The following is a 111835-nucleotide window of genomic DNA, read 5'->3' on the forward strand; positions in this document are numbered from 1 at the left end:
CCAGATCACCCCTCATCGCGCCCACCCCCTCGCAGATCACGGACCGAACCGCCGGGCGGTTCAGCGTTCCCGGGCCCGGGTCGCCCGGTCCAGCGCCCGGTCGAGGACGACCAGCAGGGCGTCCCGTACGGAGAGCCGGTCCCGGGCGTCGAACTGCACCAGCGGCACGTGCTCGGCGATCGCCAGTGCCCAGCGGATCGACGGCAGGTCCAGGGCCAGCCGCCCGTCGAAGGCGTTGACGCCCACGGCGAACGGCAGCCCGGCTCGCTCGAAGAAGTCGATCGCCGGATAGCAGTCGTCGAGCCGCGCGCTGTCCACCACCACCAGCGCGCCGAGCGCGCCCCGAACCAGGTCGTCCCACATGAAGCCGAACCGGGCCTGACCGGGCGTGCCGAAGAGATAGAGCTTCAGGCTGCGGTCGATGGTGACGCAGCCGAAGTCCATGGCCACCGTGGTGGTGGTTTTCCCGGCCACCCCGCCCGGGTCGTCGACGCCGATCCCGGCGGTGGTCATCTCCGCCTCGGTGGTCAACGGCGCGATCTCGGAGATCGCGCCCACCGTGGTGGTCTTGCCGACGCCGAAGCCACCGGCGATCAGGATCTTCACCGGGATCGGCGGCCGGGGCGCGGGTACCCGGCTGACGATCGGGGTGGGCTCACCGGGGCCGCTCGGCGGCCGGTAGGGCAGCGGTGGCCCGGCCGGCGGGGGCGGCGTGGCCCGGCCGATCAGCGGGGCCGGGTTGCCGTAGCGGGCGGGGGCGCTGTTCGCGGCCGGCCCGCCCTGGCCGGCCGCCCGCCATTCAGGAGATCGCACGAAGTCCATCAATCACTCGCAGGATGAGGTCGGGATCGAGGGCGTCGTCGACGTCCGCGACGTGCACGTCGAGGTGGCCGGCGGCGCGCAGGTCGCCGACCAGCACCCGGGTCACCCCGAACTGCAACCGGGTCCGGGCGGAGATCTCGGCGACCGACACCGGTTCGGCGCAGATCGCGACGATCGTGGCCAGCTCCGGGGTCAACCGGGCGGTCACCGCCCACGAACTGCTGCCCGGGCGGGCGGTCACCTGGGTCTCCAGGCCGATCGACGGGTCGCCGTCCACCCGTCCGGCGGTCAGCACGAACGGGCGTGGGCCGGGCGGCTCCCCGTCGCCGTCGCCGTCGTCGGTGACCGGCGTCGGGGTGGACGCGCGCAGGAAGGGGCGGATCCGGACGCCGGGTTCCGGCTCCGGGTCCCCACCGGCGGCCCCCGGGATCATTGCTGGACGGCGTTCTTCAGCTCGGCGATCAGTCGGGGGCTCAGGGCGCCGCCGGCGCGGCCGGCGAAGAGCGTCATCTCGTACGCCACGGTGCCCAGGTTGGCGGTGCGGTCGGCGACCACGCCGAGGACCGAGCCGCTGCTGATCGAGCTGATCAGCAGGTAGCCCTCGGCCATGTCGACGATCACCCGGTTGAGCCCGCCCAGCGCGTACCAACTGGCGGCGCCGCCGGCGAGGCTGGTCATGCCGGAGACCACGGCGGCGAGCCGTTCCGCGTTGGGCCGGTCCTTGATCGCGGACATGGCCATCAGCAGCCCGTCCGAGGAGACCGCGATCGCCTCCATCACCCCGGCCGTGCTGGAGGTGAACGAGTCGAGCAGCCAGTTGAAGGTGCGCGCCTCGGGGCTGAGGTCGCCGGTGGTGCTCTGGTCGACGTTGTCGTGCAGGAACGGGCTGGTCACCGTGTTGGATCCTCTTCGTAGCGGCGGTCGGGACTGACTTCGCGCAGCGCGCGGGCGACGCCCGCCTCGAACTCGGTGATGAGGTTGCGGACCTCGACGGGATCACCGGGGTCGGAGCTGGTGGGGGGTGCGGGTGGCACCGGGGAGACGGAGAGGTTCGCCCCGGGTACCCGCCGGCTGAGCCGGGGTCGCTCCAGCGCCGGCTCGGCGGGCGTGACGTCGTCCTCGGCCCGGCGTACCCCGTCCTGGAACGCCTCCACCAGGGCGCGGACCGTGGCCGGGTCGTCGGGGACGCCGATCAGCGGTCCGATCACCGGCCCGGCCGGCGCGGCCGCTGGGCCGGCCGGCAGGTTCGCCCCCGGCACCCGCTTGCGGATCGGGCGGGTTCCGGCCGGACCGGCCGGCGCCCCGACAGGGCCGGGAGAGGACGGCCCGATGGCCGGCCGGTCGGCCGGCGTGGACGGTGACCCGGCCGGCGGGTGGCCGGCGGGCGGGTTCGGGCGGAGCGGCGCGGCGCGTGGCGTGGCGTGGGCCGGGCCGGCGGGTGGCGCCGGGCGGGCCGGGCCGGCGGGTGGCGCCGGGCGGGTGGGCAGGGGGGTGGGGCCGGTCGTCGGCCCGGCGGCCGGGGGAGCGGCCGGTGCCGGGCCGACGACCGGTGTCGGCGGAGTGGTAGTCGCGGGACGCGAGGACGGGCCGGCGGGCAGCGTGGCGGGCGACCCGGCCGCGGGCGGCCAGGCGGGCGGCGGGCCACCGGTGGGGAAGCGGAAGTCCTCGACCGGCGGCGCGGCGGTGGTGGACGCCGCCGGGACGGACGGCGCGTCGTCCCGCGGATCGCCGGGCTCCGGTTCGTCGCCCTGGCTGCCGAAGGCGTTCCACGAGGCACCGGTGGAGATGCTGCGGGTCGCCCGGCTGAGCAGGTCGGCGTCGAAGCCGACGGGCTCGCCGGGGGCCGTGGCGATCGGGTGCTCCGCGGGCTCCGGCTCAGGCCGCAGCTCGACCGTCGGGGCGGTGGCCCGGGCCATGGTCACGCCCGCCGATTCCGGCCGGCGGATCACCAGCGAGCCAGCCGGGATCTCCACGCCGGCGGTGACGCCGCTGCCGAGCGTCGTCGTCAGCCGCACCTGCCAGTCGTGCCGGCGGGCCAGCCGACCCACCACGAAGAGCCCCAGCACCTCGGTCGGGGCGAGGTCGAGCCGTTCCCGCCGGGTGAGCCGGGCGTTCTCCTCGGCGAGCCGTTCCGCGGTGAGGCCGATGCCGTGGTCCACCACGCTCAGCCGGGCGCCGCCCTCGGTCAGCTCGCCGGCCACCACCACACGGGTGTGCGGCGGCGAGAACGTGGTCGCGTTCTCCATCAGCTCGGCCAGCGCCAGCACCAGGTCACCGGCGATCGCGGGTGCCGCCGAGACGCCGGGCGGCACCTGTACGTCGACCCGGGTGTAGTCCTCGATCTCGCCGAGCGCGAGCCGGACCACGTCGGCCAGCGGCACCGGCGCCACGTGGCCGTCCGAGCCGGTGGCGCCGGAGAGCACCACCAGGCTGCCGGCGTTGCGGCGCAGCCGGCTGGAGATGTGGTCCAGTCGATAGAGGTGCTCCAGTCGGCCCGGGTCGGCCTCCTGCCGCTCCAGCCGGTCGATGAGCGCGATCTGGCGGCCGACCAGGTTCTGGGTACGCCGGCCGACGTGGCCGAACATCTGCGCCACGTTGCGCCGGCCGGCCACCTGTCGCTCGACCAGCCGGGCGGCGGTGTGCTGCACCCGGTCGAACGCGCGGGCCAGGTCGCCGATCTCGTCCCGGGCGCCGACGTCCACCGGGTCGAGACGCACCGGCGGCACCGACTCGGTCTCGTCGTCGGCCACCCGGGTCAGCTCCGCCTCGGTCACCCGGGCGACCCGCTCGGCGGAGCGGGTGAGCCGGCTCAGCGGGCGGGACACCGTGCGGGCCACCGTCATGCTGAGCAGCACGACCAGGAGCAGGATCACGGCCGCCGCGCCGGCGACCAGCCAGGCCGCGACGAGCGCGTCCCGCTCCTCGGTCCGGGTCTCCGCGATGACGTCGGCGACGACCTTCTTCTCCACGAACTGGCCCAGCGTGATCATCGAGCGCACCGAGGGGAAGAGCCTAGCCAGCGGCATCGGCGTGATCGAGCCGACCGGGTCCCGGACGCTGTCGGCCAGGAAGGTCGGGCTGGTCCGGGCCGCCACCGCCGCGTCGTCCAGCCGGGCCACCTCGAGCTGCTCCGGCGTGATCAGTCGGCGGAACCGTCGGTTGTCCACGCCGAGCGCGGCCATGCAGGCGATGTACGAGCCGGACACCCGCGGGTCGCCGGTCGCCCGGACCAGCACGATCTGGGTGGCGCAGGAGCTCAATGCCTCGTCGGTGCGCAGCAGCGCGTCCAGGGCGAGCACCTGCCGCCCGGCCGAGGTGTCGGTGTCCACCCCGAACGGCAGTCGAAGCGCGTCGATCAGCGCCACGTCGACCCTGGCGAAGGTGGTCAGGATCTGCTCCGGCGTGGCCCGGCCGGCGAGCGTCGCGGCGCGGACGTCGGCCAATTGGCGTACCCCGTCCAGGGCCTCCCGGACCGGCGTCGGCAGCGATTCGGCGCGCAGGTCGGCGACCCGGTCGTCGACGGTGGCGGACTTCTGGATCAGCTCGGTGCGGGTCACTTGGCCGAGCCACAGGCCGATGGAGAGCAGGCGTTCCTGCTGGAGGTCCTGGATCAGGCTGCCGAGCCGGCTGGCCACGCGGACGGTCTCGGCGGTGTCGGCGGCCCGCTGCGCGGCGGCCACCCGGTCGAGGACCACCGGCACGGCGAGCCCGACCATGCTGAGCAGCGGGATGATGACCAGCAGGGCGAGTTTGCCCCGGATCCGCAACCTAGCGAGCAGCATCGAACGGCCTCCACCGCTCGGCCTCGGCACCGGCACCGACCCCGACGGGCAGGCGGTCGGAGTCCTGGGTGGCGGCCGCCGGGTCCGGGCGGGCCGCCGGCGGCAGCGCGATCTCGGCCGGCGCCGGGCGGTTCGCGTCGGCCGGGCGCCGGAACAGCGTCACGGCCAGTCCGAGGAGCAGCGCGACCGCCACCCCGGCCGCGATCCGGGTGAGCAGCCGGTCCCGGTCGAGGGCGTCCAGCCGCTCCTCCAGCAGCGTGTCGAGCTGGTCGAGGATGACGGCGCGGAGCTGCTTGGCGGCGGCCTGCGCGGTGAGGCCGGCGGCGGTGAGCTGGTCGGGTTTCGGCGCGGCCCGGCCGCCGCCGGCGGCGGTGAACGCCTCCAGGGAGCGCTGGTAGGCATCCAGCGGGGTGAGCACGTTCGCGCCCAGGTCGGTGCTCTCCGAGCTGTCCACCGCCGCGCGCAGGTCGGCGACCAGGTCGTTGGCCGGCCCGAAGGCGGCGGCCCGCAGCTCGGCCAGTTCGAGGCCGGTCCTCGTGCGCTGGGCGGCGGGCTGGGCGGGGGCGAGCCGGACCAGGTCGGCGAGGCGGGCGGCCAGCACGGTGGCGGTGGGCAGGTCCCCGCTGATGCCGTCCTGGAGGAAGAACGAGTCGGGCTTCGGGTCGCGGACCAGGCCGGAACTTTCCCGTACCTTCCGGTAGAGCGCGAGCAGCAGGTCGTTGGCCTCGCCGTACGCCGCGTAGGCGGCCTCCGGGTCGGCGAGCCCCCGGTCCGGCAGCCCTTCCAGCTTGGCCCGCAGCCCGGCCCAGCGGTCGTGGCTGCGCAGCTCGTCGCCGACCGCGTCGTCCACCTGTGCCACCTGTTCGATGGCGGCGTCGAGCGCGGTGCGGGAGACCGGTGCCCCGGCCACGGCGGTGGACTGGGCCATCACCAGCGCGTCGGTGAGCGGCCCGAGGGCGCGCAGATAGCGGACGCCCAGTCGTTCCCGGGTGGCCAGGTCGTGGTCGTCCGAGGTGTTCCCCTCGGCCAGCGCGAAGAGCAGGCCGAGCGGGGCGACCAGCGCCAGCGCCAGCAGCAGGGGCAGGACGCGGCCCGGTACGGAGGGCCGCCGACGGACCCGCGGCGCGGGAACGGTCATGGTCTGTCTCCTCCGGCGACGGCGGGGCGGTCGGTGCGCGGGGGGTCGCCGTCCGTAGTCCCGTGCACCGGACCGGAAAATTAGTCGAACCGGGCGTGGGTGGAGCCGTGGTCGTGGAGTCGGCTTCACGTCAGTTCGTCCTGGGTAACCGATCGTCGAGGTGGAGAGCACTCAGCGTCCGATCGGGCCGGTGAGATGCGGCGTCGAAGATGATTTGCACCTGTAGATGTGAATTCACGTGATCCGAATACATCCCGCTGGGACGCTCTGGACCTTCTGCGGACGACGGGCGGCACGCGCCGAACGGCGCAACCGGACGAACGTACGGCGGATCTCAGGGAACGCTCAGCCGGCGGGTCGTACCGTGTGCCGCATGAGATCACCCGTCGCGCGGGTCGGGCGCGCCCTCGCCGGCCGCCCGCGCCGGATCGTCGCCGCCGCGGTGGTGGTCGTCCTGGTCGCCGCCGCCCTGGTCTGGGCGGTCCGGCCGCAGGGCGCGGACTTCCGGACCGAGTCGGCGTTGGTGAGCGTCCGCTCCGGGCCGGGCGGCGACGAGCCGGTCGACCTGGACACCACGCTCTACCTGCCCGGCGACGCCTCCGACCGGAACCGGGTGCCGGCGGTGCTGCTGGCGCACGGCTTCGGCGGCACCAAGGAGTCGGTGCGCGCCGACGCGGAGGACCTGGTCGCCCGCGGCTACGCGGTGCTCACCTGGACCGCCTGCGGCTTCGGTCGCAGCGGCGGCCAGATCCACCTCGACAACCCTGACTACGAGGTGCGCGACGCGCAGCGCCTGCTGGACCGGCTCGCCGCCCGCCCGGAGGTGCGTCTCGACGCGGCCGGCGACCCTCGGGTGGGCGTGGTCGGCGGCTCGTACGGCGGCGGCCTGGCCCTGCTGCTGGCCGCGCAGGACCCCCGGGTCGACGCCATCGTCCCGATGATCACCTGGAACGACCTGTCCCGCGCGTTCCTGCCGGAGAGCACCGGCAAGGCGCCGACCGAGGGCGTGTTCAAGAAGGGCTGGGCCGGGATCTTCTTCGGCGGTGGCGGCAGCGCCGGCTCCGGCCCGGCCGGGCTGTCCGGCGCCACCGCCGCCGCACCCGAGGGCGCGCCCGCCTCGGCCGGTCCGGCGAGCCCGCAGCCGGGTGCCGGCCCGGGCAGCGGCTCCGGCCGGGCGCCCGGTGGCGCCGCCGACCCGTCCTGCGGCCGGTTCGCCGCCGACGTCTGCGCCGCGTACCTGCGCATCGCCACCACCGGTCGGGCCGACGCCGCCGCGGTCGAGCTGCTGCGCCGCTCGTCGCCGGCCGGCGTGCTGGACCGGATCAAGGCGCCCACGCTGCTGGTGCAGGGTGAGGCGGACACCCTCTTCCCGCTCACCGAGGCGGACGCCAACGCGCGCGGCATCGCCGCCGCCGGCACCCCGGTGCGGGTCGCCTGGTTCACCGGCGGTCACGACGGCGGCGCCGGGCCGACCTCCGACTCGGACCGGGTGAAGTTCCTGACCGCGCAGTGGCTCGACCACTACGTCAAGGGCGAGGGGGCGGCACCGGGCGACTCCTTCACGTTCTCCCGGATCGCCGGCTTCGACGCGCTCGACCGGGGCCTGGTGGCCACCGGCTACCGCACCGACGACTACCCGGGCGTGGCCGGGCAGGAGCGCCGCGACGTCGCGCTCACCGGGCCGGCCCAGCCAGTCGCGGTGCCACCGAACGGTAACCCGGCGGCGATCTCGGCGATCCCGTTCGCCGGGGCGCTCGGCTCGCTGCTGGACGGCGTGGCCGGCGACATCCCCGGCCAGCACGCCCGCTTCGAGTCGGCGCCGCTGGACGACCCGGTCGACGTGGTGGGCGCGCCGACCGTGCGGATCCGGGCCGCCTCGGCGACCGGCGAGGCGGTGCTCTTCGTCAAGCTCTACGACGTCGACCCGCAGGGCGCGGCCACGCTGCCGGACGGCCTGGTCGCGCCGGTGCGGCTGACCGGCCTGCCGGCCGACCTCGACGCGGCGACGCCGGTGACGGTCACGCTGCCGGCGATCGTCCGGCGGGTCGAGGCCGGGCACCGGCTGCGGCTGGTGGTGGCGACGTCGGACCAGGCGTACGCCTCGCCGGCGCAACCGGCGGTGCACACCGTGGCGCTCGGCGGCGGCCCGCTGGTGCTGCCCACCGTGGACGCCGCGCCGATCCCGACCTCGGCCGCGGTCTGGCGCTGGGTGCTGGCCGGCCTGCTCGCCGCGATCGTGGTGGGGCTCGTCGTGGTCGTGCTGCTCACCCGCCGCCGGCACCGTCGCCAGGACCGCTCGGTGCACCCGGAGTACGCGGGCGTCCCGCTCGCCGTGCGTAACCTGCGCAAGGAGTACGCGGACGGTTTCGTCGCCGTCTCCGACGTCGACTTCGAGGTGCACCCCGGGCAGGTGGTGGGCCTGCTCGGGCCGAACGGCGCCGGCAAGACCACCACGCTGCGGGTGCTGATGGGGCTGACCCAGCCCACGGCCGGCGAGATCTACGTGTTCGGGCATCGGCTGGTGCCCGGCTCGCCGGTGCTCTCCCGGATCGGCGCGCTGGTCGAGGGGCCCGGTTTCCTGCCGCACCTGTCCGGGCTGGACAACCTCAGGGCGTACTGGCGGGCCACCGGGCGGCCGTGGGAGGACGCGCACTTCGACGAGGCGCTGGAGATCGCCGGCCTGGGCGACTCGGTGCACCGGCGGACGAAGAAGTACAGCCACGGCATGCGGCAGCGGCTCGCCATCGCCCAGGCCATGCTCGGCCTGCCCGAGCTGCTGGTGCTCGACGAGCCGACGGACGGGCTCGACCCGCCGCAGATCGCCGAGATGCGGCGGGTGCTCCAGCGTTACGCCACGGACGGCCGGGCGGTGCTGGTCTCCAGCCACCTGCTGGCCGAGGTGGAGCAGACCTGCACGCACGCGGTGGTGGTGAACAAGGGGCGGATCGTGGCGTCCGGACCGGTCGAGGAGATCGTCGGCGAGTCGCCGAGCGTGTTGTTCGAGGTGAGCGACCCGGACGCCGCGCGGTCGGTGCTCGACCGGCTCGGCGGCGTGCGGGTGCTGCCCGACGACGACGGCGCGCTGGTGGTCGACACCAACGGCACCGCCCGCAGCGAGGTGGTGGCCGAACTGGTCCGGGCCGGCATCGGGGTGGACCGGGTGGTGCCCCGGCGCCGCCTGGAGGACGCGTTCCTCGCCCTGGTCGGCGAGAACTCTCGGGGAAGCGGGGACCGGTGATGGTGGGCTCTCAGGTGGCGCCGCAAGGCGGTGGCGGGGCGGCGGCCGGCTACCGGCCCTCGGCCACGATGCCGTTCGGCGCGGAGTTCCGGCGGCAGGCGACGCGCCGGCGTACCCAGCTGGCGCTGGGCTTCATGGTGCTGCTGCCGCTGATCGTCCTGGTGGCGTTCCAGTTTGACTCCTCGGACGACGACGGCGGCGGGCGGGGCGAGTTCGCCAGCCTGGCCGATCTGGCCACCTCCGGCGGGCTCAACTTCACCCTGTTCTCGATCCTGGTGTCGGCGTCGTTCCTGCTGGTCGTGGTGGTGGCGCTGTTCTGCGGTGACACCGTGGCCAGCGAGGCGAGCTGGGGCAGCCTGCGCTACCTGCTGGCGGTGCCGGTGCCCCGGGCCCGGCTGCTGGCGGTGAAGCTGGTGGTCGCGCTCGCGTACTCCGGCCTGGCGTTGCTGCTGCTGGCCGGCACCGCGCTGGTCGCCGGCACGTTGCGCTACGGCTGGAAACCGCTGAGCAGCCAGGTCTCCGCGGAGCTGGCCCCGGGCGAGGGTCTGCTCCGGCTGCTCGGGGTGCTCGGCTACCTGGCGGTGGTGCTGCTGGTGGTGGCCGGGCTGGCCTTCCTGCTGTCGGTGACCACCGATGCCGCGCTCGGCGCCGTCGGCGGGGCGGTGCTGCTCTGGATCCTGTCCAGCATCCTCGACCAGATCACCGCCCTGGGCGGCCTGCGCAACCTGCTGCCGACCCACTACAGCAGCGCCTGGCTGGGCCTGCTGTCGTCGCCGACGCAGACCGACGACGTGGTCAAGGGCGCGATCTCGGCGGTCGTCTACGCGACGCTGTTCTGGTCGCTCGCCTTCTGGCGCTTCACCCGCAAGGACATCACGAGCTGAGGCGGGCCTTGGCTGACGCCTCCGGTGGTGTAGGGGTCCCCCGTAACACCCCCCTGCCCCAATTATGGGAGCGTTCCCACGCGGCCGTCCCGCCAGCAAGGAATCGATTAACTTCTATCTCTGCCTCTTCGGCATCTTCGGTGGGAACCCGACCACCGGCACCGCCGTCCCGGTCGGTGCCTGGCCCGGGTGGTGGGCCGCGCTGATCCAGCTGGTCTGCGGCGCGCTGGTGCTCCTCGGCCTGCTCACCCGGCCCGCCGCGCTGCTCGCCTCCGGCTCGATGGCGTACGCGTACTTCGTGGTGCACCAGCCGCACGGCCTGCTGCCGATCGACAACGGCGGCGAGCTGGCCGCGATCTTCTGCTGGTCGTTCCTGCTGGTCGCGGTGCTCGGCCCCGGCGCCTGGGCGCTCGACGCGCTGCTGTCCCGGCGCCGTCCCGCCGCCCCCGCCGAGACCCCTTCGACCCCCCCGCGCGTCCGTCCCCGCCTGAACCCCGTGATCCTGGTGCGGCATCGCCCCCTCCCGAGGGGCGGTTCCGTACCAGGATCCGCGGCGCCACGGCCAGGGCGGCGGCCTCGGCGGCCGGGCGCCGACCTCGTGCCTCCCCGGTCGCGGATCGACGAGAGAGTCCGGGCGGTCAGAGCGGGTCGACCGGGGTGACGGCCGAGGACGGCGGGGCGTCCGGCGCGGTCGGGCGGGGGTCGCGGCGCTTCCAGGCGCTCACCCCGAGCCGGCCGGTGGTGCCGAGGTCGATCGGCCCGTCCAGCGCGACGGGTTGCGTCGGCCGACCGGTCACCGGCGCGACGTCGAGCTGTCGACCCTCGGTCGCCCCCACTGCCGCGTCGGTGACGGTGTTGCGCCAGAGCAGCGCGGCGCCGGCCCGCTCGCCCGGGCGCAGCACGAGTGTGGTGGGTGGGGCGTCGAAGCCGGAGGTGATCCCGGCGGCGCCGGGGATGATCCGAACCGTGACCGGCTCCCCGTCGGCGTCGGCGAGGCGGACCGCCGGATAGCCGCGCAACCCGTACGGCTGGTCTCCGCAGTTGACCAGTTCCAGGCCCATGGCCCGCAGCCCCATCGCGGCGCTCACCCCGGTCTTGGTGATCCGGGTGCCGTCCGGGGGGCAGGCCGGCGGACTGGGTGCCGTGCCCGGCCGATCCCCGCGGTCGGGCGGCGGGTCGATCGGCGCCGGCGCCCGGGTGCACGCCGCCAGCAGCGTCAACGCCGTGCGGAAACCGGTCCCGACCGCCGCGCCCCGCATCCGGTGATCATGCCACCCGATCGGGCGCGGCGAGGACCGCGTCGAGCAGCCCTGGGTAGAGGCGGTCCAGTTCGTCGCGGCGCAACCGCACGTAGCGGCTGGTGCCGGCGACCCGGGTGCGGGTGAGGCCGGCTTCGCCGACCATCGCCGCCCTGGTGGCCGCGAACCTGGTCACCCGGGTCCGGTCGGTGGCGGTGGCCGCACCGGTGGCCGTCGCCGTCGTCGACCGGCCGGCGGTGGTGGAACCGGTCGCGGTGGTCGGCCGTTGAGCCGGCCCACTGCGTGGGAACCCCGGGTGGCGACGGCGTGAGCGGCGCATAGACTCGACGGCACAACTGCATACCTCATCCAGAGGGGCTGAGGGATACGGCCCGACGACGCCCCGGCAACCACCCGCACGCTCGACGCCGAGCGCCCTGCGGGCAGGTGCCAATTCCGTCCCCGCCGCACCCGGCGATGCGGGGAAAGATGAGAGGAATTCCTCGACATGACGTCGACGCTTCCCGCCGTCTCCGGCATCGACACCACCCGCAGCCCGGCCCGCGCCCTGGTCTGTCGCGCCTGTTCCGCGCGCTACCCGCTGGCCGCCCAGCACGCCTGCTACGAGTGTTTCGGCCCGCTGGAGGTCGACTACGACACCGCCGCGCTGGCCACCGTCACCCGGGAGCAGATCGAGGCCGGCCCGAACAGCATCTGGCGTTACGCCGCCCTGCTGCCGGCCGGCCAGGACCCGGCCACCCGGGTCACCCTCGACCCGGGGTTGACCCCGCTGGTCGCCGCCGGGAACCTCGCCGCCGAGCTGGGCCTCACCGGCCCGCTCTGGGTCAAGGACGACAGCGCCAACCCCACCCACTCGTTCAAGGACCGGGTGGTGTCGGTGGCGCTCACCGCCGCCCGGGCGCTCGGTTTCACCCGCTACGCCTGCGCGTCCACCGGCAACCTGGCCAACTCGGTCGCCGCGCACGCGGCGCGGGCGGGCGTGCCGTCGGTGGTCTTCATCCCCAGCGACCTGGAACAGGGCAAGGTCGTCACCACCGCGGTCTACGGCGGCGACCTGGTCGCCATCGACGGCTCGTACGACGACGTGAACCGGCTCTGCGGCGAGCTGGTGGAGACCGACGAGTTCGAGGACACCGCGTTCGTCAACGTCAACGTCCGGCCGTTCTACGCCGAGGGCTCCAAGACGCTCGGCTACGAGGTGGCCGAGCAGTTGGGCTGGCGGATCCCGGCCCAGGTGGTCATCCCGATGGCCTCCGGCGAGCTGCTCACGAAGATCGACAAGGCGTTCACCGAGCTGGTCGAGATCGGGCTGGTGGAGGCGCCGGCCGGCGGCTGGACGGTGTTCGGCGCACAGTCCGCCGGCTGCAACCCGATCGCCGCCGCGCTGCACGACGACCGCGACACCATCGTCCCGGTCAAGCCGACCGGCATCGCCAAGTCGCTGAACATCGGCGACCCCGCCGCCGGCGTCTACGCGCTGGAGGCGGTCCGCCGCACCGGCGGCTGGATGGCGTACGCCGACGACGACGAGATCCGCGCGGCCATCCGGCTGCTCGCCCGCACCACCGGCGTGTTCGCCGAGACCGCGGGCGGCGTGACGGTGGCGGTGCTGCGCAAGCTGGTGGAGTCCGGCCGGCTCGATCCCACGGCGGAGACGGTGGTCTTCAACACCGGCGAGGGCCTCAAGACCCTCGACGCCGTGGCCGCCGAGTCCGGCCCCACCCACCGGATCAAGCCCAACCTCCGCGCCGCCCGAGACGCCGGCCTCCTCTCCTGACCCACCCCCACCCGAAGGCGTTGATCAAGGAGTTCGCGTCGGCCGTCGGGCCGAACCCGACGCAAACTCCTTGATCAACTCACCAGGGGTCGGGGTGGGGCGCGCCCGGGTGGGGGGTTGGGGGCGACCAGGGGGTGACGGGGAAACTGCGGGGAGTGGCAGAAAACCACCGGCAAGGACTTGACGGCAGGAACCGGACGGCGCAAGATGCTCGGTGCGGGAGGGCATCCGCCGGAGACTTTTCTAAGTTTTGCGACCCAACGCCGGAGGCGTTGTGCGGACGTCCCTCCCGACCAACCTCGCGCAGGGCCAGCGGAAAACCGCTGGCCCTGTCGCCGTTTCCGGCCCAGGATCACCGTCATGGGCCTGACCGTCGCGCCGCTCGATCCCGCCGACCTGCCGACCCTCGACGCGGCGTACCGGATCGACTGCGCGGCCCGCGCCGTCGACGAACCGGACCTGCCCCCGACCTGCCGACGGCGGTTCGAGGCGCTGCTGCGGCACCCGATGCCGGGCATCGACGGGCGCTGGGTCGTCGCCCGCCTCGACGGGGAGCCGGTCGGTTGGCTCCGGTTGCACCTGCACACGCTGGAGAACACCGAGAACGCCAGCGTCGAGCTGGTGGTGGACCCGGCCCACCGGCGGCGCGGGATCGGCCGCGCGCTGCACGAGCACGGCCGGCGGCTGCTCCGGGAGCACGGCGGCGAGCGGCTGGTCGGCTCCACCGCCGCCGCGCTTCCCGGCGAGGAGGACCGCGAGTTCCCCGGCACCGCGTTCGCCGCCGCGATGGGCGCGAAGGCGGCGAACGCCGACGTGCGCGGCCGGCTCGACGTGGCCGCGCTCGACCGGCGCCGGCTGGCCGCGCTGCTGGCCGACGCCCGCTCGGCGGCCACCGGCTACCGGCAGGTGCACTGGCGTGACCGCGCGCCCGACGACCACGTCTCGGACGTCGCCCACCTGGAGGGCCGGCTGCTGCTCGACGCGCCCATGGGGGAGCTGACGTGGGAGCAGGAGAAGATGGACACCGAGCGCAAACGGAGCGTGGAACGGGCGCTCGACGCCCGCGGCGTGCGCCGCTACAACACCGGCGCGGTGCACGAGGCGTCCGGGCGGCTGGTCGGCTGGAGCCAGCTCAGCTTCGCCGCGAGCAGCACCGAGCACGCCTGGCAGCAGATCACCATCGTCGACCCCGACCACCGCGGCCACCGGCTCGGCCTGCTCTGCAAGGCCGCCAACCTGGGGTACGCGCTGGCGCACGAACCGGCGCTGCGGACCGTCGACACCTGGAACGCCGCCGCCAACGCCCCGATGATCGCGATCAACGAACAGCTCGGTTTCCGCCCGGCAGCGGGCTCGGTCGACTGGCAGTTGACGATCTGAGTTGTGACACGCCCCTACTGATCTGGTGCCTTCCTGTTGCATGATGGCGGGCATGACGGAGACCCCGCACCCCCTGTACGACAGGCACGCCGAGACCCTCGACCGGGCGCTGACCGCGATCACGGAGCGCGGGTACTGGTCCGCCTATCCCGAGTCGCCCAGCCCCCGGGTGTACGGCGAGACCGCCGCCGCCGACGGCAAGGCCGCCTTCGAGGCGTACCTGGGCGGCGACTTCCCGCTCGACCAGGCCGGTGACGGCACCACCGTGGCGACCGAGGTCAGCCCGTTCGGCGTGCCGCTCGGCGTGCGCTACCCGCACGCCGGCGCCGACCAGCTCGTGGATGCCGCCTCGGCGGCGTTGCCGGCCTGGCGTGACGCCGGCCCGAAGGCCCGGGCCGGGGTGTGCCTGGAGATCCTCGACCGTCTCCACAAGAACATCTTCGAGCTGGCCAACGCGGTGCAGTTCACCAGCGGCCAGGCGTTCGTGATGGCGTTCCAGGCCGGTGGCGCGCACGCGCTGGACCGGGCGCTGGAGGCGGTCGCCTACGCGTACACGGAGATGAGCCGCCACCCGGGGACGGCCGGCTGGGAGAAGGCCGCCGGCAAGGGCGACCCGCTGCGGATGACCAAGACGTTCCACGTGGTGCCGCGCGGGGTCGCGCTGGTCATCGGCTGCAACACGTTCCCGACCTGGAACTCGTACCCCGGGTTGTTCGCCTCGCTGGTCACCGGCAACCCGGTGGTGGTGAAGCCGCACCCGCGCGCCGTGCTGCCGCTGGCGATCACCGTGCGGTACGCCCGCCAGGTGCTCGCCGAGGCCGGCTTCGACCCGAACCTGGTCCAGCTCGCCCCGGAGGCGGCCGGCGAGAAGCTCGCCTCGACGCTGGCCCTGCACCCGGCCGTGAAGATCGTCGACTTCACCGGTTCCACCGAGTACGGCGACTGGCTGGAGTCCAACGCCCGGCAGGCCGCCGTCTACACCGAGAAGGCCGGCCTGAACACGGTGGTGATCGACTCCACAGACGACTTCGCCGGCCTCTGCCGCAACCTGGGCTTCACGCTCACGCTCTACAGCGGCCAGATGTGCACCACCTCGCAGAACCTGCTGATCCCCCGCGACGGCATCGAGACCGACCAGGGGCACAAGAGCTTCGCCGAGGTGGCCGCCGGGATCGCCGGCGCGGTCGCCAAGCTGACCGCCGACCCGGCCCGGGGCGTGGAGCTGACCGGCGCCATCGTCAACGACGGGGTGTTGGAGCGCCTCGACGAGGTGACCAAGGTCGGTGAGCCGGTGCTGGAGTCCCGCACCGTCGAGCACCCGTCCTTCCCGGGCGCCGTGGTGCGGACCCCGACGGTGGTGAAGCTGGACGCCGGCGACACCGCGACGTACGCGCGGGAGTGGTTCGGGCCGATCTCGTTCGCCATCGCGACCGACTCGACCGAGCACAGCCTGCGGGTGCTGCGCGAGACGGTGGGGGAGAAGGGCGCGCTGACCGCCGCCGTCTACTCCACCGACGAGGCGGTGCTGGACGCGGCCGAGGCGGCCGCCCTCGACGCGGGCGTCCACCTGTCCTGCAACCTGACCGGCGGCGTGTTCGTCAACCAGTCGGCGGCGTTCTCGGACTTCCACGGCTCGGGCGCGAACCCGGCGGCGAACTCCGCGCTGACCGACGGCGCCTACGTCGCGAACCGCTTCCGCATCGTCCAGTCACGCCGCCACGCATGAAAGGCGGGGCCCCTTCTTAACGCATCCGGTAGAGGAGGGGCCCCCTTTTAACACCCCGCTGGGTCAGGCCGGGCGGCGCATCTGGAGTTCGCGCAGGGCGGGGATCCGGGGGTGCCGGACGCGTACGCCGGTGTCGGTGAAGCCCAGCTTCTGGTAGGCCCGGTAGGCGCGGTCGTTGCCGACCACCACCTCCATCATCAGTTCCGGCCGCCCGCAGGCACGGGACCAGACCGCCACCTCGTCCACGAGCGCGGCCAGCAGCCCGGTGCCCCGCCGTCGCGGCGTCACGTAGACCGCGTACACGAGCGTCAGCCCGGGCTCGTCCGGTGCGGCCGTGCCCCCGGCGTGGCCGACCAGGCGACCGCCCTGGTCGGCGACGAACTGGGCGGTGTGGTCGCCCCGGGAGACGGTCGCCACCCGGGCCGCGAAGTCCGCGTGTGGTCGGGCGGCGGCCTCGGCGACGGTCTCCAGGAAGGCCAGCGGGGCGTCGGCCAGCATCTCCAGCCGCAGCGCCCGCATCCGGGCGGCGTCCTCGGGGCGGATCCGGCGGACCGTGGTCGGGGTGGGCGCGCTGGTCATGCCGCATGCATACCGGATCGGTCCGGAATCACGCTCCAGCGGGGCCGCGGACCGCCGAATTATGCCCGATTTGTGGTCGTGCGCCGTCGTCACGCCTCGTGTAGCGTGCGATTTCGGTCACCGAATTCAGCGGCCGTCGCCGATGGCCCGAACCGGTGCGCCGCCGGTGCCGGTCCGCCGGTTCCCGGGTCTTGGCACGCCGCGCAGAGTGAGGAAGTGCACCGTGGCACAGGGCACCGTGAAGTGGTTCAACGCCGAGAAGGGCTACGGCTTCATCGCCGTCGACGGCGGGCAGGACGTCTTCGTCCACTTCTCCGCGATCGAGATGGACGGCTACAAGGCGCTCGACGACGGCCAGCGGGTCGAGTTCGAGATCGCCCAGGGCCAGAAGGGCCCGCAGGCCGAGCGGGTCCGCGTCATCGCCTGATCCCTCGACGGCCGCCGCGCGCGGCCGAACCACCCCGACCGGTGCTGCGCCCCGGCCCCGCACCGTGGAAGATCATGAGCCGTTCCAGCCGTCGTCGCTGAGGAGGGCCCATGTCCGAGCCGCCCCCGTCGGGTCCCCACCCACCGCTGCCCCCGACCGATCCGATCCGGCCCGCGGCGCCGGCCGCCGGCCCGGTGCCGGAGCCGCCGGGCCCGTCCGAGCCGGCGACGTCCACCTCCGGTCGGCCGGCCGTCGACCCGTGGGACTCCGCCGGCCCGCCCGCGTCCGACCAGGTCGGCCTGCCCCAGCCGGGGTACGCCCCTCCGCCCGGCTCCCCCCGGGACGCTTCCACCCCCGACGGGTCCGCGCCGCCCGGCTGGCCGTCGCAGTCGGGTCCGGTTCCGCCCGGTCCGACCTCAGGCTGGCCGGCGACGCCGCACGGCACGCCGCCGGGTTGGCCGATGCCCGGTGCGGCCTTCCCGGCGCAGCCGGCGCCCGGCTGGTATCCCGGTCTCGACCCGAACGACCCGCTGGTCAACCCGCCCTACGCGGGCGTCGGCGGCTGGTTCGCGCGGTGCCTGGGCGCGGTGCGGCGAGGGTGGCGGCAGCTCCTGCCGATCGTGCTGCTCGCGCAGGGTGTTCCGGCGGCGGTGATCGCCGTCCTCTCGCTCTTCCTCGCCCCCACCGGCCAGATGGTGACCGGCCCGGACGGCGTGCCGGTGCTGCCGGACGGCTATCTCCAGCAGTTCGCCGCGTTCTACGGCGTGCTGCTGTTCGCGGCGCTGGTCTTCGGTCCGCTCCAGGCCGTGGGCTGGGGCGCGGGCACCTGGGTGGTGGCCCGGCAGGCGGCCGGTGAGCCGGCGGGTGTCGGAGCCGCGCTCCGCTACGGGCTGCGCCGCGCCCTCGGCCTCTGGGGCTGGACGATCGTCGTGTCGCTCCTGGTCACCGTCGGCGCCTGCTTCTGCCTGCTGCCGGGCGTCTACGCCGGGTTCGCGCTCATGCTGTTCGGGCCGGTCTACGTGTTCGAGCGGCAGGATCCGATCGGCCGGTCCTGGCGGATGTTCCACACGCGGTTCGGTCTGGTGCTGGGCCGGTCGGCGCTGGTGGCGTGCGTGCTGGTAGCGGCGAGCGTGCTGGACTTCGTGGTGAGCGTGGTGAACGGCGCGGTCTTCGGCACCGATCCGACGACGTCGCCGGGCGCCACCGCCGGCGCGGTGACGCTTGCGGTGGCCGGCGCGCTGCTGGCCGCGCCGGCCTACGTGGCGCAGCTCGTCGGTCTGGTCGCCGCGTATGCCGAACAGCGGGCCCACGAAGCTCCGGTGAACGCGACCCGACTGGCCGCGGAACTCGGCTGAGCGGCGCTGTCGTGCTTGCACTCGGCTAGGGAGAGTGCTAAACAAGTCATTGGCACTCGCGTACGGTGAGTGCCAATGGTCGGGGCGGTAGGGCCACGGCCGCGCCGGCGTCGCAGGAGGCGTCGGAGCGGAACGGGGCCGGTCGTCGCGGGCTGTCCGGCCCGACCGAGGAGGACGTCGTCGTCGCCAGGTGGCGACGTCCCCAAGGTGCGTACACCAGACGGCCCATCCGGGCATCCCGGGTGGCCCGTGAGTGTCCAGGAGGACAACGCCGTATGGCCAAGATGATCGCGTTCGACGAAGAGGCGCGCCGCGGCCTCGAGCGGGGCATGAACCAGCTCGCCGACGCCGTGAAGGTGACGCTCGGCCCGAAGGGCCGCAACGTCGTGCTCGAGAAGAAGTGGGGTGCCCCCACCATCACCAACGATGGTGTGAGCATCGCCAAGGAGATCGAGCTCGAGGACCCGTACGAGAAGATCGGCGCCGAGCTGGTCAAGGAGGTCGCGAAGAAGACCGACGACGTCGCCGGTGACGGCACGACGACGGCGACCGTCCTGGCCCAGGCCCTGGTTCGCGAGGGTCTGCGCAACGTGGCCGCCGGCGCCAACCCGATGGCCCTGAAGCGGGGCATCGAGGCCGCCGTGGCCAACGTCTCGGAGGAGCTGCTCAAGCTCGCCAAGGACGTGGAGACCAAGGAGCAGATCGCCTCCACCGCCTCCATCTCCGCCGCTGACCCCAGCGTCGGTGAGATCATCGCCGAGGCGATGGACAAGGTGGGCAAGGAAGGCGTCATCACCGTCGAGGAGAGCAACACCTTCGGCCTGGAGCTCGAGCTCACCGAGGGCATGCGCTTCGACAAGGGCTACATCTCCGCCTACTTCATGACCGACCCGGAGCGTATGGAGGCCGTCTTCGACGACCCGTACATCCTGATCGTCAACAGCAAGATCTCGTCGGTGAAGGATCTCCTCCCGATCCTGGAGAAGGTCATGCAGTCGGGCAAGCCGCTGCTGATCATCGCCGAGGACCTGGAGGGCGAGGCCCTGGCCACCCTGGTGGTCAACAAGGTCCGTGGCACCTTCAAGTCGGTCGCCGTCAAGGCGCCGGGCTTCGGTGACCGCCGCAAGGCCATGCTGACCGACATCGCCATCCTCGCCGGTGGCCAGGTCATCAGCGAGGAGGTCGGCCTCAAGCTGGACGCCGTCAACCTCGACATGCTGGGCCGTGCCCGCAAGGTCGTGGTGACCAAGGACGAGACCACCGTGGTCGACGGCGCCGGTGACGCCGAGCAGATCCAGGGCCGGGTGAACCAGATCCGTGCCGAGATCGACAAGAGCGACTCCGACTACGACCGGGAGAAGCTGCAGGAGCGTCTGGCCAAGCTGGCCGGCGGTGTTGCGGTGATCAAGGTCGGCGCGGCTACCGAGGTCGAGCTGAAGGAGCGCAAGCACCGCATCGAGGACGCCGTCCGTAACGCGAAGGCCGCCGTCGAGGAGGGCATCGTCCCGGGTGGTGGCGTCGCGCTGGTGCAGGCCGGCAAGACCGCCTTCGACAAGCTGGACCTGGCCGGCGACGAGGCCACCGGCGCGCAGATCGTCAAGATCGCGCTGGACGCCCCGCTGCGGCAGATCGCCGTCAACGCCGGCCTCGAGGGTGGCGTCGTCGTCGAGCGGGTTCGCAACCTCGACCCGGGTCACGGCCTCAACGCCGCGTCCGGCGAGTACGTGGACCTGCTGGCCGCCGGCATCATCGACCCGGCCAAGGTGACGCGTTCCGCGCTGCAGAACGCCGCCTCGATCGCCGCGCTGTTCCTCACCACCGAGGCCGTCGTGGCGGACAAGCCGGAGAAGACCCCGGCCGCCCCGGCCGGTCCGGGTGGCGGGGAGATGGACTTCTGAGTCCAGCTCCACCCAGTACGCCGCGAAGGGGGCGGGCCGCGTCAGCGGTCCGCCCCCTTCCGCGTGTCACGTCAGGTGGGCAGCGGGCGTTGGTTGCGCCGCTTGTGCGTCCGGTCGTACGGCGGCACGACACGTCTCGGCTCGTCGACCGGCTGCCGGGTCTCCTCCGCGCGCGGCTGGTCGGCGGCGACCTGTTCGGCGTCGCCGAGGTCGAGCCGATCGACGGCCGGTTCCCCGGCCGGGGCCGGGTCGTGAATCCGTTCCTCATCCGTGGCCATGCGCCGCCTCCTCCTGTGCTCGACCGTAGGTGCCTGTCGATCACCGTGGAGGGCGAACGGCGTTATGCGCCTTTGATGGCTTTCCGGTAGAGGAAGAAGACCCGCTCGATCCGCGCGCCGGCCGCGCCGGAGTAGAACGGCACCGGCCCCACCCAGCCGATCTGCGCCGCGCTGATCCCGGCCGCCGCCTGGTCCTGGAGGCAGCGGCGCAGCAGCACCCCGCCGATCCCGGAACCCTCGGCCGCCGGTGCGGTGCCCATCGGTCCGAACCAGCTCGGCCGCGCCGACCCGTACGCGGCGAAGCCGAGGATTTCGCCGGCCCGCTCGGCCAGGTGCGTGCCCGCGTCCGGGCGGCCCAGCGAGCCGGCCAGCTCGCCGTCCCAGGTGCCACCGAACACCGACCGGGCGAACGCGGCCAGCGCCGGCAGGTCCGCCGGCTCCGCCCGGCGTACCGTCACGCCCCGGGCGGCCAGGCGCTGCTCGGCGGGCCCGGTCGGGCGCAGCGCCGGCGAACCCTCGGTCAGCGCGGCGGTCATGTTCCACGCCGTCCGGTCCTGCCGGTAGCCGAGCCGCAGCGCGGCGCAGATCGCCGGGGTGTACCGGACGTCGATGCCCGGCCAGGCGTAGTGCGGCGGGTTGCCGGCGAGCAGCAGCTCGGCCGCGCCGAGCGCGGCCAGCCGCGCCTCCGCCCCGGTCAGCAGCGCCGCGCCGATCCCCTGCCGGCGCTCCGCCGGGGCCACCGCGACCAGGTCGACGTGGCCACGTCGCGGATCGGTGGCCGACAGCGACCCGAGCAGGACCCCGAGCAGCACGCCGTCGCGGATCGCGCCGAGCCGCAGCACCGTCCGGTCGGTCGCCGCCCGCTCGGTCAACGTGGCCACCACGGCCGGCGCCTCGGTCGCGTCCTCCGGCAGGTCCAGCGCCCGCCGGCAGAGGTCGACGACCTCGGGCAGCCGGTCCGGGCCCAGCTCGATGATCTCCATGGCCGCCGACGTTAGGCCATCCGGCAAGGTTTGTTAACCGGCCCGGGCGGCCCGCACCGCCGCGTACGCGTCGACCAGGCCGGCGCCGACCAGGTCCCGGGTGCCGCCACAGCTCGAGCCGGCCGGGACGGTGGCCGGGGTGGCGGTCTCGGTGAGGATCCGCCGGGTCCGGTCCAGGTCCCCGACCAGCGTCGGGTTCGCCGACCACATCAACGCCACCACGCCCGCCACCTGCGGAGTCGCCATCGAGGTGCCGTCCAGGGCGGCGTACCCGCCGCCGGGGAACGCGGACGGCACGGCCGCGCCGGGGGCCACCAGGTCGGGCTTCGCTGCCGTGCCGGCCGGGCCCCGGCTGGAGAAGTCGGTGAGCCGGCGGGACCTGTCGACCGCGCCGACGGTCAGCACGTGCGGGTAGGGCGCCGGCGGGTCGGAGATGGAACCGCAGGTGGGGCCCTCGTTGCCGGCGGCGGCCACCACCAGGATGCCGGCGGCGGCCAGCGCGGCGGTCGCCGGGCGCAACGCCCCCGCGTCGCACCCCTCCAGGGGTGGGCAGCCCCACGAGTTGGTCAGCACGTCCGGAGCGCGCTGCGGCCGCCCGTCGGTGAGCGGGTCACCGCCGGGCGGGAACGGCGCCAGCATGAACTGGAGGCAGTCGAGATAGCGGGCCGGGCTGCCGAGGTTGCGGTCCAGGTTGACGCAGCCGACCCAGCTCGCGCCCGGCGCCACCCCGATCCCACCCCGGCCCACCGCGCTGCCGAGCGTGTGCGTGCCGTGGCCGCCCCGGTCGGCCGGCGCGCGGCGGTGCTCCCACGGGTCGTACCAGGAGTCGTCGCCGCCCCGGAAGCCGCCCGCCAGCGCCGGGTGCCGTCCGTCCACGCCGGAGTCCGAGCTGCCCACCACCACGCCGGCGCCGGTGACGCCCAGCTCCGACCAGACCCGGTCCGCGCCGATCAGCGTCACGTTCCAGGTCGGGCCGGTCGGCGCCGGCGCGTCACCCCGGGCCGGCGGCGCCGCGGCGGGCAGCGGGCGCGGTCGTTGCTCGACGAGCACCCGGGCCACCTCGGGGCGGCTGGACAGCCAGGCCCGGACCGCCGGGCCGCCGTCCGTGGAGATCGCGTTGACCAGGTAGTAGGGCGTCGGGTCGAGGCGCATCCGGGCCAACGTGCGGCGCAGGTCGCTCTGGCTGCGCTCGGCGGTGTCGACCAGCCGCCGGTAGACCTCGGCCGCCCGGGCGTCCCGCCCGGCCCGGCCCGCGCCGGCCGGCAGGCCGCTCAGGTCGGCCTGCTCACGCAGCACTACCAGCAGCCGCTCGCCGTACAGGCCCGGCTGGCCGGGCAGCACGTAGACCACCGCCCCGGCGGCCAGCACCGCCCCGGCGGCCAGCCCGGCCACGCCCCGGCGGGGCGCGTTCGCCCCCGGGCGGGCGAGCAGCACGCCGTACCCGACGGCGAGCAGGACCGCGACGGCGAACGCGACGCCGGCACCGACCGCGACCCAGAACGGCACGTCGCGGGCGGCGGCCAGCAGCAGCGTGATCTCCTCCGGGTCGGTCAGCGCCAGCGGCCCGGCCAGCGCCAGGCCGATCAGCCAGCGCGCCGGCGCCGGCCCGGCCGGCCGACCGGCGTGCCGGGCCGCGACTTCCAGCGCGCCCAGCACGAAGCCGAGCGGCGGCAGCAGGAGCAGGCCCGGCAACTGGGCGCCCGACTGCCCCGCGCCGGCCGCGAGCAGCGTCAGCGTGACGCCGGCGACCAGGCCGCCGACCAGCACCAGCCGGGCCGGCCGGACCGCCGTGCCGGGGGCGAGGCCGGCCCAGAACTCGGGTCCGAGCAGCACCCCGGCCAGCGCGCCGAACGCGGCGGCGGCCAGTCCGGCGAGCACCGTCTCCAGCAGCCCGCCCAGCGCGCCCACCCAGAGCCAGGGCAGCAGGACCGCCAGCCCGGCGGCGACCGCCAACAGCGTCACCGCGCCGGGCCGCCGCCCGCCGCCGGCCGTTCCCGGCGTCGCCGCCGGAACCGCGGGCACCACGTCGCCTCCGCCCGGTCCCGGCACCACGTCGCCTCCGCCCGGTCCCGGCACCACGTCCGGCGGCCGGGGAACGGCACGGCCGGACGACGCCGTCGCGGCCGGGCGGCGGGGCAACCGGGCCACCACGAGCGCGAGCAGCGCGGCGGTCGACGCCAGCGCGGCCAGGTATGCCTCGTGGTGCACCGGCGGCAGTGCCCGCAGCAGCGTCGCCGCGCCGAGCGCGACCGCGCCGCCGGTCCACGCCCGCCCGGCCGCCCGCACCGCCGGGGAACGGGGCAGCAGCGCCAGCGCCAGCGCCGGCCCACCGGCCAGCAGCATGGTGACCACCGCGATCACCGGCCAGACCGCCACCGCCCGGTCCAGCCCGGTGACCAGCACCACCTGGTCGATCAACCAGCCGGTGACCTGGCCGGGCACGGTGACCAGCACCGCCCAGACGCCGGTCGCCACCGCCGCGACGACCGGCCACGGCCCGGTCTCGCGCGGCGGCAGGGGTACGGAAGCAGCGGGCGGACCGGTCAGCATGGTCATCACGGTACGGCCGGGGCGTGTCACCGCGGTGCCGGGACGGCTACCGTGGACTGGTGCGCGACCCCAACGTGTCCCGATCCGAGGCCGGCCGGCTCTCCGCCCAGCGCCGCGCCGACGACCTGCGCCGGCTCCGCGCCGAGCGGTTCGATGTGCTGATCATCGGAGGCGGGGTGACCGGGGCGGGCGCCGCCCTCGACGCCGCCTCCCGAGGGCTGAAGGTCGCCCTGGTGGAGGCGCGCGACTACGCCGCCGGCACGTCCAGCCGGTCCAGCAAGCTGATCCACGGTGGCCTGCGCTACCTGGAGCAGTTGGAGTTCCACCTGGTCCACGAGGCCCTCACCGAACGCGGGCTGCTCGCCACCCGACTCGCCCCGCACCTGGTCCGCCCGGTGCCGATCCTGGTGCCGCTGCCGACCGAGGGCGGCGTGCGCGACCTGCCCCGCCGGTTCCTCCGCCGCTCCTACTACGGCCTCGGTGTGGCCGCGTACGACGTCTTCGCCGGGGTGTTCGGCGGCGGGCGCGGCATGCCGCTGCACCGGCACCTGACCCGCGAGGGCGCCCGCCGGATCTTCCCGAGCCTGCGACCCGACACGCTGGCCGGCGCCATCCGCTACTACGACGGCCAGGTCGACGACGCCCGGCTGGTGGTGACGCTGGCCCGCACCGCGGCCAGCCTCGGCGCGACGGTGGTCAACAGCGCCCGGGCGGTCGGGCTGGTCCGGCAGGCCCGCGAGGTGACCGGCGTCCGGGTGCGTGACCTGGAGGCGCCGGCCGGCTCGCCGGACGCCGAGTTCGAGGTCCGCGCCCGCACCGTGATCGCCGCCACCGGGGTGTGGAGCGACGACATGTCGCGCATGCTCAACGACGTCGGGCTGCGCCCCGGCCTGCGGGTCCGGGCCTCGAAGGGGGTGCACCTGGTGGTGCCCCGGTCGGCGATCGTCGGCGAGACCGGCCTGATCCTGCGCACCGCGACGAGTGTCCTCTTCGTCATCCCGTGGGGCGGGCACTGGATCATCGGCACCACCGACACCGACTGGCAGCTCGACCGGTCCCACCCGGCCGCCACCGCGCGCGACATCGACTACCTGCTGGAGCAGGTCAACACCGTGCTGGACCGGCCGTTGACCACCGCCGACATCGAGGGCGTCTACGCCGGGCTGCGCCCGCTGCTGTCCGGCGAGGCGGACTCCACCTCCAAGCTCTCCCGCGAGCACGCAGTGGTCGAGCCGATGCTCGGCCTGCTGCTGGTGGCCGGCGGGAAATACACCACCTACCGGGTGATGGCCGCCGACGTGGTCGACCACGCGGCGCACCGGCTCGGCCGGGCCCGCCCGTCGCGCACCGCCGACCTGCCGCTGCTCGGTGCCGACGGATACGCCGCGCTGTGGCGCGACCGGGCCGACCTGGCCCGCCGGCACGGGGTGCCGGTCGGCGTGGTGGAGCACCTGCTGGAGCGCTACGGCAACCTCACCCTCGACGTGCTCGCGCTCGTCGACGCCGATCCGCTGCTCGGCTCGCCGCTGGCCGGCGCGCCGGAATACCTGGCCGCCGAGGTGACGTACGCGGCCCGGGCCGAGGGCGCGTTGCACGTGGAGGACGTGCTGACCCGGCGTACCCGGATCTCCATCGAGACCAGCCACCGCGGCCTGGAGTCGGCGGAGCACGCCGCGGAGCTGATGGGCGCGGTGCTCGGCTGGGACGCGGCGACCCGGGCCCGCGAGGTGGCCCACTACCGGGCGCGGGTGGAGGCCGAGCGGGAGTCGCAGCTCATGCCGGACGACATCGCGGCCGACGCGGCGCGGCTCGGCGCGCCCGACGTGCGTGGCTTCGCCGCCGACCGGGGCACCGAGCTGCCGAGTTCGCCCCGCTGAGGAAGCGGAAGCCCCTACCGACCGCTCGGTGGGTAGTGCGCGCAACCTACGGAAGTGTAGGTTTCCCGCGTGGTTCGTCCATCCTCGACGCGGGTCGCCGCACTGTCCACCGCCGTCCTGCTGGCAACCGCGCTGACCGGCTGCTCGCTCGTCGGCCGGGCCGAGAGCGCCACGACTCCCGGTGCGCAGGGCTCGGCCACCCCGACGCCGGCCGGGAAGCGGGTGACCCTGCTGCAACGGCTCGGCGCGGACGGCAAGGTCCGCACGCTCGACGTCGACCCGGCCGGGCGGTGGCAGTGCCGTGACTGCGCCGGCGACGGCGTCGACGCGACAGGCGCGCTCAACCCCGAGCAGACCGCGCGGTTGCAGCGGATGCTCGCCGACCCGGCGCTGGTGCGGGAGACCGACGAGGCCCGGCGCTACCGGCAGCTCTGCATCGGCGCGCTGACCTCGTCGTTGCTCGTCCCGCCGGAGCTGACCATCACCATCCAGGACTGCCCGGGCGAGCCGGCGCCTCCGGTGGCCTACGACGTGCTGCTGCTGCTCACCCAGGCCACCCCGGCCGAGGACAAGGGCTGACTCAGATCACCTTGCCGGGGTTGAGCAGCCCCGCCGGGTCCAGCGCGGCCTTGATCGCCTGGTGCACACGCACGCCCACCGGGCCGATCTCCCGCGCCAGCCAGTCCCGCTTGAGCAGCCCGACGCCGTGCTCGCCGGTGCAGGTGCCGCCGAGTTCCAGGCCGAGCCGCATGATCTCGTCGAAGGCCCGCCGGCCTCGCTCCAGGCTCGCCGGGTCGGCCCGGTCGACCACGATGTTCGGGTGCATGTTGCCGTCGCCGGCGTGCCCGACCACGCCGATCGGCACGTCGCACGCCTCGGCGATCCGGGCCACCCCGTCCAGCAGCTCCGCGAGCCGGCCGCGCGGCACCGCCACGTCGTCGATGACCAGGCCGCCGTTGCCGCCCGGGAAGGTCTCGGCGGCGAACCGCTCCATCGCCGGGTGGGCCAGCCGCCGGGCCTGGAGCAGCGCCGCGGCCTCGGTCGCGTCGGTGGCGGTCCAGACCTCGTCCGCGCCGGCCGCGGTGCACACCTCGGCGAGCCGGGCCAGGTCGGCGCCCGCCCGCTCGCCGGTGTCCGCCGCCGCCAGCAGCAGCGCCTCCGCGTCGGTGCGCAACCCCATCGGCCGGTGGTCCTCGATGGCCCGCAGGTGCGTCCGGTCCAGCAGCTCCAGCAGGCTCGGGGTGAGGCCCCGCTCGGCGATCCCGGCGACCGCGCCGCCGGCCGCCGCCGTGGTGGGGAAGACCGCGACCAGGGTCAGCGACGCCTCGGGCGCCGGACGCAGCGCCACGGTCACCTCGGTGATCACCCCGAGCGTGCCCTCCGAGCCGACGAAGAGCCGGGTCAGGTCGTACCCGGCGACGCCCTTGGCGGTGCGCCGGCCGGTGCGCAGCACCTCGCCGGAGGCGAGCACCACCTCCAAGCCGAGCACGTACTCGCTGGTCACGCCGTATTTCACGCAGCACATGCCGCCGGCGTTGGTGGCCACGTTGCCGCCGATCGTGGACGACTCCCAGGAACCGGGGTCCGGCGGATACCAGAGCCCCCGCGCCCGCACCGCCTGAGCCAGCGCCGCGTTGACCACGCCGGGCTGCACCACGGCGATCCGGCCGACCGGGTCGACCTCCACGATCCGGTCCATCGCCACGGTGCTCAGCACCAGCGCGCCGGCCACCGCGTTCGCCGCGCCGGCCAGCCCGGTCCGCGCACCCTGCGGCACCACCGGTACGCCGTGCCGGCCGGCCGCGCGCACGGCGGCCACCACCTGGGCGGTGTCGCGGGGGCGCACCACCACCAGCGGGGTGCCCGAGGCGCACAGGTCCGCCTCGTCGCGCTCGTGACCGGCCAGCAGGTCCGGGTCGGTCAGCACGGCGGACCCGCCGAGCGCGGACCGCAGGTCGTCGAGGAGGGGATGGGCGGCCATGCCGGGAAGGCTACGCGTACCGTCGGTTGCCATGCTCTACCTGGACCCGCCGACGGTGCCCTGGCGCGGCCGGCTCTGGTCGCACCTGATCAGCGACGTCTCGTACGCGGAGCTGCACGTCTTCGCCGAGCTGCTCGGGGTGCCCCGGCGCGGTTTCGACCGGGACCACTACGACCTGCCCGCCGAGCGGTTCCCGGTGGCGGTCTGGCTGGGCGCCGCGGTGGTCCCGTCCCGGGAGATCGTCCGCCGGCTGCACGTCGCCGGCCTGCGCCGCCCGAAGCACCGCGCCTCAGCCGAGGGCGCGCAGCTCCCGGCCCAGGTTGGCGCGGGCGCGGTCCTCCCAGCGGGCGTGCGGCTCGGCTAGCCGGTAGAGCGCCGGCAGGTCGAGCAGGTGCCGCAGCACCGCGGCCCGGCCGGCGCGGAAGTCCGCCTCGGCGACGTGCGCGTACTCGCGGCGGATCGCCGTGGCGTACCGGTCGTAGCCGGCCGGTTCGGTCCCCAGCACGGCCAGGTCGGCGTCGCAGAGCAGCGCGCCGTCCGGGTCGCCGGGCGCGACCGCGTGGCCGGCGGTGAGCAGCACCAGCCGGCGTACCTCGTCGACCGCGGCGGCCGGCAGCCCGGCGGCGGTGAGCAGCGCCCCGGCCAGGTCGGCGCTGGCCCGTTCGTTGGCGTCGCCGCCCGCGCGCGGGTCGTAGACCGCGTCGTGGCACCACGCCGCGAGCCGGACCAGGTCGGGGCGGTGGGCCCGGTCGGCGTACGCGTCGACGACGTCGAGCACCGTGCGCAGGTGGTCCACCGTGTGGTGGTGCCGGTGCGGCTCCCGCCAGCCGGCCAGCAGCCGGTCCCCGGCCCGCCGCACGCCGGCCGGGTCGGCGGCATCGGCCGCCCGCACCGTCCGCAGCCACCGTGCCGTCAGCTCGTCCATCCGGTGCAGTCTGCCCGATCCGGGGGGCGGGGCGAGGATTCACCCGGGGCGGGACGGGTAGTACCCGCCATGGCCCAGGACCGACGACCGCCGCTCCTGCGCCGGATGACGTCCCGCGAGGGGCTGGCCGACCTGGACGGGCCACGGATCGCCGCCGCCGTGGACGAGCTGCGGGACAAGGGCAGGGCCACCCTGCACGACCGGCTGCACCGGGTCCGCACCGCGTTCGGCCTGGCGTTGCAGGCGGGGCTCGCGGCCGGCCTGGCGTACCTGGTCTCGCACCGGCTGCTGAACAACCCGCAGCCGGTCTTCGCGCCGATCTCCGCGGTGGGCACGCTCGCCGCCTCGGTCGGTCAACGGTTCCGGCGCACCGTCGAGCTGATCATCGGGGTGGCGGTCGGTGTGCTCGTCGGCGACGTGCTGATCTACTTCCTCGGCACCGGAGCCTGGCAGCTCGCGCTGGTGGTGACCTCGGCGATCCTGCTGACCATCTTCGCCGGGGCGAGCGTGGCCATCGTGATCCAGGCGGCGGCGACCGCGGTGCTGATCGTGACGCTCAGCCCGTCCACCCAGAACCTGGAGTTCCCGCGCTTCGTGGACGCCTTCGTCGGCGGCAGCATCGCGCTCGTGGTCACCGCCGTCCTGCTACCGCTCAACCCGCTCCGGGTGATCAACCGGGCCGCCCGGCCGGCGCTGGACCTGCTCGCCGAGCAGCTCGACATCTGCGCCGAGGCGCTACGCAACCGGGACCGGGGCGCGGCCCAGCGGGCGCTGTTCCGGCTCCGGGAGAACAAGGAGGAGTTGGCCGCGCTCAGCGAGGCGATCGAGGGCGCCAAGGAGACCATCACCATCTCGCCGGCCCGCTGGCACCGGCGCAGCGAGCTGACCCACTACGCCGAGGCGGCCGAGCCGATCGACCGGGCGATGCGCAACAGCGGCACGCTGATCCGCCGCTCGGTCACGATGATCGAGGACGAGGAGGCGATCCCCGAGCCGATGCCGGACGCGATCGCCCACCTCGCCGAGTCGGTACGCCTGCTCCGGCACGAGTTCGCCGTCGGGGAGGAGCCGCAGCAGGCCCGGGAGCGGACGCTGCGCGCGGTCAGCGAGGCCGGCCGGGCGTACGCCGAGGGGGTGGGCTTCTCCGGCAGCGTGGTGATCGCCCAGGTGCGGACCGCCGCGAGCGACCTGATGGTGGCCTCCGGCATCGAGCAGGAGGAGGCGAACCGCCTGGTCCGCCAGGCGTTCCACGGCAACGACCAGCCGACCGACGAGGCGCCCCGACCGCCCAGCGCCCCGCCGGTCGGCTGACCGTCGGCGGTCAACCGGGGAGGGCGGCCAGGGCGGTCAGGAGAGTGTCGACCTCGTGCGCGGTGGTGCCCAGGCCGATGCTCGCGCGCAGGGCGGTGGGGGGCAGGTCGGTGCGGTCGGAGCGGGCGGCGGCCTCGGCCAGCAGGCGGCGGGTCAGCGGATGAGCGCAGAACAGGCCGTCCCGGACGCCGATCCGGTGCCGGGCCAGGTGCGCGGCCACCTCGGCGGAGTCCCGGCCGGCGACCACGAAGCTGACGATGCCCACCCGGGGCGCCTCCGGGCCGAACGTGCGCAGCTCCACCACGTCCGGCAGCGCGGCCAGGCCGGCGCGCAGCCGGGTCAGCAACCCCTGCTCCCGGGCGTGCAGCGCGACCCGGTCTGCCGAGGTGAACGCCGCGCAGACCGCCGCGAGCGCCACCGCGCCGAGCAGGTTCGGCGTGCCGCCCTCGTGCCGGCCCGGGCCGGTGGCCCACCGGACGTCGTGGGTGGCCGCGCCGACGTGGGCGGCGGCACCGCCGCCGGGCAGGTACGGCGGGGCGGCGTCCAGCCAGTCCGCGCGCCCGACCAGCACGCCCGCGCCGAACGGCGCGTACAGCTTGTGGCCGGAGAGCGCCACGTAGTCCAGATCCGACGCGGCCACGTCGACCGGCGCGTGCGGGGCGAGCTGCGCGGCGTCCACCAGAATCCGCGCGCCGTACCGGTGGGCCACCCGGGCCAGCTCGGTCACCGGCCAGCACTCGCCGGTCACGTTGCTCGCCCCGGTGACCGCGGCCAGCACCGGCAGGCCGGGCCGGGCGTCGCGGGCCAGCTCGCCCAGCGCCAGGGTCAGGGACCGGACCGCGCCGGCCGGGCTGTCCGGCACCGGCAGCCGCACCGAGCCGCGCGGCCAGGGCAGCAGATTGGCATGGTGCTCGCCGCCGAAGGTGACCACTGTGGTGCCGGCGGGCAGCGCCCGCGCCAGCAGGTGCACCGCGTCGGTGGTGTTCCGGGTGAAGATCACGTGATCGGTGGGGCGGGCGCCGAGGAAGTCCGCCACGGTCTGCCGGGCCCGCTCGTAGGCGAGCGTGCAGCGCCGCGACAACGCCCCCGCGCCGCGGTGCACGCTCGCGTACCAGGGCAGCAGCTCGGCCACCGCGTCGGCCGCGGCCCGCGCGCACGGCGCGCTGGCGGCGTGGTCCAGGTTGATCTCTCCGGGTACGCCGAGCACGCCGAGCGGGTCCGGCCGGGCCGGCACGGGCAGCGTGGGCAGGGCGGGTACGAGGGTGACGGTCATGGCGGAGCCTCCCGGGCCACCGGGGACCCCCGGATCTCGCCGAAGGGGTCCGCGCTTGCCCAGCACGCGTGGCGGCGCTGGGCCCGGTCATCACCCGGGGCACCCCACCGCGAACTGACGAGGGTTGCCGGCCAGCAAGCCGGGGCTTGACGCTGGCGCTCGTGACCTGTTCCGGAGCATAGCCGTCGTGATGCGGCCGGAACAGTGGGGCGCGGGTGACTACGCTGACCGCATGGCCGTCACCCCGCCCGGCGGAGCACTGCCGCCGCCGTCCGCGCCCGCCGTCCCGCCGCCGGGGGCGCCGTCACCGCGGATGCCGCTGCGCCGGCTCGGCTGGCGTCGTTTCCTGGCGCTGGCCGGGGTGGTGCTGCTGATCGCGGCCGGCGCCTTGTTCATGGTGTTCACGCTGGGCGAGAGCCTGGGCGCCGAGGCGCTGCTGGTCGGCGTGATCGCGGCGATCCTGCCGGTGCCGGTGCTGGTCTCCTGCTTTCTCTGGCTCGACCGCTACGAGCCCGAGCCGCTGAAATACCTGATCTTCTGCTTCGCGTGGGGCGCGTTCGTCTCCACCGCCATCTCGCTGCTGGTCAACGAGACGGGCGCGCGGCTGTTCAAGGACTGGGGGCTGCCCGCCGCGCTGACCGCGGTGCTCGTCGCGCCGTTCATCGAGGAGCTGACCAAGGCGGCCGGCCCGATCCTGCTGCTGATCTTCCGGCGTCGGGAGTTCTCCGGGGTCACCGACGGCCTGGTCTACTGCGGGCTCTCCGCGGTCGGCTTCGCCATGGTCGAGAACATCCTCTACCTGGGCGGCTACGGCTACCGCACCGGCGTGGAGGAGTACGGGCCGGCGACCGGCGCGCAGCAGGTCATCGCGATCTTCATCGTGCGGATCCTGCTGTTCGGCTTCGCCCACCCGCTGTTCACCTCGATGACCGGCGTCGGGCTGGGCGTCGCCGCACGCACCGCCGACCGTCGAGTGCGGATCCTCGCCCCGCTCGCCGGCCTGCTGCTGGCCATGATGCTGCACGGCACCTGGAACCTGATCCCGTCCCTGGCGCAGGTCACCGGGCAGCCGGTGATCGTGCTCTACGGCTACATCGGCGTGATGGTGCCGATCTTCTTCGGCATGGTGGGGCTGGCCGTCGGCCTGCGCGCCTGGGAGGGGCGGCTCACCGAGCGCACGCTCCCCGACTATGTCCGGGCCGGCTGGCTCACCCCGCCCGAGGTGGCGGCGCTGGGCAGCCTGGGCCGGCGGCACGCGGCCCGCGCCTGGGCCCGCCGGGTGGCCGGCGACGGCGGGGTGAAGGCGATGCGCGGCTATCAGTTCGCCGCGACCCGGTTGGCGCTGCTGCGCGACGGCATGCGTCGGGGACTGGACCGTAAGCCCGCCGAGCGGGACCGGACGGCGCGCGAGGAACGGGAGCTGTTGGACTCGATCGCCGCGTACCGGTCGTTCTTCGTCGGGCGTGACCCGCAGGCGCCGGTCGGGGTCTGGGACGGGCAGCGCTACCACCTGCGTTTCCCGGACGGCTCGCAGCGCGCGGTCGAGGCGCCGGACGAACCGGTGGTGCCGATCCCGGTGGTGCTGACCCCGCCGCCCCCGCCGATCGGTCACGGCCCGCACCCGTGGCACCCGCACCGCTGAGCGGTCAGGCCATCAGGCCGGTGAGGAAGTCGCCGAGCCCCTGGGCGATGGCCATCAGCGCGGCCCCGATGCCCCGGAACAACTGCGCCGCGCCGTCCGGCCGGAACGCCATGAAGTAGATCAGGAACGCGAGGAATCCCCAGGCGAGAATCTTCTTGATCACTACCGGCATGGTCCCTCCCCAGGGCGCGCAGAGGTGCCTGGGCTTCCCGTCCCGAAGGGCCGCAAACGGAGGGTTACAGGTAGAGCCCGGTCGAGCCGGTCGCGGTGCTGTCCACCCGTTCCGCCGCCACCGCGTGGACGTCGCGTTCGCGCAGCAGCACGTACGCCCGGCCGTGCAGCTCCACCTCGGAACGGTCGTCCGGGTCGAAGAGCACCCGGTCCCCGGCGACGATCGAGCGCACGTGCGGCCCGACGCCGACCGCGGCGGCCCAGGCCAGCCGCTTGCCGACCGCCGCGGTCGCCGGGATCACGATGCCGGCGGTGGAGCGGCGTTCCCCCTCACCGCCCTCGGTACGCACCAGCACGCGATCGTGCAGCAGGCGGATGGGCAGCCCGGCGTCGAGACTCTGGTCGGCGGTCACGCGAAGACGCTACCGCGTGCCCCGCTGCCGGTTCCGTGGTGGTTGCCGCGCGCGGCGACGGGGCAATGTGTGGCGGGACCGCCCTACGGTGGGGCGGTCGAACGTATCCTGTTCCACCTGTGACGTGGGTGGACCAGCTTTGCGGGAGGTGCGCTTGAGCCGCTTCGAGCGGATGCGCGGACGGCTCCGCCGCGCGTACGAGTCGGGTCGTGAGGCGGCCGCGGCCGGCCGGTCCGAACCCGACCCGACTCCCGGCGAGGCGGGCGGCGTCGCGTCGCCCGGCGCGCCCGGTCCGGCGGCACCGGCGGCGGCGATGGTGGTGGGCGCCGAGCCGCCGGCCGCGATGCACAACTCGACGGTGAGCCGCGACGACACCGAGGTACCGCACGCGCTGCGGATCGCCGCCGCGTGGTGCTGGCGGCTGATCGTGATCGGGATCGTCACCTGGGCGCTGCTCAAGATCGTCGGCACGATCAGCATCGTGATCATTCCGTTGACCGTCGCCCTGTTGCTCTCGGCGCTGCTCGCCCCGGCGGTCGGCTGGCTGCTCAAGGCCCGCTTCCCCCGCTCGCTGGCCACCGGCGTGGTGCTCGTCGGCGGCCTCGCCGCGGTGATCGGCACGCTCACGCTCGTGGTCAACGAGTTCATCCAGGGCGTGCCGGAGCTGAGCGACAAGTCCTCCCAGGGCGTGCGGCAGATCCAGGACTGGCTCAAGACCGGCCCGCTGCACCTCTCCGACAGCCAGCTCAACCGCTACATCGACGAGGCGCAGAACTGGATCAACGGCAACACCGAGCGGTTCACCAGCGGCGCGCTCAGCACCGCCGCCACGCTCGCCGAGGTGCTCACCGGCACCGTCCTGGTGCTCTTCGCGACGTTCTTCTTCCTCCGCGACGGCAACAACATCTGGCGGTTCCTGGTCCGGCTGCTGCCGGTCGCCGCGCGCTGGAAGGTCGACGACGCCGGCCGCGCCTCCTGGTCGACGCTCGGCGCGTACGTCCGGGCCACCGTGCTGGTCGCCTTCATCGACGCCGTCGGCATCGGCATCTTCCTGGTCGCCTTCCACATCCCGTTCGCGTTCCCGCTGGCCGCGCTGGTCTTCCTGGGCGCGTTCATCCCGATCGTCGGCGCGTTCCTGTCCGGCGTGGTGGCGGTGCTGGTGGCGCTGGTCGACAGCGGGCCGGTGACCGCCCTGATCATCCTGGGCGCGGTGATCGGCGTGCAGCAGGTCGAGGGGCACGTGCTCCAGCCGCTGATCATGGGCCGGGCGGTGGCCATCCACCCGCTCGCCGTGATCATCGGGATCGCCGCCGGCGTGGTGCTGGCCGGTATCGCCGGCGCGCTGGTCGCGGTGCCGCTGATCGCGGTGCTCAACACCGCGGTCCGGCGGCTCGCCGCGCGTACCGTGCCGGACACCCCGCCGGACGCGGTGGTGGTCGCCTCCCAGGCGCCCTGACCCGCGCCCGATCCACCGACGCCCGCGTCACCCCGCCCGGGGCGACGCGGGCGTCAGCTCTTGGCCAGCCGTTCCAGCGCGCCCCGGGCCACCTCGGGGCGGGTGGTGTACCAGAACGGGGGCAGCGAGCGACGGAGGAACGGGCCGTAGCCGCGCGCCGTCTCCAGCCGCGAGTCGAGCACCGCCACCACGCCCCGGTCGCCGGTGGCCCGGATCAGCCGGCCGACGCCCTGCGCCAGCCGGACCGCCGCGATCGGCACGCTCACCGCCGCGAAACCGGACCCGCCGCCGGCGTCCACCGCCGCCGCCCGGGCCGCGGCGAGCGGCTCGTCGGGCCGGGGGAACGGCAGCCGGTCGATCACCACGAGCTGGCAGGCGTCGCCCGGCACGTCCACCCCCTGCCAGAGCGACATCACCCCGAACAGGCAGCTCTCCCGCTCCTGCCGGAACCGGCGCACCAGCAGCGGCAGCGCCTCCTCGCCCTGGAGCAGCACGGGCAGGTCGGTCCGCGCCCGGAGCAGCTCCGCCGCCTGCTGCGCGGCCCGCCGCGACGAGAAGAGCCCGAGGGTACGCCCGCCGAGCGCGCCGACCAGCGCCAGCAACTCCTCGCCGGCCGCCGTGGGCAGCCCGGAGACGCTGGGGCGGGGCAGGTGCGCGGCGACGTAGAGGATGCCCTGCCGGGCGTAGTCGAACGGCGAGCCGACGTCGAGCGACCGCCACCCCGGGCCCTCGGTTGCCGGGACCGTGCCGATCGCCGCCCGGCTGCCCTCGGTGCTCGCCACCGCAGCCGGGCCGACGCCCCGACCGGAGGCCGCGGCGGTGGCCATCGCGGCGGCGGCCGGCGACGGCGGGGCGGGCGGCGGCGCCTCCAGCCCGAGTGCCCGGGCCACCGTGTCGAAGCGCCCACCCAGCGCCAGCGTGGCCGAGGTGGCGACCACGGTGCGCTCGTCGTAGAGGTGGGTGGCGAGCGTGCCGGCCACCGACAGCGGTGCCACCACGAGCGCCCGGCGGCTGCCGTTCTCCGGCTTCTCCACCCAGGCCACGTCGTGGTCGCCCTCTTCCAGCAGCCGCTGGGCGGTGGTGGACAGCTCGTCCAGCACGGCCTTGGCCTGCTGCTTGCGGACCGGGTCGGGGTCGTCGGCCTTCACGTCGCCGATCGTCTCCAGCGCGGCACGGGTCGCCGAGTCGAGCAGCGTGCACGCCTCGCGCAGCGCCGGCGGCAGGCCGGCGGTGAGCCGGCCGGCCGGCGTCTCGGCCAACCCCACGGCCAGCGCGTCACCGGCCTCGGTGAGCCGGTCGGCCAGGTCGGGGCGGAGCAGCGGCCGGGCCCGCCGGGTCGACCTGTCGACCAGCTCGGGCACCAGCTCGGCCTGGGCCGCCGAGGAGACCCGGTCGGCCAGCTCGTGCGCCTCGTCGACCACCAGCAGCCGGTGCGGCGGCACGATGTGTCGCCCGGCGAGCATGTCCACGGCGAGCAGGCTGTGGTTGGTCACCACCAGGTCGGCCTCGCGGGCGCGGGCCCGGGACGCCTCCGCGAAGCACTCCTGCCCGAACGGGCAGCGGGACGCGCCGACGCACTCCCGGGCCGGCATGGAGACGCTCCGCCAGACCTGGTCGTCGACGCCCGGATCCAGCTCGTCGCGGTCGCCGGTGGCGGTCTCCTCCGCCCAGTCGCGCAGCCGTTGCACCTGCTTGCCCAGCCGGCCCGCCTCGCCGAGCCACTTCGTGCCCCCGCCGGAGCCGGGCGCGTCGAAGAGCGTGTCGTCCGGCTCGTCCTCGACGGAGCTGTCCAGCCGGGCCAGGCACAGGTAGTGGTGGCGGCCCTTGAGCACGGCGAAGGTGGGGCGGCGGCCCAGCACCGGCTCGACCGCGTCGGCCAGCCGGGGCAGGTCGTGGTCGACGAGTTGGGACTGCAAGGCCAGGGTGGCGGTGGAGACCACCACCGGGCCGTCCACGGTCAGCGCCGGGGCCAGATAGGCAAGTGACTTGCCGGTGCCGGTGCCGGCCTGCACCAGTAGGTGCTCGCCGGAGGCGATGCTCCGCTCGATCGCCTCGGCCATCTGCTGCTGGCCGGGGCGGGTCGCGCCGCCCGGCACCGCGCCCACGGCGGCCGCCAGCAGCTCCCCACCGCTCGGGCGACCGCTCCGGCGCTTCTTCGGAACGGCGATGCCGGAGGCGGTGCGGGACGGGCTCACCGTGCGACCGTACCCGCCGGCACCGACGCCGGTCCGGCCGCTCCGGCGGCGTGGCGCCCGGCGGGTCGCGTCCGGTTACCTGCCGATCGCGTGGCGTGGCCGGAATCGGTTAGGGTGCCAGGCATGCCGAGCGACGTGGTCCGTGTGATCTACCGCAAGTTCGACGGCAGCGCCCACCGCGACTACCCGGCCCGCCGGCTCGCCGAGGACGACCTCGGCGTCTGGCTCGGAGTGCCGGCCGGCACCGAGTCGGTCTACCACGGACGGCCCTCGGTCGAGCAGATCCCGTTCGTCCTGCTGGTGCCCCGGCACGGCTGGTGGACCGGCATGTTCAACCCACCGCCGCGCACCAGCGAGGTCTACTGCGACATCGCCACCCCGGCCCGCTGGGAGGGCGGCGAGACGGTCCACCTGGTCGACCTCGACCTGGACGTGGTGCGCCGCCGCGAGACCGGTCTCGTCGAGCTGCGCGACGAGGACGAGTTCGCCGAGCACCGGGCCCGGTGGAACTATCCGGACGACCTGGTCGCCGAGGCCGAGGCGGCGGCCCGCTGGCTGCTCGGGGCGCTCGGCGACGGCAGTGAGCCGTTCGCCACCTCGTACCGGAAGTGGTTGGCCCTGGTGGTCTGAGCCGTGCTCACCAGCGCGGCGGCCAGGCGGCGTCCGGGCCCAGTGGCGGCAGGCCGCCCACCTTCTCCGGGTTGAGCTGGTTGAACACGCCGGTGACCCGCCCCTCGTGCACGGCGAAGGAGGTGACCATGCGCATCGTCCGTCCGTCGCGCCAGGGCAGCTCGGCGTGCCAGCCCAGCGCGCCGTCGACGAGCACCGGCCGCGCGCGCAGGCCGCCCCGCCGGCGGGCCTGGTCGAACAGGCCCAGGAGCAGGCGCGCGGCGGCCTCGGCGCCGACCACCGGGCGGCGGGCCGCCGGGAAGTGGCCGCCGGAGTCGCCGATCGACACCGCGCCGGGGGCCAGCACCCGGACCAGTTGGTCCAGCTCGCCGGACTCCACCGCCGCGACGAAGGCGCTGAGCACGCGTCGCTGCTCGGCCAGGTCGGCGCTGTGCCGGGGTGCGTCCGGCCCGCGCGCCGCCCGCCGGGCCCGGGACGCGAGCTGCCGGGCCGCCTCGGGCGTCCCGCCGAGCACCCCGGCGACGTCGGCGAACGGCACGGCGAACACGTCGTGCAGCACGAACGCCACCCGCTGCTCGGGCGTCAGCCGCTTCAGCACCACCAGCAGGGCGGTGCCGACCTGGTCGGCGCGGACCGCCCGTTCGGCCGGGTCGGGGGCGAACCCGTCGGCCGCCGGCACGCCGGTCACCACCGGCTCCGGAAGCCACTGACCGGGATACGCCTCGCGGCGCACCCGCGCCGAGCGGAGCACGTCCAGGCAGACCCGCGAGCAGGTGGTGGTCAGCCAGCCGCGCAGGTCCCGGACGCGGGCGCGCTCGACCGGGTCGGCGAGCGCGCCGGCACACCGCAGCCAGGTCTCCTGCACGGCGTCCTCGGCCTCGCTCCGGCTGCCGAGCATCCGGCGCGCCACCGCCAGGAGGTGCCCCCGCTCCGCCTCGAACTCCTCCACCAGCGCATCCACCCCGTTATTCTCCCGCCCCGCCTCCTCGTCCGGTGGTTCGTAAAGCGGACGTACCGGGCACGCCGTACGCATGATCGCGTCTGAAGGGTGAGGATCGGGGAATGAGTGGCGTGGTGGGGCCCGAGGACGGGTCGATGCGGGAGTTGTTGCGGGTGAGGTCGGGGCCGGTGGACCTCGCGGCGATCGACCCGCGCTCGATGCCGGGGCTGCCGAAGACGGCCGGCCGCGGGTCGGCGCGCAAGGAGTGGGCCCGCGGCCAGGTCGAGCTGATCGGCGCGGAACTCGCCCGGCAGCAGGAGATGCTGTACGCCGCCGCGCAGGTCGCCGCCGGCCCGGGCGGCGCCACCAGCGCGCCCACCCAGGCCGGCGCGAACCTGGCGGGAGACCGGCCGCGCCGGGTGCTGCTGGTGCTCCAGGCCATGGACTGCGGCGGCAAGGACGGCACAGTCAAGCGGGTGGCCGGCGCGATGAACCCGCTCGGGCTGCACATCCGCTCCTTCGGCCCGCCGACGAAGCAGGAGCTGCGGCACGACTTCCTGTGGCGGATCCGGCGGGCGCTGCCACCGCCCGGCTACGTGGGCGTGTTCAACCGCTCGCACTACGAGGACGTGCTGATCGCCCGGGTGGAGGGGCTGGTCGACGAGGCCACCTGGCGCTCCCGGTACGAGATCATCAACGACTTCGAGCGGGAGTTGGCCGAGCACGCGGTCACCGTGGTGAAGGTCATGCTGCACATCTCCCACGCCGAGCAGGGCGAGCGGCTGATGGAGCGGCTCACCGACCCGACGAAGTACTGGAAGTACAACCCCAGCGATCTGGACACCCGGGCCCGGTGGGACGAATACCAGGCCGCGTACGCCGAGGCGATGGAGCGGTGCGGCCCGGACGCCGCGCCCTGGTTCGTGGTGCCGGCGGACCGCAAGTGGTTCCGCGACTGGGCGGTGGCCCACCTGCTGCGGGAGACGTTCGACGGTTTGGATCTGGGGTATCCGGCTGCCGATTTCGACGTAGAACGGGAGCGTGACCGGTTACGTGACCAGGGCGCACGGTAGTCAGGTGAACGGAAGGTGAACGAGCGGTGAATCGGGCCTGACCAGGGGTGGGCCGGTCGATGCCCGGTTCCACCGGGTCCCTAGCATGCCCAGAGCAGGTGCCCCCCGGGGCGACGGCCACCCTTCCACCGACACGACGAGGTCCGTGCTGTGAAGTTTTCCTTCCGTCCCACCGAGGGCGCCTTCTACGAGCTCTTCACCAGGGCCGCGCAGAACCTGGTGAAGGGGACCGACCTGCTCAACGAGCTGGGTCTGCCCGGCGCGGACGTGCAGTCGATCAGCGAGCGGCTGACCGAGGTCGAGCACGACAGCGACCAGATAACCCACGACCTCTACAAAAAGATCAACTCCACCTTCATCACCCCGTTCGACCGGGAGGACATCTACCGGCTGGGCTCGCTGCTCGACGACGTGATGGACCACCTGGAGGCGGTCGGCAACCTGCTCTACCTGTACGGCCTGACCAAGCTCCCGTCGCTGCCGCGCGAGCTGCACGAGCTGGTCAACGTGCTCGACCAGCAGGCCAAGCTCACCGCCGAGGCGATGCCCCGGCTCAAGTCGATGAAGGACCTCGAGGACTACTGGATCGAGTGCAACCGGCTGGAGAACGACGGCGACCAGGCGTACCGGATGCTGCTCGTCCGCCTCTTCTCCGGTGAGTACGACGCGCTCACCGTGCTGAAGATGAAGGAGGTGGCCGACGAACTGGAGGCCGCCTGCGACGCCTTCGAGCACGTGGCCAACACCGTCGAGACCATCGCGGTCAAGGAGTCCTGATCCCGTGAGTCCCGAACTCATCGCCGTGCTGGCGGTGATCGCGGTCGCCATGGCGTTCGACTACACGAACGGCTTCCATGACGCGGCCAACGCGATCGCCACCAGCATCTCGACCCGGGCGCTGACGCCCCGGATCGCGCTCGCCCTGGCCGCCGTCGGCAACTTCGTCGGCGCGCACTTCGGCGCCGGGGTCGCCAAGACCGTCGGTGACGGGCTGGTCACGCTTCCGACCGGGGTGGAGAGCCTCGGCGTGGTCTTCGCCGGGGTGCTCGGCGCGATCGCCTGGAACCTGATCACCTGGTACTTCGGCCTGCCCTCCTCCTCCTCGCACGCCCTGTTCGGCGGCCTGGTCGGCGCGACCCTGTTCGCCGCCGACGGCATCGTCCAGTGGGGCAACATCCTGGAGAAGGTCATCATCCCGATGGTGCTCTCCCCGGTGGTCGGCCTGATCCTCGGTTTCCTGGTGATGCTCGCGATCATGTGGCTGTTCCGGAAGGGGCAGCCGGGCAAGCTGAACCGGGGCTTCCGGATGGCGCAGACCGTGTCCGCCGCCGCCATGTCGGTCGGCCACGGCATGCAGGACGCCGCCAAGACCATGGGCATCATCGTGCTGGCGCTCTACACCGGCGGTTTCCAGGGGAGCAAGACGCACATCCCCGGCTGGGTGTTCTGGACCTCCGCGACGATGCTGGCGCTCGGCACGTACGCGGGTGGCTGGCGGATCATCCGGACCCTGGGCCGGAAGATCATCGACCTCGGCCCGGCGGAGGGCTTCGCGGCCGAGACCGTGGCCAGCGCGGTGCTCTACTTCAACGCGCTGGTGCTCAAGGCGCCGATCTCCACCACTCACACGATCACCTCGGCGATCATGGGGGTGGGCGCGACCAAGCGGCTCTCCGCGGTCCGCTGGAACGTGGCCGGCAACATCGTGATCGCCTGGATCATCACGTTCCCGGCCGCGGCGGCCATCGCCTGCCTCGCGTACCTGCTGGTCCGGCCCCTGTTCTAGGAGAAGGAGGGGCCCCTTCTTAACGCCTCCGGTAGAGAAGGGGCCCCATCTCACACCGCGTAGGAGACGCCGATCCGGGCTTTGATGTCGTCGATCAGGGCCATGATCTCCAGCGTGGCGGCGTGCGGCACCAGCGGGCTCTCGGTGAGCCCGGCCGCCAGGCAGCGCTGCACCTCGATCGCCTCGTACTGGTAGCCGCCGCCGGTCAGGTCCGCCGGGATCGTCTCCGGCTCGGCGCCGAGCCGGTGCAGCACCGCGGACCCGGGCCGGAAGAACGGCTCGGGCAGCTCGATCCGGCCGGTGGTGCCGGTGATCGACGCGGTGATCGCGGTGGCGCCGACCATGCCACAGCTCAGCGTCGCCACCGCGCCAGAGTCCCAGCCGAGCACGATGCCGGTGTTCTCGTCCACCCCCTCCGGGCTCAGCGTCGCCCACGCCTGCACGTGCTGCGGAGCGCCGAGCACCAGGTGGGCCACGCTCAGCGGATAGACGCCGAGGTCGAGCAGCGCGCCGCCGCCCAACGCGGGATTGCGCATCCGGTGCTCGGGCGGGAACGGCCCGGCCACCCCGAAGTCGGCCCGGACGTGGGTGACCTCACCGATCGCGCCGTCGGAGATCAGCTCCAGCACCCGCAGGATCAGCGGGTTCGTCCGCATCCACATGGCTTCCATGAGGAAGAGCCCGCGGGCGCGCGCCGTCTCCACCAGTTCGACGGTGGTCGGCAGGTCGAGCGTGCAGGGCTTCTCCACCAGCACCGCCTTGCCACCGGCCAGGCAGGTTAGCGCCGCCTCGTGGTGCGCGGCGTGCGGCGTCGCCACGTAGATCGCGTCCAGGTCCGGGTCCGCGGCCAGTTCGGCCCAGGAGGCATACGCCCGGGGCACGTCGTGCCGCCGCGCGAACTCCTCGGCGCTCTCCCGGGTACGCGACCCGACCGCCACCAGTTCCGCGCCCGGCGCCAGCCGCAGGTCGGTGGCGAAGGCGGCGGCGATGTGTCCGGTGGCCAGGATTCCCCAACGCGTCATGCCGGCACGCTATCCCGCCCGGCGTCCACCCCCGCAGGATGATCCAACGATCGGGACGCGCGTCGGGCCCGCCCGGGGCCCGGCGTTACGCCACCGCGTCCTGGCCGGCGGCCCGGCGTTGCGCCACCGCGTCCTGGCCGGCGGCCCGGCGTTGCGCCACCGCGTCCTGGCCGGCGGCCCGGCGTTGCGCCACCGCGTCCTGGCCGGCGGCCCGGCGTTGCGCCACCGCGTCCTGGCCGGCGGCCCGGCGTTGCGCCACCGCGTCCTGGCCGGCGGCCCGGCGTTGCGCCACCGCGTCCTGGCCGGCGGCCCGGCGTTGCGCCACCGCGTCCCGGCCGGCGGTCCGGCGTGCGCCGCCACGCCTCGGGCGGAGGGGCCGCCGAGACGTTCGCGCGTCTCCGGTTCTCCGTGGCTCCCTGCCGCCCCATTCGGCGACAACGGAGCGTAAAGGTTGCGCAGAGTCATCGCCTCGGGCGATCTCCAGCGCAGATTCCGACCTCATCGCTCGCTCACCGGACATAAAGGTCGGCCATCGGCCGACAGCCCGCGACCGCGCGGCTGCCTTTGCTCTGCAGCCCTCTACGCAGCGGTCACCGTTGGTTGCTGCTGCGCCAATGGCTGCAGAGCAAAGGTGACGGGGGAGAGACCTGGCGGCGCGGATCACCGCCACGCAGGGTGACAGGAGGGGTTTGTCGCCGGGCGTTCCGTGCCCAGCGGGGCGGTGCGGGGCCGGGCGGGGCCGGGCCGGGCGGGGCGGTGCGGGGCCGGGCGGGGCCGGGCCGGGCGGGGCGGTGCGGGGCCGGGCGAGCTGGCAGGACATGGCGGAGTCGACGCGGGCGCCGCTGGCGGTCCCCAAAGACGGTCGAACCGGGTCCGGTCGGGCGGCGGGATCCGGTCCGGCCGGATCGCCGTACCGGAACTAGGCTCGCGCCATGACGATCGACGGCTTCGCCGCACACCCTGCCCTGGTGGAGCACGCCCGCCGGTTCCAGGCCGAGGGCGGTTTGCCCGCCGTGCCCCGGGTCGCCGCCACCGTGCTGCTGCTCCGCCCGACCGGCGACGACTTCGAGGTCTATCTGATCCGGCGGGTGGCGGCGATGACCTTCGGCGGCATGTACGCCTTCCCCGGCGGCGGGGTGGACCGGTCCGACTCGCAGACGCACCTCGGCTGGGCCGGGCCGGAGCCGGCGGCCTGGGGGGAGCGGTTCCGGCTCGACCCGGCGGACGCGCAGGCGGTGGTCTGCGCCGCCGCCCGCGAGGTGTTCGAGGAGGCGGGCGTGCTGCTGGCCGGCCCGGACGCCGACACCGTGGTCGGCGACGTGAGCGGCGACGACTGGGAGGCCGCCCGGCAGGATCTGGTGGGCCGGCGTACCGGCTTCGCCGACCTGCTGGCCGGGCGTGGGCTCACGCTCCGGTCGGACCTGCTGTTGCCGTGGACCCGGTGGATCACGCCGGAGTTCGAGCCGCGACGCTTCGATACGTACTTCTTCGTCGCCCTGCTGCCCGAGGGGCAGCGGACCCGCGACGTCTCCGGGGAGGCCGACCACACGCTGTGGCTGCGACCGGCGGACGCGCTGGCCCGGGCGGAGGCGGGCGAGCTGACCATGCTGCCGCCGACCATGGTCACGCTCGGCGAGATCGCCGCCGCCGGCGACCTCGCGGGCGTGGCCCGCGCGGCGGCGGAACGAGACCCGGGTACGCCGATCCTCCCGCACATCGAGGACCTGGACGGCCCCGAGCCGCGCTTCCTGCTGCGCTGAGGTTAGGAGGGGCCCCCTGTTATACAGAATGCGTTAACAGGGGGCCCCTCCTTACACCTCAGCCGAAGCGGCCGGTGATGTAGTCCTCGGTCTTCTTCTGGGTGGGGTTGCTGAAGATCTTCTGGGTGTTGTCGTACTCGATCAGGCGGCCCGGGTCGCCGGTCTTCTCGATCGAGAAGAACGCGGTGCGGTCGGACACCCGCGCGGCCTGCTGCATGTTGTGCGTGACGATGATGATGGTGAACTTGTCCTTGAGCTGGAACATCAGATCCTCGATGGCCAGCGTGGAGATCGGGTCCAGCGCCGAGCACGGCTCGTCCATCAGCACCACCTGCGGCTCGACGGCGATGGTGCGGGCGATGCAGAGGCGCTGCTGCTGACCGCCGGAGAGGCCGGCGCCGGGCTTGCCGAGCCGGTCCTTCACCTCGTCCCACAGGTTCGCCGAGCGGAGCGCCTTCTCGGCGGCCTCCTCCAGGATCGACTTGCGCCGCACGCCGTTGAGCCGCAGGCCGGCCACCACGTTGTCGAAGATGCTCATGGTGGGGAACGGGTTCGGCCGCTGGAAGACCATGCCGATCATCCGGCGGACCGCGGTGACGTCCACGTCCCGGTCGTAGATGTCCTGGCCGTCGATGGCCAGGTTGCCCTCGACCCGGGCGCCGGGCAGCACCTCGTGCATCCGGTTGATGGACCGCAGGAACGTCGACTTGCCGCAGCCGGACGGGCCGATGAGGGCGGTCACGGTCTTCGGCTCGACGGTCAGGTTGATGTTCTCGATCGCCTTGAAACCGCCGTAGTAGGCGGTCACGTTGGCGGCTTCGACGCGCTTGGCCATGGTGGCGGTACCTCCGGGGTTCATCGGCCGAGCCGGTTTCGACGGGCCAGCAGCTTCGCGGCGACGGTCAGGACGAGGACGAGCGCGACCAGAGTCAGCGCCGCGGTCCAGGCCCGCGCCGGCGAGTACTTCGACGCCTCGCCGGCCTGCTGATAGACGAAGAGCGCCAGCGACGACTGGTTGTTCTCGAACGGGTTGAAGTTGATCGCCGCGCCGCCGCCGGCGACGAGCAGCACCGGCGCGGTCTCACCGGCGGCCCGCGCGATCGCGAGCATGATGCCGGTGACGATGCCGGGCAGCGCGGTCGGCAGCACGACCCGCAGGATGGTCTTCCACTTCGGTACGCCGAGCGCGTACGCGCCCTCGCGCAGCGGCGCCGGCACGAGCCGGAGCATCTCCTCGGTGGACCGCACCACGGTGGGCAGCATGAGCACGCTCAACGCCAGCGCGGCGGCGAAGCCGGAGAAGCTCGGCCGGCCGTCGTTGAACCAGGGCGAGACGATGAGCACCCAGAAGGCCAGCACGAACAGGCCGGTGACGATGGACGGGATGCCGGTCATCACGTCCACGAAGAAGCGGATGGCGAACGCGAACCGGCCCCGGCCGTACTCGACCACGTAGATCGCGCACAGCACGCCGAGCGGCACGGTGATCAGCGCGGCGATGCCGACCTGCTCCAGCGTGCCGACGATCGCGTGGTAGGCGCCGCCGTTGGCGTCCCGCGCCCCGATGTTGTTCATCGAGGTGCCGAAGAAGTCGGCGTCCAGCCGTCCGGAGCCCTTGCTCACCAGCGTCCAGACCACCGACGCCAGCGGCAGCACGGCCAGCACGAAGGCGGAGTGGATCAGCGCGCTCCAGATCCGGTTACGGGCCGACCGTCGGCCCTCCACCGCGTTCGCGGCGGCGAAGAGACCGATCAGGTAGAGCAGCACGCCGAGCACCACGACCAGGACCGCGCCGCCGATACCGGCGCCGTAGACCAGACCGGCCGCGAGCAGCAGCGCCGCGACGGCGAGGGCGGGCGCGGCGTACGCGGGAAGCCGCCGGGCCCGCAGCGTGGCCGGCTGGGCCGGCGGGCGCGGGCGGCGGGGGGTGAGAGTGGAGGTCATGCCGCGGACTCCGTGAACTCGCGCCGCCGGTAGATGATCGCCCGGGCGGTGATGTTGACGATCAGCGTGATCGCGAAGAGCACCAGACCGGAGGCGATCAGCGCGCCCCGGCCGGTGTCGTTCGCCTCGGCGAACCGGTTGGCGATGTTGGCGGCGATCGAGTTGCCGCCGCTCTGCAGGATGTTGAACGAGATGGCGTACGTCGAGCCGAGGGTCAGCGCGAGCGCGATGGTCTCGCCGAGCGCCCGGCCCAGGCCCAGCATCACCGCGGCGATGACACCCGGCCGGCCGTACGGCAGGACCGCGGTGCGGATCATCTCCCAGCGGGTGGCGCCGAGCGCGAGCGCGGCCTCCTCGTTGGCGGTCGGGGTCTGCCGGAACACCTCGCGGGAGAGCGAGGTGACGATCGGCAGCACCATGATCGCCAACACCACGGAGCCGAGCAGGATCGAGCTGCCGTACGGGCCGTCGCCGAAGATCGGGATCCAGCCGAAGTAGGTGTGCAGCCAGGCGGAGAGGTCGGCGACCGGGCCGGCGAAGTAGTCGCGGCCCCAGAGGCCGAAGACCACGCTCGGCACGGCGGCCAGCAGGTCGATCAGGAAGCCCAGGCCGTTGCCGAGCCGGCGCGGGGCGTAGTGCGACAGGTAGAGGGCGATGCCCAGCGCGACCGGCACCGCCATGAACAGCGCCAGCAGCGAACTCAGCACCGTGCCGAAGGCGAGCGCGCCGATGCCGAACTTCGGCGGGTTGTCGTTCGGGAACCAGCCCTCGAAGGTCCAGAAGGACTCGGTGTTGGCCCGCAGCGCCGGTACGGCCTTGGCGATCAGGAAGATCGCGATGGCCGCGATGATGACCAGCACGGTGCTGCCGGCGGCCAGGGTCAGGCCGTGGAACGCCCGTTCCGCGCCGAAGGCGCGGGCGCGCGGGAGGCCGCCGCCCCCGCCGAGGTCGCCGCCGGGGCGGCCAGGGTTTCCGGAGCGCTCGGCCACACGCGCCGAGGCACCGGCGGGCCGCTCGTGGCTCGTGGCCACGGGGGTCCCGCCGGTGCCGGCGTGCGCCGAGCGGTGAGGGGTGTCACCCATCTGCTCGCTCGCTTCGCGTTGAGGAGGTGTCGTTCAGGGCGTCAGGAGAGGCTCTTGACGGCGGCCTCGACCTTGGCGCGGACGGCGTCCGGCAGCGGGGCGTAGCCCAGCTCGGCCAGCTCCTGCTGGCCCTCCGCGCTGGCGGCGTGGCCGAGCAGGCCCTTGACCAGCGGCAGCTTGTCGGCGGCGAGGCCCTTGCTGCAGACGATCTCGTAGGTCGCCAGGACGATCGGGTAGGCCCCGGCCTCCTTGGTGTTGTAGTCGATCGACATCTTGAGGTCGTTGCCCTGGCCCTCGAACTTGGCCCCGGCGATGGTCTTGCCGGCCGAGTCACCGGTCAGCTCGACGAATTCGCCGGCCCCATTCTTGATCTTGGCCATCTTCAGGGCGGAGTTCTCGGCGTACGACAGCTCGACGTAGCTGATGGTGCCGTCGGTGCTCTTGACCTTGCTGGCCACGCCGTCGGACTTGGCCGCGCCGACGCCGCCCGGAGCCTTCCACGCCTTGGCGTTGCCGAAGGTCCAGTCCGCCTCGGCGGTCTTGGAGAGGTACTTGGTGAAGTTGTCGGTGGTGCCCGACTCGTCGGAGCGGTGCACCGCCTGGATCGCGGCCGACGGCAGCTTGGCGTCCGGGTTGTCGGCCTTGATCGCCGCGTCGTCCCACTTGGTCACCTTGCCGGCGAAGATCTTCGCCAGGGTGGCCGGGCTGAACTGGAGGTTGTCCGCGCCGCTGACGTTGTAGACGACCGCGACCGGGCCGATCACCATCGGCAGGTTGAGGGCCTGGCCGCCGGCGCACTTCGCGTCGGCCTGCGGCTGCTCCTCCGGCTTGAGCGCGGAGTCGGAGCCGGCGAAGTCGGCGGTGCCGGCGATGAACGCCTGGATGCCGGCGCCGGAGCCGCTCGGCTCGTAGTTGATCGTGGTGCCCGCGCACTTCTGCTGGTACGCCTTGATCCACTCGGCCATGGCGTTCTTCTGCGCGGAGGAGCCCTGCGCGTTCAGCGTGCCCTTGCCGCAGTCGACGGCGGCGGCGGAGCCGGAGGCGGAACCGCCGGTCGGCTCGTTGTTGTCCGAGCCGCAGGCGCTGAGACCGAGAACCGCGGTAAGAGCGAGACAGGCGATGGCGCCGTGCCGCTGGAGCTTCACTTGAGGGGTTTCCCTTCACGTCTTTGGTCAGGTCGCCCGGGGTTGCCGGGGGCCGGCGCTGACCGGCTTGACGTGAAAGTTAGGAGGGCCAGGTGGACGGTTCGCCGGTCGGAAGTGAACGGGCGATGAACACGTTCGGCCGACGGGATGGCCGTAGGCTGAGGTGGGCCTGTCCATTTCGTGAACTCGCGGCCCGCTATCGCCTTTAAGGCGATTTATCCGGGCAGTCGTTACCGCGCCGAGCCGTCCGCGTGACGCTCCCGTGACCGCCCGCCGAGGTCTTCGTCGCCGATCAGTCGCGCTGGTAGTTGACGTGCGCGGACCAGCGGGCGAAGCCGAGCCGCTCGTAGAGCGCGACCGCCCCGGTGTTGCTCTCGTCGACGTAGAGCATCACCCGGTCCAGCCCCCGCGCGTCGCGCAGGTGGGCCAGGCCGGCGGCGGTGAGCGCCCGACCGAGCCCGCCGCGGTGGACCGACGGGTCGACGCCGAGCACGTAGACCTCGCCGATCCGGGCCGACCCGGGCCGCTCGTGCACCTTGGTCCAGTGGAAACCGAGCAGCCGGCCGGTGGCGGAGTCCACCGCGAGCAGGAAGCCGGCCGGGTCGAACCACGGCTCGGCGATGCGCACGCGCAGGTCGTCGAGGGTCCACCGGCCCTGCTCGGGGTGCTGGGCGAACGCCGCGTTGTTGACCGCCAGCCAGGCCTCGTCGTCCTCACCCGGGCGGAACGCCCGCAGCTCGACGCCCTCGGGCAGGGCCGGCGCGGGCGGCGCGGCGGTCAACGGGCGGCGCAGCTGCCAGAGCACGCGGGCGCGGGTGAAGCCCAGGTCGACCGCGAGCGCGGCGGCTGACGGGTGGTCCCCGTGCGCCCAGGCGCCCAACGGACCGGGTTCGGCGGCGGCCAGCACGCCCCGGGCCAACGCCCGGCCGGTGCCCCGCCGCCGGTGCGCCGGATGCACCACCAGCTCCACGCCGACCCCCTTGGCCGGGTCCGTGGTGTCGAGGTGCGCGTACCCGGTCAGGGTCCCGTCGGCCGCGCGGGCGGTGAGGTGCACGGCCGGCGCCCCGGGGTCGCGCATCCGCAGGAGCACGTGCTCGTCGAGCGGGTCGGCGCCGTCGGCGTCGCCGGCGGCCCGGGCCAGCGTCAGCACCTCGGCCACCTCGGGCGCGGTCAGCCGGTCGGCGGGCGACACCCGGTGGCCCGGCGTCGCCGTGTCGGGACCGCCACCACTCGTCGGCTCGGTGCTCATCCCCGTCACGGTAGCGGCCTCCGGGCCGCCGTTCGCGGTGGAGCGACGCGGTCGGGAGTGGTGCTCGTCACGCGGCGCCGGTGGGCAGCGGCTCCAGCTCGAACCGAGCCAGCAGTTCGGGCAGCAGCCGTTGCAACGCGGCCACCGTGCCGGAGCGGTCGCCGCCCGCGTCGTGCATCAGCACGATCGCCCCCGGGCCGGTCTGGGTGCGGACGGTGGTCTCGATGGCGGTGGGGCCCGGCGTCTTCCAGTCCGAGGGGTCGACGCTCCAGTGCAGGGGGGTGAGGCCCAGCTCCGTGCAGGCCGACACCACCTGCGGCGTCCAGACCCCGCCCGGCTGCCGGTAGTAGGCGACGTGGGCGTTCGGCGCGGCGGCCAGAATGGCGTCGTTGGTGCGTCTCAGGTCCGCCCGGATCGTCTCCGGGGTGCGTCTGCCGAGGTTGACATCGTGCTTCCAGGAGTGGTTGCACAGGGTGTGCCCCTCGGCCGCGATCGACCGGACCAGGTCCGGGTAGTTCTCGGCGTTCTCGCCGACGACGCAGAACGTGGCCCGCACGCCGTACTGGCTCAGCAGGGCCAGCACCTGCGGCGTCCATCGCGGGTCGGGGCCGTCGTCGAAGGTCAGCGCGACCCGGGCGGAGCCGGTGCTGACGTGCGCGCCGTACGGGCCCGTTCCGTCGGCCGGGTCCGGGGTCGGGTCCGGGCTCGGCGTGCCGGGGTCGCCGCTCGGCGGTTGGTCGGCGTAGCGGGGGCCGTAGGCCGAGGTGGTCGCGCCCGCCGTCGACGGGTGCTGCTCGGGAACCAGGCTGCGGCCCAGCGCGTACGCGGAGGCCAGCAGCCCGGCGAGCACGGCGGTGACGACCGCCACCGCCTTCAGCGTCGAGCCGGACATCAGTGGTACCGGCCGTTCGCCGCCCCCGTGGTCACCACACGCACCGTTGACTCCCCTCATCCTGACGAATCCGGCAGTCAGGATATGAGGGACTCAGTGGGCAAATAGTGCGTATGGGAAAAGTTGCCCCGGTTGGGCGCGGTCAGACCGGCAGCGGGGCCGGCTCCGACTCCGGCAGCGAGCGCGACGGCGGCACGACGAACTTGTAGCCGACCTGGCGGACCGTGCCGATCATCGACTCGTACTCCGAGCCGAGCTTGGCGCGCAGCCGCCGGACGTGCACGTCGACCGTGCGGGTGCCGCCGAAGTAGTCGTAGCCCCAGACCTCGCGCAGCAACTGGTCGCGGGTGAAGACGCGCCCCGGGTGCTGGGCGAGGAACTTCAGCAGCTCGAACTCCTTGTAGGTCAGGTCGAGCGGCCGGCCCTTCAGCTTCGCGGCGTAGGTGTCCGGGTCGATGTTCAGCTCGCCGGCCCGGATCGAACCGCCGGCGCCGGCGACGGCGTTGCTCAGCCGGCCGACCGCGAGCCGCAACCGCGCCTCCACCTCGGCCGGGCCGGCCCCGGCGAGGATCACGTCGTCCACGCCCCAGTCGGCGTTCAACGCGATCAGGCCGGCCTCGGTCACCACCGCGACCAGCGGCACGCCGATCCCGGTGGCGTGCAGCATCCGGCAGGTGGCCCGCGCCTCGCTCAACTCGGAGCGAGCGTCCACCAGGACCGCGTCCGGGGTCGGGCCGGACACCAGGGTGCGCACGTCACGGGGTGCGGTGCGCACCGAGTGCGGCAGCAGGTCGAGTGCCGGCAACACCGCCGACGGCTCACCCGCCCGTGCGGTCACGAGCAGCAGGAGCTCCACGATCACCTCCGTCCCGGCGGCCCTTCGGCCGCGCGCGACCAGCGGCCCACCCGGTGCGGGCGGCGCTGTGAACTTGCGTGGGTCCCGGCGTCGCTGACGGGCGGGGTAACGGGTTGAGCGTAACCGATGGTCCGGTCGTCACCTTCGCGCCTTTTCCCGTTTGCCCTTTCTGCCCTCGATCGCGGCGCAGGTTTTAACGTTGCCGAAACCGTGACCTCCGCCGAGCCGCCCGGGTCTGGCACGATCGGGGCGTGTTTCCCTCCACCTCGCGCGACGCCGGTCGTGACCCGTGGGCCGACGACCCGTCCTCCGGGTCGTCCGCCCCCGCCCGTGGCTACCCGCCTGCCCCGCGCACCGGGCCGGCCGAGGAGGAGGGGGCGCGGCGGGAGCGCAAGGGCCCGCGCCGGCTCCGCAAGGGCGGCCCCGGCCGCCGCCCCGAAGACGCCTCGGACGGCGCGTCCGAGGAGGACGTGCCGCCGGTGGAGTTCCGCCGGCCGCTGGCCCTGACCGTGGCCGGCTTCGCCGCGCTGCTCGGCGTCGGCCTGGTGCTCGGGGCGCAGACCGCCGGCCCGGGGCACCGGCTGCCGTTCGCGGTCATCATCTTCGGCGTCCAGCTGCTCTACGTGCTCGCCTGGACGATGGCCATGCGACCGCCCGCGCTGCTGGTGGTCGCGCTGGTCAGCGCCGGCACCGCGGCGATCGCCGACGTCGCCGCCGTGCGGTCGGACATCGCCGGCCTGGCCCCGCTCGGCTACGCCGCGGTCGCCGGCCTCGTGCTCGGTGTGCTCGGGCAGCTCGTCCGCCGGGTGGACCGGGTCCGGGTCACCGACTCGCTGGGCGGCACCCTGCTCATCGTCGTCGGGGTGGTCGCGTTCGCCTCGCTGATCGTGCTCAGCCGGATCCCCAAGGGCACCCAGGCGATCACCGTCTGTCTCACCGCCGCCGGGGTGGCCCTGCTGGTGGCGCGGCTGACCGACGCCGTGGCGCCGTGGCCCCGGCTCGCCCCACAGGTGCCCCGCGGCGCGGCGGGCGTCGTCGCGGGCGCCATGATCGGCACCCTGACCAGCGCCGTGCTCGGCAGCTACCTGGTCGGCTTCACCCCGACCAGCGCCGCGCTGGTCGGCGTGGTCACCGCGGCCACCGCCGTGCTGGCCGACCTCGCCGTGGGATACGCCGAGGCGGGCCGCCTGATGGCCGGTGAGCCGCCGACCATGTGGGTGGCCCGGCACATGCAGGGGCCGCTGGGCGGCTTCGCGCTCGCCGCGCCCGCCGCGTACGCCATGTGCGTGCTCTTCCTCTGAGCGCCCGGTTGGAGAAGTCCCGCCCCGGGTAAGTACGGTTGCGCCGCGAGACGCGGTGACGGCGGCGAGGCTTGGAGGCGGCGTGGCAGAGGCGTACCCGGCGGAGGGCCGGCCCCGTCGCCGGGGCCGGAAGGTGCTGATCGGTTTCGTCGTCCTGCTGCTGGTGCTGGCCGGGCTGCTCGTCGTCGCCGACCGGGTGGCTGCCGGCGTCGCCGAGCGGGCCATCGCCGACCAGGTGCGTCAGGAACTCGCCAAGCAGGACGCGCAGTCCGCCGCGCCCAAGGTCGAGGTGGGTGGCTTCCCGTTCCTCAACCAGGTGCTGGCCGGCAGGTACGAGCGCATCTCGATCCAGCTCACCGACGTGAAGGGCAACGTGCAGGGCGGCGCGGTGGACGTGCCTCGATTGGACGTGGACGCCCGCAACGTGACCGCCTCGCTGGACACGCTCCGCTCCGGCCAGGGCGACGTGGTGGCCGAGACCGTCGACGGGCGGGGCACCGTCACCTACGACAGCCTGGCCAAGCTGATCAAGCGGCCCGGCCTGACGCTCGGCGAGCGCGACGGCAAGCTGGCGGTGACCGCCCCGGTGGACATCCTCGGCGTCAAGCTGACCGTCAACGGCACCGCCGACGTGACAGTGGCCGGCGGCAAGGTGGCGCTGCGGTTCAACGACCTCACCGCCGAGGGCCTGCCGAACGTGGCGCTGGCGCGGACGCTGCTGGCCAACTACGCCAAGAGCATCTCGATCGACGTGCCGCTGCCGGAGCTGCCGTTCCAGCTCAACCTCCGCAAGGTCCAGCCGACGCCTGCGGGCCTGGTGGTCGACGCGGACGCCAAGAACGTCCCGATCAACTCCGCCGGCTGAAAGCTGGCCGGGCGCTCCCGGCTGGCGGTGCCGACGTCTCGCATGCTGGTCGGATCGATGGCGCATGCCGGGACGGCTGGTAGTGTCCCTGCCCATGGGGACCCACCTCACCAAACGGCGCGCGGTCGACCTGTGCCGCGTGGCCACCTGCCTGTGTCGCCCCGTCATCTGACGGCGGGGCTGTCTCCGGCCGCCTGAGCGGCCATCGGCACCAAGGGTCCACCACACCCCCCGAACGCCCGGCAGCGGCGCCGTCGCACGTACCCGTGATCCGTTCCTAGCTCTGGGTCCCGCGCGTGGTGCGACAACCACCGACTTCGATCTCCGCGCGCAGGCTCACCACCCATCCTCACCAGGGAGTGATCTGATGAGTCGCGACACCGCACTCGTCTCGGCCGAGTGGGCCGAGAAGAACCTCGACACCCCGGGCGTCGTCTTCGTCGAGGTCGACGAGGACACCTCGGCCTACGACACCGGCCACCTGGCCGGCGCGATCAAGCTCGACTGGAAGACCGACCTCCAGGACCAGGTCCGGCGGGACTTCGTCAACCAGGAGCAGTTCGCCGCGCTGCTCTCCAAGCGGGGCATCGCCAACGACGACACCGTCATCCTCTACGGCGGCAACAACAACTGGTTCGCCGCGTACGCGTACTGGTACTTCAAGCTCTACGGTCACCGCGACGTCAAGCTGCTCGACGGCGGTCGCAAGAAGTGGGAGCTGGACGCCCGCCCGCTGGTCTCCGACGCGGTGACCCGCCCGGCGACGCAGTACGTCGCGCAGGCGCCGGACACGTCGATCCGCGCGTTCCGCGACGAGGTGGTCGACGCGATCGGCACCAGGAACCTGGTCGACGTGCGCAGCCCCGACGAGTACGCCGGCCGGCTGCTCGCCCCGGCCCACCTCCCGCAGGAGCAGGCGCAGCGGGCCGGGCACGTGCCGACCGCGATCAGTGTGCCGTGGTCCAAGGCGGCCAACGAGGACGGCACGTTCAAGTCCGACGACGAGCTGCGCAAGATCTATGCCGACGCCGGGCTGGACGACGGCAAGGAGACGATCGCCTACTGCCGGATCGGCGAGCGCTCGTCGCACACCTGGTTCGTGCTCCAGGAGCTGCTCGGGCACCGGAACGTGAAGAACTACGACGGATCCTGGACCGAGTACGGCTCGCTCGTCGGTGTGCCGGTGGCGCTCGGCGACGAGCCCGGGGAGGCGTGACCATGACCGCTCCGACCGCTCCGACCGCTGCCGGCTGTGCCGCGCCGGACCAGGCCGCCCCGCTCCCGGCCAGCCTGGACCTGGAGAAGGAAACCGTCATCACCGGCCAGGTGCTGGCCGAGTCCGGCGAGGCCGTGCCGGGCGCGTACGTCCGGCTGCTCGACTCGACGGGCGAGTTCACCGCCGAGGTGGTGACGTCCCCGGCCGGCCAGTTCCGCTTCTTCGCCGCGCCGGGCTCGTGGACGCTCCGGGCGCTGTCCCGGCACGGCAACGGCGACACCGCCGTGACCGCCGCGCGCGGCATCAACGAGGTCACCGTCACCGTGAAGGTGTAAGGAGCGGCCCCCTGTTAACGCTTCCGGTAGAGGAAGGGCCCCTTCTTAACACCTGCGCCGCCTGACAGTGCTGAGATCGTGGCCCGCCGCCCCCGTCCGGGGTGGCGGGCCACGGGCGTCCACGGCGGTCCTTGCCCGGGCGTGGCACGCTGGGCGGCGGCGTTCCGCCGCACCGAAAGGGGACCGAGGTGCCTGACGACGTCGCCGGCTACGCCCGTCGCTACCTGGTCGACTTCATCGACGGCAACCGGGGCGAGGAGATCGCCCGCGAGCTCGCGCCGCCGGCGGGGCGGTCCGGCCGGTCCCGTCCGTTCGACGTCTCGGTCGCCAGTCTCGACCAGGATCTCTCGTTCCTCACCAAACGGGCCACGCTGGTCACCGCCAAGCTGGTTCTCTCCCAGCCCGGCGGCGCCTTGTGCTACCTGGCGAACCGTGAACGGTGCAAGCGGTGCGGGGAGGATCCGTCCCGCTGCGGACGGGAGTGCCGGTTCGAGGACATTCAGATCGACGACCTCTACGCCGAGTGCGAGGACCTGGAGAGGCTCGGCGCGTACCTGCGGGACTGCGCGCCGCTGCTGGAGAGCGGCCAGTTGGTCTACTTCCCGCAGACCTCCCGCCGCAGCCACCTGGAGTCCCGCGCGCCGGACGCCCAGTCGACCTCGTCGCCCTTCGACAGCGTCGGTCGGATCGAGCTGGGGGACCACCCGGACCGCACGCTGGACCTGATCGTGAAGGGGCACCGGGTCGTCGACGTGCCGAGTGGAGACCCGGTCAAGGCGCGCCTGGTCACCCCGCTGCTCCGACTGGACCTGCCGATGCTGGAGGGCACCTCGCTGCGCGACTACTGCGCCATCCTCACCCAGGAGGGCGACGCGCTCGCCGCGACCCAGGCCTACCTGCGGGGGCGGATGCTGGACGTCGACACCGATCCGGAGAAGGCGCTGGTGCAGTTGGCGAAGCTCGACGCGGAGATCCAGGAAGGTGTGCGCGCGGCGCGTTCCGAGGTCGCCCGGGTGGCCCGACGGTCGGCCGTGCAGGCCGCCGGCGCCGCGGTGGCGACCGTCGCGGCCACCCTGGTCGCGGTGGAGGGCGCGCAGTTGGCGCCGGTGCTCGGCATGCTCGGGGCGGGCGGTTTCTTCTCCGCCGTGCTCGCCGCCGACCAGTACGCCGACCGGCGCGGTGAGCTGCGTCAGCGGCCCTTCTACCTGCTGTGGCTGCTGTCCCGCCGGTCCGTCCCGGCCTGACCGGGGTGCCGAGGCGCGGGCGGGCGGTTCGCCGACGCGTGGCACCATGACCCGGTGAGTGCCGTCCCGCCGGGCTACGCCCCGCCCACCCGTCCCGACCAGCCCGGTTCCGGCCGCCGCCGGCAGCGCTGGTTGGTGGCCGCCACGGTGGTGTGGGCCGTGCTGCTCGCCGGGCTGACCTGGTGGTCCGTCCGCGACGATCCACCCACCGTCAAGGAGCAGCGCTCGCTGGACCAGGCCGGTCCGGTGGTGGACCGGGCGATCGGCGAGCTGAGCGCCGCGATCGGCACGGTCGGGGTGCCGGCGCTCCTGCCGGACCGGCTGGAGCGCGACTGCCGGGTGACGCCGTTGGAGCGCGGCGCGGCGCTGGAGCGCGGCATCGAGGTGGCGACCGCCGGCGGTGACGCCCGGGACGTGCTGCGTCGGGTGGCCGACCGACTGCCGTCCGTTTGGCGGGCCGGCGTCTCGTCGTTCGACGGCGAGCCGCTGCTGCGCGCCGACGCCGGCGACTTCGTGGCGGTCGAGGGCCGGCCCGGCGGGCCCGGGCGGGTGCTGCTGACCGTCGCCACCGGCTGCCGTCCGGTCGGCGCGGGTTACCGCGCCCCGGCCGCCGACGCGGCCGGAGAGTCCGCCGCGCTGGCCGGCGCGCTGGCCCGGTGGGGCGGCGCGAGCGGGCCGGTCCAGGTGCTGACCGCGCCCTGCCCCGGCGGTGGCACCGTCCGGACCGCCCGTGCCGAGGCGGCCGCGCCTGCCGACCAACGGCTGGCCGCCGCGTTCGGCGCCGGCGCCGCGCCGGTGGTGGACTCCGTCGACAGGTACGCCCGGGCGGGTGAGCAGGCCGTGCTGGCGGAGCGGGTCGACGAGCGGGTCCGGGTGGCGGTGACCACCCCCTGTCCGTCCTGAGTCGGCCGGCTCAGTGGCTGTGGTTCCCGTCGTGCGGGGCGCGGCTACGGCCCAGGGCATCCACCCGCCCCCACCGACCGGGGATGTCGAGCAGCTCCACCCGGCCCATTCCCGGCGGCACCGCCGGGTCGATGATCAGATGATCGCCCTGCGGCTCCAGCCCCAGCATCACCCGGAGCAGCAGCAGAGGAGTGCCGGCGGACCAGGCCTGCGGGCTGCACGCGGTCGGATACTGCACCGGGTAGTCGGTGAGGCCGCGCTCGTAGCCGGCGAACGCTTCGGGGAGCCGCCCGCCGAAGTAGTGGGACGCGCTGAGTATCGAGTCGCAGATCTGGCCCGCCTCGTGCCGGAAGCCGTACCTCCACAGGCCCCAGGCGATGATCGAGTTGTCGAACGGCCACACCGTGCCGACGTGGTAGCCGATCGGGTTGTAGCGGCCCTGGTCGTCGGCGAGCGTCCGGACCCCCCAGCCGGAGAAGAGCCGCGGACCGAGCAGATGCGCGGCGACCGCCGGGGCCCGGGCCTCGTCGACGATGCCGCTCCACAGCAGGTGCCCGATGTTGGAGGTGAGCGCGTCCACATGCCGCCCCTGCGGGTCCAGGGCCAGCGCGTAGTACTCCCGCTCCGGGATCCAGAAGTCGCGGTTGAACCGCTCCTTGAGCGCCGCCGCCTCGCGTTCCAGCCGGTCCGCGTACGCCTGGTCGCCCCAGATCTCCCGGGCCATCCGGGCGCCGCGCCGCTTCGCGTCGTAGGCGTACCCCTGCAGTTCGCAGGTGGCCCGGGGAAACGGCGGCAGCCGGCCGTCGGAGTAGGAGATGGCGTCCGGGGAGTCCTTCCAGCACTGGTTCGGCAGCCCGGTCTCCGGGTTGCGGGTCATGTACCAGACGTAACCCGTCCCGAGCAGGTCCCCGTACGTGTCGAGCCAGGTCAGCGCCGCCCGGGTCTCCTGTTCGAGTCGGCGCACCAGCTCCGTGTCCCCGGTCCACCGCTCGTACTCGTCGAGCAGGATCACGAAGAGCGCGGTGGTGTCGGCCGCGCCGTAGTACGGCGAGTGGGGCTGCTCCTCGAAGCCGGCGGTCTCGCCGTACCGCAGCTCGTGCAGGATCTTGCCGGGTTCCTCGTCCCGGAAGTCGTCGATCCGCCCGCCCTGCAACCCGGCCAGCATGAGGATCGTCGGCTGGATCATCTCGGGCAGGAACGGCAGGATCTGGAGCGAGGTGAAGATGCTGTCCCGCCCGAACAGCGTCATGAACCAGGGCAGGCCGGCGGCGACCAGCCGCACGCCGAGCGTGATCGACTCGTAGCGGAGGGCGGCCAGGTCGTTGAGGCTGCGCCGGTACGCCCCGGCGAGCGGCTCGCAGTCGCAGCCGAGCTTGGGCGCGTTCTCGACCAGCGCGTTCTGCTCGGCCTCGATGGCCGCCACCGAGCGGTGGCCGCCCAGCGGCAGGGTGGCCCGGATGTCCTCGCCCCGTGCCCCATAGATGACGGTGGCGACGTGCAGTCGGGTGGTCCACTCTCCGTGCGCCGCGATGCGGATCCGAAACGTCATCCCGCCCTGGTCGACCTCGGCGGGCGCGGTGCTGCTGATCCTGGCCTCCCGGTGGAAGCCCTGCCGGCGGTAGGTGAGCCGCAGCCCGTTCTCCTCCACCGTCGGCGTGACGCTGCCCTTCTTCCTCCGCTGGTGCTTGATCTCGAAGAGGTCGGCGAAGTCGGAGCCGATGTCGAGCCGGAGACGGAACTCCTTGTCCTCCTCGGAGTGGTTGAGCAGGGTCACCTTTTCGTCGAAGCTGCCGCCGACGGAGCGGCTGCGAATCACCGAGACGTCCGCGTCGAGGTAGTGCGTCGGTTCGCCGGGGACCATGAAGAACCGGGTCTTGTAGGAGTGCGCGTCGTCGATGGAGAGGGCGTGCAGCAGTTGCCCGTCGAGGGAGAGGATCCAGGTGGAGAGGAACCGGGTGTCGAAGGAGAACAGCCCGGTGGGGAAGTCGTACGACGGTTCGATGTTGCCGCGCCGGTCGCTGACCAGGAAGGTGTTGCCGTCGAGGATGCTCACCCGGTCCTTCACGCCGACCGCCGGACGTGCTCGCGGGCGCGCTCCCTCGGGTCCCGCACCCCGGGCCGGTCGGGCAGGAAGCGGCGGAGCGCCAGGAGCAGCACCACGTGCCCGCCGAACGTGGCCTCGTTGCGCAGCACCGCCGACAGCGCGGCTTCACGGCCGCTGACCAGCTCTTCGAAGAGCTGGGTGCCGATGGTCAGCACGGCGTCCGCCGGGCGTTCCTCCTGCCGGCTCACCCGGGCCGACCCGGGCGCCAGCGCCACGTACCAGTGTTCGGTGTGGTTGCCGTCGGTCAGGTCGATCTGGAGGGTGCCGCCGATCGGGCTGCGCAACAGGGCGGGGGCGCGTGCCGGCAGGGACGCGAAGAACAGTTCGATCGCCTCAGTCACATCCGAATGGTAGGCAGTTGCCCGGCAAATCGGGTTGAGAACGGCTCACCGGGCAGAATGGACATCCCGGATGGGGTGGTTCAGTAGACCAGGGCCTGCGCGCCCTCGGCCATCGCCTCCTCGACGAAGACCGCCGCCCCGGCGATCCGGACACCCGGCAGCACGTCGTCCGGGCCGATGTCCCGCCGGGCGGCGCACTGGGTGCAGGCGGTCACCCGGCCGGTGGTGAGGATCACGTGCAGCAGCTCGGCCAGCGGCGCCGAGTGTGGCAGCTCGAACGACTCCGCGCGCCCGGGCACAGCGAACCAGGTCGACTCACCGGTGAGCCAGAGCGACACGTCCACCCCGGCAGCGGCCGCGGTGGCGGCGACGGTGAACGCCTGGGCGCAGCGTTCCGCGGCGTCCGCCCCGGCGGTGGCCTTCACGACGAGAGTGCGCGCCATGCCGCCCAGCATAGGATGGCCCGGATGGTTACCGAGATCGGGTTCGTCAGCCTGCTCGTCGCCGGCCTCGGCGCGCTCGCCGGTGGCCTGGTCTACGTCGCGGTCCGAATAGCAAGAGGTAGATGGTGAGCGTGAGGAGTGAGTCGGGTTTGCGAGCCCCGCAGTCACGAACGAAGGCGGCCCAGTGAGTGAGAATCCGCTCCAGCCGCCGTGGCTGAACGCGCCCCCGGTCGAGGAGTACCCGTACGAGGAGAGCCACGACCTGCGCGTCGGCCCGAAGCTGCACCCGAGCCTGGACGGGCTCCTGCCGTACATCGGGGTGTGGCGCGGCCGGGGTCGGGGCGGCTTCCCGACGATCGAGGACTTCGACTTCGCCCAGGAGATCCGGATCAGCCACGACGGCCGCCCCTTCCTGCTCTACGAGTCGCGGGCCTGGATCCTGGACGAGGAGAGCCGCCCGGTCCGCCCGGCCGGCCGCGAGGTGGGCTGGTGGCGGCCGGTGCTGGACGGCGAGCGGGTCACCGACGAGATCGAGGCGCTGATGAGCGTGCCGACGGGCGTGATGGAGCTGCACATCGGCAAGCGCAAGGGCACCCAGATCGAGTTCTCCACCGACGCGGTCGTGCGTACCGCGACGGCGAAGGAGGTCACCGCCGGCGCCCGCCTGTTCGGCATCGTCGAGGGCGCCCTGCTCTACGCGCAGGAGATGGCCGCCATGGGTCACCCGCTCAGCCCGCACCTCTCCGCCCGCCTGGTCCGGGTGGCCGGCTGACCGGAGCGTCGCGGCGGCCGAACTATGATCGGAGGGTGTCCGAATCCTCCCTCGCGGAACTGCTCCGCTCGCGCGGGCTGCGGCTGACGGCGCAGCGGCAGCTGGTCCTGCGGGCCGTCCTGGAACTGGGGCACGCCACCCCGGAGCAGGTGCACACCGCGGTCCGTGAGGTCGCGGCCGGGGTCAACATCACCACCATCTACCGCACCCTGGAGCTGCTGGAACGGCTCGGCCTGGTCACCCACACCCACCTGTCGCACGGCTCGCCGACCTATCACGCGGCCGGCGAGCACCAGCACGTGCACCTGGTGTGCCGGGAGTGCGGGGCGATCGACGAGATCTCCCCGGAGATGCTCCGGCCGCTCGCCGACCAGCTGGCCACGCAGCGCGGCTTCCAGGTCGACATCGGGCACGTGGCGCTCTTCGGAGTCTGCGGCCGGTGCGCACAGAACGGGGAACTCACATGATCGACATCGCGGGCACGGTGACCACCGACGCCATCGACGAGCAGACCCGGGACCAGCCCGAGCCGGCCCACCGGGCGGCCGGGGTGGCCCCGGTGGCCGCGCACTACGGCGACCCGATGCGCGAACAGCGCGTGCTGGCCACCGGCGTCGGCCTGGTCGACCGCTCGCACCGGGGCGTCGTCGCGGTGCCGGGCGAGGAGCGGATCGGCTGGTTGCACACGCTGACCAGCCAGCACCTGGCCGGCCTCGCCCCCTGGCAGGGCACCGAACTGCTGGTGCTCTCCCCGAACGGGCACGTCGAGCAGCACGCGCTGGTGGCCGAGGACGGCGAGACCACCTGGCTGGACACCGAGCCGGGGATGACCGCCGGGCTGCTGTCATACCTGGAAAAGATGCGGTTCTTCAGCAAGGTCGACCCGCGCGACGCCACCGCCGGGCACGCGCTGCTGTCGCTGGTCGGGCCGGAGTCCGTCGGCGCGGTCGAGACACTCGGCGTCGCCGAGCTGGCCGCACCCGACCTGGTCGGGGTGCCGGGCCCGAAGTTCCGTTCCGGCGAGCTGCCCCCGCGGCCCTCCGTGGTATACGACGTCAAGCCGCTGCCGGCCGGCGGCTGGGCCCGTCGGGTGGCGCTCGGCGTCGACCTGCTGGTGCCCCGCCCGGCGATGGCCGAGGTGGTGGAACGGCTGCGTGGCGTGGGCGTGCCGGTGGCCGGGCTGTGGGCGTACGAGGCGGTCCGGGTGGCCGCCCGACGGGCCCGGGCCGGCGTGGACACCGACCACCGGACGATCCCCGCCGAGGTGGACCTGATCGCCCCGGCCGTGCACCTGGACAAGGGCTGCTACCGGGGGCAGGAGACGGTGGCCCGGGTGCACAACCTGGGCCGGCCGCCGCGCAAGCTGGCGCTGCTGCACCTGGACGGCATCGCCAGCGACCAGCCGCCGGCCGCCGGCACGCCGGTGACGCTCGACGGCCGGACGATCGGATTCGTCGGCACCGCCGTGCACCACTACGAGCTGGGCCAGATCGCGCTCGCCGTGCTGAAGCGCAACACCCCCGACGACGCCCGCCTGATGGTGGGCGACAGCGCCGCCGCCATCGAGAGTTAAGGAGGGGCCCCTGCTTAACGCCTCCGGTAGAGGAAGGGCCCCCGCTTAACACCCGTCGAGGTGGCGCTGGCTGGCGGTCTAGGATCCGGGCATGACGACAGGGACGTTGATCACGGTTGCCCCCACCGGCGCGGAGTCGGCCAAGGTGGAGGTGCCGGCGCTGCCGGTGACACTCGACGAGCTGCTGCTGACCGCCAAGGAGTGCGAGGCGCTCGGCGCGGCCGTGATCCACGTCCACATCCGTGACGACGAGGCCCGGCCCACGCTCGACCAGGGGCGGCTGCGGGAGACCGTGACGGCGCTGCGGGAGAGCACCGACCTGATCGTGCAGCTCTCCTCCGGCGGCGCGGTGACCGACCCGGAGGCGCACCGGCTCGCCGTGCTCGACGCCGCGCCGGACATGGCCTCCTGCACCATGGGCACGGTCAACTTCGGCGACGACGTGTTCCTGAACCGGTGGGAGTTCATCGTCGACCTGCACACCCGGATGCAGGAGCGGGGCGTCGTCCCCGAGTACGAGATCTTCGAGCTGGGCCATCTCACCGCGTTGCAGCGCCTGCTCGGCAAGCACGGCCTGCCGCACGGCGGGCACGTCCACGTCGATTTCGTGATGGGCGTGCCGGGCGGCATGCCGGGCACGGCCGCCACCCTGGTCGCGGCCCAGCAGATGCTGCGCGACCTGCCGGAGGGCACCACGTTCTCGGCCACCGGCATCGGCCGCAGCACGATCCCGGTGATGCTCGCGTCGCTCGCCACCGGCGGTCATCTGCGGGTCGGCATGGAGGACACGGTCACCTACGCCAAGGGCCGTCCGGTGGAGTCCAACATGCAGCTCGTCGCGCGGGCGGTCGGCTTCGCCCAGCTCGCCCAGCGCCCGCCGCTGACCACCGCCCAGGCCCGCACGCTGCTCGGCGTGTAAGCGGCGCGCGAGCACCCACCCCTGTACGGATCACGCGAACGTCGCAGGTCACCCCGCTGTGTCCCCGTCGCGTCCCGTCGGTACCGTCCATCACGTGGGAAAGACGTACGAGGGCGGCGTGCCGCTCGCCGAGGTGGTCCGGTCCGGTTTCGTGGAGGGCGTCCACCGGGGTTCCGTGGTGGTGCTCGACGCCGCCGGCTCGCCCGTCGCCGGGGCGGGTGACGTCGGCTCGCCGATCTTCCCCCGCTCGTCGAACAAGCCGATGCAGGCGATCGGCATGCTCCGGGCCGGGTTGCCGCTGCGAGACCCGGCCGACGTGGCGCTGGTCGCCGCGAGCCACGCGGGCGAGGAGTTCCACGTCGAGCGGGTCGTCGCGTTGCTGCGCGGCGCCGGGCTGGGCGAGGAGGCGCTGCACTGCCCGGCGGACCTGCCGTTCGGCGAGGCCGCCCGGGAGGCGGTGCTGCGGGCCGGTGGCGGACCGTCGCGGGTGCTGATGAACTGCTCGGGCAAGCACACCGGCATGCTGCTCACCTGCCTGGCCGCCGGCTGGCCGCTGGACGGCTACTGGCGGCCGGAACACCCGCTCCAGCAGCGGCTGACCGCCGCCGTGGAGGAGCTCACCGGGGAGCGGGCGGCGGCGATCGGCGTGGACGGCTGCGGCGCGCCGGTGCACGCCGTCTCGCTGACCGGCCTGGCCCGCGCCTTCCTGCGGCTGGTCGCCGCCGAGCCGGGAACCGCCGAGCGGACCGTGGCGGACGCGATGCGGGCGTACCCGGAGACGGTCGGTGGCACCCAGGCCGACGACACCCGGCTGATGCGCGGCGTACCCGGGCTCTTGGGCAAGATCGGCGCGGAGGGTGTGATGGCGGCGGCGGTCCCGGACGTCGGCGCGGTCGCCCTGAAGATCGACGACGGCGCGACCCGGGCGCGGATGCCGGTCCTGACCTCGGCCCTGTCCCGCCTCGACGTCCGTGCCCCCATCCTCACCGAGTACGCCGAACTGCCCCTCCTGGGCGGCGGCCTCCCCGTAGGAGCCCTCCGCCCCCTCTGGTGACCGACCCGCCCCCGCCCGGCCGCCGATCTTGCGCTTTCGGCCCCCGATTTCGCCTGCCGTGTCCGGTTCGCCGGGGCACCACCTGCAAGATCGGCGGGGCGGGGCGGGGGTTAGGGGAGGAAGTCGAGGAGGGCGGCGTTGGTCGGGTTCGGGCGCTCCAGGGGGAGCAGGTGGGCGGCGTGGGCGATGTCGGGGAGGCGTCGGCCCTGCGGGGCCTCTGCGGCGATGCGGTCGGCCAGGCGGCGGATGTCGGGGAGGTCGTCGGCGCCGGCGGCGGCGAGCACCGGCATCCGTAGCTCGTGCAGCCGGTCGATCGCCGGCGGGTCCAGCTCGCCCACCTCGATCGCGCTGAGCGCCTGCTCGGCGGCGAGCGCCCGGCGGTCCATCTCCTCGGCGAACCGGATCAGCTCCGGGTCGACGTCGGCCGGCTGCCGGTTCGGGCCGACCACCCAGAACCGCACCTCGCCGGCGGCGGTGGCCGCGAAGTCCTCCGGGTCCACGTCACCGACCAGGTTCTCCCAGGTCTGTTCGGTCTCCTCGGACCACTCGTGGCCGGAGACCGGGGCGCCGAACAGCGCCAGCGCGCTCACCCGATCCGGGTGGGCCAGCGCGGTGTCCACCGCGACCCGGCCGCCGAACGAGCAGCCGGCCAGCGCGGCCCGGTCTACGCCGAGCGCGTCGAGCAGCCCGAGCACGTCGTCGTGGTGGGCGAACGGGGTGGGCGGCAGCTCCGAGTCGCCGTAGCCGCGCAGGTCCGGGACGATCACCCGGTGCCGTTCGGCGAGCGCGGGCGCCTGCGCGTGCCACATCCGCCGGTCCGCGATGCCGGCGTGCAGCAGCACCACGACGCTGCCGGCGCCGGCCTCGTCGTACGCGAGCCGGGCTCCGTTGATCTCGATCGTTGTCACGGGGGGACGGTACGGAGCGGACACCCGGGGATGCAACCGGCTTCGCGTGACCTCGCTAACTCTGGCAAGCATTTTGCTTGCAGCAGCTAGCAGCGCGCGCTAGCGTTGAACCATGGCCACCAGCAAGGACCTTCCCGATGTCGGCGGGTTCATTCGCGACCTGCGGCGCAACGCGAAGATCTCGCTGCGTCAGCTCGCCGAGCAGGCGGGCGTCAGCAATCCCTACCTGAGCCAGATCGAACGTGGGCTGCGCAAGCCGAGCGCCGAGGTGCTCCAGCAGCTCGCCAGCGCGCTGCGCGTCTCCACCCCGGCCATGTACCTGCGGGCCGGTCTGCTGGACGACAAGGAGGGCCAGGGCGTGCTCGCGGCCATCGCGGTCGACCCTGAGCTGACCATGGCCCAGAAGCAGTCGCTCACCCAAATCTACGAGACGTTCCGCCGCGAGAACGCGCGCCTCGCCGAGGCGACCGGCGCCACCGCGCCGGAGCCCGCCGAGCCGGCGGACGTCCCGGCAGAGCCCGCCGAGCCGGCCGTCGCGCCCGAGGCCCCGGCCACCGTCGCGCCGGCCGCGACCGGCCCCGTGACACCGGACGGCACCCCGACCGAGGCGGTCCTCGAGTCGGTCGCCGTCACCGAGGCGGGCACCGCGCCCGCACCGACCACCGCCGCCCGTGAACGCACGACCGCCCGCCGGGCGGCCCGGAAGGCCGCCGGAGCGGCCGAAGAGGAGCAGTCATGACCCAGCCGAAGACCAACCGCATCCCCGCCCCCCTCTACGCCGCCGCCGGCGCCGGCGAGCTGGCCCTGGAGCAGCTCCGCAAGCTGCCCACGGTGGTCAGCGGCCTCGGCACCCGGGTCGTCACCGACCTCGGCGGCAAGGCCGTCGGCACCGGCTACGAGCTGCGGCAGAAGGCCACCGAGACCGCCACCGGTCTGCGGTCGACCGACCTCGACCAGCTCCGCCAGGCGGCCAACCTGGACAAGCTCCGCGAGGCCGCCACCCGCAACGCCGCCGCCGTGGTGTCCGGCGCCTACGCCGCGCAGGAGCGCGCCCTGGCCGCGTACGCCGAACTGGTCGCCCGCGGTGAGCGGGTCGTCGGCGCCGGCGTCCTGGAGGCCGCTGACACGGTGAACGCCGACATCGAGGCGACCGAGGAGGCGACTCCGAAGGCCGTGGCCCCGAAGACCGAGGCGCCCAGCCCGGCCGAGGTGGCCGAGGCGGTGGCCGACAAGCCGGCCGCCGTGAAGCGGACCCGGGCCACCAAGGCGACCACCAAGGCCGCCGCCGCGCCGTCGGCGAAGCTGCCGAAGGCCACGAAGCGGACCCGCCCGGCCGCCGAGTGACCCGACCTCCCACCGAGACCCCGGACAGCGTCCTGTCGGACGTTTCCGGGGTCTCGGCATAAGCTTGCCGACATGGCCTACGCCGCGCCGATCTTCGCGTTCGAAGTACGCTCCGTGATTCAGCTGATCCTGCTCGTCTTCGCCCTGGTCATCCAGGGCGTGGCCCTGGTGCACGCGATCACCCAGCGCGGCGACGGGTTCGCCGCCATCGGCACCCTGCCCAAGGGTGGCTGGGTCGCCATCCTGGCCGTCTGCATGCTGCTGACCCTGCTCGGCTTCGGCCCGATCAGCCTGTTCGGACTGGTCGGCATCGCCGCCGGCCTCATCTACCTGCTCGACGTGCGGCCCGGCCTGCGGGACCTGCACGACGGTCGAGGGTCCTGGTGAGAGGTTTCCGCTGGCCACCGCCGCCGGACGGCGGCCCCCGCACCTGGGGGCCCGGCCCCGGCGGGCCGCGGACCGGCCGCCCGGCGCTGCCCGAGCCGGAGACGGAACTGGTCGACACCCCGCACGGGGTGGGCCTGGAACGCCTGGTCACCGGCGTCGGTGACCCGGTAACCGTGTTCGCGCACGGGCTGGGCAACGGCATCGCCACCACCCGGCCGTTCGGCAGCGGCGTCACCGGCCGCCGGATCTTCTTCCAGTTCCGCGGGCACGGCCGGTCCGACTCGCCGGCCGGGCCGTGGACCTACCTCGACCTCGCCCGTGACCTGCGCGCGGTCGCCGACCTCGGCGGCGCCACCCGGGCGTTCGGCGCCAGCCTCGGCGCGGGCGCGCTCTGCCGGCTGCTCGCCGAGAGCCCGGAACGCTTCGAGAAGCTGGTCTTCTTCCTGCCCGCCGTGCTGGACACGCCGCGCGGCGAGGTGGCCCGCTCCCGGCTCACCAGCCTGCTCGACGCGGTGGCCGACGGCGACGCGCACGCGCTCGCCGAGGTGGTGTCGCTGGAGTTGCCGCCGTCGGTGCGCAACACCCCGGCCGGCTGGGCCTACCTGCGGCAGCGGCTCGACCAGTTGCTGCGCGACGGGCTCGCGCCCGGCCTGGTCGGCCTGCCCGAGCAGGCCGCGCTGGACGACGTCGCCGCGCTCGCCGCGGTCACCGCGCCGGCCCTGGTGATCGGCTGCGCCGACGACGACCTGCATCCGGTCGCCGTCGCCGAGCGGCTCGCCGCCGCGCTGCCGGCGGCCACCCTGCACGTGTACGACCGGCCTGGCGTCCTCTGGACCGAACGCGCCGACCTGCGGGAGCGCGTCTCGTCGTTCCTGAACGGGTAACGTCGCCCGACATGGGCGTCACACACCACGGCCGTACGCACCGCCTCGACCTCGCCGACCCCACGCTGCGTGAGTGGACGTGCCGGGTGCTGGCGGCCGATCCCGAGCAGGGCGTCGTGCTGGACCGGTCCGCGTTCTACCCGGGCGGTGGCGGGCAGCCGCCGGACCACGGCGTGCTGCTCTGACAGGGCGTGCAGACCCGGATCGCGGGCACCCGCAAGGCCGACGACCTCTGGCTGATCCCGGTCGACGGTGACCCGCTGCCGCCGGTCGGCACCGAGGTCACCGGCGCGGTGGAGGACGCCCGGCGGACCATGCTGATGCGGACCCACTCCGGGCTGCACGTGCTCTGCGGCGTGGTGTTCCGCGACTTCGGGGCGCTGGTGACCGGCGGAAACATGGAACCGGGCGAGGCCCGGATGGACTTCAACCTCCCCGAGGTGCCGCCGGACTTCAAGGCGCGCATCGAGGAGCTGGTCAACGCCGAGGTGGCCGCCGACCGCTCGGTCGCCGTCCGGGTGCTGCCGCGCGCCGAGGCGCTGGCCCTGCCGGACATCATCCGCACCCAGTCCAACCTGATCCCGCCGACCGAGCAGGAGGTGCGGATCGTCGACATCGTCGGGCTGGACGTGCAGGCCGACGGTGGCACCCACGTCGCGTCGACCGCCCAGATCGGCAAGGTCCAGGTGGTTAAGGTGGAGAGCAAGGGGCGGGCCAACCGCCGGGTACGGGTCCGACTCGCGGACTGACTCAGCGGGGCAGGTACGCCGCCCGGACGTCGAGCAGCCAGCGTTCCACGGTCGCCTCGTCCGGGCGCTCGGGCAGCGGCGAGCGGGTCCGGGCGAACTCGCTCTCGGCGTCCGCCACCAGCGCCTGCGCCTCGGCCAGCGCGCCGTCGGCCACCCGCTCGCCGAACGCGCGGAACCATTCCGGGTCGGCCAGTCGGATCTCCAGCACCCCGGTCGCGTAGAGCGTCCGCCCCTGGTGCAGCAGCCGGGCCAGGTGCCGGGCGTGCTTGGCCGAGCGCCGCCGCCCGCCGGTGTCCGGCGGCGCGCCGGTGAGCTTGCGGAACTGCTGGGTGGCGTACCCGAGGTAGGCGTCGCGGACCCGGGGGGCGCTGAGGAACGCCGACCGGATGCCGATCAGCCGCTCGCCGAACGCGGTGCGCGTCTCGTAGCGGTCCGCCGGCAGCCACATCAGCTCGGTGGCGGTCGGGTTGCCGCTCAGCGCCAGCAGCGCGTACTTCCGCGCCTCGTGCAGCGTGACGTCCGGGTCGGTGGTGACCACCGATTCCCGGGGCGGGCGCAGGCCGTGGAACGCGACGGTGGGCGCGGCGAAGACGCCGAGCCGATCGGTGTCCGAGCCCGGCCCGGCCAGCCCGTACGCGACCGAGCCGACGATGCCGGAGAGCAGCAGGTGCATGCCTTCATGATCGCGGATCCAGCTCCGTCGGAAAACCGGACTTCGGCTGTCAGGTATCGGTGACACGGTGGACCCATGAACTCACCACTGACCGGAACCGTCGCGCTCGTCGCGGGTGCCACCCGCGGCGCCGGGCGGCAGATCGCCGTGCAGCTCGGCGCCGCCGGCGCCACCGTCTACGCCACCGGCCGGACCACCCGGGACCGCCGTTCGGAGATGAACCGGCCGGAGACCATCGAGGAGACCGCCGAACTGGTCACCGCCGCCGGCGGCACCGGCATCGCGGTCGCCGTCGACCACCTCGACCCCGAGCAGGTACGCGAGCTGGTCGAGCGGATCGACACCGAGCAGGGTCGACTCGACGTGCTGGTCAACGACATCTGGGGCGCCGACCCGCTGATCACCTGGGAGAAGCCGGTCTGGGAGCAGCCGCTCGACGCCGGCTTCCACACGCTGCGGCTGGCCGTCGACACCCACATCATCACCAGCCACTTCGCGCTGCCGCTGCTGATCCGCCGGCCGGGCGGGCTGGTCGTCGAGATCGGCGACGGCACGAAGGCGTACAACGACGCCACCTACCGCCTCTCCGTCTTCTACGACCTGGCGAAGGTGTCGGTGAACCGGCTCGGCTTCACCCAGGCGCACGAACTGGCCCCGCACGGCTGCACCGCGGTCGCGCTCACCCCCGGCTGGCTGCGCTCCGAGTCGATGCTGGAGCACTTCGGCGTCACCGAGGCGAACTGGCGCGACGGCGCGAAGACCGACCCGCACTTCGTCATGTCCGAGACGCCGGCGTTCGTCGGGCGCGCGGTGGTCGCGCTGGCCGCCGACCCGGACCGGCACCGCTGGAACGGGCAGTCGCTCGACGCCGGCAGCCTCGCCCAGGAGTACGGCTTCACCGACCTCGACGGCACCCGCCCGCACTTTCTCCGCTACCACGAGGAAGTGATCAAGCGGGGCAGGCCGGCCGACGACAGCGGCTACCGCTGACCGGTGTCCTCCGGCGGGTCGGCGTGCTCGCGCGGGTCGGCGTGCTCGCGTGGGTCGGCGTGCTCGCCCGGGTCGGCGTGCTCGCCCGGGTCGGCGTAGAGCGCCGCCGCGCGGCGGGCCGCCTCGGCGAAGCGCGCCCGCAGCTCCGGCGGCGCCAGCACCTCCACCTCGGGGCCGAGCGCCAGCAGTTGGCCGTACGCGACGTCGACCGACTCGACGGGCAGCCGGAGCACCAGCCGGCCCTGCCCGTCGGGCCGGCCGGCGGCGGCGACCGCCTCGGTGTAGACGAACGGCGCGTCCACCAGGTGCCGCAGCAGCCGCAGCCCGGCCGGGCCGAGCCGCACGGTCACCCGCTCCCGGAGCAGCTCCCGCAGGAACGCGCCGGCCTGCTCCCGCCAGTACGCCCCGAGGTCGAAGCGCTCGTCCCGGTCGAAGCCGTCCGCGCCCACCTCGACGCCGACCACCCGGTCCACCCGGTACGTCCGCCACGCCTCACCGACCCGGCCGACGAGATACCAGACCCCGTTCTTCAGCACCAGCCCGTACGGCGCGACGGTGCGGATCACCTCCCGGTCGCCGCGCCGGTAGCGCAGCTCCACCATCCGGTCCCGCCAGACCGCCCCGGCCAGCTCGGCCAGCCGGGGCGGGGGCGCGGACTCCCGGAACCAGCCCGGCACGTCCAGGTGGAACCGCTGCCCCGTACGCGCCGGCGCGTCCCGCAGGCTCGGCGGCAGCGCCGCCAGCACCTTCAACTCGGCGGCGGCAACCGCGTCGGCCAGCCCCATGTCGCCGGCCGGCCCCGGCAGCCCGGCCAGGAACAGCGCCTCGGCCTCGTCGCGGCTCAGCCCGGTCAGCCGGGTCCGGTAGCCGCCGAGCAACCGGTAGCCGCCGGCCCGGCCCCGGTCGGCGTAGACCGGGACGCCGGCGGCGGAGAGCGCCAGCACGTCCCGGTAGACGGTGCGCTCGGACACCTCCAACTCGGCTGCCAGCTCGGCCGCCGTCATCGTCTCCCGGGACTGGAGCAGCAGCACCAACGAGATCAGCCGCGACGCACGCACCTCTCCATTGTGGGTGTAAGGAGGGGCCCCTTCTTAACGCATACGGATTGGAGGGGGCCCCTTACACCTGGGCCGGCGTGCGCAAGCACACTAGGCTGTGCCGTCGTGAACGCCTCCCGTACCGTCGCGCCCGTCACCGGCGCGGTCAGCCGCTTCCTCGGCGGCGCCGGCCTGCTGCTGCGCGGCTTCGGCATGTACGTCCGCAGCCCGAAGCTGATGCTGCTCGGCGTCGTGCCGGCGCTCATCTCCGGCGTGCTCTACCTGGCTCTCTTCGCCACCCTGCTCTACTTCGTGGACGACCTGGCCGGCTGGTTGACGCCGTTCGCCGACGACTGGTCGTCGACCGCGCGCGGGCTGCTGCGGGTCGCCGCCGGGCTGGCCGTCGTCGGGGTGGCCGCACTGGTCGGCGTGCTCACCTTCACCGCGGTCACGCTGGCCGTCGGCGATCCGTTCTACGAGGCCATCTCCGAGCGGGTCGAGGACCGCCTCGGCGGGACCCCGGGCAAGGTGGACGTGCCGTTCTGGGCGTCGCTGCGGCGCAGCGTCGCCGACTCGTCGCGCCTGGTGGCGATCTCCGCGCTGGTCGGCGTACCTCTCTTCGCGGCCGGTTTCATCCCGGTGGTGGGCCAGACGGTGGTGCCGGTGGTCGGCGCCCTGGTGGGTGGCTGGTTCCTGGCCCTGGAGCTGGTCGGCGCGCCGTTCTACCGGCGCGGGATGCGGCTGCCGGACCGACGGTCCCGGCTGCGGGCCGACCGGCCCACCGCGCTCGGTTTCGGGGTGGCGGTCTTCCTGTGCTTCCTGATCCCGCTCGGCGCGGTGCTGGTCATGCCGGCCGCCGTCGCCGGGGCCGCCCTGCTGGCCCGCCGGTCGCTCGGCCAGCACGTCGAGGAGCGATGAGATGGACACCGTGCTGATCGAGGGCGACATCACCGCCCAGCAGGTCGACGCGATCGTCAACGCGGCGAACTCGTCGCTGCTCGGCGGCGGGGGAGTGGACGGCGCGATCCACCGGCGCGGCGGGCCGGCGATCCTGGCCGAGTGCCGGGCGCTGCGCGCCTCCCGCTACGGGCGGGGGCTGCCGACCGGGCAGGCGGTCGCCACCACGGCCGGCGACCTGCCGGCGCGCTGGGTGGTGCACACCGTCGGGCCGGTCTTCGCGCCGGTCGCGGACCGCTCGGCGTTGCTGCGCGACTGCTACGCCAACAGCCTGCGGGTCGCCGACGAGCTGGGCGCGACCCGGATCGCGTTCCCGCTGATCTCGGCCGGGATCTACGGCTGGCCGGTCGAGGACGCGGTGGCGCAGGCGTTGACCGTGCTGCACGCGGCCACCCCGGCGCACGTCGTCGAGGCCCGGCTGGTGCTGTTCGGCGCGGACACGTACGCGACCGCGGTGCGGGTCGCCGCCGGGTTCAACTGAGCGTGCGCCGGCACGACCACTGGCTGTCCACCGGCCGGTAGCCGAGGGCCGCGTTGATCGCCAGCATCGGCGCGTTCGCCTCGTCGTTGGAGGTGTACGCGGTGCGTACCCCGCGTGCCGCGGCGGCGTGCAGGGCGGCCTGCTTGGTCAGCCGGCCCAGCCCCCGCCCCCGGAATGCGGCCAGCGTGCCGGTGAAGTCCGACCACATCCGGTCGCCGTCCCGCTTCACCAGGCTCAGCGCGACCAGTTCGCCGTCCACCTCGGCGACCGTGCTGGCGTCCCGGTCCAGCCCCAGGTTCTCCCAGCACTCGTGGAGCCAGAGGTCGTAGCCGATGGCGTCGGTCGGCACGTCGCCCGGTTCGTCGCGGGCCGACTCGGAGTCGACCCGGTAGACCCGGTGCGGGTCGAGCCCGGCGACCGGCAGCAGCGTCACGCCCGGCGGCGGCTCCGGCATCGGCGGGTTCGGGTCCAGGTCGAGCGCGGAGTAGCGCAGCTCGCGGCTGGGGGTGAAGCCGTGCCGCTGTGCGAACGGCAGCGAGTCGCCGCGGGCGTGGGTGAGCACCCGGGTCGAGCCGAGCGTCCGCAGGTGGTCGAGCGCGACGTCGAGCAACGCGGTGCCGGTGCCACGGCCGCGATGGTCGGGGTGGACGTGCAGGGTGGCGATCTCACCCACGCCGGGCGTCGAGGTCTGCGTGTTCCGGTACGCCGACGCCCAACCGACCACCTCGCCGTCGGCCTCGGCGATCCAGGCGGTCCAGTCCTCGCCGGGCGGCGGCTCGGCGATCATCCGGCGGGTCGACTCGACGCCCCGGACCAGATACGGATAGACCACCGCGCGCAGCGCCACCACGGCCGGCGCGTCGTCCGGGCGGGCGCGACGGATCTCAGCTTCACTCACCCGCGGCACGCTAGCCATCCCGCGTCCCGGTTGCGAGCGGTTAAGCGGGGCCCCCGCCTATGCAGAATGCGTTAAGCGGGGGCCCCTCCTTACGCCGAGTCGCGGAGGATGAGTTCGGTGGGCAGCATCAGCGCCTGCTCGACCTGCTCGCCGGCGGTGATCCGCAGCAACTGGCGGGTCATCGCCCGGCCCAACTCCACTATCGGCTGGCGCACCGTGGTCAGCGGTGGCTCCGTGTAGGCGGCCGTCTCGATGTCGTCGAACCCGATCACCGCGACGTCCTCGGGCACCCGCCGCCCGGCCTCGCGCAGCGCCCGCAGCGCCGCGTGCGCCATCAGGTCGGAGGCGGCGAAGACCGCGTCCAGCTTCGGGTCGGCGGCGAGCAGCTCGCGCATCGCGGCGGTGCCGGACTCCCGGGTGAAGTCGCCGTACGCGACCAGTTCCGGCAGCCCGGCGGTGGTGAGCGCGGCCTGGTAGCCGATCAGCCGCTCGATGCCGGCCACCATGTCCTGCGGCCCGGCGATGGTGGCGACGCGCCGCCGGCCGGCCGCGATCAGGTGCTCCACCGCCCGGGTGACGCCGCCGGTGTGGTCGACGTCGACGTACGGCACCTCGGCGCCGTCGAGCGGCCGGCCGCTGCACACGACCGGGATGCCGAGCCGGGCCAGCCGGCCGGGCAGCGGGTCCTCCCCGTGCAGCGACGCGAAGAGCACGCCGTCGACGTGCCGCCCGGTGGTGTACCGCTCGACCCGTTCGTGCCCGGCCGGCGAGCCGGCCAGCATCAGCACGAGCTGCTTGTCGGCCGCCTCCAGTTCCTGGGCGGCGCCGCGGATGATGCCGGGGAAGACCTGGTCGTCGGAGAAGACCCGGGTGGCCGCCTCGGGCAGGACCAGCGCGACCGAGTCGGTGCGCTGGGTGACCAGGCTGCGAGCGGCGAGGTTCGGGACGTACCCGAGTTCCTCGACCGCCCGGCGGACCGCCTGCTGGATCGACTCGGCGACGGTGGTCGAGCCGTTCACCACCCGGGAGACCGTGGCCCGGGAGACGCCGGCCCGCCGGGCCACCGCCTCCAGGGTCGGCCGCTGTGCCGTCGTCATCCCCGTAACCACCACCTCGTCACAGCCCGTTCCGGGCGATCACCTCCTGGTACCAGCGGGCACTCTGCTTGGGTGTGCGCCGCTGGGTCAGGTAGTCGACGTGGACGATCCCGAACCGCTTCCGGTAACCCTCGGCCCATTCGAAGTTGTCCAGCAACGACCATACGAGATAACCGCGCAGGTCGACCCCGCGGGCGATGGCCTCGTGCGCGGCCCGCAGGTGACCGTCGAGGTAGGCGGTCCGGTCGTCGTCGGCCACCCGGCCCGAGGAGTCCCGGGTGGCGTCCGGGAAGGCGCCGCCGTTCTCGGTGATCAGCAGCGGCAGGCCGGGGTGGTCGGCGGCCACCCGCTCCAGCAGCCGGGTCAGCCCGGCCGGCTCGATCGACCAGCCCATGTCGCTGACCGGGTCGGTCGCCGGCCGGAACTCGACCGCGCCGGCGGTGCCCGGGTAGGCGCTGCTGCCCTCGCCGTCCGCCCGGCCGGCGACGTAGGTGGGTGAGTAGTAGTTCAGGCCGAGCAGGTCCAGCGGCGCGGCGATGATCTTCTCGTCGCCGTCCCGCACGAAGTCGGTCGCCACCATCCGGTTGACGTGTGCCAACACCTCCGCCGGGTAGCCGGCGCCGGTCAGCGGGTCCAGGAAGATCCGGTTGTGCAGCCCGTCGACCAACCGCACCGCCTCGGCGTCCGCGGCGCTGCCCGGGTCCGCAGGCTGCACGTCGGCCAGGTTGAGCGTGATCCCCAGCGTCTCCGCGCCGGCCGCGCGCAGCGCCCGGGCGGCCAGGCCGTGACCGAGCAGCAGATGGTGTACGGCGCGGAACGCGTCCCCGGCGTCCTGTCGGCCGGGCGCGTGCACGCCGTTGCCGTAACCGAGGTAGGCGGAGCACCACGGCTCGTTCAGCGTGGTCCAGGTGCGCACCCGGTCGCCGAGGCAGCGGTGCACCGCGACCGCGTAGTCGGCGAAGTGCTCGGCGGTCTCCCGGACGGTCCAGCCGCCCCGGTCCTCCAGCGCCTGCGGCAGGTCCCAGTGGTAGAGCGTGACGATCGGGTCGATGCCGTGCTCCAGCAACGCGTCGGTCAGCCGGTCGTAGAAGGCCAGCCCGCGCGGCTCGACCGGCCCGGTGCCGTCCGGCCGGATCCGTGGCCAGGCCACCGAGAACCGGTACGCCCGCAGCCCCAGCTCGGCCATCAGCGCGACGTCCTCGGCGTACCGGTGGTAGTGGTCGCAGGCGACGTCGCCGGTCTGGCCCTGGAACACCGCCCCCGGCGTACGGCTGAAAGTGTCCCAGACCGACGGGCCGCGACCGTCCTCGCGGGCGGCGCCCTCGATCTGGTACGCGGCGGTGGCCGCCCCCCAGATGAACCCCTCGGGGAATCGCAGCTCACTCATGCCTTGACCGCACCTTCCATGATGCCGCCGATGATCTGGCGGCCGAACAGGACGAACACCAGCAGCAGCGGCAGCGTGGCGATGGCCGTTCCGGTGAACACCTGCGACATGTCCTGGTAGTACCCGTCGGAGAGGGCCCGCAGCGAGAGCTGCACGGTCGGGTTCTCCGGATCGTTGAGCACCGCGTACGGCCAGAGGAAGTCGTTCCAGGTGGTCATGAACGTGAGCAGGCCGAGCACGGCGGCGGCCGGGCGCAGCGCGGGCAGCACCACGTTCCAGTAGATCCGCGCGGTGTTGCAGCCGTCCATCCGGGCCGCCTCGATCAGCTCGGTGCTCACCGCCTGGCCGGCGTACTGGCGCATCATGAACACGCCGAAGCCGGTGACCAGCGCCGGCACGATCACGGCGGGCAGCCGGTCGTTCCAGTTCAGCTTCGTCATCAGCAGGTAGAGCGGGATGACGCCGAGCTGGGTGGGCACCATCATGGTGGCGACGATCGCCAGCAGCAGCCCGTTGCGGCCGCGGAAGCGCAGTTTGGCGAACGCGAACCCGGCCAGGGTGGAGAAGAGGACCACCGAGAACGTCACGGTGACGGCCACGATGGTCGAGTTGATCAGGCCGGTGAGGAAGTAGGCGTCGGTGTTGTCGAACAGTCGGGCGATGTTGGCGCCGAGGTTGCCGCCGGGGGTGAGCGGCGGCGGGACCTGACCCATGGCGTCGCTGGTGCGGCTGGCCACCACGAACATCCAGTAGATCGGGAAGACCGACAGCAGCGCGGAGAGGGCCAGGGCCAGGTAGGTGAGTCGGCTCGCCGACCAGACGCGGGTCATCGGGAGACCTCCTTGCGGGAGCCGCCGCCGAGCCGGCGCAGGAACAGGACGTTGATCGCCGCGACGATCGCGATCAGCGCGAAGAGCAGCCAGGCGATGGCCGAGCCGTAGCCGAAGTTGTAGTGCGGCGCGAAGGCGTTCTCGAACATGTACATGGTCACCGTCTGCGACTCGCGCAGCGGCCCGCCCCGGATCGCGTTGGTGCCGGAGTTGAACATCCGCGGCTCGGTGAAGAGCTGGAGACCGCCGATGGTGGAGATGATGACCGCGAAGATGATCGTCGGCTTGAGCAGCGGCACGGTGATGGACCAGAACTGCCGGGCCCGGCCGGCGCCGTCGATCGACGCCGACTCGTAGAGGTCACGGGGGATGGCCTGCATGGCGGCCAGGAAGATCAGCGCGTTGTAGCCGGTCCACCGCCAGTCGACCATGGTGGAGATGGCGACCCAGGCGGCGAACCTGTTCGCCTTCCAGTCGATCGCGCTCACCCCGACGTGGTCGAGCAACCAGTTGATCATGCCGAACTCGCGACCGAACAGCGCCGCGAAGACGATCGCCACCGCGGCGGTGGAGGTGACGTTCGGGACCAGCACGGCCATCCGCCAGGTGGTGCGGGCCCGCAGTTGGCGGTTGAGCAGGTTGGCCAGCCAGAGCGCGGCCAGCAGCTGCGGGACGGTCGAGATCACGAAGATGCCGAGCGTGTTGACCACGGAGTGCCAGAAGTCCGGGTCGGCGAGCAACTGGCTGTAGTTGTCGAGGCCGATGAACGGGTGCTCGGCGCCGAGCAGGTCCCAGTCGTGCAGCGAGACCCAGAACGTGTACGCCAGCGGGTAGGCCCCGAAGACGCCGAACAGCAGAAAGAACGGCGCGATGTAGAGGTACGGCGAATATTTCGTGTCGAACCGGCTGAGTCGGGCGCCCCGGACGGGACGGGTGTGCCGGGGCGCCGGTGCGACCGGCGGGCGGGCGTCGAGCTGGACGGCCATGACCTGAGAACTCCTCTCCGCCGTGCGGGCGGCACCCGTCGCCGGGCCCGCCCGCACGCGCTGCTCGGGTTACTTGGCGGCGGCCTTCTCGGCGTTGGACACCGCGTCGGTCCAGCCCTGCTGCGGGGAGCGCTTGCCCAGCTCCACGGTGCGCACGGCGTTCTCCACCTCGGTGCGGACGGCCTGGTTCTTCGGGCCCATGTAGACGGGCTTCAGGTTCTTGGCGCCCTCGGCGAAGATCTTGCCGACCGGGGCCTCGGAGAAGTAGGCGTTCTTCGAGTCGACGATCGCCGGGTCGGCCAGCGCCTGCGGCGACGAGGGCAGTGGGCCCTTGAGCTTGAACGCGCCGATCTGACCCTTGGCGCTGGTCAGGAACTTGGCCAGCTCGATCGCCTCGGCCTGGTGCTTGCTCTGCTTGGGCACGGCGAGGAAGGAGCCGCCCCAGTTGCCGCCGTTGCCGGGGATCTGGGCGATGTCCCACTTGCCCTTGGCGCCGGGGCCGGCGTTGCCCTCGATCACCCCGGTCATCCAGGCCGGGCAGGCGATGGTGGCGAACTTCGACTGCTTGAACGCGGAGACCCACTCCTCCGACCAGGAGCCGTACCTGCCGGAGAGGCCGGAGTCGATGATGTCCATCGTGGTGTCGTACGCCTGCCGTACCGCCGGGTTGCTGCCCACGACCAGGTTGTTGTCGGTGTCGTAGTAGCTGTAGCCGGTGGTGTTGCCGGCGGTCTGGAGCAGGATGGTGTTGAACGTGTTGGTGGCGGCGTCCAGGAACGAGGCGCCGGTCTTCTTCGCGGTGAACTGCTCACCGACCTTGACGTAGTCGGTCCAGGTGGGCCAGAGCTTGGACACGGCCTCCCGGTCGGTGGGCAGGCCGGCCTTGGCGAACAGGTCCTTGCGGTAGCACATGGCCATGCCGCCGACGTCGGTGCCGAGGCCGATGAGCTGCTTGCCGTCGGCGGTGAGCCCCTGGTTCCACTTCCAGTCGAGGAAGTTGCCCTTCAGGTCGGCCGCGCCGTGGTCGAGCAGGTTGACGAAGTTCTGCGGGTTGGCCTTGTACTCGACCAGCAACCCCTCCTCGATGGCGACGACATCGCCGGCGCCCTTCCCGGCGGCGAGCCACTGGGTGAGCTTCGGCGAGTACTCGTCGAGGTTGCTGCCGGTGCCCCGCTCGACGATCTTCACGCCGGGGTGGCTGGCCATGTACTCCTGGTAGAGATCCGCGTAGCCGAACTGGCCGAAGACGTCGACGGTGAGCGTGACCGGCCCGTCGGCGGCGGCCTCGTCGTCGCCGCCGCCGCAGCCGGTGGTGCCGAGCAGTGCGGTGGCGGCGACCAGGGCCACCGCCGCGAGTCGACGGCGCGTGAAGGTGAGCATGCTGTCCTGACCTCTCGGGGTCGTAACGGGTGGTGGAAGGCGGTTCCGGTACTTAGAGAGCGCTCTCTCGACAGCCTGCTGGGTGGCCCGGGAGCCTGTCAAGAGAGCGCTCTCAGAGCGTCCGAAAAAAGCGGAGAGGGGTGGTCACCACCCCTCTCCGCCCGGTTTCGGGTGCTGTGTCAGCCCACCCGCAGCCCGTTCAGCAGGCTCCGGTCGCCGGCCACCCCCAGCGCGTCGAAGCTGATCCGGCCCATCAACGCCAGCAACAGGTCGCTGGCCGTGCCGGTCACCTGCGCCCGGGCCCGGTGGTCGTCGTGGTCCAGGATCGTCGCGGTGTCCAGCAACGCCACCCCCTCGCCGCGCAGCCGCAGATACCACTCCTGGGCGGCATCGGTGGCGCTCAGCTGCACCACCCCGTGCCACGGGCCGGAGTTGACCCGCCGGCCCGCCGGCAGCCAGGTGTCCAGCACCTCGCTCACCCCGTCGGCCGCGAGCTTGGCCTCGATCGGGTCGCCCGCACCGATGGCGAGCTGGGCGTCCCAGCGGTGCACCGCGGTCTCGTGCGCCACCCGGCGCGGCCAGAAACCGGCCTTCTTCGGCTGCGGGGCGAAGTTCCAGGCCGGGGCCTCCGGGTCCAGGCCCTCCAGGAGCGCGGTGAGGCGCTCGTGTTCCTGCGCGTACCACTGGGTCGGGGTGAGGCCGGCCGGCGGCTCCGGGTCGTGCCGCTCCGGTCGGGCGGTGGCGCCGGCGGTCAGCACGGTGCCCACCCAGACGTAGGTCCGGGTCAGGTGGTGGGCCAGGTCGGTGACCGTCCAGCCGGGACAGGACAGCACCGGTGTCTCGGGAGGCGCCTCCGTGACGGCCGCGGCGAACGCCGGACCCTCCGTCCGCAACGCGCCGATCCAGAAGTCCTTCGTGTGGTGCAGTCTGCTCATCGCCATCCTCCCGGGGGTGACCGGGCCACCAGTGGGTGCCGCGGCTACCCCTCAGCCTAGGGTGAAAGGCGTGTCAGACGTCTACGCCGAACCGACGACCGCCACCGGACCGACCGATCCGGGCACCCTGGCGCGCTACACCACCCTACGCCTCGGCGGCCCGGCCGGCCGGCTGGAGATCGCCGACGACGCCGCCGGGACCGTCCGCCTGGTGCGGGAGGCGGAGGCGCGCGAGGAGGCCGTGCTGGTGCTGGCCGGCGGCAGCAACGTGGTGATCGGCGACCAGGGCTTCCCCGGCACCGTCGTGCTCGTCCGCTCCCGGGGCTTCGAGGTCGTCGCCACCGACGGCGACACCGTGACGGTACGGGTGGCCGCCGGCGAGCCGTGGGACGACCTGGTCGCCGCCACCGTCGAACGCGGCTGGGCGGGGTTGGAGTGCCTCTCCGGCATCCCCGGCTCGGCCGGGGCGACCCCGATCCAGAACGTCGGCGCGTACGGCCAGGAGGTCGCCGAGACCATCGTCGCGGTCGAGGCGTACGACCGCACCCACCGCGAGGTGGTCCGGATCCCGGCGGCGGACTGCGGGTTCGCCTACCGGGGCAGCATCTTCAAGTACAGCGACCGCTGGGTGGTGCTCTCGGTCGACTTCCGGCTCACCCGCTCGCCGCTCTCCGGCCCGGTCCGCTACGCCGAACTGGCCCGCGCGCTCGGCGTCGAGGTCGGTGACCGGGTGCCGCTCGCCGACGCCCGCGCCACGGTGCGCCGGCTGCGCGCCGGCAAGGGCATGGTGCTCGACGCCGCCGACCCGGACACCTGGTCGGTGGGCTCGTTCTTCACCAACCCGGTGCTCGACCGCGAGGCGTACGAGCTGCTCCGGGAGCGCGCCGCCGACCTGGGCGAGCCGCCGCACTGGGCGGGCGCCGGCGACGTGGTGAAGGTCAGCGCGGCCTGGCTGATCGACAAGGCCGGCTTCGGCAAGGGCTATGCCGGCCCGGAGGGCGTGGCCATCTCGACCAAGCACACGCTCGCGCTCACCAACCGGTCCGGCACCGCCAGCACCGCCGCCCTGGTGGCCCTGGCCCGGGAGATCCGCGACGGCGTGCACGCCCGCTTCGGTGTCCCCCTCCACCCCGAACCCGTCCTGGTCAACTGCACCATCTGACCTCCACCTCCGGCTGGTGTCCGGGCGTGTCGGGGCCGGCGGCATGAGCGCCTTCTTGGCGGTATGCCTCCCGGTCATAATTGTGACCGGGAGGCATACCGCAGGGGGACTGTCAGGTGGGGGCCACGGCGGGCCAGGGAAGGGTCAGGTAGCCCTGCCGCCAGGCTCGGGGACGGCCCTGGACCGGCCAGCCCGACTCCTTGACCGCCGACACCGTGCGCAGCCAGCGCTCGCGCGGGCCGAACGGGGCGTAGCCGGCGGCGGCGCGCCAGCCGTGCTCCAGCGCCGCGAACAGCTCGTGCATGCGCTCACCCGGCACGTTCCGGTGGATCAGCGCCTTGGGCAGCCGTTCGGCCAGCGTGGCCGGGCTCTCCAGCGTGGTCAGCTTCGCGGCCAGCGTGAGCGTGCGCGGGCCGGCGGCGTCCAGCAGCACCCAGGCGCCCAGCCGACCCAACTCGTCGCAGGTGCCCTCGACCAGCAGCCCGCCGGGCGCGAGCCGGGCGGTCATGGTGTGCCAGGCGTCGGCGACCTCGCCCTCGTCGTACTGGCGGAGCACGTTGCACGCCCGGACCAGGACGGGTCGGAGCCCGGCCAGCTCGAAGCCGCCCCGGGCGAACGTCAACCCGGGCGGGTCCGCGGCCGGCCGGGCGGCGGCCACGCGTACCGGATCGATCTCCAGCCCGACCACCCGCACGTCGGCGCGGACCCGGGCCGCGAGCCGGGTCCGCAGCTCGACGGGGGTGACCGGGCTGGCGCCGTAGCCCAGGTCCACCACGAGCGGGTCGGCGGCGGCGCGCAGCGCGTCGCCGCAGGCCGTGACGATCCAGTGGTCCACCCGCCGGAGCCGGTTGGGGTTTGTCGTGCCCCGGGTGACCACCCCGAGCGGCCGCTCCACTACGACGTCCGGTGCACCTTGTGCTGGGCGGCCTGGGCCAGCGGCCGGACCACGAGCTGGTCGACGTTGACGTGGTGGGGGCGGGTGGCGCACCAGGCCACGCAGTCGGCCACGTCGTCGGCGACGAGCGGTTCGGCGACCCCGGCGTAGACCGCGGCGGCCCGGTCCGCGTCGCCGCCGAAGCGGACCAGCCCGAACTCCTCGGTCTTCACCATGCCCGGGTCGATCTCGATCACCCGGACCGGACGGCCGGACAGCTCCAGGCGGAGCGTGCCGGCGATGGCGGTCTGCGCGTGCTTCGCTGCCGTGTAGCCGCCGCCACCCTCGTAGACGACGTGCCCGGCGGTCGAGCTGACGATCACCACGGTGCCGGCCCCGGAGCGCTCCAGCGCGGGCAGCAGCGCCTTGGTGACGCGCAGCGTGCCGAGCACGTTGACGTCGTACATCCACTGCCAGTCGCCCAGGTCGGCGGTCTCGACCGGGTCCAGGCCGCGGGCGCCGCCGGCGTTGTTGACCAGCAGGGTGATCGGGCCGGGTGCGGCGTCCGCCGCGACGGCCAGGCCGGCGACCGACTCGTCCGAGGTGACGTCGCAGGCCACCGCGGTGGCCGTGCCGCCGGCCGCCTCGATCTCGGTGACCAGCGCGGCCAGCCGGTCGGTACGCCGCGCCGCGGCGAGCACGTGGAAACCCTCGGCGGCCAGCCGGCGGGCGGTGGCCGCGCCGATCCCGCTGGACGCTCCGGTGACGATGGCGACTGAGGTCATCCAGACATTCTCCCCTGCGACCCCGAGCCCCGCCGCGATGAGGTCCGTCACGCCGGACAACCCGGCGCAGGCATTTCCGAACCCCGATGGGGAAGATGACACCCGGCGTACGGGTTGACCCGGAGGCGCCGGTCGTGCGGGACGGCATCAACCGTGACAGAGGGAGCGGACGTGGCGGATGTGCACACCGGTGTCGGTCGTCAGCGAGGTGCTCTGCCGGGGCCGAGGCCGCGCCGCATCGCCACCCTGTCGGTGCACACCTCACCGCTGCACCAACCCGGCACGGGTGACGCGGGCGGCATGAACGTCTACATCCTGGAGGTCGCCCGGCGGCTCGCCGAGGCCGATGTCGAGGTGGAGATCTTCACCCGCGCCACCTCGGGTGACCTTCCCCCGGTGGTCGAGATGACGCCCGGGGTGACCGTCCGGCACGTCACCGCCGGCCCGCTGGAGGGGTTGACGAAGGAGGAGTTGCCTGCGCAGCTCTGCGCCTTCACCGCGGGTGTGCTGCGCGCCGAGGCGGCCCGCCCGCCCGGCCACTACGACCTGATCCACTCGCACTACTGGCTCTCCGGCCAGGTCGGCTGGCTGGCCAAGGAGCGCTGGGGCGTGCCGCTCGTGCACACCGCGCACACGCTGGCCAAGGTCAAGAACGCCCGGCTCGCCGCCGGCGACCGGCCCGAGCCGAAGGCCCGGGTGATCGGCGAGGAGCAGGTGGTCGCCGAGGCGGACCGGCTGGTCGCCAACACCCGGGTGGAGGCCCGTGACCTGCTCGACAGGTACGCGGCCGATCCCGGCCGGGTCGCCGTGGTGGAGCCCGGCGTGGACCTGGACCGGTTCCGCCCCGCGCCCGGTGACCGGGAGTCCACCACCCGTGCCGCCCGCCGCCGCCTCGGTCTGCCTACGCACGGCTACGTGGTCGCGTTCGTGGGCCGCATCCAGCCGCTGAAGGCACCGGACGTGCTGGTCCGCGCGGTGGCCGCGCTGCGCGAACGGGATCCGGCGCTGGCCGAGGAGCTGACCGTGGTGATCTGCGGCGGCCCGAGCGGTAGCGGGCTGGACCGGCCGACCGCGCTGATGGAACTGGCGCACTCGCTCGGCGTGGCCGACCGGGTCCGCTTCCTCCCGCCGCAGACCGGCGACGACCTGCCCGCCCTCTACCGTGCCGCCGACCTGGTCGCCGTGCCCTCGCACAACGAGTCGTTCGGGCTGGTCGCGCTGGAGGCACAGGCCTGTGGCACGCCGGTGCTGGCCGCCGCCGTGGGTGGCCTGGTCACCGCTGTCCGCGACGGGGTCAGCGGGATGCTCATCGACGGGCACGACCCGGTCGACTGGGCCCGGGCGCTGGCCGGACTGCTGCCCGAGCGGAGGCGCCGGGCGGCGCTGGCCGCCGGCGCCGAACGGCACGCCCGCGACTTCTCCTGGCACCGGACCGTTTCCGGACTGCTCGCGGTCTACGGGAACGCGATCACCGAGCACCGGGCCCGGCTGGCCGGCCGGCTCGGCGACCCGGCGCTCGCCTGCTCCTGGTGACCGCCGCCGCCCGGCGGTCGACCGCAGGCGACCGTAGAGTGGGTGCGATGAGCCGCACGAGTGAGGTCGCCGCCCTGATCGAGGCCGTCTGCGCGGAGCGCGAGCTCCAGTGGGAGTCCACCGGCGAGACGTCGTACGCGGTGACCCTGCCGGGCACGCACAAGCTCAAGACGATCTGCAACCTGATCGTCGGCGAGCACGCGTTGCGGATCGAGGCGTTCGTGATGCGCCAGCCCGACGAGCGCCGCGAGGAGCTGTGGGCCTGGCTGCTCCAGCGCAACGCGCGGATGTACGGCGTCTCGTTCTCCATCGACGCGGCCGGCGACGTCTACCTGACCGGCCGGGTCAACCTGGCCGGGCTCGACGCCGACGAGTTGGACCGCCTGTTCGGCTCCGTGCTGACCTACGCCGACGAGTCGTTCGACAGCATGCTGGAGATCGGCTTCGGCACCGCCATCCGCCGGGAGTGGGAGTGGCGGGTGAAGCGGGGCGAGTCGACGGCCAACCTGGCCGCGTTCGCGCACCTCTTCGAGCCCTCGTCGCCGGCCGGCTCGACCGCCGGAGGTTCGGAGCCCGCCTGACGGGTATGCCGCACCGCGCGGTGCGGAGCACTGGGACCCACCGCGGGCCGAGGACGGACTGTCGAGGAGCGTGTCCCATGGCTCAGCGCAACAGCTCAGGTCGCGGCACGACTGCGACCCGGACGAAGCGGCAAACCGGTAACCAGACCCCGAACACCCCGACGGTGTCGGAGTCCCAGATCTCCCGGATGAAGGTCGACGACATCCGGGGCCAGCTCCGCCGGCGCGGGGTCTCCGGGATCTCCGCGTTGCGGAAACCGGAGCTGGTGAAGACACTCGCCCGCACGATGCGCGCGGAGGGGCGCGGCGGGGCGGCGCGGCGGAGCACCGGCCCGGCCGGTCGGCCTTCCGCCACCCGCAGGTCGACCGCCGCGAAGAAGACCACGGCGGCGCGGAAGAGCCCGGCCAGGTCCGCGCCGGCCGCGCGCGCCACCGGCGCCAGGGCCAAGGCGACGGGTACGCGCGAGGCGACGCCCGCGCGGGCGAAGGCGACATCGGCGAGGGCCGCGTCCAGCCGGGCCAAGGCGACGTCGAGTCGGGCGAAGGCCGCTCCGGCTCGGGCGAAGGCCGCTCCGGCTCGGGCGAAGGCCGCGCAGGCCGCGCCGACCCGTGGGCCCGCGTCCAGCCGGTCGATCGGGTCCTCGCAGCTCATCATGTCGCTCGCGGACCGCCCGGAGCGTCCCGGCCGGAGCCTGGTCACCCGCAACCACGAGGTCATCCAGCGCTGGGCCCGGGCGCGGGGCGCGAAGCCGGCCACCATCGCCGGCACCGAGCGGGGCGACCGGCCCGGGGTACTGACCTTCAACATGCCGGGCTACCGGGAGAGCAGCCGGATGCGGGAGATCACCTGGGACGACTGGTTCCGCACCTTCGACTCGCGGCGGCTCAACCTGATCTACCAGGAGCAGCTGCGTGACGGCCGGCAGAGCAACTTCTTCCGGACCGAGAACCCGAATCGCGAGGACGGCTGAGGTTTACGGGAATGGTCGCCGGGAACCCGACGTTGGCCATCGCGGAGACCACAGCAGCGGGAGCCGGATTCCCGACACGGGTGCTGTGACGGGCAAGACAGCGATCTGGGTTGAATCCGGAATCCGGGCGAACTAACTTTATTGCACCGCGTCACGCTTGTTTTCGTTCGGGGGAGCGGCGGATCGATCAGATCCGCGCAAGCGAGACGCGAGGATCGGGTGGAGCACACCGTTGGGGGACGGTGCCGCCCGTGGTAACCGGCGGCGCGAGCGGGCGACGCTTACGGGGGTGAGTGTCGCCCGCCGCCGCCGGGCGTACGGTACGAGCGCCCATCTCGACGGGGGTCGAGGTGGGCGCTCTGCCGTTCTCACCGGCGCATTCGCTCCGGCTGCCGGGCCGCGGCCCGCAACGCGGCGACCCGGCGCTCCCGCGGCCCGCCGGCGAGCAGGTGCCCGGCCGCGGCGCAGAGGCCCAGCCCGCCCACCACCAGCCAGTGCCGCTCACCGAGATGCTCCAGGCTGAGCCCGCCGAGCGCGGGCGCCACGAAGGACGCCGTCGGGAACGTCAGGTAGAACACCGACTGGTAGCGGGCCCGCAGCTCCGGCGGGGCCAGGTCTGCGTTGATCTGCGCGTTCGGTGGCGCGGCGAGCATCTGCCCGACCGTCCAGACCACCGCCGCGCCGAGGTAGAGCGGCAACCCGTCCGCGACGGTGAGCGTGCCGAAGCCCAGCGCCATCAACCCGGTGGAGACGGCCAGGACCGTCGACTTCCGGTACGGCTCGATCAGCCGGGGCACGAAGAGTTGCCCGACCACGATCAGCGCCCCGCCGAGCGCCACCACCAGCCCGTACGCGGTCGGGCGCAGGCCGTCCGCGCGCATCGCCAGCGGCATGATCGTCGAGGTCTGCATGGTCAGCACGGCGAGCAGGAAGGTCAGCCCGACGAAGGCGAGGAAGGTGCGGTCGGTGAGCGCGGTGTGCAGCCCGGGGCGCCGGCCCAGCACCGCGCGCTTGGTCACCGCCCGGCGGTCGAGCGTCTCCGGCACCTTGAGCGCGATGACCACGGCCGCGGCCAGGGCGGCTCCGGCGTCGACCAGGAACAGCGCCAGGAAGCTCGCCTCGGCGAGCACCCCGGCCAGCAGCGAGGCGACCGCCATGCCCAGGTTGAACGCCCAGAATTGGAGGTTGAACGCGCGTGACCGGCGGCCCTCCGGCACCACGTCCACGATGGCCGCCACGAACGCCGGGCCGGGCATCGAGTGCGCCACCCCGACCAGCGCGGCCAGCGCGGCGATCACCGCGAGGTGCCGGCTGAACGCCAGCGCCGTCATCAGTCCGGCCGCGGCGAGGTGGGCGGCGAGCAGGGTGGACCGCCGGCCCCACCGGTCGGCCAGCACGCCGCCGAGCAGCGTGCCACCGGCGCCGCCGATCCCGTAGGCGCCGACGACGAGCCCGGCCAGCGACGGTGAGGCACCCCGGGCGGAGGTCAGGTAGAGGGACAGGAACAGCAGCGCGAACGCGCCGGCCCGGTTGACGAGCAGGCCGGACCAGAGATACCAGAAGGTGGCCGGCAGCCCGCCTGCCGTGTCGCCCCACCAGCCCCGCAGGCCGCGCACCCGTCCTCCAGGAAGGTTTCCTTACCGATCCGCCCCCGGTACCGTATCCAGCCGGTCGGCGTACTCAGGAACCGGTCCGGGCCGGCTCGGCGGGTGCGGTGGCCGCGGCCTCGGCCGCCTCGGGCGCCGGGGTGCGGGCCAGCGTGACCGGCGCGGCCGGGACGCCTGCGGCGCGGAGCTGGGTGGCGCGCCGCTCCCGGGCCGGGCCGGAGACCAGGTGCGCGACCGCCGTCACCGCGCCGATCCCGGCGCACGCCAACCACAACTCGGTGTTGCCGCCGTGCTCCCGGAGCAGGCCGCCGAGGATCGGCGCGGAGGCGCCGGCGAGCTGCCAGGACAGCGAGAACACGCCCTGGTAGCGGCCACGCAGCGCGGCCGGCGACAGCTCCGCGATCAGGGTGGCGTTGGAGGGCGAGTTGAGCATCTCGCCGAGCGTCCAGATCAGCACGGTGAGGCCGTAGAGCCAGATCGTGTCGGCGAACGCGGTGAGCCCGAAGCCGACGCCCATGATCAGCGCGGCGAGCGCCAGCACGTGCGACCGGCTCCGGCCGCGGATGAGCCGCGGCACGAAGAGCTGGCCGACCACGATGAGCACGCCGTTGAGCGCGATCACCGAGCCGTAGGTGGCCGGGCTGAGCCCGGAGTCGACCATGGCGATCGGCAGCATCGAGATGTGCTGGAGGAAGACCAGCGCGGCGAACAGGTTGAGCGCCACGAAGCCGAGGAAGACCCGGTCGCGCAGGATGGTGCGCAGCGCGCCGGCCGGCGCCGCCGCGCCCTTGGCGATCGGCGCGGCCGGCCGGGTCAGGGTCTCCCGGACCCGGGTGAAGATGATCAGCGCGGTGACCACCGTGGTGGCCGCGTCCACCAGGAAGAGCAGCAGGTAACCGGCCTCGGCGGCGAGCCCGGCCAGCACGGCGGCGCAGGCGAAACCGAGGTTGATCGCCCAGTAGTTCAGCGAGAACGCGCGGAGCCGGTCCTTCTCCGGCACCACGTCGATCATCATCGCGCCGAAGGCCGGGCGGGCCGCCTCGGCGAACGTGCCGAGCAGCAGCGCGCCCACCGCCACCGCCCAGAGCGGCCGGGCGAGGCCGAGCGCGACCATCATGGTGGCCGCGCCGAGGTGCGCGGTGAGCAGCGTGGGTCGCCGGCCCCAGCGGTCGGTGAGGATGCCGCCGACGGTGGTGCCGACCGCGCCGCCCACCCCCCAGAGCCCGATGACCAGGCCGGCCTGCGCGGCCGAGAAGCCGCGTTCCCGGGTCAGGTAGATGGCGAGGAAGATCAGGACGAACGAGCCGAGCCGGTTGATCAGCGTGCCGGTCCACAGGTACCAGAAGGAGCGCGGCAGCCCGCCCGCCGTGTCCCGGAACCAACCTCGCACCGTCCGCATCCCGACGCCCCCCGCTCGGTAATGACCGATCAATCTCAGATGCCTTACAACCTAGTGCCGGGCCGGACGCATGGTCATCCGCATTTCCACGTGGTGGTCGTCACCACAGGTCGCCGCGTGTCCACCCGGCCGGTACGGCAGGATGATCGGCATGACTGCGAGCGAAGGACCCACCGTCGGGACGCTGGTCCTGCTGCGGCACGGCGAGAGCGACTGGAACGCCAAGAACCTCTTCACCGGCTGGGTCGACGTCGACCTGACCGCCAAGGGGGAGACCGAGGCGCGGCGCGGCGGCGAGCTGCTCCGCGAGCACGGTCTGCTGCCGGACGTGGTGCACACCAGCGTGATGCGCCGGGCGATCCGCACCGCCGAGCTGGCGTTGAACGCCGCCGACCGGCACTGGATCGCGGTGCGCCGCTCCTGGCGGCTCAACGAGCGCCACTACGGCGCCCTCCAGGGCAAGAACAAGAAGCAGACCCTCGACGAGTACGGCGAGGAGCAGTTCATGCTCTGGCGCCGGTCGTACGACACGCCGCCGCCGCCGATCGACGACAACGACGAGTGGTCGCAGGTCGGTGACCCCCGCTACGCGCTGCTGCCGACCGAGCTGATGCCGCGCACCGAGTGCCTCAAGGACGTCGTCGAGCGGATGCTGCCCTACTGGTACGACTCGATCGTGCCGGACATCCTGGCCGGGCGGACCGTGCTGGTGGCGGCGCACGGCAACTCGCTGCGCGCGCTGGTCAAGCACCTCGACCAGATCTCCGACGAGGCGATCGCCAAGCTGAACATCCCGACCGGCATCCCGCTGCGCTACGACCTGGACGCCGACCTGCGCCCCCAGGTCCTGGGCGGCACCTACCTGGACCCCGAGGCCGCCAAGGCGGCCGCCGCCGCCGTCGCCAACCAGGGCCGCTGATGTAAGGCGGGGCCCCCTTTTAACGCCTCCGGTAGAGGAGGGGCCCCTTCTTAACACTCCCCTGTTAAGAAGGGGCCCCTCCTTACCCTTCCCCGTGGGGTCAGGCGGATGAGGAGCCGGTGATCAGGTAGACCACGTGCTCGCCGGCGTTCACCGCGTGGTCGGCGAAGCGCTCGTAGAAGCGCCCCAGCAGGGTGGCGTCGATGGCGGTCTCCACCCCGTACGGCCAGTCGTCGCCGAGCAGCACGCCGAAGAGGCTCTTGTGCAGGTCGTCCATCGCGTCGTCGTCCCGGTCCAACTCGGCGGCGACGTCGGCGTCGGGCTTGGCCAGCACCGCGCCGATCTTCTCCGCCATCCGGTCGGCGATGCCGGCCATGTCGGTGAAGACCGGCCGCAGCTCGGCCGGCACCGCCGGCGAGGGGTGCCGGCGCAGCGCCGTCTTGGCCACGTGGTCGGCCAGGTCGCCCATCCGCTCCAGGTCGGCGGCGACATGCAGGGCGGTGATCATGGCGCGCAGGTCGGAGGCGACCGGCGCCTGCCGGGCCAGCAGGTCGCATACCCGCTCCTCCACGTGCCGGTAGAGGTCGTCGATCTCGGCGTCCCGCGCGATCACCGTCTCGGCCGCCGCGCGGTCGGCGGTGAGCAGGCCGCGGGTGGCCTGCCGCATGGCCGCGCGCACCGCCTCGGCCATGTCCACCAGCAGCTGGCTGACAATCTGCAGGTCGGCCCGGAACTCGTCGCGCATCGTCACTTCCTGGGGTCGGTGGCCGCTGCCCGAGAGGGGTACGGCGTGAGCAGGTGCGCGCCCAACGGTAGGCCGGACGGCCGGCACCAGGGTGAACGCGGATGAACGACGCGGGACCCGCGGGTGAACATTCCCGGAAGCGAGAGTGGTTCGTCCCTTTGTGACCGATCCCTGGGTTAACAATGACCCTACGATCGCCGGGTGGAGTGGGCGGTGGCCATCGCGGTGGCCGTGGCGCTGGTGACCGGACTGGTCGCCGGGTCGATGCTGTCCGGTCCGGTGGGGGAATGGCGGCGCCGCCGGGCGTCGCGGGGCGGCGGGACTTCCCGTCGTGACGCAGGGAGGCCGACGATTCCGGACGAAGCGCAGGGGGGCCTATCCGGGCTCGGCCGCAAGACGATCGACTCGTTGCGCGCCGGCGTGGTGGTGCTCGACTCCGACGACGTACCGGTGCTGGTGAATCCGGCCGCCCGGGCGATGGGCCTGCTCCGTGCCGGGGCGGCGCCCGGCTCGATCGCGGCGCACCCGCTGATTCGTACCCTCGCCGGCCAGGTCCGCCGCACGGGCGTGCGTCGCGAGATCGAGCTCGACCTGCCCCGAGGTCGCGACAGCGCCGGCGACAACCCGCTCGGCGTGCACCTGCGGGCCATGGGACTGGGCGCCGGCTACATCTCGATCGAGGCGGTCGACGTCACCGAGTCGCACCGCCTCGCCCGGGTACGCCGGGACTTCGTGGCCAACGTCAGCCACGAGCTGAAGACCCCGATCGGCGCGCTGCAACTGCTCGCCGAGGCGCTTGTCGACGCGACCGAACCGGCCGGCGACGGCGCACCCGACCTGTCCGAGGACCTGGTCGCCGCGCGACGGTTCGCCGAGCGGATCCAGCACGAGTCGACCCGGCTCGGCCGGCTGGTGCAGGAGTTGCTGGAGCTCACCCGGCTCCAGGGGGCCGAGCCGCAGCCCGCACCCGAGCCGGTCTCGGTGGACTGGGTGCTCGCCGAGGTGGTCGACCGGACCCGCACCGCGGCCACCGCCCGCCGGGTTGAGATCGTCGTGGGCGGGCAGCGGGGCCTGACCGTGTACGGCAGTGACAGCCAACTCGCCACCGCGGTCGCGAACCTGGTGGAGAACGCGGTCAACTACTCGGCCGAGGACACCACGGTCCGGGTGACCGTGCGGGGTGCCGAGGAGCACGTCGAGATCGCGGTGGCCGACCAGGGAATCGGCATCGCCCCCAACGAGGTCGACCGGATCTTCGAGCGCTTCTACCGCGCCGACCAGGCCCGCTCGCGCTCGACCGGCGGCACCGGCCTGGGTCTGGCCATCGTCAAACACATCGCCAGCAACCATGGCGGCCGGGTGGACGTGTCGAGCACCCTTGGGGGTGGGTCGACGTTCACCCTCCGGCTGCCTGCCCGCCCCCCGGACGACCTGGAGGCGACACTCGCCTCCGCTGGGATCGAGGCCGGCCCGGCCGAGCTCCGGCAGGTCTGACCACAGGAAAGGAAACACCCGTTGAGCCGCGTACTGGTGGTCGAGGACGAGGAGTCGTTCTCCGACGCCCTGTCCTACATGCTCCGCAAGGAGGGCTTCGAGGTCTCCGTCGCCGCGACCGGCACCTCCGCCCTCACCGAGTTCGACCGGACCGGCGCCGACATCGTGCTGCTCGACCTGATGCTGCCGGAGATGTCGGGCACCGAGGTGTGCCGCCAGCTCCGCCAGCGGTCGCACGTCCCGATCATCATGGTCACCGCCCGGGACAGCGAGATCGATAAGGTGGTCGGCCTGGAGATCGGGGCCGACGACTACGTGACGAAGCCGTACTCGCCGCGTGAGCTGGTCGCCCGGATCCGGGCCGTGCTGCGCCGGCAGACCAGCGAGGCGAACGAGACGGGCGCGCCGACCCTGGCCGCCGGCCCGGTCCGGATGGACATCGAACGGCACGTGGTGACCGTCGACGGCGCCGGGGTCCAGCTTCCGCTCAAGGAGTTCGAGCTGCTGGAGCTGTTGCTGCGCAACGCCGGCCGGGTGCTCACCCGGGGCCAGCTCATCGACCGGGTCTGGGGCGCCGACTACGTGGGCGACACCAAGACGCTCGACGTGCACGTGAAGCGGTTGCGCTCCAAGATCGAGCCGGAGCCGTCCGCGCCGCGCTACATCGTCACCGTGCGAGGTCTGGGCTACAAGTTCGAGCCGTGACCGCCCCGCGCGTTAGGAGGGGCCCCTTGTTAACGCATTCTGCATAAGAGGGGCCCCCTCCTCACACCGCTGCATCCGGGTGTTCCGTCACCGGGTGGGTGGGGGTGTCCGGTTCGGGGGTGGTGGGTGGCACGCTGGCGGTGGAATCGGGGCGGGGTGCGGGGCGTTGTAACCCGGTGAACGACCGAGGAAGGCAAGCCCCACGGCCCCGCCCCCGCGGGAATGACCGTGGCCGGCCGGTCGTTGCACACACTCCCGGCGCCGCACCGCGAGCAGCCGGAACCCCCCTGATCTTTTGAGCGCCTGACGGTGCCCACACGCCCCCCGGTGTGTTGACCCCCGAATGGAGCCCCCACCATGAACACGATCCTGCGTAAGAGCATCCTGGGTGTCGCTGGTCTGGCTTTCACCGGTGGTGTGTTCGCCGGTCCGATCGCCGCGCACGCCGACACTCCCGCCCACGCCGCCACGCCGGTCACGGCCGCCGCGAGCGCGCAGGGTGAGCAGTCGAGCATCAGCCTGAACGACGAGCAGACCGCGAACGTGAAGGCGATCGTCGCGGCGACGAAGAAGGCCGGCCTGCCCGAGCGCGCCGCGGTCGTCTCGATCGCCACCGCCCTGCAGGAGTCGAAGCTGGAGAACCTCGGCCACCTCGGCGACAAGAACGACCACGACTCGCTGGGCCTGTTCCAGCAGCGCCCCTCCAGTGGTTGGGGCACGCCCGAGGAGATCACCGACCCCGAGCACGCCACCCTGGCGTTCCTGAAGGGCCTGAAGCAGGTCGACGGCTGGCAGGACATGCCGCTGACCGAGGCCGCCCAGACCGTGCAGGTCAGCGCGTACCCGGACGCCTACGCCCAGTGGGAGAAGCAGGCCACCGACCTGGTCGCCCAGCACTGGACCAAGTAAGACATGCGAAGGCCGGCACCCGTGAACGGGTGCCGGCCTTCAGCGTACGACCTTGACGTTGAACAGCGCCGTGCCCAGCCGGCCGTACAGGCGCAGCCAGATCGGCAGCAGCATCTCGGTGCCCCGTGCCGTGGTGATGTCGCCCAGGTCGATCACGTCGGTGTGGCCGAAGCTGGCGAGCAGTTCGGTGACCACCCCCTTGGCCTCGGCGTCGTCGCCCGACACGAAGACGCTGTGGTCGCCGTCGGCGAGCTGCCGGGGGTGGGTCATCAGATCGGCGGTGAGCGTGTTGAGCGCCTTCACCACCCGGGTACGCGGAAACGCGCGCTGGATCCGCTCGCCGAGCGAGTCGTCGTTGAGCACCGACAGGATCGGTGGGAAGCCCTGGCTGAAGTCGAGCGGGTTGGCGATGTCGAGCAGGATCTTGCCGGCCAGGTTCTCCGCGCCCGCGGCGTCGAGCGCGGGGAGGGAGCCGTCGCCGTTCGTCGCGTTCACCACCAGGTCGGCCCCGGTGGCGGCAAGGACGACCTGGTCCTGGCGTACCTGGACAAGGTCGACCAGGCGTGGTCCGGCGCGTTGCATGCCGCCGCGCGGGCCGCCGGGGACGATCCCCGCGCGCAACTCGTCGGGATGTTCGACGCGCTCACCGGCGCGTGCCGCCGAGAGGGTTACCACGGCTGCGCGTTCATCAACACCGCCGCCGAGTCGCCCGCCGGCAGCCCGGTGCACGCCCGTACGGTCGCGCACAAGAACGCGGTGCGGGCCTGGGTGACCGACCTGGCCCGGCAGGCCGGGGCGGCCGAGCCGGAGCTGCTGGCCCGCCAGCTCACCCTGCTGCTCGACGGTGGCCTGGCCGGCGGTGTGCTCGACGGCGACCCGGCGATCACCGACGCGGCCCGCAGCACCGCCCGCGCCCTGGTCGACGCGGCGCTGCCGAAGCGTTAAGCGGGGCCCCCTCCTCTACCAAAGGCGTTAAGAAGGGGCCCTTCCTTACTCGCTGGCGGGGTGGGGAGCGATCTGGCCCTGGCGTTGGCGGGCGGCGCAGAGTTCGGCCAGTTTCGCGTACGCGGGCGCGCCGATCAGCGCGGTCAGCTCCGGGCCGTAGGAGACGTACATCGGGTCGGCGCCGACGTGCGCGTCGGTGGAGGAGGTGCACCACCAGTCCAGGTCGTGACCGCCGGCGCCCCAGCCGCGCCGGTCGAACTCGGCCAGCGTGGAGATCAGCACCTTGGTGTCGTCCGGTCGCTTGTGCCACTCCTGGTCCCGGCGGACCGGCAGCTGCCAGCAGACGTCGGGCTTGTATTCCAGCGGGTGCACCCCGTCGCGCAGCGCCTGGGCGTGCAGCGCGCAGCCGCCCCCGGCGGGGAAGTCGGCGTCGTTGAGGAACACGCACGGCGCGTCCACGTCCCGGGTGGCGGTGCGCCGGGCCGGTGTCTTGCCGTCGACCGTGTCGTTCTCGGTCCAGTTCTTGAAGCCCCGGCGGAAGTGCTGCCAGGTCTCGGGCGTGAGGCGCTTGACCGCCGCCCGGACCCGCTTCTCGTCGTCGGAGTCGGTGAAGAACGCGCCGTGTGAGCAGCACCCGTCGGCCGCCCGGCCCTTAACGATGCCGTGACAACCCGAGCCGAAGATGCACGTCCAGCGGGAGAGCAGCCAGGTCAGGTCGGCCCGGACGACGTGCTTCGGGTCGGCCGGGTCGGCGAACTCGATCCACTCCCGTGGAAAATCCAGCCCGACCTCGCGGCTGCGCGGGTCGGCCGGGTCGTCAACCAGCACGTGAAGCTCGATCTGCCCTGTCACCCGGACCAGCGTACGCGCGGTCACCCCGGCCGGCCGGCGAGCCGACGAAACGTGTTGCGCCTAGGGTGCTTGCCATGCGACTGGGTGTCCTCGACGTCGGTTCCAACACGGTGCATCTGCTGGTGGTCGACGCCCACCACGGCGCGCACCCCTGGCCGGCGCACTCGGAGAAGGTGGTGCTGCGGCTGGCCGAGCAGATCGGCCCGGACGGCGCGTTGACCGACGCCGGCGCGGACGGGCTGGTCAAGGCGGTCGGCATGGCCCGGGCGGCGGCCGACGGGCTGGGCGCCGAGGACCTGTTGGCGTTCGCCACCAGCGCGGTCCGCGACGCCACCAACGCCGCCGAGGTGCTGGCCCGGGTCCGCGACGAGACAGGGGTACGCCTGGAGGTGCTCTCCGGCGCGGACGAGGCGCGGATGACGTTCCTCGCGGTGCGGCGGTGGTTCGGCTGGTCCGCGGGCCGGCTGCTGGCGCTGGACATCGGCGGCGGCTCGCTGGAGCTGGCCGCCGGCATCGACGAGCACCCGGACGTCGCGATCTCGCTGCCGCTCGGCGCGGGCCGGCTCAGCCGGGAGCGGCTGGCGGTCGACCCGGCCGGTCTGATGCCGCCGCCCGCCGAGGCCGTGGAGGACCTCCGGGAGTACGTGGACGCGCAGCTCGACCCGGTGGTGAAGCAGTTGACCGAGGTGGGCTGGGAGCGTCCGGTGGCCACCTCGAAGACGTTCCGCACGTTGGCCCGGCTGGCCGGCGCCGCGCCGTCCGGCGCGGGTCTGTGGGCCCGGCGCAGCCTGACCCGCACCGGGCTGCGGCAGGTGCTCGGGTTCGTCCGGCACATCCCACCGGCCCACCTGCCCGAGCTGGAGGGGGTCAGCGCGCAGCGGGCGCACCAGCTCCTGGCGGGCGCGGTGGTGGCCGAGGCGGTGATGCGCCGGCTGGACGTGGACAGCCTGGACATCTGCCCCTGGGCGTTGCGCGAGGGGGTCATCCTGCGCCGGTTGGATCAGCTCGCGCCGATGTGATCCGCGCGGCCGCTCTGGGCGCTTTGCGGCTGCTCGTCCCGATGCTTGCCGACGGGTGCGGTTACCCTGAGGGGTGTGACTTCCCGCGTCCCGGTGCTCCTCTCCACGTCCTCGGTCTTCCCGGAACGGACCGCGGCGGCTTTCCAGCTCGCTTCGGCGCTCGGTTACGACGGCGTCGAGGTGATGGTCTGGACCGACCCGGTGAGCCAGGACGCGGGCGCGCTGCGCGGCCTCTCCGAGCACTACGACGTGCCGGTGCTCTCGGTGCACGCGCCCTGCCTGCTGGTCACCCAGCGGGTGTGGAGCCCCGACCCGTGGGAGCGGCTGCGGCGGGCCGCCGAGCTGGCCGAGACGCTGGAGGCGCCCACGGTGGTGGTGCACCCGCCGTTCACCTGGCAGCGTGACTACGCGCGCACGTTCGCCGACGGGCTGGACGCCATCGCCGGGCGGTTCGGCGGCCTCCGCTTCGCCGTGGAGAACATGTTCCCGGTGCGGATGGCCGGCCGGCAGTTCGTGCCCTACGTGCCGGGCTGGGACCCGACCGACACCGGTTACGCCTCCTACACGCTCGACCTGTCGCACTGCGCGGCTTCGCACACCGACGCGCTGGCGATGGCCGACCGGATGGGCGCCGGGCTGGCGCACGTGCACCTGGGCGACGGCACCGGCGAGGGCCGCGACGAGCACCTGGTGCCCGGTCGGGGCGGTCAGCCCTGCGCGGAGCTGCTCCGGTCACTGGCCGGGCGCGGCTTCACCGGCTCGGTCGCGGTGGAGGTGACCACCCGAGGTGCGAAGAGCCGCGCGGTGCGCGAGTCGGATCTGCGCGAGTCGCTGGAGTTCGCCCGGGCGAACCTGACCGCGCCCTCACCCGTCGACGTCTGACGGCGCGGCGGCGTCCGGCCGGGGTCGACGGCGGTCAGGTCACCGGGGCCAGCGGCTGGGCCGGGACGGCCTGCTCGCCGACCGCGGCACGCTTGCGGGCCCGGTGCGCGGCCACGTGCGAGCGGGTGGCGCAGCGCTCGGAGCAGAATCGCCGGCAGCAGTTGGACGAGGTGTCCAGGTAGACGTTGCCGCAGCGCTCGTCCGCGCAGACGCCGAACCGGGCGCTGCCGTATTCGCAGAGCCACACGGACAGGCCCCAGACGGCGCCGGCCAGGTATTCGGCGGAGACCGACGCGCCCCGGCTGGTCACGTGCATGTGCCAGTCGGAGGAGTCGTGGCCGGAGATGCGCGGCTGCACCGGGAACGCCTCCAGCAGCGCGTTCAGCTCGGTCACCGCGTCGGCGTCCCGACCCGAGGTGCCGTACTCGAAGACGTCCCGCAGACGCTTCTGGGCCCGCCGGAAGATCGCCAGGTCCCGTTCCGCGACCTCGTCGCGCATCCAGGCGTTCTCGTCCGGGAAGAGGGCCCGCAGGCCGTCGAGGTCGTCCAGCCGGGCGTTGACGAGCTCGACCCCGGTCCGGGCGTACGCGTCGAAGTTCACGACACCAACGGTAGACGACTCAGGCCGGGCGTGGCGCGTCGATGTAGTGGGGCAGGAACCGCGCGTAACCGTCCGTGATGAGGCTCTCGCTCTCGCGAATGCCGACCCCGGCCGACCCGCCGTCCACGATCCAGCTCCCGAGCACCGTGTGGCCGCCCCCGAACTGGGGCAACGCTCGGAACTCCTGGAAGCAGAAGCCCTCGTCACCATAGATCCCCGGGTTGGTGATCTCGGTTTCGGCGGTCACGATGCGTACCGAGCCGCCCTCGCGGCCGAGCAGCGGCTTGGCCACGTACTCGGTCATTCCACGCGGCGAGTCGAGGTAGGCCGGCAGCAGGTAGTCGTGCCCGGGATACAGCTCCCAGAGCACCGCCAGCAGCGCCTTGTTCGACAGCAGCAGCTTCCAGGCCGGTTCGATCCAGGTGGTCGGGGTGCCCGGGTCGAGCGCCGGTGGCCCGTACGGCTCGGCGAGCATCCACTCCCACGGGTAGAGCTTGAAGCAGGTGGTGATCGGCCGGTCGTCGGCGTCGACGAAGCGTCGCCCGTCCCAGCCGACCCGCTGGATCGGCATCAGCGTCACGTCCAGCCCGGCCTGGCGGGCGGTCTCGGCCAGGTAGCCGGCGGTGATCTGGTCTTCGCCCGACTCCTCCTCGTTCGACCAGACCACGTGCGCCCGGGGCTCGTGCAGCCCGGCGCCGATCCTGGCCCACGCGCCGACCAGCCGCTCGTGCAGGCTGTTCCACTGGTCCGCGTCCGGACGGGTCTGCTCCAGCCAGTACCACTGCACGATGCTCGCCTCGACCAGCGCGGTCGGGGTGTCCGCGTTGTATTCCAGCATCTTCGGCGGCCAACTGCCGTCGTACCACAGGTCGAACCGGCCGTAGAGCGTCGGCGGGCCCTCCCGCAGCGAGCGGGCGATCGCCTCGGCGGCCCACTCCGGGATGCCGAACTCGGCGTGCCGGCGGCGGGCCACCACGTGCTCGGCGGCGGCCACCGACATCCGGTGCAGCTCCTCGGTCGCCTCCTCCAACCGCAGCACCTCGTCCAGCGTGAAGGCGTACGCGGCGGTCTCGTCCCAGTACGACATGATCTCGCCGTCGGGCAGCTCGGTGTCGACGTACACCAGGCCCTGGGCCCGGATGGTGTCGTCCCAGTCGGGGCGCGGCGTGCTCGCCTCGCGGCGCACGTCAGCCGCCGCAGGAGGCGAGGTGGGAGCCGAAGCCGCCGCGCTCGGGCAGCGCGGCGGCCAGGGCGGTGTCGCCGCGCGCGGCGGTGGCCGGCGCGGGAACCCGCAGCGCCACCGCGACGGTGTCGCCGCCCCCGCCGGCCGGGCCGAGCGCGCAGTCGTCATCGTCGTCGTCGTAGCCGTTGTTGCAGCCGGAGAGCGCGAGCGCCAGCGCGGTGAGCGCGCCGAGCTGCACCGTGGCCGAGCGGAGCCGGCGTCGGGGGTGTCGTTCCACGTGAACGTTGTAGCCGACCGTCGCTACTTCGGCTGCCCGGCGGGGGGTCGGGGGTGGGCGTTACGCTCGGCTCATGCTCCGTTCCGTCATCCTCGCCGCCTCCCGGTCATCCCAGGTGGAGCGGCTCGTCGCGACGGCCCCGTTCACCCGGGACGTCGTCCGCCGGTTCGTCGCCGGCGCCGGCACCGACGACGCGCTGCGCGCGACCCGCGCACTCGTCGCCGACGGCCAAGCGGTCACCCTCGACTATCTGGGTGAGGACACCACCACCGGTGAGCAGGCGAACGCCACCCGGGACGAATACCTCAGACTGCTGCGTCTGCTCGGCGCCGCCGGGCTCACCCCGGCCGCCGAGGTCAGCGTGAAGCTGTCCGCGCTCGGCCAGGCGTTCGACGAGCAGTTCGCGTACGACAACGCGCGGCAGATCTGCGCGGCGGCCGACGCGGTCGGCACCACTGTCACCCTGGACATGGAGGACCACACCACCACCGACTCGACGCTGGACATCCTGGCCAAGCTGCGCAAGGACCACCCGGGGACCGGGGCGGTGCTCCAGGCTTACCTGCGGCGGACCGAGTCGGACTGCCGCGAGCTGTCCGCCGCCGGGTCGCGGGTGCGGCTGTGCAAGGGCGCCTACAAGGAGCCCGAGTCGGTGGCCTACCAGTCCGCCCGCGAGGTGGACAAGTCGTACGTGCGCTGCATGAACGTGCTGATGGCCGGCGACGGCTACCCGATGCTCGCCACCCACGACCCGCGCCTGATCGCCATCGGCGAGGACCGGGCGCGCTGGTTCGACCGCGACCCGGGCCGGTTCGAGTTCCAGATGCTCTACGGCATCCGCCCGGAGGAGCAGGCGCGCCTGGTCGGTGAGGGCTACACCGTGCGCACCTACGTCCCCTACGGCGACCAGTGGTACGGCTACCTGATGCGCCGGCTCGCCGAGCGTCCGGCCAACCTGGCGTTCTTCGGCCGAGCGGTGATGTCGAAGAAGTGAGTCAGTCGTTCGACCAGGTCCGGGTGCTCAGCACGAGGCGGTAGCCGTCCGGGTCGGCGAACGCGATCCCCCACCTGTCCCGGTACGGGCCGGCGGAGACCCTGGTCCCGCCGGCCCGTTCGAGTCTGGTCACCAGTTCGTCCTCGACCGGCCCGTCGAGGTAGAGCACGAACAGGTCCTCCTCGGTGGGGCATGGGTCGACGGTCAGCGCCGCGCCGCCGACCAACTCCAGGTGCCAGCCCGCGCCGGGGCGCCCGAGCATCACCAGGTCGTGCTCGCCCGGGCCGTCGGCGGCGCCCCGGTAGAGCACGTCCAGACCCAGGCCGTCGGTCCAGAACCGCTCGGCGGCCGCGAGGTCGCGGCTGGGCCGGGCGAAGCGTACGTGGTTGTCGGCGGAGATCGGCACGCGGTGATCGTGCGACCTGAGGTCGGGTTGAGGTCAAGCCTTGACGCGCTTGGCTAATGCTATTAGCTTTAGAGCTATGACAGTTAGCCAGGTGGTGCGGGACGGCGGGACCATCGCGTACGAGGTGCACGGCACGGGCCCCCTCGTGGTGCTCGCGCACGGCATGGGGGAGAACCGGGCTGCCTTCCGGCACCTGACGCCGCTGCTGGTGGCGGCCGGTTACCGGGCCGCCTCGGTCGACGTACGCGGGCACGGCGACTCCAGCCCGCACTGGCCCACCTACGCCCCGGCCGAGGTCGGCGGCGACCTGCTCGCCGTAGTGCGGGCGCTCGGCGGCGGACCGGCCACGCTGGTAGGCAGCTCGTCCAGCGGGGCGGGCGTGGTCTTCGCCGCCGCCGAGGCGCCCGAGCTGGTCAGCGGCATCGTGCAGATCAGCCCGTTCGTCGGCCAGCCGAAGCCGAACCCGGTGATGCGGGCGCTCCAGGCCGCCGTGCTGCGCAGCCCCCGGCTGTTCGGGCAGTTCCACCGCTCACTCTTCCCGTGCGGGCGGCCGGCCGACGACGCCGCGTACCGCAAGGAACTGGTCGCCAAGCTGCGCGGCCGGATGGACGCGGTGCGCGGCGTGGTCGCGCCGGTCGACCCGCACTGGACCGCGCGGGCCCGGGCGGTGCGGCAACCGGTGCTGGTGCTGATGGGCACGAAGGACCCCGACTTCCCCGACCCGGGCGCCGAGGCCCGGGCCGCCCGCCGGCAGTTCGCCGTCGCCGAGGCGCGGATGATCGCCGACTCCGGCCACTACCCGCACGCCGACCAGCCCGACGCCACCGCGGCCGACCTGGTCGAGTTCCTGACGGTGACCGCGCGTGCCTAGGGCCGGCCTGACCCCGGTGACCGTGGTCCGGGAGGCGGCCGTGCTCGTCGACGAGGTCGGGCACGACCGGTTGACCCTGGCCGCGCTCGCCGGCCGGCTCGGCGTCGCGCTGCCCAGCCTCTACAAGCACGTGCGCGGCGTCGACGCGCTGCACCAGAAGCTCGCCGTGCTGGCCACCGCCGAGATCGCCGACGTGCTGACCGGCGCCGCCGCGGGCCGGGCCGGCGGCGACGCGTTGCGCGCCGTCGCCGCCGCCTACCGGGGGTACGCCCACCGGCATCCCGGCCGCTACCCGGCTACCCAGCGGGCGCCCGATCCCGCCGACCCGGAACACCTGGCCGCCGCCGAGCGTGCCGTCGGCGCGATTTTCGCGATCCTGCGCGGCTACGGCGTCGAGGGCGACGCGGCCGTCGACGCCACCCGGATGTTCCGGGCCACCGTGCACGGCTTCGTCACCCTGGAGGCGGCCGGCGGGTTCGGGTTGCCCCGCGACGTCGACCGCTCGTTCGACCGCATGATCGACGGGCTCGACCTCGCGTACCGGGGCTGGCGGTCGTGATGAGTGCCCGGTCGTCGTCCGCTCGTTCGTCGTCCGGACCAGGGGTCGGCGTGCATGCCGTGCTGCTGGGCGGCATCTTCCTGCTGGAGTTGGCGCTGCTGGCCGCAGCCGGCTTCTGGGGCCTCACGCTGGACGTCGGCTGGCCGGTGCGGCTGCTCGCCGGCCTCGGCACGCCGTTGGCGCTCGCCGTGGTCTGGGGGCTGCTCTGCTCACCCCGGGCCGCCGTGCCGCTGCCCGCCCCGGCCAAGCTCGGCGTCCAGGCGGCCTGCTTCCTCACCGGCGGGGTTCTGCTCGCTCTGGCCGGCCACCCGCTCCCCGGCGCGGCCCTGGTGCTGCTCTGGTCACTCGACAAGGCGCTCCTGACCCGCTCCGGCACCCCGATCTGACCCGCCTGTCCACCCGTCGCGGCCGCCCCGCGCTGCCCTGCCCCGCGCCGCGCCGTACCAAGATCTAGGCGGACGCCGCCCTCTGACGACGATCTTGGAAGGAAAGGGCCCCTCTGAGGGCCGTTTTCTTCCAAGATCTGGCCCGACGTGAGTGATGCGATTACTCGCCGGACTCTTTCCCGGAACGCCCGATTGGTCGTACCCTTCGCCGGTGACCGACGGCGACGAGGAGCCCTCCGGCCGGGCAGCCGACGGCGACCAGCCACCGGCCGGGAGCGACAACGAGGGGCAGTACCCCCGTGTCGATGTCGGCGAGGAGACGTCGGCTCCGGCCCTCCCAGCGAAGGCCTCGGCGGACGTCTCACCCCCGGCATCCGCTCCGCAGCCGGTCCCCGTCGCACCCCGACCGGCCGGGTCCGGCACCCCACCCGTGGCCGCCGGCCCGAGCATGGTTGCGCCTGAGCCGAGCCCGGCCGCCGGTCCTGAGACGGACCCGCCCGGCGACCCCGAAGCGGACGCGGTGGCCGCCACGTCGAGCACGGCAGCCGCCACCTCGGCGCCGAGCAGGAGCGGGGCGAGCGCACCCGTTCCCGCCGTGACGGCAGCCCTACCCGAGCCGAGCGCCGCTGTCCCCGCCGAACCACAACCGAGCAGGCCCACCCCTGCCCCGACACCGGTCGAGCCGACGCCAGGCCAGCCGACACCGGTCGAGCCGATGCCAGCCCAGCCGACACCGGTCGAGCCGATGCCAGCCCAGCCGACACTCATCGAGCCGGCTGGAGCCGACCCGACGCTGATCGAGCCGGCTCCGGCCGACCCGGCACCGGTCGAGGCAGCTCCAGCCGACCCCGTGCCGATTCCGCCGGAGTCCACGGTGCCGGCACCGACCGAGTCGGAGTCGACCGCGCCGCCGGCGATGACCGCGCAGACCGGGCCAGCTCCGACCGCGCCGGCGGCGACCGGGCCAGCGCTGGCCACGCCGGCTCCGATGGCGCCGGCTCCGATGGCGCCGGCTCCGAGCGAGGCCACGGCTGACGCGATCCCACCGGCAACGGTCACGCAGGCACCGGAGTCGCCCGAAGCCGCCCCGCCCGCGTCCGTGCCCGCACGCGCATCCGTGCGTGTGCCCGTGCGTGTGCCCGTGCCTGTGTCCGCACCCGCACCCGCACCCGTGCCTGTGCCCGCGCCCGTGCCTGTGCCCGGACCCGCGTCCCTGCCCGCACCCGCGTCCCTGCCCGGACCCGGACCCGGACCCGCACCCGCGTCCGTGCGCAAGCGCAAGCGGCGGTGGCCGCTCTGGACCGCGCTCGGCCTCGCCCTCGGTCTGGTGGCGGGCGCGGTGCCCGGCGTGCTCCTGCGGCAGATGGACGCGGCCGGCCGGCTCGCGGCGGGTTCGGCCGAACCGGGGACGGCGGCCGAGCGGCAGCTCGCCGAGCGGATGGTCGGGCAGCTCGACCGGCAGGGCGCCGCGTTGCTCGGTGGCGACCGGGCCGGCTTCCTGGCGGTCGCGGAGCCGGCCGCCCGGCCGGCGCTGACCAAGCGGTACGCGGCGCTTCGGGCGCTCCGGGTCACCGTGTGGCGCCCCGCCGCCGACGGCGTGCCGGTGGCCGTCGACGGGCGGCCCGGGGAGTGGCGGCTGACCGTGACGGTGGGCTACTGCTTCGTGGCGCCAGGTTGCGCGCCGAGCGCGACGGGGTTGGGCACCCGCTGGCGGCTGGTGGGCGAGCAGCCGCGGCTGCTCGCGGTGGAGCCGTCCCGGACGGATCCGACCGGGGTGCGCCCGTGGGTGGTGAACGACCTGGCCGTGGCGGTCGGGAAGCGCGCGCTGGTGGCCACCACGCCGGCCCAGCGGGCCAAGCTGCCCGGCCTGCTCGCCCAGGCCGAGGCGGCCGCCCGGGTGGCCGACCGGTACGCGGTCGGCCCGCCGCCGGACCGGTACCTGGTCTACTACGCCGGCCGGGCCGAGTGGCAACGCTGGTACGGCGGCGGCCGGCCGAAGTGGACCGCCGGGTACGCGGTGGGGGTCGGCGGTGGCCGCCACGACGTCGTGCTCAACGCGCAGAGCCTGGCCCCGGGCGGCGTCGACGACCTGCTCCGGCACGAGCTGACCCACGCCTCCTCGCTGCCCGACCAGGGCTACGCGGACCACGCGGACTGGTGGCTGGTGGAGGGGCTGGCCGAGTACGCCGGCACGGACGGCCAGCCGGTGGACCGCTACGAGGGCCTGGCCGAGGTGCGCAAGCTGGTTCGCGGCGACTGGGCCGGCCGGCTCGGCACGGTGGCCCCGGCCGACGACGCCACCGACGACCGGGTCGGCGGTGCCTACGGCGTCGGCTACCTGGCCGTGCGGCACCTGGTCGACCGCTACGGCGAGCAGCGGGTGCTGGACTTCTTCCGGGCCGTGGTGCACCAGCGGCGATCCCCGGCGGAGGCCGCCGACGAGGTGTTCGGCGACCCGTGGTCGATGCTGCACGACGACTGCGTCGCCTACATCCGGTCGGCCACCGGCTGAGCGCCGCCCGCGACGCGCCGGCGGCGTCGACGCCGGTCGACGGGTCGTAGCATGGGCCGGGTGGCCCGCACTCCCTCGCCGCGGCTGCGCCCAGTCACGCGGCCCCGCCTGCTCACCGCCCTCCTCGCCGCCGTCGCGCTGACCGGCACCACGGCCGCCAGCTGCGGCGGCGACGCTCCCTCGGTCACCGTCGCCCCGGTCGGCCGCGCCCCGGTCAGCGAGGTCGTCGACGCGCCGGCCACGGTGACCGCGCGGGCCGCGGCCACGCTCACCGCGCCCGCCGACGGCACCCTGGCCACCCTGCGTGTCCAACCCGGACAGCGGGTCGCCAAGGGGCAGGTGCTCGCGGTCGTCGAGTCGCCGTCCGCGCGGGACCGGCTGGCCCAGGCGCGCGACGCGTTGCGCGCGGCGAAGCGGGCCGGTCGCGGCGTCGGCGTCGGCGACCTGGGCGGCAACCGACGCGGCACCGACCGGGCCGCCGACGAGGCGTTCGCCGCCGCCCGCGCCGCCGCCGGCAAGGTCGGTGACCCGCAGGCGCGCGCCGCGCTGCTGCTCCAGGTCGAGTCGGCGCAGAAGCAGTACACGTCGGCCGCCCGCGCCGCCGACCGCGCGGTCGCCGCCGTGCAGCGCGGCGTGGCCGGTCTGAACAGTGCCGTCGGCGCGTTGTCGGCCGCGCAACGCCTCCAGGCCCAGCAGGCGTACGACCTGGCGAAGGCGACCGTCGACGCGTTGACGCTGCGCGCCCCGATCGCGGGTGTGGTGCAGCCGGGCGGCACCCGCGTCGCGGCGTCGACCGACCTGGCCGGGCTGTTCGGCGCGGCCGGCGGTCAGGTGCCGCCCGGCCTCGACCCGTCGGCGTTGGGCGGGGCCGGCTCGGGCGGGCCGCCGGCCGGGGTCGACGACGCCGTGCCGGCCGGAGGCCGGGTCACCGCCGGCACACCGGTGCTCACCGTGGTGGACACCGGCCGGTTGGGCCTGCTCGCCGAGGTGGACGAGACCGACGTGCTGCTGGTGCGGGCCGGGGTGCCCGCCTCGGTGGAGCTGGACGCGGTGACCGGCGCGACGTACGACGCCACCGTGCGCTCGGTCGACGTGCTGCCCACCAGCTCGGCGCGGGGCGGGGTCACCTACCGGGTCCGGCTGGACCTGGGCGCCGGCCGGCTCGGCGAGGCGGAGGCCGCCCCGGCGCCCCGCCCCGGCATGAACGCCGTGGTCCGGCTGCGGGTGCGGGAGGCGGCCGACGCGGTGGCCGTACCGGCCTCGGCGGTCTTCTCCGCCGACGGGCGGGACGCGGTCTGGGTGTCGCGCGACGGCCGGGCGGACCGGGTGCCGGTGACCGTCGGCGTGCAGGGGCAGGACCTGGTGCAGATCGTGGACGGGGTGCGGGCCGGCGACCGGGTGGTGGTGCGCGGCGCCGACCAGGTCACCGACGGCCAGGAACTCCCGTGACCGTCGCCGCGATCGAGGCGGTCGACGTGTCCCGCACCTACGAGCTGGACGGGGTGTCGGTGTCCGCGCTGCGCGGGGTGTCGCTCACCATCGCCCAGGGCGAGTACGTGGCGGTGATCGGCCCCTCCGGCTCGGGCAAGTCCACGCTGATGCACCTGCTCGGCGGGTTGGACCGGCCCAGCGGCGGCCGGCTGGTGATCGGCGGCCGAGACGTGGCCTCGCTGACCGCCCCGGAGCTGGCGACGTTGCGCAACGAGACCATCGGCTTCGTCTTCCAGGCGTTCCACCTGCTGGCCCGGACGTCCGCCGTGGACAACGTGGCGTTACCGCTGGTCTATCGCGGCGTCGGGGCCCGGCAGCGGCGGGAGCGGGCGGCGGCGATGCTCGGCCGGGTCGGGCTGGGGCACCGCCTGCACCACCGGCCCAACCAGCTCTCCGGCGGGGAGCAGCAGCGGGTGGCGATCGCCCGGGCGCTGGTCACCGAGCCGGCGGTGCTGCTCGCCGACGAGCCGACCGGCAACCTGGACAGTGTCACCGGCGAGGCGGTGCTGGAGTTGTTGGAACGGCTGAACGCCGAGTCCGGGGTGGCGTTGGTGATGGTGACCCACGACCAGGAGGTGGCGGCCCGCGCGCGCCGGCGGATCGCGGTGCGGGACGGGTTGATCCGGTCCGACACCGTTCATGATCGACCGGGGTCGGCCGGCGCGGACCGACCTGCGACACTGGATTCCGCTCCCAGCGCGGAGCCCCGGTCCGCGTCCGGAAGCGGCCCGGGGCGCCCGTCCGGTGGCTCCGGTGGCGCCACCGGAGCCACCGGACGCCTTCCGCACCCCGCGGGGGGCGCCGGATGAGGCTGGCCGAGGCCTGGCGGGTGGCGCTGGACGCGTTGCGGGCCAATCGGATGCGCAGCGTGCTGACCATGCTCGGCGTGATCATCGGGGTCGCCTCGGTGGTCATCCTGGTGGCCATCGGCACCGGCACCAAGCGGCAGGTGGAGCAGCAGGTCGAGGGGCTCGGCTCGAACCTGCTCCTGGTGGTGCCGGGCAAGATCGAGGTGGGCACCGCGCCGGTGGTGTCCCCGCTGGATCTCAAGGACGTCGACGCCGTCTCCCGGGTGGTCGGCGACCCCGGCCGGGTGGCCGTGACGGTGGCGTCCGGCGCGACCGCGCGGGCGGGCAACCGGTCCGACTTCACCACCGTGCAGGGCGTGCTGGAGACCACCCCGTCGGTGTTCACCCGCTCGCTGCAACGCGGTCGCTATCTGACCGGGGCCGACGTCGACACCAGCCGCCGGGTGGCGGTGCTCGGCGCCTCGGTGGCCCGGACGCTCTTCCCCGACCGGGACCCGCTCGGTCAGCAGGTCACGCTGGCCGGGGTGCGGTTCCGGGTGATCGGTGTGTTCGCCCCGCTGGGGCAGAGCCTCGGCGTGGACCGGGACGACGAGGTGCACGTCCCGGTGACCGCCGCCCAGCGGCTGTGGGGCACCCAGCGGATCGACGGCATCGCGGTCAAGGCGCCCGACCGGGACCGGATCGACCAGCTCGGCGAGCGGATCGTGGCGGAGTTGTCCCGCCGGCACCCGGACACCGAGTTCAGCGCCGTCACCCAGCAGCAGATCCTCGGCGTGCTCGGCGACATCCTGGGCGTGCTCACCGGCGTGCTGGCCGCCATCGCCGGCATCTCGCTGCTGGTCGGCGGCGTCGGCGTCTCCAACATCATGCTGGTGTCGGTGCGCGAGCGGACCCGGGAGATCGGCCTGCGCAAGGCGGTCGGCGCCCGACCCCGGGACATCGGGGTGCAGTTCCTGCTGGAGGCGGTGCTGCTCACCTCGATCGGCGGACTGACCGGGATGGCGCTCGGGGTGGGCACCGCGTTGCTCGTCGACGCGTTCTCGCCGATCCCGGCCGCGATCACCTGGTGGTCGTTGGCGCTCGCCTTCGGGGTGTCGGCGGCGGTCGGCATCGTCTTCGGGGTGGTGCCGGCGCAGCGGGCCGGGCGGCTCGATCCGGTGGTCGCGTTGCGCGCCGAGTAGGCGGATCGGGACGCGCCACCCGTCCGGGCGAAAAGCCCCGCGGAACGCGGGTTCCGCCATGATCAAAGGAAGGAAGGGATCGCGCCGGTCACAGCCGTCCCGCTACCGTACTGGTTACACGCGCGTCGCTCGTCGAGGCGGAAGCACCTGCCCGGTGGCACGCGCCGGGCACGGGAATGGGTCGGTGAGCCATGGCCGGGTCGCAGTCCGACGCACGGCTGTCGGATGTCAGGTTCCTGACCGTCGCCGAGGTGGCGACGGTCATGCGGGTCTCCAAGATGACGGTCTACCGTCTCGTGCACAGCGGTGAGCTGACCGCGGTGCGGGTCGGTCGCTCGTTCCGGGTGCCCGAGCACGCCGTGCACGAATACCTCCGGGGCGCCTTCCAGGAGTCCGCCTGACCGCTCGCGGTCCCGCACGGAGTGCGACGAAAAGGGGCATCGACGGGGGCGCGTTGGTCCTGCTGACGCACTCCGGCTACCCTGGAGCCCGACCGAGATCGCACCCTGGTGTGCCCTGCCCACCTCGCTGGTCCGGTCCGTTGTCCGCAAGCGGGCACGGCGCCACCGTGCGGTGGCGCCTGCCGGTCCGCCCCGCACGTTGCATCGAAAGGCTGTCGTATGGGCTCGGTGGTCAAGAAGCGCCGCAAGCGCATGGCTAAGAAGAAGCACCGCAAGCTGCTGCGCAAGACCCGCGTCCAGCGTCGCCGTCTCGGCAAGTGACCGGGGCCGGGCGCTGACCCGGCACCGGCACCACTTGCCAACTGTCGACCCTCGGAGGCTCAGGTGATCAGGCCGCGGACGTCCCGGCTCGATCGTGCCTGCCGCGCAAGGCGCACGACATGACCCCCGGTGGCACCTCAGGTGCACCGGGGGTCGTCGTCGTCACCGGGGTCGGCCGGTTCCTCGGCGCCAACGTCGCCGCCCGGCTCGCCGCCGACCCACGCATCGAACGCGTTATCGGGGTCGACCCGGCCCCGCCCAACCCCGAGCTGGCCGACCTGCTCGCCGACGTCGAACTGGTCCGCCTCGACCTGGACTCGCTCGGCGGGCTCCTGATCGACCTCGACGTCGACGCGGTGGTGCACCTGGCGTTGGTCACCGCCCCCGACCCCCAGCAGGGCGGCCGGGCGGCGATGAAGGAACAGAACGTCATCGGCACGATGCAACTGCTCGCCGCCTGCCAGCGCGCGCCCCGGCTGCGCCGGCTCGTGGTCCGCTCGTCGACCGCGGCCTACGGGGTGTCGTTCCGCGACCCGGCCGTCTTCACCGAGGAGACCGAGCCGCGCGAGGTGCCGCGCGGCGGCTTCGGCCGCGATATCCTCGACATCGAGGGCTACGTCCGCGGGTTCCGCCGCCGCCGTCCCGACGTCACCGCGACCGTGCTGCGGTTCGCGCCGTTCATCGGCTACACCGCCGACACCACGCTCACCCGCTACTTCGCGCAGCCGGTGGTGCCCACCATCTTCGGCCGCGACCCGCGCCTGCAGTTCCTGCACATCGACGACGCGCTGACGGTGCTGTACCGGGCGGTCGCCGAGGAGCACCCGGGGACCTACAACGTGGCCGGGCCGGGAGTGCTGTCGTTGTCGCAGGCGATCCGCCGTGCCGGTCGGGTGGCCGTGCCGGTGCTGGAGCCGGGCCTGGCCGGGGTGGCCGCGATCGCCCGCACCATGGGCTTCGGCCGCTACGGCCTGGACCAGGTCGACCTCTTCGTGCACGGCCGGGTGGTGGACACCACCCGGCTGGAGCGCGAGTTCGGCTTCACCCCGCGTTCGACCGCCGCCGCGTTCGACGACTTCGTCCGCGCCCACCACGGCGGGGTGGTGGTGACCCGGGATCAGCTCGCCGCCGCCGAGCAACTGGTGCTGGAGAGCATCCGCCAGGTCCGCTCGACCGTCCGGGAGCGCTCGTGAGCAGCTCGCCGGAGCGGCGTGACGCGCGCTTCGACGTACCCCCGGCCGGGCCCGGGCCGGACGCGGAGCCGGCGCGGCGCAACGGGCACCGGCCGGTCACCGCGCCGGCCGCCCGCCCGGCGGCGCGGGTCGACGAGCCGGACACCTCCACCGACGAGCCCGTCGCCGCGAAGCCGGCGGCCGACCAGCGCGCGGCCGCGAAGCCGGCGGCCGACCAGTGCGCTGCCGCGCCGGCGGCCGACCAGGGCGCTGCCGCGAAGCCGGGCGCCGACGAGCCCGCCGCCCCGAAGCCGGTCGCGAAGAAGGCCGTCGCGAAGAAGGCGGTTGCCAAGAAGGCGGTCGCGAAGAAGGCCGTGCCGGCGTCGGCCCGGGACAGGGCGTCCGACACCGCGACGGCCGAACCGCCGGCCGACACGGCGCCGGCGGTGACCGACCGGCCCGGGGACCACTGGGACCGCCGGGTCGCGCAGGGGCTCGCCTTCCTGCGGCGGCGGCTCTCCGGCGACTACGAGGTGGACGAGTTCGGCTTCGACCCCGACCTCACCGACGCGGTCTTCCACCCGCTGGTGCGGCTGC

General features: G+C 73.8%; 113 protein-coding genes, 3 pseudogenes and 2 riboswitches (2 of these 118 only partly in view). Of the genes and pseudogenes, 64 read left to right on the forward strand and 52 right to left on the reverse strand.

Going from position 1 to position 111835, the window contains the following annotated elements; all coding sequences use genetic code 11:
- The 6 genes in view from O7618_RS28265 to O7618_RS28290 are tightly spaced (at most 44 nt apart) and all read right to left on the reverse strand, a layout consistent with a single transcriptional unit that may run on beyond the window.
- A protein-coding gene (locus O7618_RS28265) for a hypothetical protein (protein ID WP_278109176.1) crosses the window boundary here: on the reverse strand, positions 1-16 show its 5' portion. Its footprint begins 497 nt before the window's first position; 16 of the gene's 513 nt are visible here — the first part of the coding sequence; the start codon lies at positions 14-16; the stop codon falls past the left edge of the window.
- A gap of 44 nt (positions 17-60) precedes the next feature.
- The gene (locus O7618_RS28270; RefSeq protein ID WP_278109177.1) at positions 61-822 is read right to left on the reverse strand and encodes an ATP/GTP-binding protein; all 762 of its coding nucleotides are present in this window, start codon (positions 820-822) and stop codon (positions 61-63) included.
- Positions 800-1255, reverse strand: a complete 456-nt coding sequence (locus tag O7618_RS28275) for a DUF742 domain-containing protein (RefSeq protein ID WP_278109178.1) — start codon at positions 1253-1255, stop codon at positions 800-802. Before O7618_RS28275 ends, O7618_RS28270 begins: the two co-directional genes overlap by 23 nt.
- The gene (locus tag O7618_RS28280) at positions 1252-1716 is read right to left on the reverse strand and encodes a roadblock/LC7 domain-containing protein (RefSeq protein WP_278109179.1); all 465 of its coding nucleotides are present in this window, start codon (positions 1714-1716) and stop codon (positions 1252-1254) included. Before O7618_RS28280 ends, O7618_RS28275 begins: the two co-directional genes overlap by 4 nt.
- Positions 1713-4604 carry a nitrate- and nitrite sensing domain-containing protein gene (locus O7618_RS28285; protein ID WP_278109180.1) on the reverse strand — a complete coding sequence of 964 codons (2892 nt, stop codon included), beginning with the start codon at positions 4602-4604 and terminating at the stop codon, positions 1713-1715. Before O7618_RS28285 ends, O7618_RS28280 begins: the two co-directional genes overlap by 4 nt.
- Positions 4591-5742 (reverse strand): hypothetical protein, encoded by a 1152-nt coding sequence (locus O7618_RS28290; RefSeq protein ID WP_278109181.1) that lies wholly within the window; start codon positions 5740-5742, stop codon positions 4591-4593. The genes O7618_RS28285 and O7618_RS28290 overlap by 14 nt, the downstream gene beginning before the upstream one ends.
- A gap of 373 nt (positions 5743-6115) precedes the next feature.
- Here O7618_RS28290 and O7618_RS28295 point away from each other — a divergent pair, with 373 nt between their 5' ends.
- The 3 genes and pseudogenes from O7618_RS28295 to O7618_RS28305 all read left to right on the forward strand — a co-directional run.
- Positions 6116-8980 carry an alpha/beta fold hydrolase gene (locus tag O7618_RS28295; RefSeq protein ID WP_278109182.1) on the forward strand — a complete coding sequence of 955 codons (2865 nt, stop codon included), beginning with the start codon at positions 6116-6118 and terminating at the stop codon, positions 8978-8980.
- Positions 8980-9864 carry an ABC transporter permease subunit gene (locus tag O7618_RS28300; RefSeq protein WP_278109183.1) on the forward strand — a complete coding sequence of 295 codons (885 nt, stop codon included), beginning with the start codon at positions 8980-8982 and terminating at the stop codon, positions 9862-9864. The genes O7618_RS28295 and O7618_RS28300 overlap by 1 nt, the downstream gene beginning before the upstream one ends.
- 124 nt (positions 9865-9988) lie before the next feature.
- A pseudogene (locus tag O7618_RS28305) lies at positions 9989-10300 on the forward strand (DoxX family protein); the annotation flags it as partial.
- Positions 10301-10502: 202 nt separating this feature from the next.
- Here O7618_RS28305 and O7618_RS28310 read toward each other — a convergent pair.
- Complete coding sequence (locus tag O7618_RS28310; protein ID WP_278109184.1) at positions 10503-11123, reverse strand: DUF4232 domain-containing protein; 621 nt, start codon at positions 11121-11123, stop codon at positions 10503-10505.
- Positions 11124-11130: 7 nt separating this feature from the next.
- A pseudogene (locus O7618_RS28315) lies at positions 11131-11259 on the reverse strand (transcriptional regulator); the annotation flags it as partial.
- Between the two features lie 205 nt (positions 11260-11464).
- Positions 11465-11598: riboswitch (SAM riboswitch) on the forward strand.
- 12 nt (positions 11599-11610) lie between these two features.
- Here O7618_RS28315 and thrC point away from each other — a divergent pair.
- From thrC to paaN, 3 genes are all read left to right on the forward strand, one after another.
- Positions 11611-12900 (forward strand): threonine synthase, encoded by a 1290-nt coding sequence (thrC, locus tag O7618_RS28320; protein WP_278109185.1) that lies wholly within the window; start codon positions 11611-11613, stop codon positions 12898-12900.
- Positions 12901-13260: 360 nt separating this feature from the next.
- Positions 13261-14280, forward strand: a complete 1020-nt coding sequence (locus O7618_RS28325) for a GNAT family N-acetyltransferase (protein ID WP_278109186.1) — start codon at positions 13261-13263, stop codon at positions 14278-14280.
- 52 nt (positions 14281-14332) lie between these two features.
- Positions 14333-16006 (forward strand): phenylacetic acid degradation protein PaaN, encoded by a 1674-nt coding sequence (gene paaN, locus O7618_RS28330; protein ID WP_278109187.1) that lies wholly within the window; start codon positions 14333-14335, stop codon positions 16004-16006.
- Positions 16007-16069: 63 nt separating this feature from the next.
- On the opposite strand, the gene O7618_RS28335 is transcribed toward paaN, so the two are convergent.
- Entirely contained in the window at positions 16070-16585 is a 516-nt protein-coding gene (locus O7618_RS28335) for a GNAT family N-acetyltransferase (protein WP_278109188.1), read from the reverse strand.
- A gap of 223 nt (positions 16586-16808) precedes the next feature.
- On the opposite strand from O7618_RS28335, the gene O7618_RS28340 reads away from it, so the two are divergent.
- The 3 genes from O7618_RS28340 to groL all read left to right on the forward strand — a co-directional run bounded on the left by O7618_RS28340 (position 16809) and on the right by groL (position 20265).
- Entirely contained in the window at positions 16809-17012 is a 204-nt protein-coding gene (locus O7618_RS28340; protein WP_013288855.1) for a cold-shock protein, read from the forward strand.
- 110 nt (positions 17013-17122) lie between these two features.
- On the forward strand, positions 17123-18367 hold the full coding sequence (locus tag O7618_RS28345; protein WP_278109189.1) for a hypothetical protein: 1245 nt from the start codon (positions 17123-17125) through the stop codon (positions 18365-18367).
- 275 nt (positions 18368-18642) lie between these two features.
- Positions 18643-20265 carry a chaperonin GroEL gene (groL, locus tag O7618_RS28350; RefSeq protein ID WP_278109190.1) on the forward strand — a complete coding sequence of 541 codons (1623 nt, stop codon included), beginning with the start codon at positions 18643-18645 and terminating at the stop codon, positions 20263-20265.
- Positions 20266-20336: 71 nt separating this feature from the next.
- Here groL and O7618_RS28355 read toward each other — a convergent pair whose 3' ends face one another.
- The 3 genes from O7618_RS28355 to O7618_RS28365 form a co-directional block, all read right to left on the reverse strand.
- On the reverse strand, positions 20337-20543 hold the full coding sequence (locus O7618_RS28355) for a hypothetical protein (RefSeq protein ID WP_278109191.1): 207 nt from the start codon (positions 20541-20543) through the stop codon (positions 20337-20339).
- Positions 20544-20605: 62 nt separating this feature from the next.
- Entirely contained in the window at positions 20606-21526 is a 921-nt protein-coding gene (locus O7618_RS28360; protein WP_278109192.1) for a GNAT family N-acetyltransferase, read from the reverse strand.
- A gap of 33 nt (positions 21527-21559) precedes the next feature.
- On the reverse strand, positions 21560-24082 hold the full coding sequence (locus O7618_RS28365) for a S8 family serine peptidase (protein WP_278109193.1): 2523 nt from the start codon (positions 24080-24082) through the stop codon (positions 21560-21562).
- A gap of 68 nt (positions 24083-24150) precedes the next feature.
- Here O7618_RS28365 and O7618_RS28370 point away from each other — a divergent pair, with 68 nt between their 5' ends.
- A complete protein-coding gene (locus tag O7618_RS28370) occupies positions 24151-25953 on the forward strand; it encodes a glycerol-3-phosphate dehydrogenase/oxidase (protein ID WP_278110183.1) in 1803 nt (600 codons plus the stop codon).
- 69 nt (positions 25954-26022) lie between these two features.
- On the forward strand, positions 26023-26532 hold the full coding sequence (locus O7618_RS28375) for a hypothetical protein (RefSeq protein ID WP_278109194.1): 510 nt from the start codon (positions 26023-26025) through the stop codon (positions 26530-26532).
- Position 26533: 1 nt separating this feature from the next.
- Here O7618_RS28375 and O7618_RS28380 read toward each other — a convergent pair whose 3' ends face one another.
- Positions 26534-27934 carry an FAD-linked oxidase C-terminal domain-containing protein gene (locus tag O7618_RS28380; protein ID WP_278109195.1) on the reverse strand — a complete coding sequence of 467 codons (1401 nt, stop codon included), beginning with the start codon at positions 27932-27934 and terminating at the stop codon, positions 26534-26536.
- A 31-nt stretch (positions 27935-27965) separates the two neighbouring features.
- On the opposite strand from O7618_RS28380, the gene O7618_RS28385 reads away from it, so the two are divergent.
- Positions 27966-28298 (forward strand): DUF4031 domain-containing protein, encoded by a 333-nt coding sequence (locus tag O7618_RS28385; RefSeq protein ID WP_278109196.1) that lies wholly within the window; start codon positions 27966-27968, stop codon positions 28296-28298.
- Here O7618_RS28385 and O7618_RS28390 read toward each other — a convergent pair.
- A complete protein-coding gene (locus O7618_RS28390) occupies positions 28224-28859 on the reverse strand; it encodes a metal-dependent phosphohydrolase (RefSeq protein WP_278109197.1) in 636 nt (211 codons plus the stop codon). The genes O7618_RS28385 and O7618_RS28390 overlap by 75 nt on opposite strands.
- 105 nt (positions 28860-28964) lie before the next feature.
- Here O7618_RS28390 and O7618_RS28395 point away from each other — a divergent pair, with 105 nt between their 5' ends.
- Positions 28965-30170, forward strand: coding sequence for an FUSC family protein (locus O7618_RS28395; RefSeq protein WP_278109198.1), 1206 nt, complete (start codon positions 28965-28967; stop codon positions 30168-30170).
- Positions 30171-30180: 10 nt separating this feature from the next.
- Here the strand turns inward: O7618_RS28395 and O7618_RS28400 are convergent, their stop codons facing one another.
- Positions 30181-31443 carry an aminotransferase class V-fold PLP-dependent enzyme gene (locus O7618_RS28400; protein ID WP_278109199.1) on the reverse strand — a complete coding sequence of 421 codons (1263 nt, stop codon included), beginning with the start codon at positions 31441-31443 and terminating at the stop codon, positions 30181-30183.
- A 46-nt stretch (positions 31444-31489) separates the two neighbouring features.
- Positions 31490-31610, reverse strand: a riboswitch (SAM riboswitch).
- A 23-nt stretch (positions 31611-31633) separates the two neighbouring features.
- On the opposite strand from O7618_RS28400, the gene O7618_RS28405 reads away from it, so the two are divergent.
- Positions 31634-33085, forward strand: a complete 1452-nt coding sequence (locus O7618_RS28405; RefSeq protein WP_278110184.1) for a PrsW family intramembrane metalloprotease — start codon at positions 31634-31636, stop codon at positions 33083-33085.
- A gap of 4 nt (positions 33086-33089) precedes the next feature.
- Here the strand turns inward: O7618_RS28405 and O7618_RS28410 are convergent, their stop codons facing one another.
- A complete protein-coding gene (locus O7618_RS28410; protein ID WP_278109200.1) occupies positions 33090-33257 on the reverse strand; it encodes a hypothetical protein in 168 nt (55 codons plus the stop codon).
- A gap of 64 nt (positions 33258-33321) precedes the next feature.
- Positions 33322-33669, reverse strand: a complete 348-nt coding sequence (locus O7618_RS28415; protein WP_278109201.1) for a co-chaperone GroES — start codon at positions 33667-33669, stop codon at positions 33322-33324.
- A gap of 172 nt (positions 33670-33841) precedes the next feature.
- Here O7618_RS28415 and O7618_RS28420 point away from each other — a divergent pair, with 172 nt between their 5' ends.
- Complete coding sequence (locus O7618_RS28420; protein WP_347405431.1) at positions 33842-35125, forward strand: AI-2E family transporter; 1284 nt, start codon at positions 33842-33844, stop codon at positions 35123-35125.
- Positions 35126-35178: 53 nt separating this feature from the next.
- Here the strand turns inward: O7618_RS28420 and O7618_RS28425 are convergent, their stop codons facing one another.
- Complete coding sequence (locus tag O7618_RS28425) at positions 35179-37320, reverse strand: ATP-dependent DNA helicase (protein ID WP_278109203.1); 2142 nt, start codon at positions 37318-37320, stop codon at positions 35179-35181.
- A 123-nt stretch (positions 37321-37443) separates the two neighbouring features.
- Between O7618_RS28425 and O7618_RS28430 the strand changes: the two genes are divergently transcribed.
- Positions 37444-37950 (forward strand): DUF402 domain-containing protein, encoded by a 507-nt coding sequence (locus O7618_RS28430; protein ID WP_278109204.1) that lies wholly within the window; start codon positions 37444-37446, stop codon positions 37948-37950.
- A gap of 7 nt (positions 37951-37957) precedes the next feature.
- Here the strand turns inward: O7618_RS28430 and sigJ are convergent, their stop codons facing one another.
- Positions 37958-38911 carry an RNA polymerase sigma factor SigJ gene (gene sigJ, locus O7618_RS28435; protein ID WP_278109205.1) on the reverse strand — a complete coding sequence of 318 codons (954 nt, stop codon included), beginning with the start codon at positions 38909-38911 and terminating at the stop codon, positions 37958-37960.
- 101 nt (positions 38912-39012) lie between these two features.
- Between sigJ and O7618_RS28440 the strand changes: the two genes are divergently transcribed.
- The 3 genes from O7618_RS28440 (at position 39013) to O7618_RS28450 (ending at position 41749) form a co-directional block, all read left to right on the forward strand.
- Positions 39013-39963: a PPK2 family polyphosphate kinase gene (locus O7618_RS28440; RefSeq protein ID WP_278109206.1), complete on the forward strand. Its 951-nt coding sequence runs from the start codon at positions 39013-39015 to the stop codon at positions 39961-39963.
- A 150-nt stretch (positions 39964-40113) separates the two neighbouring features.
- On the forward strand, positions 40114-40740 hold the full coding sequence (locus O7618_RS28445; protein ID WP_089157475.1) for a DUF47 family protein: 627 nt from the start codon (positions 40114-40116) through the stop codon (positions 40738-40740).
- 4 nt (positions 40741-40744) lie between these two features.
- Positions 40745-41749, forward strand: a complete 1005-nt coding sequence (locus O7618_RS28450) for an inorganic phosphate transporter (RefSeq protein WP_278109207.1) — start codon at positions 40745-40747, stop codon at positions 41747-41749.
- Between the two features lie 50 nt (positions 41750-41799).
- Here O7618_RS28450 and O7618_RS28455 read toward each other — a convergent pair whose 3' ends face one another.
- Together O7618_RS28455 and O7618_RS28460 are read right to left on the reverse strand one after the other, a co-directional pair.
- On the reverse strand, positions 41800-42771 hold the full coding sequence (locus O7618_RS28455; protein WP_278109208.1) for a Gfo/Idh/MocA family oxidoreductase: 972 nt from the start codon (positions 42769-42771) through the stop codon (positions 41800-41802).
- A gap of 85 nt (positions 42772-42856) precedes the next feature.
- Positions 42857-43096 (reverse strand): hypothetical protein, encoded by a 240-nt coding sequence (locus tag O7618_RS28460; RefSeq protein ID WP_278109209.1) that lies wholly within the window; start codon positions 43094-43096, stop codon positions 42857-42859.
- 607 nt (positions 43097-43703) lie between these two features.
- Between O7618_RS28460 and O7618_RS28465 the strand changes: the two genes are divergently transcribed.
- On the forward strand, positions 43704-44531 hold the full coding sequence (locus O7618_RS28465; protein WP_278109210.1) for an NUDIX domain-containing protein: 828 nt from the start codon (positions 43704-43706) through the stop codon (positions 44529-44531).
- 58 nt (positions 44532-44589) lie between these two features.
- On the opposite strand, the gene pstB is transcribed toward O7618_RS28465, so the two are convergent.
- The 7 genes from pstB to O7618_RS28500 form a co-directional block, all read right to left on the reverse strand.
- Entirely contained in the window at positions 44590-45366 is a 777-nt protein-coding gene (pstB, locus tag O7618_RS28470; protein ID WP_278109211.1) for a phosphate ABC transporter ATP-binding protein PstB, read from the reverse strand.
- 20 nt (positions 45367-45386) lie between these two features.
- Entirely contained in the window at positions 45387-46475 is a 1089-nt protein-coding gene (gene pstA / locus O7618_RS28475) for a phosphate ABC transporter permease PstA (protein ID WP_278109212.1), read from the reverse strand.
- Entirely contained in the window at positions 46472-47557 is a 1086-nt protein-coding gene (gene pstC / locus O7618_RS28480; RefSeq protein WP_278109213.1) for a phosphate ABC transporter permease subunit PstC, read from the reverse strand. The genes pstA and pstC overlap by 4 nt, the downstream gene beginning before the upstream one ends.
- Positions 47558-47598: 41 nt before the next feature.
- Positions 47599-48702, reverse strand: coding sequence for a phosphate ABC transporter substrate-binding protein PstS (gene pstS / locus O7618_RS28485; RefSeq protein ID WP_278109214.1), 1104 nt, complete (start codon positions 48700-48702; stop codon positions 47599-47601).
- A 292-nt stretch (positions 48703-48994) separates the two neighbouring features.
- Positions 48995-49951, reverse strand: coding sequence for a mycothiol synthase (gene mshD / locus O7618_RS28490; protein ID WP_278109216.1), 957 nt, complete (start codon positions 49949-49951; stop codon positions 48995-48997).
- 67 nt (positions 49952-50018) lie between these two features.
- Positions 50019-50843, reverse strand: coding sequence for a polysaccharide deacetylase family protein (locus tag O7618_RS28495; protein ID WP_278109217.1), 825 nt, complete (start codon positions 50841-50843; stop codon positions 50019-50021).
- 142 nt (positions 50844-50985) lie between these two features.
- Complete coding sequence (locus O7618_RS28500) at positions 50986-51705, reverse strand: response regulator transcription factor (protein ID WP_278109218.1); 720 nt, start codon at positions 51703-51705, stop codon at positions 50986-50988.
- A 245-nt stretch (positions 51706-51950) separates the two neighbouring features.
- Between O7618_RS28500 and O7618_RS28505 the strand changes: the two genes are divergently transcribed.
- The 7 genes from O7618_RS28505 to O7618_RS28530 all read left to right on the forward strand — a co-directional run bounded on the left by O7618_RS28505 (position 51951) and on the right by O7618_RS28530 (position 57563).
- Positions 51951-53000: a hypothetical protein gene (locus O7618_RS28505; RefSeq protein ID WP_278109219.1), complete on the forward strand. Its 1050-nt coding sequence runs from the start codon at positions 51951-51953 to the stop codon at positions 52998-53000.
- Between the two features lie 82 nt (positions 53001-53082).
- Positions 53083-53865 (forward strand): DUF2993 domain-containing protein, encoded by a 783-nt coding sequence (locus O7618_RS28510; RefSeq protein WP_278109220.1) that lies wholly within the window; start codon positions 53083-53085, stop codon positions 53863-53865.
- A 94-nt stretch (positions 53866-53959) separates the two neighbouring features.
- Positions 53960-54037 (forward strand): Ms5788A family Cys-rich leader peptide, encoded by a 78-nt coding sequence (locus O7618_RS32300; RefSeq protein WP_310503780.1) that lies wholly within the window; start codon positions 53960-53962, stop codon positions 54035-54037.
- A gap of 195 nt (positions 54038-54232) precedes the next feature.
- Positions 54233-55081 carry a sulfurtransferase gene (locus O7618_RS28515; protein WP_278109221.1) on the forward strand — a complete coding sequence of 283 codons (849 nt, stop codon included), beginning with the start codon at positions 54233-54235 and terminating at the stop codon, positions 55079-55081.
- Between the two features lie 2 nt (positions 55082-55083).
- The gene (locus O7618_RS28520) at positions 55084-55416 is read left to right on the forward strand and encodes a DUF1416 domain-containing protein (protein ID WP_278109222.1); all 333 of its coding nucleotides are present in this window, start codon (positions 55084-55086) and stop codon (positions 55414-55416) included.
- Positions 55417-55604: 188 nt separating this feature from the next.
- Complete coding sequence (locus O7618_RS28525; RefSeq protein WP_278109223.1) at positions 55605-56660, forward strand: hypothetical protein; 1056 nt, start codon at positions 55605-55607, stop codon at positions 56658-56660.
- A gap of 54 nt (positions 56661-56714) precedes the next feature.
- Positions 56715-57563 (forward strand): hypothetical protein, encoded by an 849-nt coding sequence (locus O7618_RS28530; protein WP_278109224.1) that lies wholly within the window; start codon positions 56715-56717, stop codon positions 57561-57563.
- 10 nt (positions 57564-57573) lie between these two features.
- Here O7618_RS28530 and O7618_RS28535 read toward each other — a convergent pair whose 3' ends face one another.
- The 3 genes from O7618_RS28535 to O7618_RS28545 all read right to left on the reverse strand — a co-directional run bounded on the left by O7618_RS28535 (position 57574) and on the right by O7618_RS28545 (position 60463).
- A complete protein-coding gene (locus tag O7618_RS28535) occupies positions 57574-59628 on the reverse strand; it encodes a glycogen debranching N-terminal domain-containing protein (protein ID WP_278109225.1) in 2055 nt (684 codons plus the stop codon).
- The gene (locus tag O7618_RS28540; RefSeq protein WP_278109226.1) at positions 59625-60008 is read right to left on the reverse strand and encodes an SCP2 sterol-binding domain-containing protein; all 384 of its coding nucleotides are present in this window, start codon (positions 60006-60008) and stop codon (positions 59625-59627) included. The genes O7618_RS28535 and O7618_RS28540 overlap by 4 nt, the downstream gene beginning before the upstream one ends.
- An 80-nt stretch (positions 60009-60088) precedes the next feature.
- Positions 60089-60463: a DsrE family protein gene (locus O7618_RS28545; RefSeq protein ID WP_278109227.1), complete on the reverse strand. Its 375-nt coding sequence runs from the start codon at positions 60461-60463 to the stop codon at positions 60089-60091.
- A gap of 12 nt (positions 60464-60475) precedes the next feature.
- Between O7618_RS28545 and mtfM the strand changes: the two genes are divergently transcribed.
- From mtfM to O7618_RS28575, 6 genes are all read left to right on the forward strand, one after another.
- Positions 60476-60580 carry a small membrane protein MtfM gene (mtfM, locus tag O7618_RS28550; protein WP_013475110.1) on the forward strand — a complete coding sequence of 35 codons (105 nt, stop codon included), beginning with the start codon at positions 60476-60478 and terminating at the stop codon, positions 60578-60580.
- 55 nt (positions 60581-60635) lie between these two features.
- Positions 60636-61223 carry an FABP family protein gene (locus tag O7618_RS28555; protein WP_278109228.1) on the forward strand — a complete coding sequence of 196 codons (588 nt, stop codon included), beginning with the start codon at positions 60636-60638 and terminating at the stop codon, positions 61221-61223.
- Positions 61224-61258: 35 nt separating this feature from the next.
- Positions 61259-61690 carry a Fur family transcriptional regulator gene (locus tag O7618_RS28560; protein WP_278109229.1) on the forward strand — a complete coding sequence of 144 codons (432 nt, stop codon included), beginning with the start codon at positions 61259-61261 and terminating at the stop codon, positions 61688-61690.
- Positions 61687-62796 (forward strand): folate-binding protein, encoded by a 1110-nt coding sequence (locus O7618_RS28565; RefSeq protein WP_278109230.1) that lies wholly within the window; start codon positions 61687-61689, stop codon positions 62794-62796. The genes O7618_RS28560 and O7618_RS28565 overlap by 4 nt, the downstream gene beginning before the upstream one ends.
- Positions 62797-62887: 91 nt before the next feature.
- Positions 62888-63715, forward strand: a complete 828-nt coding sequence (locus O7618_RS28570) for a 3-keto-5-aminohexanoate cleavage protein (RefSeq protein WP_278109231.1) — start codon at positions 62888-62890, stop codon at positions 63713-63715.
- A 94-nt stretch (positions 63716-63809) separates the two neighbouring features.
- A complete protein-coding gene (locus O7618_RS28575) occupies positions 63810-64769 on the forward strand; it encodes an asparaginase (protein ID WP_278109232.1) in 960 nt (319 codons plus the stop codon).
- Positions 64770-64879: 110 nt separating this feature from the next.
- Here the strand turns inward: O7618_RS28575 and O7618_RS28580 are convergent, their stop codons facing one another.
- Positions 64880-65677 carry an alpha/beta hydrolase gene (locus O7618_RS28580; protein ID WP_278109233.1) on the reverse strand — a complete coding sequence of 266 codons (798 nt, stop codon included), beginning with the start codon at positions 65675-65677 and terminating at the stop codon, positions 64880-64882.
- 112 nt (positions 65678-65789) lie between these two features.
- On the opposite strand from O7618_RS28580, the gene O7618_RS28585 reads away from it, so the two are divergent.
- From O7618_RS28585 to O7618_RS28610, 5 genes and pseudogenes are all read left to right on the forward strand, one after another.
- Entirely contained in the window at positions 65790-66416 is a 627-nt protein-coding gene (locus O7618_RS28585) for a helix-turn-helix transcriptional regulator (RefSeq protein WP_278109234.1), read from the forward strand.
- Entirely contained in the window at positions 66413-67021 is a 609-nt protein-coding gene (locus O7618_RS28590; protein ID WP_278109235.1) for a hypothetical protein, read from the forward strand. Before O7618_RS28585 ends, O7618_RS28590 begins: the two co-directional genes overlap by 4 nt.
- Positions 67022-67093: 72 nt before the next feature.
- A complete protein-coding gene (locus O7618_RS28595; RefSeq protein WP_181570570.1) occupies positions 67094-67408 on the forward strand; it encodes a DUF2516 family protein in 315 nt (104 codons plus the stop codon).
- Entirely contained in the window at positions 67405-68292 is an 888-nt protein-coding gene (locus tag O7618_RS28600; RefSeq protein WP_278109236.1) for an alpha/beta hydrolase, read from the forward strand. The genes O7618_RS28595 and O7618_RS28600 overlap by 4 nt, the downstream gene beginning before the upstream one ends.
- Before the next feature lie 11 nt (positions 68293-68303).
- A pseudogene (locus tag O7618_RS28610) lies at positions 68304-69041 on the forward strand (alanyl-tRNA editing protein).
- Position 69042: 1 nt separating this feature from the next.
- Here O7618_RS28610 and O7618_RS28615 read toward each other — a convergent pair.
- Positions 69043-69714 carry a nucleotidyltransferase domain-containing protein gene (locus tag O7618_RS28615; RefSeq protein ID WP_278109239.1) on the reverse strand — a complete coding sequence of 224 codons (672 nt, stop codon included), beginning with the start codon at positions 69712-69714 and terminating at the stop codon, positions 69043-69045.
- 75 nt (positions 69715-69789) lie between these two features.
- Here O7618_RS28615 and O7618_RS28620 point away from each other — a divergent pair, with 75 nt between their 5' ends.
- The gene (locus O7618_RS28620; protein ID WP_278109240.1) at positions 69790-70704 is read left to right on the forward strand and encodes an SDR family oxidoreductase; all 915 of its coding nucleotides are present in this window, start codon (positions 69790-69792) and stop codon (positions 70702-70704) included.
- On the opposite strand, the gene O7618_RS28625 is transcribed toward O7618_RS28620, so the two are convergent.
- Complete coding sequence (locus O7618_RS28625) at positions 70695-71762, reverse strand: YafY family protein (RefSeq protein WP_278109241.1); 1068 nt, start codon at positions 71760-71762, stop codon at positions 70695-70697. The genes O7618_RS28620 and O7618_RS28625 overlap by 10 nt on opposite strands.
- Positions 71763-71867: 105 nt before the next feature.
- On the opposite strand from O7618_RS28625, the gene O7618_RS28630 reads away from it, so the two are divergent.
- Entirely contained in the window at positions 71868-72659 is a 792-nt protein-coding gene (locus O7618_RS28630) for an EI24 domain-containing protein (protein ID WP_278109243.1), read from the forward strand.
- A gap of 1 nt (position 72660) precedes the next feature.
- The gene (locus tag O7618_RS28635) at positions 72661-73179 is read left to right on the forward strand and encodes an O-acetyl-ADP-ribose deacetylase (RefSeq protein WP_278109244.1); all 519 of its coding nucleotides are present in this window, start codon (positions 72661-72663) and stop codon (positions 73177-73179) included.
- On the opposite strand, the gene O7618_RS28640 is transcribed toward O7618_RS28635, so the two are convergent.
- From O7618_RS28640 to O7618_RS28670, 7 genes are all read right to left on the reverse strand, one after another.
- Entirely contained in the window at positions 73172-74077 is a 906-nt protein-coding gene (locus O7618_RS28640) for a GNAT family N-acetyltransferase (protein WP_278109245.1), read from the reverse strand. The two genes, O7618_RS28635 and O7618_RS28640, sit on opposite strands and share 8 nt — an antisense overlap.
- An 89-nt stretch (positions 74078-74166) precedes the next feature.
- A complete protein-coding gene (locus O7618_RS28645; protein ID WP_278109246.1) occupies positions 74167-75174 on the reverse strand; it encodes a LacI family DNA-binding transcriptional regulator in 1008 nt (335 codons plus the stop codon).
- A gap of 19 nt (positions 75175-75193) precedes the next feature.
- On the reverse strand, positions 75194-76561 hold the full coding sequence (locus O7618_RS28650) for a GH1 family beta-glucosidase (RefSeq protein WP_278109247.1): 1368 nt from the start codon (positions 76559-76561) through the stop codon (positions 75194-75196).
- Complete coding sequence (locus O7618_RS28655; protein ID WP_278109248.1) at positions 76558-77391, reverse strand: carbohydrate ABC transporter permease; 834 nt, start codon at positions 77389-77391, stop codon at positions 76558-76560. Before O7618_RS28655 ends, O7618_RS28650 begins: the two co-directional genes overlap by 4 nt.
- The gene (locus O7618_RS28660; protein WP_278109249.1) at positions 77388-78377 is read right to left on the reverse strand and encodes a sugar ABC transporter permease; all 990 of its coding nucleotides are present in this window, start codon (positions 78375-78377) and stop codon (positions 77388-77390) included. Before O7618_RS28660 ends, O7618_RS28655 begins: the two co-directional genes overlap by 4 nt.
- Before the next feature lie 69 nt (positions 78378-78446).
- The gene (locus O7618_RS28665; protein ID WP_278109250.1) at positions 78447-79757 is read right to left on the reverse strand and encodes an extracellular solute-binding protein; all 1311 of its coding nucleotides are present in this window, start codon (positions 79755-79757) and stop codon (positions 78447-78449) included.
- Positions 79758-79936: 179 nt separating this feature from the next.
- Positions 79937-80692, reverse strand: coding sequence for a maleylpyruvate isomerase family mycothiol-dependent enzyme (locus O7618_RS28670; RefSeq protein ID WP_278109251.1), 756 nt, complete (start codon positions 80690-80692; stop codon positions 79937-79939).
- Between the two features lie 70 nt (positions 80693-80762).
- On the opposite strand from O7618_RS28670, the gene O7618_RS28675 reads away from it, so the two are divergent.
- Entirely contained in the window at positions 80763-81854 is a 1092-nt protein-coding gene (locus tag O7618_RS28675; protein WP_278109252.1) for a UDP-N-acetylmuramate dehydrogenase, read from the forward strand.
- Between the two features lie 112 nt (positions 81855-81966).
- Here the strand turns inward: O7618_RS28675 and O7618_RS28680 are convergent, their stop codons facing one another.
- Both O7618_RS28680 and O7618_RS28685 read right to left on the reverse strand, forming a co-directional pair.
- A complete protein-coding gene (locus O7618_RS28680) occupies positions 81967-82749 on the reverse strand; it encodes a class I SAM-dependent methyltransferase (RefSeq protein ID WP_278109254.1) in 783 nt (260 codons plus the stop codon).
- Positions 82749-83513, reverse strand: coding sequence for an SDR family oxidoreductase (locus tag O7618_RS28685; protein WP_278109255.1), 765 nt, complete (start codon positions 83511-83513; stop codon positions 82749-82751). The genes O7618_RS28680 and O7618_RS28685 overlap by 1 nt, the downstream gene beginning before the upstream one ends.
- Positions 83514-83684: 171 nt before the next feature.
- Here O7618_RS28685 and mshA point away from each other — a divergent pair, with 171 nt between their 5' ends.
- The 3 genes from mshA (at position 83685) to O7618_RS28700 (ending at position 86598) form a co-directional block, all read left to right on the forward strand.
- Positions 83685-85046, forward strand: a complete 1362-nt coding sequence (gene mshA / locus O7618_RS28690; RefSeq protein ID WP_278109257.1) for a D-inositol-3-phosphate glycosyltransferase — start codon at positions 83685-83687, stop codon at positions 85044-85046.
- Positions 85047-85093: 47 nt separating this feature from the next.
- Positions 85094-85627 carry a YbjN domain-containing protein gene (locus O7618_RS28695; RefSeq protein ID WP_278109258.1) on the forward strand — a complete coding sequence of 178 codons (534 nt, stop codon included), beginning with the start codon at positions 85094-85096 and terminating at the stop codon, positions 85625-85627.
- Positions 85628-85704: 77 nt separating this feature from the next.
- Positions 85705-86598 (forward strand): hypothetical protein, encoded by an 894-nt coding sequence (locus O7618_RS28700; RefSeq protein WP_278109260.1) that lies wholly within the window; start codon positions 85705-85707, stop codon positions 86596-86598.
- Between the two features lie 368 nt (positions 86599-86966).
- On the opposite strand, the gene O7618_RS28705 is transcribed toward O7618_RS28700, so the two are convergent.
- The gene (locus O7618_RS28705) at positions 86967-88214 is read right to left on the reverse strand and encodes an MFS transporter (RefSeq protein WP_278109261.1); all 1248 of its coding nucleotides are present in this window, start codon (positions 88212-88214) and stop codon (positions 86967-86969) included.
- A gap of 64 nt (positions 88215-88278) precedes the next feature.
- The gene (locus O7618_RS28710; RefSeq protein WP_278109262.1) at positions 88279-89604 is read right to left on the reverse strand and encodes an MFS transporter; all 1326 of its coding nucleotides are present in this window, start codon (positions 89602-89604) and stop codon (positions 88279-88281) included.
- A 151-nt stretch (positions 89605-89755) separates the two neighbouring features.
- Here O7618_RS28710 and O7618_RS28715 point away from each other — a divergent pair, with 151 nt between their 5' ends.
- The gene (locus tag O7618_RS28715) at positions 89756-90523 is read left to right on the forward strand and encodes a phosphoglyceromutase (RefSeq protein ID WP_278109263.1); all 768 of its coding nucleotides are present in this window, start codon (positions 89756-89758) and stop codon (positions 90521-90523) included.
- A 100-nt stretch (positions 90524-90623) separates the two neighbouring features.
- Here O7618_RS28715 and phoU read toward each other — a convergent pair whose 3' ends face one another.
- Positions 90624-91268 (reverse strand): phosphate signaling complex protein PhoU, encoded by a 645-nt coding sequence (gene phoU, locus O7618_RS28720; RefSeq protein ID WP_278109264.1) that lies wholly within the window; start codon positions 91266-91268, stop codon positions 90624-90626.
- A 264-nt stretch (positions 91269-91532) separates the two neighbouring features.
- On the opposite strand from phoU, the gene O7618_RS28725 reads away from it, so the two are divergent.
- The 3 genes from O7618_RS28725 to O7618_RS28735 all read left to right on the forward strand — a co-directional run bounded on the left by O7618_RS28725 (position 91533) and on the right by O7618_RS28735 (position 94376).
- Positions 91533-92762: an ATP-binding protein gene (locus O7618_RS28725; RefSeq protein WP_278110185.1), complete on the forward strand. Its 1230-nt coding sequence runs from the start codon at positions 91533-91535 to the stop codon at positions 92760-92762.
- Between the two features lie 21 nt (positions 92763-92783).
- Positions 92784-93467, forward strand: coding sequence for a response regulator transcription factor (locus O7618_RS28730; RefSeq protein WP_091069660.1), 684 nt, complete (start codon positions 92784-92786; stop codon positions 93465-93467).
- Positions 93468-93824: 357 nt separating this feature from the next.
- Complete coding sequence (locus O7618_RS28735; RefSeq protein ID WP_278109265.1) at positions 93825-94376, forward strand: hypothetical protein; 552 nt, start codon at positions 93825-93827, stop codon at positions 94374-94376.
- A 39-nt stretch (positions 94377-94415) separates the two neighbouring features.
- Here O7618_RS28735 and O7618_RS28740 read toward each other — a convergent pair whose 3' ends face one another.
- Positions 94416-94997 (reverse strand): NADP oxidoreductase, encoded by a 582-nt coding sequence (locus O7618_RS28740; protein WP_278109266.1) that lies wholly within the window; start codon positions 94995-94997, stop codon positions 94416-94418.
- 9 nt (positions 94998-95006) lie between these two features.
- Between O7618_RS28740 and O7618_RS28745 the strand changes: the two genes are divergently transcribed.
- Positions 95007-95321 (forward strand): hypothetical protein, encoded by a 315-nt coding sequence (locus tag O7618_RS28745; protein ID WP_278109267.1) that lies wholly within the window; start codon positions 95007-95009, stop codon positions 95319-95321.
- 45 nt (positions 95322-95366) lie between these two features.
- Here the strand turns inward: O7618_RS28745 and O7618_RS28750 are convergent, their stop codons facing one another.
- Entirely contained in the window at positions 95367-96173 is an 807-nt protein-coding gene (locus O7618_RS28750; protein WP_278109268.1) for a hypothetical protein, read from the reverse strand.
- A 74-nt stretch (positions 96174-96247) separates the two neighbouring features.
- On the opposite strand from O7618_RS28750, the gene O7618_RS28755 reads away from it, so the two are divergent.
- Both O7618_RS28755 and O7618_RS28760 read left to right on the forward strand, forming a co-directional pair.
- Positions 96248-97192 (forward strand): Ppx/GppA phosphatase family protein, encoded by a 945-nt coding sequence (locus O7618_RS28755; protein ID WP_278109269.1) that lies wholly within the window; start codon positions 96248-96250, stop codon positions 97190-97192.
- A 75-nt stretch (positions 97193-97267) separates the two neighbouring features.
- Positions 97268-98074, forward strand: coding sequence for a sugar phosphate isomerase/epimerase (locus O7618_RS28760; RefSeq protein ID WP_278109270.1), 807 nt, complete (start codon positions 97268-97270; stop codon positions 98072-98074).
- A 34-nt stretch (positions 98075-98108) separates the two neighbouring features.
- On the opposite strand, the gene O7618_RS28765 is transcribed toward O7618_RS28760, so the two are convergent.
- From O7618_RS28765 to O7618_RS28775, 3 genes are read right to left on the reverse strand one after another with little or no spacing between them, the layout of a single operon-like run.
- Positions 98109-98675 (reverse strand): CGNR zinc finger domain-containing protein, encoded by a 567-nt coding sequence (locus O7618_RS28765; protein ID WP_278109271.1) that lies wholly within the window; start codon positions 98673-98675, stop codon positions 98109-98111.
- A 19-nt stretch (positions 98676-98694) separates the two neighbouring features.
- Positions 98695-99861: a glutathionylspermidine synthase family protein gene (locus O7618_RS28770; RefSeq protein ID WP_278109272.1), complete on the reverse strand. Its 1167-nt coding sequence runs from the start codon at positions 99859-99861 to the stop codon at positions 98695-98697.
- A gap of 1 nt (position 99862) precedes the next feature.
- The gene (locus tag O7618_RS28775) at positions 99863-100135 is read right to left on the reverse strand and encodes a hypothetical protein (protein WP_278109273.1); all 273 of its coding nucleotides are present in this window, start codon (positions 100133-100135) and stop codon (positions 99863-99865) included.
- A 73-nt stretch (positions 100136-100208) separates the two neighbouring features.
- On the opposite strand from O7618_RS28775, the gene O7618_RS28780 reads away from it, so the two are divergent.
- Positions 100209-101129 (forward strand): proline dehydrogenase family protein, encoded by a 921-nt coding sequence (locus O7618_RS28780; protein WP_278109274.1) that lies wholly within the window; start codon positions 100209-100211, stop codon positions 101127-101129.
- A 1-nt stretch (position 101130) separates the two neighbouring features.
- Here O7618_RS28780 and O7618_RS28785 read toward each other — a convergent pair whose 3' ends face one another.
- Positions 101131-101535, reverse strand: a complete 405-nt coding sequence (locus O7618_RS28785) for a VOC family protein (protein ID WP_278109275.1) — start codon at positions 101533-101535, stop codon at positions 101131-101133.
- Positions 101536-101611: 76 nt separating this feature from the next.
- Here O7618_RS28785 and O7618_RS28790 point away from each other — a divergent pair, with 76 nt between their 5' ends.
- The 11 genes from O7618_RS28790 to O7618_RS28840 all read left to right on the forward strand — a co-directional run.
- On the forward strand, positions 101612-102406 hold the full coding sequence (locus tag O7618_RS28790) for an alpha/beta hydrolase (protein WP_278109276.1): 795 nt from the start codon (positions 101612-101614) through the stop codon (positions 102404-102406).
- On the forward strand, positions 102399-102965 hold the full coding sequence (locus O7618_RS28795) for a TetR/AcrR family transcriptional regulator (RefSeq protein WP_278109277.1): 567 nt from the start codon (positions 102399-102401) through the stop codon (positions 102963-102965). The genes O7618_RS28790 and O7618_RS28795 overlap by 8 nt, the downstream gene beginning before the upstream one ends.
- Positions 102966-103015: 50 nt before the next feature.
- Positions 103016-103351 (forward strand): YrdB family protein, encoded by a 336-nt coding sequence (locus O7618_RS28800; RefSeq protein WP_278109278.1) that lies wholly within the window; start codon positions 103016-103018, stop codon positions 103349-103351.
- 1267 nt (positions 103352-104618) lie between these two features.
- A complete protein-coding gene (locus tag O7618_RS28805; RefSeq protein WP_278109279.1) occupies positions 104619-105863 on the forward strand; it encodes a hypothetical protein in 1245 nt (414 codons plus the stop codon).
- Between the two features lie 51 nt (positions 105864-105914).
- Positions 105915-107312, forward strand: a complete 1398-nt coding sequence (locus O7618_RS28810) for an HlyD family efflux transporter periplasmic adaptor subunit (protein WP_278109280.1) — start codon at positions 105915-105917, stop codon at positions 107310-107312.
- Positions 107309-108163, forward strand: coding sequence for an ABC transporter ATP-binding protein (locus O7618_RS28815; protein ID WP_278109281.1), 855 nt, complete (start codon positions 107309-107311; stop codon positions 108161-108163). Before O7618_RS28810 ends, O7618_RS28815 begins: the two co-directional genes overlap by 4 nt.
- Entirely contained in the window at positions 108160-109344 is a 1185-nt protein-coding gene (locus O7618_RS28820; protein WP_278109282.1) for an ABC transporter permease, read from the forward strand. The genes O7618_RS28815 and O7618_RS28820 overlap by 4 nt, the downstream gene beginning before the upstream one ends.
- 191 nt (positions 109345-109535) lie before the next feature.
- Positions 109536-109745, forward strand: coding sequence for a helix-turn-helix domain-containing protein (locus O7618_RS28825; RefSeq protein WP_013288759.1), 210 nt, complete (start codon positions 109536-109538; stop codon positions 109743-109745).
- A 219-nt stretch (positions 109746-109964) separates the two neighbouring features.
- Positions 109965-110066, forward strand: coding sequence for an AURKAIP1/COX24 domain-containing protein (locus O7618_RS28830; protein WP_007465623.1), 102 nt, complete (start codon positions 109965-109967; stop codon positions 110064-110066).
- Between the two features lie 119 nt (positions 110067-110185).
- The gene (locus O7618_RS28835) at positions 110186-111259 is read left to right on the forward strand and encodes an NAD-dependent epimerase/dehydratase family protein (RefSeq protein ID WP_278109284.1); all 1074 of its coding nucleotides are present in this window, start codon (positions 110186-110188) and stop codon (positions 111257-111259) included.
- A 425-nt stretch (positions 111260-111684) separates the two neighbouring features.
- Positions 111685-111835, forward strand: partial view of a lysophospholipid acyltransferase family protein gene (locus O7618_RS28840; RefSeq protein WP_278110186.1) — the start only. It continues 707 nt past the right edge of the window; the window shows 151 of its 858 coding nt (coding positions 1-151); the start codon lies at positions 111685-111687; its stop codon lies beyond the right edge, outside the window.

Origin of the sequence: Micromonospora sp. WMMD980 (assembly GCF_029626035.1) — a bacterium.
Classification (GTDB): domain Bacteria; phylum Actinomycetota; class Actinomycetes; order Mycobacteriales; family Micromonosporaceae; genus Micromonospora.

Coding starts and splice junctions, on each gene's coding strand:
- O7618_RS28270 (WP_278109177.1), bottom strand. CDS start 822: ATGGACTTCGTGCGATCTCCTGAATGGCGGGCGGCCGGCCAGGGCGGG.
- O7618_RS28275 (WP_278109178.1), bottom strand. CDS start 1,255: ATGATCCCGGGGGCCGCCGGTGGGGACCCGGAGCCGGAACCCGGCGTC.
- O7618_RS28285 (WP_278109180.1), bottom strand. CDS start 4,604: ATGCTGCTCGCTAGGTTGCGGATCCGGGGCAAACTCGCCCTGCTGGTC.
- O7618_RS28290 (WP_278109181.1), bottom strand. CDS start 5,742: ATGACCGTTCCCGCGCCGCGGGTCCGTCGGCGGCCCTCCGTACCGGGC.
- O7618_RS28295 (WP_278109182.1), top strand. CDS start 6,116: ATGAGATCACCCGTCGCGCGGGTCGGGCGCGCCCTCGCCGGCCGCCCG.
- O7618_RS28300 (WP_278109183.1), top strand. CDS start 8,980: ATGGTGGGCTCTCAGGTGGCGCCGCAAGGCGGTGGCGGGGCGGCGGCC.
- O7618_RS28310 (WP_278109184.1), bottom strand. CDS start 11,123: ATGCGGGGCGCGGCGGTCGGGACCGGTTTCCGCACGGCGTTGACGCTG.
- thrC (WP_278109185.1), top strand. CDS start 11,611: ATGACGTCGACGCTTCCCGCCGTCTCCGGCATCGACACCACCCGCAGC.
- O7618_RS28325 (WP_278109186.1), top strand. CDS start 13,261: ATGGGCCTGACCGTCGCGCCGCTCGATCCCGCCGACCTGCCGACCCTC.
- paaN (WP_278109187.1), top strand. CDS start 14,333: ATGACGGAGACCCCGCACCCCCTGTACGACAGGCACGCCGAGACCCTC.
- O7618_RS28335 (WP_278109188.1), bottom strand. CDS start 16,585: ATGACCAGCGCGCCCACCCCGACCACGGTCCGCCGGATCCGCCCCGAG.
- O7618_RS28345 (WP_278109189.1), top strand. CDS start 17,123: ATGTCCGAGCCGCCCCCGTCGGGTCCCCACCCACCGCTGCCCCCGACC.
- groL (WP_278109190.1), top strand. CDS start 18,643: ATGGCCAAGATGATCGCGTTCGACGAAGAGGCGCGCCGCGGCCTCGAG.
- O7618_RS28355 (WP_278109191.1), bottom strand. CDS start 20,543: ATGGCCACGGATGAGGAACGGATTCACGACCCGGCCCCGGCCGGGGAA.
- O7618_RS28360 (WP_278109192.1), bottom strand. CDS start 21,526: ATGGAGATCATCGAGCTGGGCCCGGACCGGCTGCCCGAGGTCGTCGAC.
- O7618_RS28365 (WP_278109193.1), bottom strand. CDS start 24,082: ATGACCATGCTGACCGGTCCGCCCGCTGCTTCCGTACCCCTGCCGCCG.
- O7618_RS28380 (WP_278109195.1), bottom strand. CDS start 27,934: ATGGCCGCCCATCCCCTCCTCGACGACCTGCGGTCCGCGCTCGGCGGG.
- O7618_RS28385 (WP_278109196.1), top strand. CDS start 27,966: ATGCTCTACCTGGACCCGCCGACGGTGCCCTGGCGCGGCCGGCTCTGG.
- O7618_RS28390 (WP_278109197.1), bottom strand. CDS start 28,859: ATGGACGAGCTGACGGCACGGTGGCTGCGGACGGTGCGGGCGGCCGAT.
- O7618_RS28395 (WP_278109198.1), top strand. CDS start 28,965: ATGACGTCCCGCGAGGGGCTGGCCGACCTGGACGGGCCACGGATCGCC.
- O7618_RS28400 (WP_278109199.1), bottom strand. CDS start 31,443: ATGACCGTCACCCTCGTACCCGCCCTGCCCACGCTGCCCGTGCCGGCC.
- O7618_RS28405 (WP_278110184.1), top strand. CDS start 31,634: ATGCGGCCGGAACAGTGGGGCGCGGGTGACTACGCTGACCGCATGGCC.
- O7618_RS28410 (WP_278109200.1), bottom strand. CDS start 33,257: ATGCCGGTAGTGATCAAGAAGATTCTCGCCTGGGGATTCCTCGCGTTC.
- O7618_RS28420 (WP_347405431.1), top strand. CDS start 33,842: ATGCGCGGACGGCTCCGCCGCGCGTACGAGTCGGGTCGTGAGGCGGCC.
- O7618_RS28430 (WP_278109204.1), top strand. CDS start 37,444: ATGCCGAGCGACGTGGTCCGTGTGATCTACCGCAAGTTCGACGGCAGC.
- O7618_RS28440 (WP_278109206.1), top strand. CDS start 39,013: ATGAGTGGCGTGGTGGGGCCCGAGGACGGGTCGATGCGGGAGTTGTTG.
- O7618_RS28455 (WP_278109208.1), bottom strand. CDS start 42,771: ATGACGCGTTGGGGAATCCTGGCCACCGGACACATCGCCGCCGCCTTC.
- O7618_RS28465 (WP_278109210.1), top strand. CDS start 43,704: ATGACGATCGACGGCTTCGCCGCACACCCTGCCCTGGTGGAGCACGCC.
- pstB (WP_278109211.1), bottom strand. CDS start 45,366: ATGGCCAAGCGCGTCGAAGCCGCCAACGTGACCGCCTACTACGGCGGT.
- pstA (WP_278109212.1), bottom strand. CDS start 46,475: ATGACCTCCACTCTCACCCCCCGCCGCCCGCGCCCGCCGGCCCAGCCG.
- pstC (WP_278109213.1), bottom strand. CDS start 47,557: ATGGGTGACACCCCTCACCGCTCGGCGCACGCCGGCACCGGCGGGACC.
- mshD (WP_278109216.1), bottom strand. CDS start 49,951: ATGAGCACCGAGCCGACGAGTGGTGGCGGTCCCGACACGGCGACGCCG.
- O7618_RS28495 (WP_278109217.1), bottom strand. CDS start 50,843: ATGTCCGGCTCGACGCTGAAGGCGGTGGCGGTCGTCACCGCCGTGCTC.
- O7618_RS32300 (WP_310503780.1), top strand. CDS start 53,960: ATGGGGACCCACCTCACCAAACGGCGCGCGGTCGACCTGTGCCGCGTG.
- O7618_RS28515 (WP_278109221.1), top strand. CDS start 54,233: ATGAGTCGCGACACCGCACTCGTCTCGGCCGAGTGGGCCGAGAAGAAC.
- O7618_RS28520 (WP_278109222.1), top strand. CDS start 55,084: ATGACCGCTCCGACCGCTCCGACCGCTGCCGGCTGTGCCGCGCCGGAC.
- O7618_RS28545 (WP_278109227.1), bottom strand. CDS start 60,463: ATGCTGGGCGGCATGGCGCGCACTCTCGTCGTGAAGGCCACCGCCGGG.
- mtfM (WP_013475110.1), top strand. CDS start 60,476: ATGGTTACCGAGATCGGGTTCGTCAGCCTGCTCGTCGCCGGCCTCGGC.
- O7618_RS28565 (WP_278109230.1), top strand. CDS start 61,687: ATGATCGACATCGCGGGCACGGTGACCACCGACGCCATCGACGAGCAG.
- O7618_RS28570 (WP_278109231.1), top strand. CDS start 62,888: ATGACGACAGGGACGTTGATCACGGTTGCCCCCACCGGCGCGGAGTCG.
- O7618_RS28585 (WP_278109234.1), top strand. CDS start 65,790: ATGGCCACCAGCAAGGACCTTCCCGATGTCGGCGGGTTCATTCGCGAC.
- O7618_RS28590 (WP_278109235.1), top strand. CDS start 66,413: ATGACCCAGCCGAAGACCAACCGCATCCCCGCCCCCCTCTACGCCGCC.
- O7618_RS28595 (WP_181570570.1), top strand. CDS start 67,094: ATGGCCTACGCCGCGCCGATCTTCGCGTTCGAAGTACGCTCCGTGATT.
- O7618_RS28615 (WP_278109239.1), bottom strand. CDS start 69,714: ATGCACCTGCTGCTCTCCGGCATCGTCGGCTCGGTCGCGTACGGGCTG.
- O7618_RS28620 (WP_278109240.1), top strand. CDS start 69,790: ATGAACTCACCACTGACCGGAACCGTCGCGCTCGTCGCGGGTGCCACC.
- O7618_RS28635 (WP_278109244.1), top strand. CDS start 72,661: ATGGACACCGTGCTGATCGAGGGCGACATCACCGCCCAGCAGGTCGAC.
- O7618_RS28645 (WP_278109246.1), bottom strand. CDS start 75,174: ATGACGACGGCACAGCGGCCGACCCTGGAGGCGGTGGCCCGGCGGGCC.
- O7618_RS28650 (WP_278109247.1), bottom strand. CDS start 76,561: ATGAGTGAGCTGCGATTCCCCGAGGGGTTCATCTGGGGGGCGGCCACC.
- O7618_RS28655 (WP_278109248.1), bottom strand. CDS start 77,391: ATGACCCGCGTCTGGTCGGCGAGCCGACTCACCTACCTGGCCCTGGCC.
- O7618_RS28660 (WP_278109249.1), bottom strand. CDS start 78,377: ATGGCCGTCCAGCTCGACGCCCGCCCGCCGGTCGCACCGGCGCCCCGG.
- O7618_RS28665 (WP_278109250.1), bottom strand. CDS start 79,757: ATGCTCACCTTCACGCGCCGTCGACTCGCGGCGGTGGCCCTGGTCGCC.
- O7618_RS28670 (WP_278109251.1), bottom strand. CDS start 80,692: ATGAGCAGACTGCACCACACGAAGGACTTCTGGATCGGCGCGTTGCGG.
- O7618_RS28685 (WP_278109255.1), bottom strand. CDS start 83,513: ATGACCTCAGTCGCCATCGTCACCGGAGCGTCCAGCGGGATCGGCGCG.
- O7618_RS28695 (WP_278109258.1), top strand. CDS start 85,094: ATGAGCCGCACGAGTGAGGTCGCCGCCCTGATCGAGGCCGTCTGCGCG.
- O7618_RS28700 (WP_278109260.1), top strand. CDS start 85,705: ATGGCTCAGCGCAACAGCTCAGGTCGCGGCACGACTGCGACCCGGACG.
- O7618_RS28710 (WP_278109262.1), bottom strand. CDS start 89,604: ATGCGGACGGTGCGAGGTTGGTTCCGGGACACGGCGGGCGGGCTGCCG.
- O7618_RS28715 (WP_278109263.1), top strand. CDS start 89,756: ATGACTGCGAGCGAAGGACCCACCGTCGGGACGCTGGTCCTGCTGCGG.
- phoU (WP_278109264.1), bottom strand. CDS start 91,268: ATGCGCGACGAGTTCCGGGCCGACCTGCAGATTGTCAGCCAGCTGCTG.
- O7618_RS28725 (WP_278110185.1), top strand. CDS start 91,533: ATGCTGTCCGGTCCGGTGGGGGAATGGCGGCGCCGCCGGGCGTCGCGG.
- O7618_RS28735 (WP_278109265.1), top strand. CDS start 93,825: ATGAACACGATCCTGCGTAAGAGCATCCTGGGTGTCGCTGGTCTGGCT.
- O7618_RS28745 (WP_278109267.1), top strand. CDS start 95,007: ATGTTCGACGCGCTCACCGGCGCGTGCCGCCGAGAGGGTTACCACGGC.
- O7618_RS28755 (WP_278109269.1), top strand. CDS start 96,248: ATGCGACTGGGTGTCCTCGACGTCGGTTCCAACACGGTGCATCTGCTG.
- O7618_RS28780 (WP_278109274.1), top strand. CDS start 100,209: ATGCTCCGTTCCGTCATCCTCGCCGCCTCCCGGTCATCCCAGGTGGAG.
- O7618_RS28790 (WP_278109276.1), top strand. CDS start 101,612: ATGACAGTTAGCCAGGTGGTGCGGGACGGCGGGACCATCGCGTACGAG.
- O7618_RS28810 (WP_278109280.1), top strand. CDS start 105,915: ATGGGCCGGGTGGCCCGCACTCCCTCGCCGCGGCTGCGCCCAGTCACG.
- O7618_RS28820 (WP_278109282.1), top strand. CDS start 108,160: ATGAGGCTGGCCGAGGCCTGGCGGGTGGCGCTGGACGCGTTGCGGGCC.
- O7618_RS28825 (WP_013288759.1), top strand. CDS start 109,536: ATGGCCGGGTCGCAGTCCGACGCACGGCTGTCGGATGTCAGGTTCCTG.
- O7618_RS28830 (WP_007465623.1), top strand. CDS start 109,965: ATGGGCTCGGTGGTCAAGAAGCGCCGCAAGCGCATGGCTAAGAAGAAG.
- O7618_RS28835 (WP_278109284.1), top strand. CDS start 110,186: ATGACCCCCGGTGGCACCTCAGGTGCACCGGGGGTCGTCGTCGTCACC.